A 111012-nucleotide genomic window follows, 5' to 3' on the forward strand; every position below is an offset into this window, starting at 1 on the left:
GCGCCCGCGCAGGGCCTCGATCACCGCCGGGGTCACGTCCACCAGCTCGTAGCGCGCCAGCAGCCCCTCCGGCGTCGACAGCTCCGCCCCCGCCTCCACGGCACGCGCCGTCGGACCCGAAGCCGGGAGAACCGAGCAGCCGCCGACGAGGCAGGCCGTCAGCGCGAACAGCGCCGTGAAACGAACCATCTTCGAACTCCCGGAGCCGTGCCCGTCTCCGTGAGACCGGCACGCAACGCCCGTATGACCCTGTCGTCTTCGTCGCGAGCCCGCGCCACCGAGGTCCGTGCCGAAGTGTCGGCGGACGACGCGCGCATGGCTGGAGCCTCGACGTTGCGCGCCAAAGCCTGCGATCGCTTTAACGACGGCTCGAGCACGCGCGCCGGACATCGCCCGGCATTGCGTCACGACCGTGGCACGGCCACGCTTGGCCCATCCGCCGACGTCGCGGCCCGGCCGATCGCGGCTCGCAGCCGACGCCCGAGATCGTCGGCGGTGCGGTCGACCCGACGCGGCGCGGCCGGGTCGGCGTGGCCGAACCGGAACAGCGCGTAGTCGGTGGCGGTGTCGCCGAAGCCGGGCCGGCAGGTCGGCAGGGCGGGCGCGTGGTCGCCGTAGATGCAGAGCGTCGCGTTCAGGCCCGCGAGCGCGGCCACGAGGTCCTCGACCATGCGCCCGGCGGCGGCGACGTGGTGGAGGTACTGGGCGACCGGGTCGTCGATCCCCGGCAGGCGTCCCGGCTTCCAGGGGCCGTGGTTCTCCATGGTGACGCCGAACAGGAACAGCGGCCCGCGCCGTGCCGCGACCTCGGCGCGCACGCGCTCGCCGAAGGCCGCATCGCCGACATAGGGTCCAACGCGGGGCGCGTCGCCGAACGCCTCCTCCATCACGAGGGTGTCGAAGCCGAACGCCTCCATGACGCGGGCGCGCTGGAAGAAGTCGCGGTGGAACGGGTGGACGAAGGTGGTCGCGTAGCCGTTCCGCCGGGCCGTCCGGGCGAGGCTGCCCGGCTCGTTCCCGCACGAGGCGAGATAGGGGTCGAACACGCCGAAGCCGAGATCGCACGCGCCGCGCCCGGTGAGCACGGCGTGCTCGGTCCGCATGGTGTAGGCGCCGTGCGCCGGCACCCGCAGGCGGCCGTGCTCGCTGGCGCGCGCCCGGATCAGGTCCATCAGCGGCAGGTGCGGTCCGCCGAGCCGTTCGGGGTCGAGGAAGGATTCGAGCTGGATCACCACCACGACGTCGTCGCCCGGCGGCTGCGCGATCACGGGCGCTGCGACGGCCGCGGGGCCGCCGCGCTCGCTCCGCCACCGCAGCGCGTAGGCGATCAGGCAGGCGGGCAGGCCGTAGCGGGCGAGGTCGGCTTCGAGCTCCGGCCGCGGGAACCGCCGGGCGACCCGGCCGGCGAGCGCCCCGCGATCGGCGGCGACGAGCAGGGCGGCGAGGCCGAGCGGCAGGCCCAGGACGGCGGCCAGGGCCCCGCCGGCGGAGGCGGGCAGCAGGCTCGGCTCGATCCGGTACCACAGCGCGACGCCGGCCAGCCCGAGCAGGAGCGGCACGGCGATCCGCGGGCTGGTGACCGGCGGCACGTAGTAGAGCTGCGGATGGCGCGGCACCTGCGGCAGCAGCGCGAAGTCGCTGAACACCAGCGGCTCGCCGATCACCGCGCGTTTCAGGTGGCTGACGAGGTGGAGGATCGCGACGGTGAGCACGCAGCTCGACGCGGCGAGCCACGGGCGCCACGAGAACACGAACCAGAACAGCAGGATCAGCCCGTAGGCGCCGAGCCGGATGGCGAGGTCGCCGGGCCTGCGGCTCGCGCGCCCCGGCACGTCGCCGAAGCGGAACTCGATCGCGAGGCAGAGGACGAAGGCGACCACCGTCGCGAGGAGGAAGGACATCGTGCTCGGCTCAACCTTGCCCGGGCTTCCGGGTGACGGGCTTGTCGCCGGACGCGACGCCGCGCCGGGCGCGCAGGGCCCGCACGATCGGGTTCAGCAGGCGGTAGCGCGCCCGCATGCCGAAGCCGGCGAGCCGGCCGAGCGCGAGGGCGCTCGGGGGCGCCGCGGCGCGGGCGGCACTGAGGCGGTCGAGCAGCTGCTCGGGGCCGCACGGCTTCATCGCCACCGGATCGAGGTAGCGCGGATACAGGATCAGCGCGCCGGCGACGAGCTGGTCGAGGGCGAGCGTCCGGCCGCGGTCGGCGCCGGGCGCGAGATCCTCGGTGAGGCCCCAGCCGGCATAGAACGGCCGCCCGTGCGTCGCGACGCTCAGGCCCCGGATCAGCGCCTCGAAGCCGGCGAGCGAGGTCATCGTCTCGACGTGGTGCACCCGGTCGAGCAGGTCGACGATGCTCAGGCCCGAGACGATCCGGTCGGCGAGCGCCAGGGCCTCGGCTTCGGGGATCGCGCCGGGGCGGAACCCGGCCTCCACGTCGGGATGCGGCTTGTAGAGCAGGAAGGCGTCCCGGTTGCGCGCCCGCGCCGCCTGCAGCAGCGCCCGGTTCGAGCGCACGTTCGGCGAGCCGTAGCGGACCGAGGCGTCGTCCTCGACCTGGCCCGGCACCAGCACGATCCGCCGGTCCGCCGGCCACGCGCCCGCGGCGACCGTGAGGCCGACATTGTACTTGCTCAGGCGCCGCGCGACGATCGTCTCGCGCAAGGACTTCGCCCGGGCGACCAGGACGTCGGAAAATTCGGCTTCGGCCAGGATCCGCGAGAGACGGCTCTCGCGCCGCGGATCGTAGTAGATGCCGCGATCGTCGACCACGATCGAGGCGCCGGGCTGCAGGCTCGCCCCCAGGCCGACCGAGCGCAGGAAGCCGTCCTCGACCCGCGCCAGCGGCAGGCCGGCCTCCGCGCAGGCCGCCTCCAGGGCCTCCGGCGCGCGCGTGGCCCAGGCGAGCACCTGCCCGTCGTGGCGCTTCGCGGCGGCGACCGCGGCGGCGACGGTCATGGTGTGGATCGGCGTGCCCTTCGGGCCGACGGCGAAGGCGTCGAGCGCCGGCCGCTTCCAGCGCGAGATGCCGACGTAGACGACGCGCCGCGCGTTCTCGGAAAACCGCGCCCGGAGCCAGGCGACGCGCTCGGCGCAGGCCGCGCGGTCGATCGGCGCCCGCGTCCAGGGGTCGAAATGGTGAAGGCCCGGCGTCTCGCGCCCTCCGACCGGCTCGCCGGCCAAGGTCAGGATCAGGCTCGAGAACCCGGTCTCGGCGCTGTCGTAGGGGCTGAGCAGTGGCCCGGGCGCCACGACGAGCGGGGGACGGCCGGCGAGCCGCAGCAGCCGGGCGGCCGGCCCGTCGCGCCAGACGACGGCGCGGCCGCGAAGGCCGGGCGCGCCGAAGCGGCTGCCGGTGGCGGCCTCGATCTCGGCGCGCAGCAGCCGGATCGTGCGGCCGACGGGAAACAGCGTGTTGGGAAGGATCGGGCGCATCACCATTTCGGTCGAGGGCTCCGGGCCGGGCGGGGCGCGCGGCGGCGCCCGGCATCGCCTGCCGGGATCCCGCGACCCATCGTGAGGGCCGAGCGACGGGTCGCGCCGGCCTCGACGCGCTCCTGCCCGGACCCGCGGGCTTTAGCCCAATTCATCCGCGGCAGGCGAATGCTTCCTGGGGCGGGCGGATGAGCCGGACATGAACGGACACCCCCCGGACATATCGCCGCCGCGATTGGCTCCTAGCTCGTTACCCGTTCGGGGCCGGCCGCGACGGCGTTGCGGGAAGGCCACGGCCCGGCGGAATCGTGCGGGGCGGAACGGCCCCGGATTGCCGGGCCGCCTCGGCCGTGCGACCCGTGGTGGCTGCCCCGTCCCGTCCGCTGAAGGTACAGAGCGCTCCGGAATGCTTCAGCCTCGCCCAGATTCCGTCGATGCGAGCCCGGCGACGTTCCTCTTCCTCCAGGGCCTCGCCTCGACCTTCTTCTCCGATCTCGGCGGCGCCCTGGCCGCCCGCGGGCATCGGGTGCGGCGGATCAACTTCTGTCCCGGCGACTGGCTGTTCTGGCGCGGCGACGCGGACCATTACCGCGGCACCCGGCCCGGCTGGGAGCGCTGGCTCGACGCCTACGTCGCCACCTACGGCGTGACCGACATCGTCCTGTTCGGCGATTGCCGCCCCTATCACGTTGTCGCGCGCGCCGTCGCGGTCGCCCGCGGCCTGCGCGTTCACGTGTTCGAGGAGGGCTACATCCGCCCGAACTGGATCACCTGCGAGCTCGGCGGCGTGAACGGGTACTCGACCCTTCCGAAGACCGCCGAGGGCGTCCGGGCGCTGGCGCGCCGCCTGCCGCAGCCCGGCCGCGCGATGCCCTCGACCGGCGACATGGCCCTGCGCAGCATCTGGGACGTCGGCTACAACGTCGCCAACGTCTGCTTCCCCTACCTCTACCCGCGCTTCCGCAGCCACCGCCCGACGCATATCGCGATGGAATATGCCGGCTGGATCAAGAAGTTCTCCCGCCGCGGCCGGACCAGGCGCGAGGCCGCCCGCTGCAACGAGATCTACAACGCGGTCGGCTGCGACTACTTCCTGCTGCCGCTCCAGCTCGACAGCGACTACCAGATCCGCGTGCACTCCCCCTTCCTCGGGGTCGAGGGCTTCATGGACCGGGTGATCAAGTCCTTCGCAGAGGCCTCGCAGGCGCCGACCCGGCTGCTGGTGAAGCTCCACCCCCTCGATGCCGGCCTGATCAACTGGCGCAAGTTCGCCCGCGCCTCGGCCCGCCGCCACGGCGTGAGCGAGCGCCTCGACTTCATCGACGGCGGCGAGCTGCCCAGCCTGATCGCCGGCGCCCGCGGCGTGGTGATCGTCAACAGCACCGTCGGCATGCTCTCGCTGGAGATGGGCCGGCCGACGATGGCGCTCGGCACCGCGATCTACAACATGCCCGGCCTCACCCATCAGGGCGACATCGACGGGTTCTGGACCGCACCGACCGCTCCGGATCTCGGCCTGATGTCGGATTTCCGCCGCGTGGTGCTGCACCGGACGCAGGTGAACGGCGGCTACTTCTCCAAGGCCGCCATCGCCCGCGCCGTCGCCGCGACGGTCCCGCGGATGGAGGCGGCGCTCCCCGACGCCCGGGTCGCGGCCGCCCGGACGATCCGCGAGGGCGAGGCCGATGCCGGCCGTCTCGCCGAGGTGTATTGATTCGGCCGACCGGCGCGCGGTAGCACCCGGATCATGCCCCACATCCTGATCACCGGCGCGTCGAGCGGCATCGGCGCGGCGCTCGCCCGCCGCTATGCCCTGCCCGGAAACCGCCTGACCCTCAACGCCCGCGACCGCGGCCGCCTCGAAACGGTGGCCGCCGCGTGCCGCGCCCGCGGCGCCGAGGCGACGGTCGTGCCCCTGGACCTGCGCGACCGCGAGGCGGTCCGCGCCTGGATCAGGACCCTCGACGGGGATGACCCGATCGACCTCGTGATCGCCAATGCCGGCGTCAACGGCGGCCATCCGACCGGCGAGGTCGAGAGCGAGGACGTCGCCTTCGAGACCCTCGACATCAACCTCGTCGGCTGCCTCAACGTCGTGCTGCCCTGCGTCACCGCCATGGCGGCCCGGGGGCGCGGGCAGATCGCCCTGATCTCCTCGCTCGCCGCCTACGCGCCGCTCGCCGACGCCCCATCCTACAGCGGCACCAAGGCGGCGCTGGTCGCGCATGGGCAGGCCCTGCGCGCCAAGCTCGCGCCGAGGGGCGTGCGGGTCAACGTGGTAATGCCGGGCTACGTGAAGACGCCGATGGGCGGCCAGCTCAAGGGCTGGCGGCCACTCGAGATGAGCGCCGATCAGGCCGCCGAGCGCATCGCCCGCGGGCTGGTGCGCAACCGGGAGATCGTCACCTTCCCGAGCGTGCTCTTCCACCTCGCCCGGGCCGGCCTCGTCGCACCGGAATTCCTGCGCACCGCCGCCATGCGCGCCTTCCGCTTCCAGCTGCGGCCGCGCCGCTGATGCCCAAGCCCAGCATCGCGCTCTTAGCGCTGGAAGCGATGCCGAACGCGCGCGCCGTGCGCCGGTTCGTGGCCGATCACGCCGCGGAGATCGCCTTCGTCGGCCTGTCGAATGCCGAGCGGCCCTCGACCGGCGGCCTCGTCGGGCAGGTCCGGCGCCATCTTGCCCGCTCCGGGCCGGCCTTTCTGCCCTACCTCGCGGTGAATTTCGGCCTGCCCGACCTGCTCCGCCCGGTCGCGCCGCTGACCCAGCGCATCGCCGGCACCACCGGCTCGCCCGAGGCGACGCCGCTCGCGACCCTGTGCCGGCGGCACGGCATCCCGACGCTGACGGTCGACGACGTCAACGGTGCCGACGTCGCCGATCTCCTGCGGCGGCACGGGCCGGACCTGATCGTCACCTTTCACTTCGACCAGATCCTGGCGGGCGAGACGATCGCGCGGGCGCGGCTCGGTGGCCTCAACGTCCATCCCGGCCTGCTGCCGCGCCATCGCGGGCCGGTGCCGACGATCCATGCGCTGGCCGAGGGGCCGGACGCCTTCGGCGTGACGGTCCACCGGCTCGCCGTGGCGATCGATGCCGGCCTGATCCTCGAGCAGGCGCCGGTCGCGCTGCCCGCGGACGTGACCGCGACCCGCGCCGCCGTGCTGCTGCACGAGCACGGCCGGAACCTGCTCGATGCGGTGCTGGCCGATATCGCCCGCGACGGCGCGGTGCCGGAAGGCCGCACCGTGCCGGTGCTGCCCTATTGCCCGTTCCCGGATGCCAGCTTCCTCAAGGCGATGCGCCGCCGGGGCCGCTATCTCACCGATGTCGGCGACCTGCGCGAAGCCCTGAGCCTGTCGGCGCGCGGCGCTTGATACGGCGGCCTAGGTGATGCGGCGGACCGGAGCGCGCCGGTAGGCGACGCGGGCCAGAACCACGGCGCCGCCGAGCTGCAGGAAGCCGTTCTCGGCGAGGTCGGACGGCGCCAGCTGCCAGTGGACCAGCCCGCGCGTGAGCGCGTTCAGGGCCATGAGGACGAGGCAGAAGGCGGCGGCGGCAAGCAGCGCGGCGACGAAATCGGGCATGGCTCGGCATCCCACTCTCGGACGATGCCGGCCGCCGCAAGAACCGCGCCGGTCGCGTCAGGCCGTCGCCCGCATCGACGCCCGCTCGCCGAAGGTCGCGAACCAGGCGGCCAGGCCCGGTCGGCTCGCGCGCCAGCCGAGCTCGGCGAAGCGCAGGTCGAGGTAGCCGAGGGCGCAGGCGAGCGCGATGGTGCCGATGTCGACGCCCGCGAGCGACGGCGCCTGCGTCTCGAACCAGTCGAGGGCGCTGACGATCTTGGCGGTCTGCCCGTCCATCCACGCCTGCGAGCGCTCGGATTCGGGTCGCGCGGTCAGCTCGTAGCGGATCAGCAGGGCGGCATCGAGCACCGCGTCGGCGGTCGATTGCAGGTTCAGCGCGGTCCAGCGCGCTGTTCCCGGCGCCGGGAACAGGTGGCCGCCGGCGAGCGCATCGAGGTACTCGCAGATCACCCGGCTGTCGGCGATCGCCGCGCCGTCGTCGAGGATCAGGGTCGGCACCTGCGCCAGCGGATGCACGCTCAGCACGCGCCCGTCCCGGGTCACCGGGTGGACGGCGCTCGGCAGCGTCTCGATGCGCTCGGCCAAGCCGAGCTCGTGGGCCGCCACCATCACCTTGCGGACGAAGGGCGAGGTCGGGGAATGGAACAGCTTCATCGGGGTCTCGTCGGCGTGGGCGGCGCGATCAGCGCCGGGCGGCGGGTTTGGCCGGGACGGTGCCGGCCGTCGCCGCCGGCGTGACGGCGGCGGGCGGGCTCGCGCGCGGCGTCTCGACGAAGAGGCGCTTCACCGGCCAGCCGTCGGCCCAGCGCTCCATGTCGCCGAAGCGCGGATTGGTCTTCAGGCCGGTGGCGTCCTGACCGGCGAAGGCCGCGGTCGCCGCGAGGTCGAAGGTCTTCCAGAACGCGAGGTAGTCGAGGGTGTCGGCGCGGGCGTTGTTGATCTGCGCCACCAGCGTCTGCTGCTCGCCGGAGAGCGACATGTCGGCCGACCACTTGAACGGCGGCGGCTTGGTGTCCTTCGGGTCGGCCGGCAGTTTGATCGCCGCGCCGTCGAACGCGGCATCGAGCCCGGCCGGCGCCGCGAGCGTCGCGGTGAGCGCCGGGAAGCCGTGGTCGTCGGAAAGCGCGCGCATGAACAGCTTGCGCTCCGTCGGCACGGCGCTCGCCTCGCGCAGCAGCCGGCGGGCGGCCAGGTCGGCCGCGCGGGCGTCGCGATCGCCGATCATGGCGATCAGCAGCGTCTGCGGCGCGATCTTCGCGAGATCGCCGAGCACGATGCCGCGCGATTTCGGCCCGCTGGCGATGCCGCCCGGCATCACCCCGAACACCAGCTTCGGCACGGGCAGGTCCTGCGCCTTCGCGTCGGCCGCGATGTCCATGGCGAGCGGGACGCCCGCGAGGTGGCCGATCAGCGCGACCTTCCCCAGGTCGGGCTTGCCCTCCGCGTCGGCGGCCAGCGCCTCGAAGGCGGTCTTGAGCGCGCCCTCCGCGTTGGCGACCGCATCGACGGGCCGGGTCCGGTTCACGTCCTGGAAGCGTGGGAACAGGACGAGCCAGCCGTTGCGGGCGAGATGGTCGATCCAGGCGCCGTAGCTCTGCGGGTTGGTGGCGCCCCAGCCGTGCAGGAGCACCGCGACCGGGCGCCCCTCGGCGGGGGCCGCGCCGGCGGCGTGGAACACGAAGGTCGAGGCGCCGGTGCGCCCGACCGCGCGCTTGACGATGGTGAGCTTGCGGTCGCCGACGCCGCCCGGCCCGTCGTTCGGCTGGGCCGGCGGCGCCGCGGCCGCGGCGGGCAGCACCGAGACGAGGAGGCCGAACAGGCCCGCGGCCAACGGGCCGCGATGGTCTTTCAGGAACATGGACGGCTCGATCGCTTCGAGAAGGGGGGCGGACCGCTCGCGGGCCGGCATAGCAGATTCGGCCCCCGGGGCGATGCGCCGGCCGCCTCGCGGCAGGCCCTGCACCGGGGCGGGGTTCGCACGGCGAAGCCTCAGGGTTCGAGGGCGTGCGGGACCAGCTTGCCGCCGGGGCCGATCACCGACGGCCCCGTCGACGATCCGGCCGGGCGCCCGGCCGCCTGCTCGACCCAGGCCAGGATGTCCTCGGCCCGCCACGGCTTCGGGATGAAGGTCGCCGAGACGCGCAGGTCGCTCGGCTGGTCGCCGGCATCGCCCGAGGTGAGGAGCACGCGCACCCGCGGCCACGTGACGCCGATGATCCGCGCCAGCTCGAAACCGCCGATCGGTCCCGGCGTGCGCACGTCCGAGAAGACCACGCTGACCTCGTCGCCGCGATCGTTGAGGATGGCGAGCGCCCGCTCCGCTGTCTCCGCCTCGATCACGGTGAAGCCGGTTTCCTCCAGGAGGGTCGCGGCGAGGAAGCGCTCGTCCGGCTGATCCTCCACCACGAGGATGACGGGCTTCTGTCCGGGCGGGTTCACGTCGGTCATAGCCGGGACACTCTAAGCGGGCCGGATGGTCGGTCCCTCGGATCGGTCGTTCATCGCCATCGTCGATGCGAACGGGGGTCGACCCGTGCGTGCACGCGCCGCCCGGCCCCATCCTGGCATAAACCGGTCGTCCCCGCCGTGTCGGATAGGGCACACAACCCTGAAGGAGCGTGCCGGAGCCGCCGTGACCGCTGGTCGCGGCCCGTCGGCGCGACCTAGCCGACGCCGTTCGCCTTCAGGAATGCGAGGGCGCGGCGCCAGCCGTCCTCGGCCGCCTCCTTGCGGTAGCTCGGCCGGTAATCGGCATGGAAGCCGTGCGGGGCGTCCGGGTAGACGACCAGCTCCACCGGCTTGCCGGCGGCCTTCGCCGCGTCGCGGGCGGCCTCGGCGGTCGCGACCGGGATGCCGGTGTCGGCGCCGCCGTAGAGGCCGAGCAGCGGTGCGTTGAGCTGGCCGGCCACCGATCCGGCGCTGCGCGGCTGGATGTCGGTCGGGTCGCCGCCGAGCGGGCCGTACCACGCGACCGCCGCCTTCAGGTCGCGGCGGTGGGCGTCGTAGAGCCAGGCGGCACGGCCGCCGCGGCACCAGCCCATCACCCCGAGGCGCGCCGGATCGCCCTTGGCGGCGGAGGTCGCCCAGGCGACGGTGGCGTCGAGGTCGCCGATCCACTGCGCGTCCGGCGTCTTCGAGATCACGTCGCGGATGATCAGCTTGGGGTCGGTCATCTGCGACAGGTCGCCCTGTCGGGCGTAGAGTTCCGGCGCCACGGCGCAGTAGCCGGCCTTGGCCAGGCGACGGCAGATGTCCTTGATGTATTCGTGGACGCCGAAGATCTCCTCGATCACCAGCACCAGCGGAAACGGCCCGGCCCCCTCGGGGACCGCGCGATAGCCCGGCATCGGCCCGTCGGCCGCCGGGATCCGCACCTCGCCGGCCTCGATCCCGGTGTCGTCGGTGTGGATGACCTGCGCCTCCACCGGCGTCACCGCGAGGGTGAAGCCGCTGATCAGGCTCGTCATCACGAAGCCCCGCCGCGACAGCGGCGGGACGATCAATCCGTCGAGGCCCTCGCCGCCGCCTTCGTTGTCGTGCGTCATGCCGTGCTCCTCGAACCCTCCGGCCAGCGCACCACGCCGCCGGGCCCGGGTCAACCGTGCGGAGCCGCCCGGGCGGGACGCTCAGGCGCCGGCGGAGACCCGTGCCGGCCGGCGCGCCGGCACCGGGACGGGCCGCGGCGCGGGCTGCGGCCGCAGCAGGTCGGCGAGCGCGACGAACCCGTCGGCCTGCGGCGCCTGCCCGGCGCGGAAGCCGAAGCCGAGAGCGAAGGCCTGGCTCAGGCCGGCATCGCGCGCGATGCCGAACGCGTCGAGCGCAGTCAGGAACGCCTCGCGGAACAGGCTCGGCCGGCACCAGCTCTTCTCGGCCATCTGCAGCGGCCAGTCCCACAGGCCCTCGGCGCGGCGGGCGGCGAGCACGTCGCGACCGATGAAGTAGCCGGTCGTGCGGTGTTCCAGGCCCTCGCCCGACAGGGTCCAGTCGGCGTTGCGGAACAGGACGGCCTTTGCGCAAGAGGCGATAGTTGCGTCGATCATCGGGATCCTCGCCACCTTCGCGGAAGAGGCGCGACGATCGCGCGCCTGTTCCACGTGGAACATACGAGGAACAGTGATCCGCAACGGAACGGGCGTCAAGCGCGATGTTCTCGATGCGTTCATATTTTCCCGGCGCGACGGCGCTCCGGGTCAGCGTGCCTGGAACAGCGGGTGCTCGACGCGGTCGCCGGCCTTGATCCCGAGCTTGGCGGCGATGCCGGCATTCAGCTCCAGCACCGAGAGCACCGGCTCCGGCGATGCGATGATGGCGGTCGACAGCGGCTCGGTATCGGCAGCGACCCGGGCGATGGTGCCGTCGGCGCGGATGAACAGCATGTCGAGCGGCAGGTAGGTGTTTTTCATCCACATCGCGACCGGCTCGGACCGCTCGAAGTCGAACAGCATGCCGTGGTTCGGCGCCATCGTGCGGCGGAACATCAACCCGCGGGTGCGGCCGGCATCGTCGCGCATCACCTCGACGTCGAAGCGGTGGGTGCCGTCCTTGGAGCGGATGCTCAGCGGCTCCGTCTGGCTCCTGGCCTGTCGCGCCTCCTGGGCCGAGGCGGGAGCGAGCGCCGACGGCAGGGCGGCCATGCCGAGGAGGCCGAGGGCTAGGCCGCCGGCGAGAAGGTTTCGGACGCGAGACAAGCGCAACACCATCAATGCGAGGACGGAACGGCTCCGTCGGGCAGCCGGACCTCGGCGGCCATCACGCCCTTGGAGCCGTCGCCGTATCGCACGAGCACCGTCTCGCCGGGCTTCAATTCGGCGATACCGTAGCGTCGCAGGGTTTCCATGTGCACGAAGATGTCCGGCGTGCCGTCGCCCCGCGTCAGGAAGCCGAAGCCGCGCAGGCGGTTGAACCACTTCACCACGGCGGTCTCGAGCCCGCTCGTCGGCGTCACGCTGACATGGGTGCGCGGCAGCGGCAGCTCGGACGGGTGCGTGGCGGAGGATTGGTCGAGCGACAGGACCCGGAAGGCCTGCCAGCCGCGGGCGCGCTCGGTCGCCTCGACCACGATGCGGGCGCCCTCGCTGGCGTTCTGGTGGCCGTCGCGGCGCAGGCAGGTCACGTGGAGCAGCACGTCGGGCATGCCGTCGTCGGGGACGATGAAGCCGAACCCCTTGGCGACGTCGAACCACTTGATCCGGCCCGACACCTCGACGAGGTCGAGCGGCTCCTCGACGTCGGCCTGCGATGAGGCGCCGATGCCCGCGCCGTCCGTTGCCCGTGAGCTCGCCGGCCCTGATCCGAACCCGTCAGACATGTCGATAAGCAACCTACACCGAATCGCGACGTGCGTTTCCCGGCCAGGATTAACGAAGTCTTGAAGCGGCGAAAGCCTCTTTGCCCGGCAGGCCTGGGCGGTCCGATGGCAATGGCCGGCCGGATCGGCACGCTTCCGCAGCGATCCGTGCTGGTTCGGCGAGCATCGAGCAGGCCCAAGTCCGTGTCCGGACTCACGCTTTTGCGCCGGCCGACCCCATCGGAACGCTCCCGGCGCAAACAACCGAGTTCGGTCACTTTCTCGTGACTGTTGCTGCGGCGCAGCAGGTGGCGGGAGCACCGTCGACGCGCCGTCCGCCGCACGAATCTTCGGAGCCGCCCATGGCCGCGCGCGGCGAATGGTGCTTAGGGGGCCGGCCATGCCACCCGATCCGACATTCGCCCCGACGAACGCGCCGGAAGCGCCTGCCGTCGCGTCCCGCCGGATCCCGGCGATCGATGCCGGGCGTGCCGCCGCGCTCGCGGCGATGGCCGCCTATCACCTGACCTGGGACCTCGGGTACCTCCGCCTCACGCCCGAGAACGTCGCGCTGTCGCCCGCGGGGCGGGTCGCGGCGCACGTCATCGCCGGAACGTTCTTGGTCCTGGTCGGGGTCGGTCTGGTGCTGATGAACGGCCGTGGCGTGCGGCTGCGGCCGACCGCCCTGCGGCTGCTGCGGGTCGGCGGGGCGGCGGCGCTGATCACCCTGGCGACGTTCTACGCCTTCCCGGACAGCTTCATCTTCTTCGGCATCCTGCACTGCATCGCGGTGTCGAGCGTGCTGGCGCTGCCGTTCCTGTTCGTGCCGGCGGTGGTGACGGCGCTGGCCGGCGCCTTGGTCGTGGCGCTGCCGCACCTCGTGGCGCATCCGCTGCTCGATGCGCCTGCGCTGTTCTTCCTCGGCCTCGGCCGGCTGACGCCGCAGACCAACGACTACGTGCCGCTGTTCCCGTGGTTCGGGATCGTGCTGCTCGGGGTCGCCCTTTGCCGGATCGCCCTGCCCTGGTTCGCGCGCTCGCGGGCGGGTCTCTGGCAGCCGCGGAGCCGAGGCGCACGGGCCGCGACCTTCGCCGGTCGCCACAGCCTGGCGATCTATCTCGTGCACCAGCCGCTCCTGCTCGGGGCGCTGACGGGCCTGGTCGCGCTGACCGGGCCGCATCCGCGCGCCGGGCTGGCGAAGTTCCGGGCGGACTACGTCGAGACCTGCACCCGCACCGGGGGCGAGCCGGGCTCGTGCCGGATCGCGGCGCGCTGCACCGCCGACGCCCTGCGCAGGGAGGGCCTGTGGTCGGTGGAGGGCCGCGGCTTCACCGTGCCGGAGCGCATGCGGGCGCAGGGCCTGTCGCAGCGCTGCTACGAGGCCTCCGAGGGCACGGCGCCGCCGCCGTAGCCCCCCGTTCCCGGATGCCTCAGTCCTTGGCGCGCTCGACGTAGGCGCCGTCGGCGGTCATCACCACGATGCGGGTGCCGGCGGCGATGTGCGGCGGCACGGTGGTGCGGACGCCGTTCGACAGGGTGGCCGGCTTGTAGGAGGACGAGGCGGTCTGCCCCTTCATCGCCGGCTCGGTCTCGGCGACCTCGAGCACGACGCGCTGCGGCAGCTCGATCGTCAGCGCCACGCCGTTGTGCTGCGAGACCATCACCGCCATGCCCTCCTGCAGGTAGGGGGCGGCGTCGCCGACCACGTCGGCCGGCACCTGGATCTGCTCGTAGCTCTCCGGGTTCATGAAGTGGAACCCCTCCGAGTCGCTGTAGAGGAAGGTGTGCTCCTTGTCCTCGACGAAGGCGCGCTCGACCTGTTCGGTGGTGCGGTAGCGCTCCGACACCTTCACCCCGTCGGTGATGCGGCGCATGTCGAGCTGCGTCACGGGGGTGCCCTTGCCGGGATGGATGTTCTCCGCGAACAGGATGACGTAGAGCTTGCCGTCCTTATCGACGACGTTGCCCTTGCGGAGGGTAGAAGCGATCACCTTCACGGGGTCAGGTCCTGCGTTGACAAGGCGGGGTTCGCGCGCCTAGCGCGGTGCCCCGCGGGAGAGGCATATCCCTCGAGAGCGATATCGGGCTCCGGCACTATCCTATCCGCGGCCCGGTTGCCAGCCGCGCCAGTATCGGTCCGCCGGGAGCGCGCGTGTTCGAAGCCGGAAACGTCCGATCCGCCGATCGCAGGGCCGCCCGGTGACGGCGGCCCCCTCCCCGTGGTGGGCGCCGCACCGGCACGCCGACCGGCGCCCGCTGCTGATCCTGCGCAACCGCATCGCCCATGCGCTCCGCGGCCACTTCGCGGCCCGCTACTTCGTCGAGGTCGAGGCCGCCTGCCTCCAGGTCTCGCCCGGCAACGAGGCGCATCTCTCCGCCTTCGCCACCGAGGCGATCGGCGGCGACGGGCTGCGTGCGCCGCTCTACCTCCACACCTCGCCGGAATTCGCCTGCAAGAAGCTGCTGGCGGCCGGCGAATCGCGGCTGTTCAGCCTCGGCCACGTCTTCCGCAACCGCGAGCGCGGGTTGCTGCATCATCCCGAATTCACGATGCTGGAATGGTATCGCGCCGGCGAGCCCTACGCCGTGCTGATGGCCGACTGCGCCGACCTGCTGCGGCTCGCCGCCGAGACGGCGGCGACGGCGCGGCTGCGCCATCGCGATCGGACCTGCGATCCCTTCGCCGATCCGGAGCGGCTAACGCTGGCCGACGCCTTCGACCGGCATGCCGGCATCGACCTCCTCGCCACCCTGTCCCGTGACGGCGCCACCGACCGCGACGGGCTCGCCGCCGCGGTCGCGCGAGCGGGCCTGCGGGTGGCCGCCGACGACACCTGGGCCGACCTGTTCAGCCGCGTGCTGGTGGCGCGGATCGAGCCGCATCTCGGGCACGGGCGGCCGACGATCCTGTGCGAGTACCCGGTGAGCGAGGCGGCGCTCGCCCGCCCGAGCGCGGACGACCCGCGGGTGTCGGAGCGGTTCGAGCTCTATGCCTGCGGCGTCGAGCTCGCCAACGCCTTCGGCGAGCTGACTGACGCCGCCGAGCAGGGCCGGCGCTTCGCCTGCGAGATGGCGGAGAAGCATCGCGTCTACGGCGAGACTTATCCGATCGACGACGACTTCCTCGACGCTTTGGCGGTGATGCCGGAGGCGTCGGGCTGCGCGCTCGGCTTCGACCGGCTGGTGATGCTCGCGACTGGCGCGCCGCATATCGAGGACGTGATCTGGACCCCCGTCGCGGGCGGAACGCGATGAACCGCCCGCTGCGCAGCCCGGACGAGCTCGCCGCCGCGGGCCTCGTGGCGCCGGCCGACCTGCCGGCCCTGCGGGCGGTGGCCGCGCGCTACGCCGTGTCGATCACCCCCGACATGGCCGAGTTGATCGACGCCGCCGACCCGCACGACCCGATCGCCCGCCAGTTCGTGCCGCGGGCGGAGGAAGTCGTCACCGCGGCCGAGGAACGCGCCGACCCGATCGGCGACGCCGTCCACGAGAAGATGCCCGGCCTCGTCCACCGCTATCCCGACCGGGTGCTGCTGAAGCCGCTCCACGTCTGCCCGGTCTATTGCCGCTTCTGCTTCCGCCGCGAGGTGGTCGGGCCGGAAGGCGCCGGCACGCTGAGCGAGGCCGAGCTCGATGCGGCGCTGGCCTACATCGCCGCCGACCCGGCGATCTGGGAGGTGGTGCTGACCGGCGGCGACCCGTTCGCGCTCTCGCCGCGCAGGCTGTCCGACATCGCGCGGCGGCTCGAGTGCGTGCCCCACGTCAAGGTCCTGCGGGTCCACACCCGCGTGCCGGTGGTGAGCCCCGCCCTGGTGACCGACGCTCTGATCGCCGCGCTGAAAGGCTTCGGCCGGGCGGTGTTCGTGGCCCTGCACGCCAACCACGCCCGCGAGTTCGGCGCCGAGGCGCGGGCCGCCTGCGCGCGGCTGGTCGACGCCGGGATCCCGATGGTGAGCCAGACGGTGCTGCTCGCCGGCGTCAACGACGATGCGGCGGTGATGGAGGCGCTGATGCGGAGCTTCGTCGAGAACCGGATCAAGCCGTACTACCTGCATCACGGCGACCTCGCGCCGGGCACGGCGCACCTGCGCACCGGGCTCGATGCCGGGCAGGCGCTGATGCGCACGCTCCGCGGCCGGCTTTCGGGGCTGGCCCAGCCGACCTACGTCCTCGACATCCCCGGCGGCCACGGCAAGGTGCCGGTCGGGCTGGGCTACGTCGCGGCGGATCGCGACGGCACCCGGATCACCGATCCGAACGGCGGCGTGCATGCCTATCCGCCCGAGCCGTATCGGCCCGAGGCGAGCGAGCAGGAATAAGCCGATGCGCAGGCTCTGGGGGCGGGCGAACTCCGTCAACGTACAGAAGGCCCTCTGGGGGCTCGATGAATCCGGCCTCGCCTACGAGCGGGTCGAGGCCGGCGGCGCGCACGGCGTCGTCGCCGACCCCGCCTACCGGGCGATGAACCCGAACGGCCTGGTGCCGGTGCTGCAGGAGGACGACTTCGCCCTGTGGGAGTCGAACGCGATCCTGCGCTACCTCGCGGACGGCGCGGAGGGCGCCCTGCGCCTGCCCGACGACCGGCGCGAGCGGGCGCAGGTGCAGCAATGGCTCGACTGGCAGGCGACGAGCTTCACCCCGGCGATGCGCGACGCGTTCTGGCAGCTCTACCGCGCCGCGCCGGATGCGCGCGACCACACGCTGATCGCCGCCTCGCTCGAACGGTCCGAGGCCCTCGCCGCGATCCTCGACCGGCACCTCGCCGACCGAACCTTCGTCGTCGGCACGCGCTTCTCGATCGCCGACATCGCGCTCGGCTGCGCCGCCCACCGCTGGCTCGCCCTGCCGGCGGAGCGCGTCGAGCGGCCCGAGATCCGGCGCTGGTACGCGGCGCTGGCGCAGCGGCCCGCCGCCGCCCGGATCTTCGCCGCGCCGATCAGCTGACGCCGGCACGTCCTGGCCGATCGGCCTTGCCCCTGCCCTGCTCAACCGTTGCCCGCCTTGCCCCCGCCCCTGCGCGACCCACTTGGGCGTCAGGCAGCCTGCCCGGAGACCGCACCCCGATGGCCCTCGACCCGACCCTCCGCGACGCCCTCTCCGCGGTCACCGTGGCGAGCCTCGCCCGCGCCCTGGCGCGCCGCGGCGTCCCGGCCTGCGCGCTCTCCGGCATCGCCGGTTCGGGCCGAGCCGTCGGGCCGGCCGTGACGCTGCGAATGATCCCGGCGCGCGGCGAGGTCGCGCGCTCGCTCGCGGAGGCGATCGAGGCGGTGCCCGAGGGCGCCGTCGTCGTGGTCGATACCGGCCGCTCCGGGCTCGCCCTCCCCTTCGGCGCGATCCTGGCCGCGCGGCTCTCCGCCCGCGGCGTCGCCGGCCTCGTCACCGACGGGGCTCTCGCGACCGAGGGCGGCCTCGCCGTCTGGGACGCCGCGTTCGCGCCGGGCGAGGGTACGCTTCAGCTTGCGGGCTCCGGCGAGCCGATCGCCTGCGCCGGGGCCGCGGTGCATCCCGGCGACGTCGTGGTCGGCGGCCCCGACGGCGTCGTGGTGATCCCGGCCGACATCGCCGAGGCGGTGGCGCTGGAGGCGGTCGAGCAGCAGCGCCTCGATCTCTGGCTCACCCGCGAGGCGGAGAAGGGCGCGAGCCTCGCCACCCTGCTGCCGCCGGACGCCGAAACCCTGGCCCGCTACGAGGCCGAGACGAAGGCCTGAGGTCCGACGCCCGCCGGACCCGCGCCGATGTTCTTCCCGCTCTCGAAGGTGATCTTCTTCCTGATCACCCCGTCGAACGTCTTCGCCCTCGTCGGGCTCGTCGGCGTCGTGCTGACGCTCGCGACCGCGCGGCGGCGCCTCGGCGGAGCTTTGAGCGCGTTCGGCCTCCTCGGCCTGCTCGCAGGCGGCCTGTCGCCGCTCTCGGCCTGGGCGGTGCTGCCGCTGGAGCAGCGCTTCCCGGCCTACGCCGACGATCGCCCGCCCGACGGCATCATCGTGCTCGGCGGCGGGATCGAGGCCGGGTTGTCGTCCGGCCGCGGGCAGGTGGTCGTCAACGATGCCGGCGAGCGGCCGATCTACATGGCCGATCTCGCCCGGCGCTACCCGCAGGCGCGGCTGATGTTCTCCGGCGGCAGCGGCAGCCTCGTCGACGGGGCGATCGCCGAGGCCGACATCGTCAGCCGCGACGCCGATACCCTCGGCCTGCCGCGCACCCGGCTGATCCTGGAGAACCGCTCGCGCAACACCCGCGAGAACGCGCTGTTCTCCGCCGCGATGGCCCAGCCGAAGCCGGGCGAGCGCTGGCTGCTGGTGACCTCGGCCTTCCACATGCCGCGGGCGATGGGCTGCTTCCGCGCGGCCGGCTTCCACGTCGTCGCCTTCCCCGTCGACTACCGCACCCGCGGCCCGCGCGACGCGCTGCGCTTCGGCAGCTTCGCCTCGGAGGGGCTGCTGGTGCTCGACCTGGCGGTGAAGGAATGGATCGGCCTCGCGGTCTACCGGCTCGCCGGCTACACCGACGCGCTGCTGCCGGGGCCGGCGGATCAGCCCTCGGGGAGCGACAACCGGTAGATCCCGCGAAAATCGTCCGGATCGGCGGGCTTGCCCTTCCGCAGGATGGCGAGGCGGCCGGCCTTGGTCAGGCGCACGGCGATGCGGCGCACCGGCTGCATCAGGGGGCTCCACTGGTCCGGATCCGACCCCGCCAGCGCGCGTGCGACCTCCGAAGGGCAGATGGTCTTGCCGGGGCCGCGCTCGGCCACGAGACGCAGCATCGTCTCCTCGATCGCGTCTTCGCTGCGGGTTCCGGTGCGGTCGTCGCTCACGGCGTGAATCCTTCGGCGGGCGGGGCGCCGTCGGCGAGCAGGATCGCGCGGATCTCGGAGACGAACTGGCGCCGCCACATCACGAACACGACCGCCGTCGTCGAGGCGACGAGGAAATAGGGGCTGACGAACCACCCGAGATACGCCAACGCGAAGAAGAACGCACGCTGCCCGCGGGCGAAGTGGAGCCCGGCCGCGGTGTTCATCGCCGCCACGCGCCGCGCGGCGCGCAGCATCGCGGACTCGCTCGCCCCCGAGCCCTTGGGCGGCACGGTCCCGAGCAGGATCGCGCTGTAGTTGAACAGCCGGTAGGCCCAGGCGAACTTGAAGAAGGCATAGACGAACACGACCGCGAGCCCTGCGACCTTGATCTCCCAGGTCGTGCGCGTGGCGATCGTGCCGAAGGGCAGCGTGCCGAACAGGTTGAGCACGTCGTCGCCGGAGCGCGACAGGGTGAGCACGCCGCCGAGCGCGATCAGCGACGTCGAGGCGAAGAAGGCGGTGCCGTTCTGCAGCGAGGCGTTGATCGTGGTGTCGACCACGCGGTTGTCGCGCACGATCAGCTGGCGCGCCCATTCCTCGCGCTGCGCGTTCATGATCTGGCTCAGCGACACCATCCGTCCGCGCAGGCGCCCGACGGAGAGGCCGTAGCCGACCCAGGCCAGCACGAAGTAGATCAGCGCGCCGAGGTCGATCGGCGAGAACCCGGAGGGCAGGTAGGCGGCGAGCAGCGTGGTGGAAGGGAGGTCGGTCATCGTCCCCGGGGTGCCCATCGGGCCCGCGCGCCGCGCCGGCCGTGGGCGCATCGGGACCGCGGGATGGCTACCGCGGTGCGGCGTGCGCTGTCGAGGCGTGCCGGAGCAGGCCGTCCATGCGCGGGACCCCTCACCGCCGGATCGCGAACCCGGAGGCGCCGGCGGACGGCTCGCCGGCCGTCACCTCGACCCGCTCGACGCGGGCGCCGGGCGGCCCGGCCCAGCACGCCTGCACCATCGCCTCGACCGCGTCGGCCGGCCCGGTGAACGCGGCCTCGACCGCCCCGTCCGCGCGGTTGCTCACGTGCCCCGACAGGCCGCGCGCCTCGGCCTCGCGCCGGGTCCAGGCGCGATAGGTGACGCCCTGGACCCGGCCGACGACGACGACGGCGACGCTTGTGATCTCGCTCATGACGGCACAACGCGGCCGGACGCCCGAGGTGTCCGGCCGCGTCGGGTCGTTCTCAGCGGGCGATGGCGGCGCGGCCCTGCGGACGGCCCTCGACGCGGGCCGGATCGACGGTCTTCTGACGGTAGGTCAGGTACCAGGCCACCGAGATGAACAGCACTCCGCCGACGAAGTTGCCCAGCGTGACGGGGATCTGGTTCCACAGCCACCACTCGCTGAAATGGACCGGCGCGCCGAGCATCATGCCGGCGGGGATGACGAACATGTTCACCACCGCATGCTCGAACCCCTGCGCGAAGAACAGGAAGATCGGCAGCCAGGCGCCGAGGATCTTGCCGAAGGTCGAGGTCGACATCATCGACATCGTCACGCCGAGGCAGACCATCCAGTTACACAGCATCGCCTTGACGAAGCAGGTCAGCATCCCGGCCGTGCCGAGGTTCTCGTAAGCGATCGTCTTGGCCGAGGCGATCTCGACCAGCTTCTGCGCGACGCCGGCGACGGGCGTGTGCCACGCGTTGGTCAGCGCGATCACCAGGAGCAGCGCGTACAGCACGCTGCCGAGCAGGTTGCCGATGAAGCTCCAGGCGAAGTTGCGCATCATCGGCGCGAACCCAATCCGGTTCTCCATCCAGGACAGCGTCAGGATGCCGAAGTTCCCGGTGCAGAGCTCGAGCCCGAGGCAGACGATCATCACGAAGCCGACGGGAAAGACGATGGCGCCGACGAAGGGCACGCCGGTCTGCACCGCCCCGGTGAGGGCGAGGCTGGTGGCGATGCCGAGCAGCGCGCCCGCCATCATGCCGCGCACGAGCATGTCGCGGATCGACAGCTCGGCGCGCATGACGCCCGAATCGCTCATGGTCGCGGCCATGTCCGTAGGTTTAACGAAGTCCATTGGCGGAAGGCTCCCGGTGTTCGATGTTCTGCGATCCGGGAGCAGGCAAGGTCAGGGCCAAACCGAACGTTGAAGCCGCGGCATCTGCGTCGCACCTAGGTCGGCGCTCCGCGACGCCAGCCGCGCACCTCGCGCAGGTAGGGGGCCGGGAGCTGCGCCGCCTCGCCCGCCGCGAGCACGGCCTCGAGATAGCCTGGCTTCGGCACGCCGCAGGCGGTGGAGCGGCCGAGGTAGATCAGCGCGCGCTTGACGCCGCCCGCGGTCGCGACCGGCTGCGAGGCCTTCACGTAGAGGCCGCCGGCAACGCCCTCGTAGCGGTCGAGGGCGGGGACGTCGGCGAGGGCCAGCTCCCACAGCACGCCCCAGACCGTGTGGCGCCCGTCGCGCACCACCGAGGCGTAGCCCTCGCGCATGACGATGAAGCGGTGGCGGTGCAGCCGGCCCTGCCCGATCAGCCGCGAAGCCGGGCAGCGGGAGGCCATGGCGGCGGCATCCATGTTCGCGCCGTAGGCGAAGTAGAGAGGCATGGATTTCGGATCGGCCGGAATCGACTACTCGCCCGGCGGCAGGCGCTCGTCGCGGCGGATCGCCCATTCGTTCGCGCGCATGGCGAGATAGGCGGTCGCCAATGCGATCGCCGGGATGCCGAAGACGACGAAGATCTGGCCGGAATTCACGGCGTGATACCTCGCAGGATGCGCCTCGCGATTAAATGTATGCCGATCCCGGTGAAAAGCCAGACCAGGGTCAACACCGTGCTTTCCGATCGGAGCGGTCCGACACCGCCGAGATTGAAGCTTGCAGCGGTGATCGGCGTGACGAAGCCGATCACGATGAACGCCACGGCGACATTGTTGATCGCCGTCGCGAGGAGCTTCGTTTGCTCGATGTTCGCCGCACGCACCGGGCGATCGCCTCGATCGGCTGACGCGAGTCAGGCGAATTCCAGGATCACCGCATCGACGGCGAGGCTCTCGCCCTCCTTGGCGTGGACCTTCGCCACCGTGGCGTCGCGCTCGGCGCGGAGCACGTTCTCCATCTTCATCGCCTCGACGATGGCGATGGCCTCGCCGTTCTTCACCTCCTGGCCTTCGGTGACCAGGATCTGCTTCACCAGGCCGGGCATCGGGCAGAGCACCTGCTTGCCGGAGCCGGCATCCTCCTTCACCGGCATCAGCGCGGCGAGCTCGGCCTCGCGGCGGGTGTAGACGCGGGCCTCGGCCGCGGCGCCCGCATGCTGGAGCGCGACGCCGTTGAGCAGCCCGCGCACCTGGATCGCGACGCGCTGCGCGCCGATCGTGCCGGTCCAGACCGGCTCGCCCGGGCGCCAGTCGCTCTCGACGACGTGGGCGGTGCCGTCGGCCTCGGTGACGACGAGGCAGTTCTGCGCCAGCGCATCCTCGTGCGGATCGACGGTGACGGGGAAGGCCTCGCCGGCCAGCATCACCACCCGGTCGCGCTCGAAGTGCAGCAGCGCGGGGTCGCGCATCTGGCCGGAGATGCCGCGCTTGCGCGCGTTGAGCTTGTGGTCGATCGCGGCCGCGGCCGCCATCATCCGCTGCGCCACCGCGCCCTTCGGCTCGGGCGCGGAGAACCCTTCCGGGAACTCCTCGGCGATGAAGCCGGTGGACAGCGCCCCCTCGCGCCAGCGCGGATGCGCCATCAGGGCGGCGAGGAACGGGATGTTGTGGCGGATGCCGTCGATGGCGAAGGCGTCGAGCGCCTCGGCCTGGAGCTCGATCGCCTCGGCGCGGGTCGGCGCCCAGGTGACGAGCTTGGCGATCATCGGATCGTAGTGGATCGCGATCTCGCCGCCCTCCTCCACGCCGGTGTCGTTGCGGACCTTGCCGGTGCCGAACGTGCCCTCCTCCGGCGGCCGGTAGGTGGTGAGCCGGCCGATCGAGGGCAGGAAGTTGCGGGTCGGATCCTCGGCGTAGACGCGGCTCTCCACCGCCCAGCCGTCGAGCGTCACCCGATCCTGCGTGAGCGGCAGCGTCTCGCCGGCCGCCACCCGGATCATCAGCTCGACGAGGTCGACGCCGGTGATCATCTCGGTGACCGGATGCTCGACTTGGAGGCGGGTGTTCATCTCCAGGAAGTAGAACGACTTGTCCTGGCCGGCGACGAACTCGACCGTGCCGGCGGAATCGTAGTCCACGGCCTTCGCCAGGGCGACCGCCTGCTCGCCCATCTTCCGGCGGGTGGCCTCGTCGAGAAGGGGCGAGGGTGCCTCCTCGATGACCTTCTGGTTGCGGCGCTGGATCGAGCACTCGCGCTCGCCGAGGTAGACCACGTTGCCGTGCTTGTCGCCGATCACCTGGATCTCGATGTGGCGCGGATCGGTGATGAACTTCTCGATGAACACCCGGTCGTCGCCGAAGGACGAGGCGGCCTCGGACTTCGCGCGGGCGAAGCCCTCCGCGACCTCGCCCGAGGCGTAGGCGATGCGCATGCCCTTGCCGCCGCCGCCGGCGGACGCCTTGATCATCACCGGGTAGCCGATGCCGTCGGCGATCTCGACGGCGTGCTCGGGGCTCTCGATCACGCCGAGGAAGCCCGGCACCGTCGAGACGTTGGCGGCGGCCGCCGCCTTCTTGGATTCGATCTTGTCGCCCATCGCGGCGATGGCGCCGGCGTTCGGGCCGATGAAGACGATGCCGGCCTCGGCGAGCGCGTTGGCGAAGGCCTCGCGCTCGGACAGGAAGCCGTAGCCCGGATGCACCGCCTGCGCCCCGGTCTGCTTGCAGGCGTCGATGATCTTCTCGATGACGAGGTACGATTGCGCCGCCGCCGCCGGGCCGATGTGGACGGCCTCGTCGGCCATCGCCACGTGGACCGCGTCGCGGTCGGCGTCCGAGTAGACCGCCACGGTCTTGATGCCCATGCGCCGCGCCGTCTTGATGACGCGGCAGGCGATCTCGCCCCGGTTTGCGATCAGGATCTTGTCGAACATCTTTTATCGCGCTCGGGTCTGGTCGTCTTCAGGAAGCGGCTTGGCGTGAGCCGGATAGAGCGTTCCCGATAAAGCAGATCCGCAGGCGACGGAAGCTGTGCCGGCGGCCGATGCCTGGGCGACCGCGGTCAAAAGTTTTTGGTCTCGTTTCAAGCGGCCAGCGCGAAGCGCGGCCGGTCGGTCCTGGCCGGCTCGCGGGTCCAGCGGTTGGCTTCCATCGCGAACACCATCAGCGCCTCGGCGCTCCCCTGGGCCTCCCGGACGACCTCGACGGCGATTCGCGCGCCGGCCGGCGTCGGGCCGGTGAGGCCGGCGAGCGACGCCGAAAGCCAGGCGGCGACCGCGCGGTCGACGTAGCCCGAGGGACGCTCGCCCCAGACCGCGAAGTCGACCACGAGGGCGACCAGCGCGTCGGCGAAGGCCGGGTCGGCGTCGGGCACCGCCCGCTCCAGGGCGATCAGCATGTCGGCCTCGTCGCGATGGGCGATGCCGTCCGGCAGCACGTCGCGCAGCAGGGCCTGCACGTCGGCCGACGCGATGCGGCCCTCGGCGACGGCATGGTTGCAGAAGTCTTGAAGAGAAACGTTGATCATGACCGAATTCCTCCGCGACCTTTGTTCGGTCGCCGCCTGTCCTCGTGTGTATTGGACTGTAGGAGACGAGATCGTCTTCAGAGGTTAACGGCCAAATCTGAACCGGCGTTCAGGTTAAAGCGTGCTCACGAATGAGCGTTTCGAGAATCTTGCTTTTTTCGAGCGACATGCCGGCATCTGTCGAGACCGCACGATCTTCGCCCGCTCTCCGGGAACGCAGATGAAACGTCACCCGCTCACCGCTATCCCGTCATTCCGGGGCGCCGCAGGCGAGCCCGGAATCCAGAGCCGCCGGCGGTGGTGGATCCGGCTGGCGTCGGCGGTTCTGGGTTCCGGGCTCTGCTTCGCAGCCCCGGAACGACGAGGGGAAACGGACCGAAGGTCGTCCGCCCTCAGCGCACGATCACCGTCGCGCCCACCGGCACGCGGTTGAACAGGTCGACCACGTCGATGTTGCGCATGCGGATGCAGCCGGACGACGCGGCCTGGCCGATCTTCTCCGGCTCGTTGGTGCCGTGGATGCGGTAGAGCGTGTCGCGGCCCTTGTCGGAGAGGTAGAGCGCGCGGGCGCCGAGCGGGTTGCCCGGCCCGCCCTGCATCGGGTGGACGTGCGGCCAGCGCTTGATCATCTCGGCCGGCGGGTTCCAGGCCGGCCATTCCGCCTTGCGGTCGACCGTGGCGGTGCCCTTCCAGCCATAGGCCTCGTCGCCCACGGTGACGCCGTAGCGCATCGCCTTGCCGTCGGGCAGCACGAGGTAGAGCTGCCGCTCCATCGTCTCGATCACGATGGTGCCGGGCTGCTCCTTCGTCGGGTCGGTGACCTGGTAGCGGGCGAAGTGCGGGTCGAACTCGGCGTCCGGCACTAGCGCCATGAAGGCGGTGTCCCGTGCCGACAGGGCCGGATCGGGCACCGCCTTGAAGTTGCAGCCCGAGAGCAGCACGGCACACGCGATGATCGGGGCGAAGCGCATGGCGGGCCTCTCTCGAGTGGGCTTCCGCCGTTCGAACCAGGGTTGACGGAAACTGACCGAAGCATAGGCGGACGAGGCACTTCGGCGTAGCGTCCCGCGTTGCCCGCGGGCACAATGCCAAGCGCTGTTGCCACTTTGCGACAGGTGCGTCCGCAGCGAGGCGGCGCGCACAGCCGGAGGGATGATCGTGACGACCCTGTACGTGAGCCACCCGGCCGCCCTCGACCACGCCGTGCCCGAGGGGCATCCCGAGCGGCCCGACCGCATCCGCGCGATCGAGCGCGTCCTGGAGAACGAGCGCTTCTCCGGCCTCGTCCGCACCATGGCGCCGCAGGCCGAGGCCTCGGTCGCCACGCTCGCCCACCCCGCCGCCTATGTCGAGGCGATCGTCGCGGCCTCGCCCAAGGACGGGATGGTCGCGATCGATTCGGATACGCTGATGTCCCCGGGCAGCCTGGAGGCGACGCTTCGCGCCGTCGGCGGCGGCATCATGGCGGTCGATGCGGTGATGGGGTGCGAATGCAGCAACGCCTTCGTCGCCATGCGCCCGCCCGGCCACCATGCCGAGCGCACCCGGGCGATGGGATTCTGCCTGTTCAACCACGCCGCCATCGCCGCGCGCCACGCCCGCGCCAAGGGCGCGACCCGCGTGGCGCTGGTCGATTGGGACGTGCACCACGGCAACGGCTCGCAGGACATCTTCTGGGACGATGCCGACGTGATGTACGCCTCGACCCACCAGATGCCGCTGTTTCCCGGCACCGGCGCGGCCTCCGAGCGCGGCGCGAAGGACACCATCGTCAACGTGCCCCTGCGCCCGGGCGACGACGGCGCGGTCTTCCGCGAGGCGTTCGAGGCCGGCATCCTCGCCCGCGTCGACGCCTTCGCGCCCGACGTGATCATCCTGTCGGCCGGCTTCGACGCCCATCACCTCGATCCCTTGGCCAACCTGCGCCTGACCGAAGCCGATTTCGGCTGGGCCACGCGCAAGCTGATGGAGGTCGCCGACCGGCACGCCGGCGGCCGCCTCGTCTCGATGCTGGAGGGCGGCTACAGCCTCGACGGCCTCGGCCGCTCGGTGTCGGCGCATGTCGACGCGCTGATGGGGCGATGAGGGAGAGATCGGGTGCCCTCCCTCCCCCGAGAGGGGGGGATCGTCGGGAAAGTGTAGCCATCGATCGTCATCGTCGGGTTTCAGGATAATTCGGCAATCGGAACCGGGATTATGTGGTAATGCCACGCCCGGCGTCGGCCGGCATGGCGGCCGCTCGTCGATGGGGTGGATCGGGTGCGGCAGAGGCGTGGCTACGGGCTGGTTTGGGCGACGGCGATCGGGCTGGCCGGTGTGGCGCTCGTCGCGGCTTTCGCCGGCGACGACGTTCGGCAGGTCGCTTCACGGCTGACGAACCTTTTCGTGGCGCGCGATGCGGCCAGGCCCGCCCCCGCCCCCGCCAAGCCCACGCCATTCGCTGCCCCCCAGCGCACCGCGGTCGAGGGCGGACGCGTCGTCGTGGCGCTCACGCCCGAGGAACGCGCCCGGATCGGCCTCGAGACCGCACGGCGGCAGCCCGAATCGCACCCGATCGAGATCCAGGCCTACGGCAGCGTCCTCGACCTCGCGCGGGTGACGGAGCTCACGAATTCCTACGCCGCCGCGACGGCGCAGCTGCAGACCGCGCAGGCGCGGGTCGAGGTCTCGCGGGCCGCGTTCCAGCGCGCCAAATCCCTCGGGCCCTACGCGACGCAGGTTCAGATCGAGACCACCGAGGGCACGTTCCAGACCGACCAGGCGGCGCTCGCCGCCGCGCAGTCGCAGGTGCGGACGCTCAGCGCCACCGCGCAGCAGGAATGGGGGCCGGTGATCGGCCGCGGCATCGTCGAGCGCTCGGTCCTCGTGACCCGGCTGATCGAGCGCGCCGACTTCCTGGTGCAGGTGACGCTGCCGCCCGGGGAGACGCTGAAGGGCCGGCCCGGCGCGGCCTTCGCGGAGGTGCCGCCGCAGAGCGAGCGCGTGGCGCTGCGCTTCGTCTCGGCCGCGACCCGCACCGACCAGCGCATCCAGGGCCTCAGCTCGTTCTACACGGTCTCCGGCGACAGCGGCCTCCTCCCCGGCATGAGCACGCTGGCCTTCATCACCTCGTCGCGGGCCGCCACCGGCGTGCTCGTGCCCGAGGAGGCGGTGGTGCACTGGCAGGGCGGGGCCTGGTTCTACCGCGCGGTCGGCGAGACCGGGTTCGCCCGCCACGCGCTCGGCGCCGACCCCGCGCTCTCGGGCGACGGCTTCGTCGTCGCGGATCTCGCCGGCGAGACCGAGATCGTGATGCGGGGCGCGCAGGCCCTGCTGTCGGAGGAGATGAAGGCCCAGGTGCAGGCCGCCGGCGGCGCGGACGACGACTGAGCCGATGTCGTCCGATCAAAGCCCCGCCGCGCCCGATCCCGTCGGCCCGCAGGCCGCCCTGGTCGCCTTCGCGATCCGCTTCCCCGGCATCGTCGTGGCCTTGGCGCTGGCGTTGCTGGTCTACGGCACCGCCAGCCTCGGCCAGGCGAAGTACGACGTCTTCCCCGAGTTCGCGCCGCCCTCGGTGGTGATCCAGACCGAGGCGCCGGGGCTCAACCCGGAGCAGGTCGAGATCCTGGTGACCCAGACCGTCGAGGTCGCCGTCAACGGGCTTCCCGGCCTCGCCACCCTGCGGTCGAGCTCGATCCAGGGCCTGTCGGTCATCACCGCCACCTTCACCGCCGGCAGCAGCATCTACCGGGTGCGCCAGCTCGTGACCGAGCGGCTGGCGAGCCTCGCCGGGCGTCTGCCGCAGGGCGTGCTGCCGCCGGCGATGACCGCGCTGACCTCCTCGACCAGCACCGTGCTCCTGGTCGGGCTGACCTCGGAGAGCCGCTCCGCCCTCGACCTGCGCACGATCGCCGACTGGCGGGTGCGCCTGCGGCTGCTCGCGGTGCCCGGCATCGCCCAGGTCTCGGTCTACGGCGGGGCGGTGCGCGCCTTCCAGGTCGAGGTGCGGCCGCACGACCTGATCCGCTTCCGCCTCGGCCTGAACGACGTGCTCGTGGCCGCGCGCAAGGCCACCGGGGTGCGCGGCGCCGGCTTCGTCGACACCCCCAACCAGCGCATCGCCCTCCAGACGGAAGGCCAGTCGCTGACGCCGGAGGAGATCGCCCGCACGGTGCTCGTCAACGAGGGCGGCGCGAGCGTGGTGCTCGGCGACGTCGCCACCGTGGTCGCCGCCCCCGAGCCGCCGATCGGCGCGGCGCTCGTCGACGGCCGGCCCGGCATCCTCCTGATGGTCGGTGCGCAGATCGGCGCCAACACCCTGGAGGCGACGCGCCGGGTCGAGGCGGCCCTCGACGAGCTTCGGCCCGGGCTGGCGCGCGACGGCATCGTGCTGCGCGGCGACCTCTTCCGCCCGGCGAACTTCATCGCCCAGGCCAACGGCAACGTGCTGCAGGCGCTGGCGCTCGGCGGCATCCTGGTCGTCGTGGTGCTGTTCGTGTTCCTGTTCGACTGGCGCACGGCCGTCATCAGCGCGGTGGCGATCCCGCTCTCGCTGCTCGCCGCCGTGCTGGTGCTCGGGGCGATGGGCGAGAGCCTCAACACGATGACCCTCGGGGGGCTGGCCATCGCCATCGGCGAGGTGGTGGACGACGCGGTGATCGGCATCGAGAACGCGGTGCGGCGCCTGCGCGAGAACCGCCGCCTCGCCGTGCCGCTTCCGGTCGCGCGGGTGGTGCGCGACGCGATCCTCGAGGTGCGGGGCGCGGTGGCCTACGCCACATTCGCCGTGCTGCTGGTGTTCCTGCCGGTGCTGGCGCTCACCGGCGTCGCCGGGCGCCTGTTCGGCCCGCTGGCGCTCGCCTACATCCTGGCGGTGGTGGCCTCGCTCGCGGTGGCGCTCACGGTCACCCCGGCGCTCGCGATGGCGCTGGTCGCGCGCAAGGACCTGCCCGCGCGCGATCCCCCGGTGATGCGGATCGCGCGCGCCGCCTACGCGCGGATGCTTGGGGCCGTCGAGCGGCGCTTCGGCTGGGCGGCGACGGCGGCCGTCCTCCTCACCCTCGCCGGCGCGGCCGCCCTGCCCTTCTTCGGCGGCACCTTCCTGCCGGACCTCAAGGAGGGCCACCTGATCCTGCACATGGCGGCGGCGCCGGGCACCTCGCTGCAGGAATCGCTGCGGCTCGGCGCGCGCATGACCGCCGGGCTCAAGGCGGTGCCCGGCGTCCGCGCCGTGGCGCAGCAGGTCGGGCGGGCCGAGGCCGGCCAGGACACGGCCGGCACGCATTACAGCGAGATCCACATCGACCTCGAGCCCGGCCTCGACGGCGCGGCGCAGGGGCGGAGCGAGGCCGGCATCCGCGCGCTGATGGCGGGCACGCCCGGCGCCGCGTTCTCGCTCAAGACCTTCCTCACCGAGCGCATCGAGGAGACGGTCTCGGGCTACACCGCGCCGGTGGTGATCAACGTGTTCGGCGCCGACCTCGACCGGATCGAGGCGGCGGCCCGCGACGTCGCCCGCGAGCTCGCCGAGGTGCGGGGCGCCGCCGACGTGCAGCAGCAATCCCCCGCCGGCCTGCCGCAGATCACCGTGTCCTTACGCCGGAACGACTTGCGCCACTGGGGCCTCGACGCGATCGAGGTGCTGGAGATCGTCCGTACCGCCTACCAGGGCGACGTGGTCGGCCAGGCCTACGAGGGCAACGCCGTCTTCAACGTGATCGTCGTCCTCGACCGGGCGACCCGCGCGCACCTCACCCGCCTCGGCGACCTGCCGCTGCGGACCACGAGCGGCAGCTACATCCGGCTGGCCCAGGTCGCCGACGTCTACGAGACGGCCGGGCGCTACCAGGTCCAGCACGCGGGCGCGCAGCGGGTTCAGACGGTGACCGCCAACGTGACGGGGCGCGACGTGGCCTCCTTCGTCGAGGCGGCCAAGCGCAAGGTCGCCAAGGAGGTGACCCTTCCGCCCGGCGTCTACGTCGCCTTCGAGGGCGCCGCGGAGACGCAGGCGCGGGCGCGCGCCGACCTGCTGACCTATTCCGCGCTCGCCGGCCTCGGCATCGTGCTGCTGCTCGCGGTGGTCACCGGGTCGGTGCGCAACCTCGTCCTGGTGCTGGTCAACCTGCCCTTCGCCTTCGTCGGCGGCGTGCTCGCCGTGGCGGCGACCGGCGCGGTGGTCTCGCTCGGCTCGATCGTCGGCTTCGTCACCCTGTTCGGGATCAGCTTGCGCAACGCGATCATGCTGATCGCCCATTACGAGCACATGGTCGCCCGCGAGGAGCGCAGCTGGGACGCCGCCACCGCCGCGGAGGGCGCCGGCGACCGGCTGGTGCCGATCCTGATGACCTCCCTCGTCACCAGCCTCGGCCTGCTGCCGCTGGCGCTCGGCGCCGGCGAGCCGGGGCGCGAGATCGAGGGGCCGATGGCGATCGTGATCCTGGGCGGGCTCGTCACCTCGACGGTGCTGAACCTCGCGATCCTGCCGGCCTTGGCGCTGCGCTACGGCCGGTTCGTCGCGGACTATCCCTCCAGCGGCTCGTCGCCGAGCATCTCGATCCCGAAGCCCGACAGGCCGACATAGGCCCGGGCCGAGGTCGAGAGGTTGCGGATCGAGACCACGCCGAGGTCGCGCAGGATCTGCGCGCCCAGGCCCACCTCGCGCCACTGGCGCACGCGCTGCGCCTCGGTGCCCTCGTCCGCGACGCGGTTCAGCGGAACCCCGGCGGTGCCGTCGCGCAGGTACACGAGGATGCCGCGGCCCTCCCGCGCGAACCGGCGCATCACCGTCTCGATCTGGCGACCGCCCTCGATCACGTCGGCGACGACGTCCGAGCGATGGAGCCGGACCAGCACGTTGCGGCCGTCGCCGATGTCGCCGTGGACGAAGGCGAATTGCTGGATCGCCTCGAACGGCGTGGTGTAGGCGTAGCCCGTCATCGGGCCGAACTCGGTCTCGACCGGGAAGTGGCCGACGCGCTCGACCAGCTTGTCGCGCGCCTGGCGGTAGGCGATCAGGTCGGCCACCGAGACGCGGGCGAGGCTGTGCGTCTCGGCGAAGGCCGCGATCTGCGGCCCCTTCATCACCGTGCCGTCGTCGTTGGCGAGCTCGCAGATCACGCCGACGGGCGGCAGGCCGGCGAGCTTGCACAGGTCGACCGCGGCTTCCGTATGGCCTGAGCGCATCAGCACGCCGCCGTCCCGCGCGATCAGCGGGAAGACGTGCCCGGGGCGGACGAAGTCGTCGGCGCCCATGTTGCCGTTGGCGAGCGCCCGCACGGTGTTGCAGCGCTGCTCGGCCGAGATGCCGGTGGTCAGCCCGTGCTTCACGTCCACCGTGACGGTGAAGGCGGTGCCGAGCGGCGCGTCGTTCGAGGCGACCATCGGCGCGAGGTTGAGGCGGCGCGCCTCCGCGACCGTCACCGGCGCGCAGACGATGCCGCAGGTGTTGCGGACGATGAACGCCATCTTCTCCGGCGTGCAATGGATCGCGGCGACGACGAGGTCGCCCTCGTTCTCGCGATCGTCGTCGTCGGTGACGACGACGATCTCGCCGCGGGCGAAGGCTTCGATGGCGGAAGTGACGGAGGTGTGGGGCACGGTTCGGTACTCGAATGGGCTTTGCGTCCGGGGACGGTCGGGCGTCGGGCGCCGACGTGAGGCGCCGAAGTCAGGTGCCGACCTGCCCCCGATGGCGGAGATGGTGGTCGGCGAGCACGCACGCCATCATCGCCTCGGCGACGGGGACGGCCCGGATGCCGACGCAGGGATCGTGGCGGCCCTTGGTGATCAGGTCGACGTCGCGGTTGTCGCCCGTGACCGTGCGCCGGGGCGTGAGGATCGACGAGGTCGGCTTCACGACAAACCGCACCACGATCGGCTGGCCGGTCGAGATGCCGCCGAGCACGCCGCCGGCATGGTTGGCCAGGAACGTCGGGCGCCCGTCGTTGCTCGCGCGCATCTCGTCGGCGTTGTCCTCGCCGCGGAGCGCCGCCGAGGCGAAGCCGTCGCCGATCTCGACGCCCTTGACCGCGTTGATGGACATCATCGCGGCGGCCAGCTCCGCGTCGAGCTTGCCGTAGATCGGCGCGCCGAGGCCGGGTGCCACGCCCTCGGCCACCACCTCGATCACCGCGCCGATCGACGAGCCGTCCTTGCGGATGCCGTCGAGGTAGTCCTCGTAGAATTTCGCGGTCGCCGCGTCGGGGCAGAAGAACGGGTTGGCGCCGACCGCCTCCCAATCCCAGCGCGACCGGTCGATCGCGTGCGGACCCATCTGCACCAAAGCCGCGCGGATCGTGACGCCGGGGATCACCTTGCGCGCGATGGCGCCGGCCGCGACCCGCGCCGCGGTCTCGCGCGCCGACGAGCGCCCGCCCCCGCGATAGTCGCGGATGCCGTACTTGGCGTCGTAGGCGTAGTCGGCATGGCCCGGGCGGTAGCTGTCGCGGATCTCGGAATAGTCCTTCGAGCGCTGATCGGTGTTCTCGATCATCAGCGCGATCGGCGTGCCGGTGGTGAGCTGGCGGCCCCCGGTGCGGTCGTCGGCGAACACGCCCGACAGGATCTTCACCTGATCCGGCTCGCGCCGCTGGGTGGTGAAGCGCGACTGTCCGGGCTTGCGCCGGTCGAGCTCGGCCTGGATCTCCTCGGCCTCCAGCGCCAGCCCGGGCGGGCACCCGTCGACGACGCAGCCGAGGGCGACCCCGTGGCTCTCGCCGAAGGTGGTGACGCGGAACAGGTGGCCGAACGTGTTGTGGGACATCGTGCGCGTGCTCTAGCGCGCGGGCGGCGGAGGCACAAATCGGGGCCGCGTTGCGTCTGCGTCGGGTGGCCGCCTCCCTCCCCCGAAGGGGAAGGGAGAGCGTTCGGCGCGACGCCGACTGGCGGCGCCCATGCGGGCGATCAGGCCGGCACCTCCTCGATGGCGCGCGGCTCGGTTTCCGGCACGCCGTTGCGGGCATGGCGGAAGCTCGAGAGCGCCTGGTAGGTCTTCAGCCGCGCCCGCATCAGCGAGCCCAGCGGACGGTGCGCCGCGAGGCTGTGGGCGGGACGGAAGGAGAGCACGTCGTCGGCGTAGGCGCGGCGGGTCTCGCTCGTCGCGTCCTGCGCCGGCAGCACGAGGCGGGCGACGGTGCGGTAGGGGCTGGCCTCCTCCGACCATTCCTTCGAGGCGTCCTCGATCGGCATGTCGTTCAGGTCGAGGCAGAGCTGCACGCGGATCTCGAACACCACCTCCTGACCGCGGAAGAAGGCCGCGACCGCGTGGCGGAAGGTGTCCGGGTCGTCGCCGGGGTGAAGCTCCTCCTTCGCCAGGGCCTCCTGCGCGGGCGCGGCCGGGAACGCGGCGATCTTGGCGATGTGGTCGCCGTAGCGCAGCGCCGCCTGCGAGTAGTACGGCTCGGCCAGGGGATGCAGCGGCTGGTGTCCGAAGAAATCGAGCAGCGGCGCGCTCTTGCCGGTCACCGCCTTCACGACCGAATCGGCCGCCCGCGCCGTCGCCGAGACCGCAACCTTCACCGCCTCCGGCGCCTTGGTGCCGGCTTCGAGCTGCTTCATGCTGCCGAGGAAGCCCTTCGCGTCCGGGTTCGGGAAGACCGGCCCGGTGGCGAGCACGAAGTCCTGGGTGTCGGCCGCGTGACCGGCGAGCTTCTCGCCGGCGACGCCGAGCACCTTGATCGCCATGCCGCGGTGGGTCGAGACGCTGTCCTTCAGGAGCTCGCCCGGCCCCTGCGCGAACCGCACGATCGCCGGATGCGTGCCCGCCGTCGCGAACAGGCCCTGGGCCAGCTCCGCGGGCAGGTTCGGCAGCACCTGGAGCTCGCCGACGACGATGCCGCTGATCTTGGCGTGCGAGGCGCGCACGGCGTGCTTGTAGCGTGCGGCGGTGGTCTCGCTCTCGCGGGTCATCGAGGCGATGATCTCGTCGATGACGTGGTTCTCGTCGGGGGCCGGGGTTTCGACGTTGTCGTGGTAGCGGATCGGGGTCGCGCGGTCGGTCATGGGGCTCGCTTTGAAGCTCTTCGAGAATCGCTCCAGGGTGAACCGCGCTCGGCGCTCAGGTATCCCGCGGTCGCGCCAGGACGCCGCCGGTCATCGGCTCGCGCACGCCGGTGGTCGACGGAAACGTGATCGGCAGACCCTTGAGCGAGCGCACGGCCAAGTGCGCGAAGGCCTGCGCCTCGAGGAAGGCCGAGGACCAGCCGATGGCGTCGGCCGTCGTGATCTCGGCGCGCAGGTGATAGTTCAAGAGCCGCACCAGCTCGCCGTTGCGGGCGCCGCCGCCGGCGACGATCCAGCGGGCCGGGATCTCCGGGGCATGGTCGAGCGCCCGGGCGACCGCGCGGGCCGTGAAGGCGGTGAGCGTCGCCGCGCCGTCCTCGGTCGAGAGCTGGCCCGCGAGCTTGTGCGAGAACCAGTTGCGGTCGAGCGATTTCGGCGGCCGCCGGAAGAAGAACGGGTGCGTCAGCAGCCACGCCAGCAGCGGCTCGTCGGCTCGCCCGCGCGCGGCGGTGCGGCCGCCGTCGTCGAGATTCTTGCCCTCGCGCTCCTGCATCCACTCGTCGATCAGCGAGTTGCCGGGCCCCGTGTCGAAGGCGATCACGCCGCCCTTCGCGTCGACCAGGGTCGCGTTGGCGACGCCGCCGATGTTGAGGATGCCGTAGGCGCCCTCGAACCCCGAGGCCGCGGCCAGCGCCTGGTGAAAGACCGGCACCAGGGGCGCCCCCTGGCCGCCCGCCTCGATGTCGGCGCGGCGCAGGTCGGAGACGACCGGAATGCGCAAACGGTCGGCGAGCGCCTGCCCCTCGCCGATCTGGATCGTGATGCGCTGGTCCGGGCGGTGGATCACCGTCTGGCCGTGGAAGCCGATCACGTCGATGTCGGCGGGCGAGAGCCCGTTCTCGGCGAGAAACTGCTCGACCGCCTGGGCATGCGCCTCGGTGACGAAGGCCTCCGCCTCGGGCAGCCGGCCGGGCCGGTCGCCGGGGGCGACGACGCCCTCGGCGTCCTTGGTGGCGGCGCGCAGCAGGACCTTCTCGTCCTCGGAATAGCCGCGGTAGCCGGTCGGCCCCAGGGGCTCGAGGTAGTTGTTGTGTCCCTTGACCACGTGGACGGCCTCGCCGTCGGTCTCGATCAGGGCGACGTCCACGCCGTCGAGCGACGTGCCGCTCATCAGGCCGATCGCGCGCATCATGGTCATGACCTGCCCCCGTGCCTTTCGCCGGTCGTCCTGCTATGGGTGATCCTCGCAAAACCTCCGATCCCTGCGGGCGCCCGAGATGGCGACGACGACGCGACGGAGGTTTTGCGAGTGACACTCAGCCGCCTCATGCCCTTTTGCGAGCGGACGCGCCAGCGCGCAGGACCGGTCCGGTCCCGTGCCGGAGCCGCCCGCTTCGAACCGAGAAGTCCGAGCCTCCCATGACCGCCGCCGAGCCCTTCGCGCCGAAATCCGAGTTCCTGAAAGTCCTGAGCGAGCGCGGCTACGTCCACCAGTGCTCGGACTTCGCCGCGCTGGACGCGGCCGCGGCCGAGGGGCGGCTCACGGCTTACGTCGGCTACGACTGCACCGCGGCCTCGCTCCATATCGGCCACCTCTTGTCGATCATGATGCTGCACTGGCTGCAGAAGACCGGCGGCCGGCCGATCGCGCTGATGGGCGGCGGCACCACCCGCGTCGGCGACCCCTCGGGGCGCGACGAATCGCGAAAGATCCTCAGCCTGGAGCAGATCGAGGCCAACAAGGCCGGCATCCAGAAGACCTTCGCCCGGTTCCTCGCCTTCGACGGCTCGGCGACCGGCGCGATCATGGTCGACAACGCCGAATGGCTGACCAAGCTGAACTACATCGAGATGCTGCGCGATGTCGGTCGCCATTTCTCGGTCAACCGCATGATGTCGATGGACAGCGTGCGGATGCGGCTGGAGCGCGACCAGGAACTCTCGTTCCTGGAATTCAACTACATGATCCTCCAGTCCTACGACTTCGTCGAGCTGAACCGCCGCCACGGCTGCACCATGCAGATGGGCGGGTCGGACCAGTGGGGCAACATCGTCAACGGCACCGATCTCGGCCGCCGCATGGGCGTCCCGGGCCTGCTCGGGCTGACCTGCCCGCTGCTGACCACCGCGTCGGGCGCCAAGATGGGCAAGACCGCCGCCGGCGCGGTCTGGCTCGATGCCGGGATGCTGAAGCCGTACGATTACTGGCAGTTCTGGCGGAACACCGAGGATGCCGACGTCGCGCGCTTCCTCAAGCTGTTCACCTTCCTCCCGCTGCCCGAGATCGCCGACCTCGCCGCGAAGGGCGGGGCCGGGATCAACGAGGCCAAGGTGCGGCTCGCCACCGAGGCGACGGCGCTGATGCACGGCCGCGAGGCGGCGGACGCCGCCGCCGAGACCGCGCGGAAGACCTTCGTCGAGGGGACGCTGGCCGAGGACCTGCCGAGCGTCACCGTCTCGCGCGACCTCGTCGATGCCGGCCTCGGCGTGCTCAGCGCCTTCGGGCCGGAATACGCCAAGCTGGTGCCGTCCACGAGCGAGGCCCGCCGCCAGATCAAGAGCGGGGGCCTGCGCATCGACGACGTGGTCCTCACCGACGAGCGCGCCGTGCTGCGCACCGCCGACTTCGCCAAGACCGGCGTGATCAAGCTCTCGTTCGGCAAGAAGCGCCACGTGCTGCTCCGCGTGGCGTGACCGCTCGCGGCGAAGCGGGGCCCGGACCGGGCGCGGCTTCGTCTTTATGCGGGGCCGTTCGTCAGCGGATGCCGCCGCTCGCGGTGATCACCTCGCCGGTGAGCCAGCGCGCGTCGTCGGAGGCGAGGAAGGCGACCACCCGGGCGATGTCGTCCGGCGCGCCGGCGCGGCCGAGCGGGGTCTGCGCGACGAAGCCGGCTTCCATCTCGGATCCGGCGATGCCGGCCGAATGGGTGCCCTCGGTCACCACGTAGCCCGGGCTGACCGTGTTGACCCGGATCCGGCGCGGCGCCAGCTCGTTGGCGAGCACCCCCGAGATCGCGTTGAGGGCGCCCTTCGTCCCGGCATAGACCGCCGCCGTCGGCGTATGCACGTGGGTGATCGCCGACGAGATGTTGACGATGCTGCCGCCCTCGCCGAGGTGCCTGGCGGCTGCCTGGGTCGCCAGCAGCACGCCGAGCACGTTGACGTCGAACAGCTTGCGGTAATGCGCCTCGGTGATCTCCTCGATCGCCGCGAAGTCGTAGACGCCGGAATTGTTGACCAGCACGTCGAGCCGGCCGAATGCCGTCACCGCCGCCTCGATCACCGCTTGCGCCTGGGCGGCCTGGGAGACGTCGCCCTGGACCGCGATCGCCCGGCCGCCGGCCGCGGTGATCGCGGCGACGACCGCCTCCGCGCCGGTTTTGCTCGATGCGTAGTTCACGACGACCGCCGCGCCGTCCTCTGCCAGCGCCTTGGCGATGCCGGCACCGATGCCCTTCGATGCGCCGGTCACGACGGCGACTTTGCCTGCGAGCTTGGACATGTATGCTAACCCTCGGCATGGGCCGGCACCGGGATGGCCGCCGTATTCCCATAGTTCGGGATTTCGGAACTAATGTCGCGCGGATCAAGCCCCCATATGCCGAAATCATGAGATCTTTGTTCCATCCCGCGATGGAGGACGTGCGCCCGGACGCGATCCTCCACGCCCTGTCCGATCCGAACCGCGCGGCGATCTTCGCACGGATCATGCGCGCGGGCTGCGTCGAGGCGTGCTCGGCCGTCTCCGCCCTCGGAGACCGGGTGATCCCGAAATCGTCGCTGTCGACGCACTTCAAGGTGTTGCGCGAAGCCGGCTTGATCCGCAGTGCACGCCACGGAGTGGAGATGCGCAACGAGTCGCGCTACGCCGAGGTCGAGGCGCGCTTTCCGGGCCTGCTCGGCGCGATCATCAACGCCTACGCGTCCGGAGCCTGCGACGGGTCGCCCGGTGCCGGCCCGTCGGCGCCCGCGGCACGCGGCAGCGAAGCGTCGCCCGCGGAGTAGGCCGCCCGCCGGCGGATCGGCCGCCTCAACGGTCGCCCTGCACCGCCGGGGGCACGCCGTCGGCCAAGTTCGAGCCGCCGCCCGCGCTGAAGAGTTTTCGCAGGAAGCCCGGCGCGACCGCCGAGAGCGGGTTCACGCTGACGTCCGGCGCGTTGAGCCTGCCCGAGACCCGGAAGTTGACCGCGAACAGGCCCTCGTTGTGGCCGCCGCCGAGGAGCGGTCCGATCAGCGGCACCTGCGAGACGATGTTGTTCAGGCCGTAGAGCGGCACGAAGGTGCCGTTGATGTCGGTGCGCTCGCGGGCGGTGTCGAGGAAACCCGACAGCGTGAAGCCCATCGCTGCGTTCGAGATCGCCGCATCGGAGAAGTCGACGCGCGAGCCCGAGCGGACGAAGTTCGCCCGCATCCGGTCGAACGAGACCGCGCTGCCCTGGCCCGCGACCGTGCGCTTGCGCCCGCGGGCATCGACGGTCTCCACCGTCTCCGGTCCCTGGGCCATGATGCTGGACAGGGCCGGCTCGTTGCGCAACGCGAACTCGCGGATCTGCACCACGCCGGCCTGCGGCCCGTCGCTCAGCACGATGCCGAGATTGAGCCGGCCGCCGTACATCCGCCGGTAGACGTCGACGAAGCGCAGCGTCGCGCCGGCATCGCCGGATTCGATCGCCAGCGTCGGCGTGCCGCGCTCGCCCTTGGTCACGCTCGCGACGAAGGGGGCGGAGCGGAACTTGCCGCTCATCGCCGCCGCGCGCACGTCCTTGCCGCGCATGGACAGCTTCACGCTGGCGTTGGTCAGCGCCTCCTCGTTGAAGCCGGTGAGGATGCCGAGCTGGATGTCGGCGTCGATGTCCTTCGGGTTGGCGTCCCGCTGCGACTTGCCTTCGGGCGCGGTCAGCATCTTCAGGAACGGGCGCGCGTCGGCCACCGCCCCCTTCACCGCGACGCGGTAGCCGTTTCCGTTGCGATCCAGCGTGACGCGCATGTCGTCGCCGGGCGAGAGCTTGAGGTTGGTCAGGTCCGCCCGCTCGAGGCCGCCCTCGCCGGTGATCGAGGCGCTGCCGCGGGCCGTGGTCGAGCCGGCATCGAGGGCGATGTCGCGCAGGTCCATCCCCGGGCCGGTATCGACCAGGGTGAAGGTCAGGCGGCCGGCCTTGCCGGCGGCCTTGCTCAGGCCGGGCAGCAGGCCGTCGATCCCGGCGCGGGCGAGGTCGGCCTCGACCCGGATCGGGGGTTTCGTGGCGCCGGCCTTGACCAGCGGGATGGTGGCTTTGACCGCGATCGGGCCGCTCAGCTGGGGGGCCGTCGGCAGGCCCTTGCGCGCCCGCAGGGCGTCGTCGACGGTCAGGTTCACCAGCACCTCGCCGGTGCCGCCGGTCTTGGCCTGATGCATGTCGATCGAGACCGGCGCGCCCGACAGCTTGGCGTCGCCCTTCAGGGTGAAGCCGCGCGGATCGTAGGTCACGGCGAAGCGGCCGGCTTCGAGCTTGTCCTTGCCGACGACCTTGTCGACGGCGAGGTCGTTCAGCGTGCCCGAGACGCTGACCGGCAGGTCGGGCAGGTCGGGGATGTGCTTGAGGTCGAGCGGGAAGCCGATGCGCAGGTCGGCCTGGCCCTTCACCGTCGACGGGTCGAGATCGACGCCCGACAGCGCCTTGAACATCTTGGTCTGCAGCAGGGCCGCCAGCGCGTCTGCGCCGCCCGACAGGCGAAGGCCGATATCCGCCACGACCTTGTCGGGCGAGATCTCCGGGATGACGAAGGCGCCCTCGGTGATGTTCAGCGCGCGCCCGTCGGCCATGCGGATGTCGGCGGTGACGTTCCTGATCCGGGTCGAGCGCCCGGTGATCGTGCCGGCGACGTTGCCTCGGGTCAGCGGCGGCGCGTCGGGCGAGACCTCGAGCGTCGCGTCCGAGACGCGGAAGTCGATATGCACCGCGTTGTCCGGCATCGGGTCGCCCCGCGTCGCCGCGGCGAGCTCGGCGCCCGACATGTCGACGGTGATGTCGACCGCCTCGATGCGGGCGGCGCGCAGCTCGTCGACGAGGTAGTTGCGCGCGCCCGGCGCGATGTTCTCCGGCCAGAGCCGCAGCGCCGTGCGGGCCTCGCTGTCGCTGGCGGTGACGTGGAGCGTGAGGCCGTCGTCGTCGGCGGTGGTACCGAGGGTGCCGGACATGTTGCCGCGGATGCCGTCGCCGCTCATCGCGAAGCTGTCGATCGCGACGCCGCCGGCGCGGCCGGTGAGGTGCCCGTCCATCGCCGCGATGGTGATCGGCTTGTCCTTGGGGGCGGCGCCCCGGAGCGTCGCGTTCCGGCTCGACAGGGTCGCGGTCCAGGCGAAGTCCTCGCCCGGCTTGGCCACGGCCCAGGTGCCGGTGAGGTTCACCGCGTTGCCGGCGCCGAGGTAGTCGAGCCCGTCGAGCGTCATCACCCGGGCGGTCTCGTCCCAGCTCACCGTGGCCTTCAGGCTCTCGACGGTGACCGGGTTGAAGTCCTTCTCCTCGACGAGGAAGGTGCCGTCGCTGGTGCGCAGCGTCGCCTTCATCGCCTCGATGCGGCCGCCGTCGAGGGCGACGTCGGCCCGCGCCGAGAGCTTCAGGTCGGTGGTGATCGGCAGCTTCGACTGGCCGGAGAGCAGCAGCAGGTCGGTGGCCGGCAGGTCGTCGAGGGTGATGATCCCGGTGCGGCGCGGGCCGCCGGCCTCGCGCAGGGTGCCGCCGAAGCGCCATTGCCCGTGCGGCCCGTCGATGCGCAGCTCGAACAGGCGCGCGTCCTGGTTCGGGTCCCGGCCGAACAGGCCGTTGACGTGCTCGAACACCGCGCGCTCGCGGGCGTCGTCGTCGATCAGCGTGAGGCGGGCATTGGTGATGCGGGCGCGGTCGAGCGCGCCGACGACGCCGGCGGAGTCGAGCACGACGCCGAAGATCGAGGCCGTTGCGGCCGAGAGCGGCGAGACCATGCCGCGCGCCGCGTCCACGCTCGGCGGCGTGTGCGGCGAGGCGTCGCCCGGATGCGCCGGCTCGGCGGCCGCGAAGGCGATCGAGCCGTCGCGGTGGACGAGCGCCGTCATCTGCACGTCGCGGAACTCGATCGAGCGCGGCGTCGGCGCGAGCTTCAGCAGGCTCCAGGGATCGATGCTGACGAGGGCGAGCGGCGCGCGGACCACGAGGGCGCCCTGCGGGTTGCGGATATCGAGCCCGCTGACGCGCAGCGCCAGGGCGTTCTCGGAGTCGAGCTCGAGGGTGCTGTCGCGCAGGCTGATGCGCCAGCCCGGCCCGATCCGGTCGGCGAGCGCCGACGAGACCCGCGCCGACAGGCCGTCGATCTGCAGGGGCCCGTATGCGAGGCGCATGACCCCGCCCCCGAGGCCGAGACCGAGCACGACGACGAGGGCGGCGGCCGTCCACAGGCAGCGCCGCGTCCAGCACCGAACGGCCTTGCGCGTCTGCCCGCCGCCGGGCGTATCCTCAGGCCGGGCCTCTTCCTCAGGCATGAAGACCTTGCATCGGCGCGTCCGCTGTTTCGCAACGTGCGCTCATTCTAGGACGCAACCTCGTGACGACGCGTTTCCGGAGCGTGTCCGGCTCTCGCGCCCGAAGCGCGGGCATCGGATGGTCCGGCACCGCGCCAAAGCACACCATCAATCGGCCGAAAGGATGGCACGATGCCCCTCGCCCAAGGCGAACGCGCTCCCGACTTCACCCTTCCCGGCTCCGGCGGCAAGACGCTCCAGCTCGGCGAGCACGTCGGTCACAAGATCGTGCTCTACTTCTACCCGAAAGACGACACCAGCGGATGCACTCTGGAGGCGCAGGCCTTCAACGCGAGGCTGGCCGACTTCGACGCGGCCGACGCCGTCGTGATCGGGGTCTCGCCCGACTCGGTGAAGAGCCACGACAAGTTCGCGTCCAAGCACGATCTCGCCTTCCCGCTCGCCTCCGACGAGGGCAAGGCGATGCTCGAGGCCTACGGCGTCTGGGTCGAGAAGAGCATGTACGGGCGCAAGTACATGGGCGTCGAGCGCACCACGATGCTGCTCGACCGAGACGGTCGCATCGCGCAAATCTGGCCGAAGGTGAAGGTGCCGGGCCATGCCGAGGAGGTGCTCGAGGCCGCCCGCGCCCTCCCCTGAGCCGATCCCGCATCCCGCGAGAGGCATGAGGGTTCTCGGTTTCTTAACCCTGTCGGCCTTCGATGGCGGCCTCGGCATCGGGCCCGAATCGATGACCCCTTCCGCCAGCCTTCCGCACCGCAGGAGCCGGCTGCTCGCCGCTGCCCTTCTCGTCACCGGCCTGTGGGCCGCCGGCGCGAGCGGGCTGGTGCTGTTCCACGACGACATCCTCGCCGGGTTCGTCGCGCGGCAGGGCGCGATGCAGACGGCCTACGAGGCGCGCCTCGCCGCGTTGCGGGCCGAGCTCGACCGCGGCGGCTCGGCGCGGGCGGAGGCGCAGGTCGCCGTCGCGGCGCGCCTCGACGGGCTGACGGCGCGCCAGAACGATCTGGAGCGGCGGCAGGCCGTGCTCGCCCGCCTCGCGCGGCCGGACGACGCGTCGTCCGACCCGATCGATCCGCCGACCACCGGTTCGCTGCCCAGCCCATCCTCGGCGGGCGAGAGCGATCTCGGCCTGCGCGGCGTCGAGGCGCGGCCCGGGCGTCGCAGCGCGCGCGAGACCGACCTGCAGGTGGCGGCCCTCGCCGGGCGGCTCGACGGCCTCGCGGCGGCGCAGGTGCTCGGGCTCGACCGCATTACCGAGCGGGCGGCGAGCGATCTCGGACGCCTGCGCCGCGCCCTGGAGCGGACCGGAATCGACCTGCAGCGTCCGGCCGCGGCGGGCCTGGGCGGGCCGCTCGTGCCGATCGATCCGAGCCCGTTCGCCGACGCCCTCGCGGTCGCGTCCCGCACCGTCGGCGATGCCCAGGCGCTGCGCCGGCTCGCCGCCCGCCTGCCGCTCGACCGCCCGCTGCCGCGCGACCGCGGCGTGGCCAGCACCTTCGGGCCGCGGCTCGACCCGTTCACGCGGGGGCTCGCGCTGCATACCGGGCTCGACCTGAAGGCGGAGATGGGCGAGCCAGCACTGGCCACCGCGCCCGGGCGCGTCGTCACGGCGGAGGCCACTGGCGGCTACGGCAACATGGTGGAGATCGACCACGGCCACGGCGTGGTCACGCGCTTCGCGCACCTGTCGCGCATGGCGGTACGGGCCGGCCAATGGCTCCGCGCCGGTGATCTGGTTGGCCGCGTCGGCTCGACCGGGCGCTCGACCGGCGCGCACCTGCACTACGAGACCCGGATCGACGGCGAGCCGGTCGACCCGCTGGGGTTCCTGGAGGCGGGGCGCGAACTCGCCGAGGGCGGTGGGCCCTGACGTCGCGGCCGGCGCGACGTCGCGTGTCCCGCCATTCCGGGGCGCCCGAGGCGAACCCGGAATGGCAAGCGTTCGATGGACGAAGGACGGTTCCCGTCCTGCCGCCTCAGTCGATGTCCTCGACCTTCTCCGTCGCCCCGTACAGGCGCTGCGCCAGCGACGCCTCGATGAAGGGGTCGATGTCGCCGTCGAGGACCTCGTCCGGGTCGGTCGACTGCGTACCGGTGCGCAGGTCCTTCACGAGCTGGTAGGGCTGCAGCACGTAGGAGCGGATCTGGTGGCCCCAGCCGATGTCGGTCTTGGAGGCGGCCTCGGCGTTGGCCTTCTCCTCCCGCTTCTTCAGCTCGGCCTCGTACAGGCGGGCGCGCAGCATGTTCCAGGCGGTCGCCCGGTTCTTGTGCTGCGAGCGCTCCTGCTGGCACGCCACCACGATCCCGGTCGGGTTGTGGGTGATGCGCACCGCCGAGTCGGTGGTGTTGACGTGCTGCCCGCCCGCGCCCGACGACCGGTAGGTGTCGATCCGGCAGTCGGATTCCTTGATCTCGATCTCGATCCGGTCGTCGATCACCGGGTAGACCCAGACGGAGGCGAAGCTGGTGTGCCGCCGCGCGCTCGAATCGTAGGGCGAGATGCGCACCAGGCGGTGCACGCCGGACTCGGTCTTGAGCCAGCCGTATGCGTTGTGGCCCTTGATCAGGAGCGTGGCGCCCTTGATCCCGGCCTCTTCCCCGTCCGACCACTCGACGATGTCGACCTTGTACTTCCGGCGCTCGGCCCAGCGGCCGTACATGCGCTGGAGCATGTTGGCCCAATCCTGGCTCTCTGTGCCGCCGGCGCCCGCATGGACCTCGAGATAGGTGTCGAAGCCGTCGGCCTCGCCCGACAGCAGCGTCTCGACCTGACGGCCGGCCGCCTCCTTCTCGACGGTGAGGATCGTGGCCTCGCCCTCGCGAATCGAGGCCTCGTCGCCCTCCGTCTCGCCGAGCTCGATCAGCATCGCCCCGTCGTCGAGATCCTGCTCGAGCTTGCGGATGGCGGCCACGGCCTCGTCGAGCTGCTGGCGCTCGCGCATCACCTTCTGCGCGGCGTCGGCGTCGTTCCACAGTTCCGGGTTCTCGGACGCCGCATTCAGCTCCGCGAGTCGTTTATCGACGGTATCCCAGTCAAAGATGCCTCCTCAGCAGTCCGATCGACTGCTTGGCGGCATCCGAGGCTTGCTCGATCTCGGCGCGCATTTCGAGGGTGTGTCGCTTGTGTCGGGGGCTCAAAGAGGTCGAGCGGGGTGATACCGGCGGCGGGCGCCCCTGTAAACGGCTCCCATCCCATGGCGCGTGCCGAGCTCATGCGACGCTCCCACCCGCGCCGACCCGTGAAACCACGGCCGCCTCGTGCGTTGACCGGGGATTTTCACCCCGATCGGGAGGGACGCGCGATGACGAAGGCCGAGGACAAGGATTCGCGGGACGACGCCGAGCACGACCGTGAGCAGACCCGGAAGGAGTTCGACGCGGCGGTGAACATGACGCCCGCCGCCTTGAGGAAGCATCTCGACTCCGACGTCAGCAAGTCGGTCGGGCAGAAGTCCGGCGGCGGCGAGGCCACCGGGCACAAGGAGGGGCGCCGCATCCTCGAGATCAAGGCCAAGAAGAAGGCCGACCTCACGGACGACGATTACGGCCACATGCGCAAGGTCGTCGGCTACGTCCGCCGGCACCTCGCGCAGGGCGGCAAGTCGCGCAACGATCCCGACTCGGCCTGGGCGCTGTCGCTGATGAACTGGGGCCACGACCCGTCGAAGGACTGAGCCGGATCGCGCGGCGCGTCGACGAAATCCGCGCGCCGCGTTGGAAAATCAGCGCGCCGCGTCGCGCCCGTCAGTGCTGGCCGTAGCCGGCGATCCAGGCCGGTGCCAGCACGTAGCGCCGCTTGGCGCGGGGATCGGTGCGGCCCTCCATGAGGCCGCTGTCGTAGTAATTGAAGCCGGTGATGCCGTAGCCGCCGCCGTTCATCACCTGCGGCACGGCGATCGCAGGCACCGCGAGGTCGGGGCGCGCGGGCGGGACGATCGGGCGGTTGGCGCCGTCGACCTGCAGCACCGTGGGGCCGTCCGGACCCTGGAACACGTAGGCCCCGGACTGGGCCTGGGCGGCACCGGCACCGGCGAGCGCGAACAGGCCGGCGGCGAGGCCGTGTCGGAGGAAGGTGTTCATCGCGTGCTCCGTCGCTGAGGGGCGGGTTCGATCGTCGGGGCATCATGCCCGATGCGCGGCCGCGTGTCCGTCGCCGCGACGCGCCAGCCGCGGCGTCGCCCCCGGAAAAACCGACCGGAAGCCCCGGTCGGTCGGCTCTCGATCGGCCTCGATCAGCCCTTGGAATGCAGCACGACCGCCGGCTGCCGGGCGATCGGCTTGCAGGTCGTGTCGAAGGCGTTCAGCACCAGCGGGCGCGAATCGCAGGCGAAGGCCGCATCGGGGCCCGGCGCCGGGATCGGGTCGCGGGCGACGATCGGGTTCGGCGCGCAGGCCGAGGCGGCTGCCGCCAGCAGCAGGGCGGCGGGCAGGGACAGGCGACGCATGCAAGCCTCGGGGACGCGAGTGCGGATCATTGCCGCCGACCCTGCGCACGGGGCCGGCGGGTGACAAGCACATGCAGCACACCCATCGCGCTTTGGCCGGGCCTGTCGCCCCGCCGCAACAATCGGGATCAGGCGCTCTTGGCCAGCGGCACGACGTTGTGCAGCGTCATGTCCGCGGTCTCGAGGAAGCGGCGGACGTTGCGGGCCGCCTGGCGGATGCGCTGCTCGTTCTCGACGAGGGCGATGCGGACGAAGTCGTCGCCGAACTCGCCGAACCCGATGCCGGGCGCCACCGCGACGTCCGACTTCTCGAGGAGGAGCTTCGAGAATTCGAGGCTGCCGAGCGCCTTGAACTTCTCCGGGATCGGCACCCAGGCGAACATCGAGGCGGCGGGCGCCGGGATCTTCCAGCCGGCCTTGCCGAACGACTCGACCAGCGCGTCGCGGCGCTTCCTGTAGATCGCCCGCATCTCCTGGATGCAATCGTCCGGCCCGTTGAGCGCGGCGGTGGCCGCGACCTGGATCGGCGTGAAGGCGCCGTAATCGAGGTAGGACTTCACCCGCGACAGCGCGGCGAGCAGGCGCTCGTTGCCGACGGCGAAGCCCATGCGCCAGCCGGCCATGGAATAGGTCTTCGACAGCGAGGTGAACTCCACCGTCACGTCGATCGCACCCGGCACCTGCAGCACCGAGGGCGGCGGCTCGCCGTCGAAGTACACCTCGGCATAGGCGAGGTCCGAGAGCAGGATGATCTCGTGGCGCTTCGCGAAGGCGACGAGGTCCCGGTAGAAGTCGAGCGTCGCCACGTAGGCCGTCGGGTTCGACGGGTAGCAGACCACCAGGGCCACCGGCTTCGGGATCGAGTGCGCCATGGCGCGCTCCAGCGCCGGGAAGAACGCGGGTGTCGGCTCGGCCGGGACGGAGCGGATCACGCCGCCCGCCATCAGGAAGCCGAAGGCGTGGATCGGGTAGCTCGGGTTCGGCACCAGCACCACGTCGCCCGGCGCGGTGATCGCCTGCGCCATGTTGGCGAAGCCCTCCTTCGAGCCGAGGGTGGCGACCACCTGGGTGTCGGGGTTCAGGCTCACGCCGAAGCGGCGCTGGTAGTAGCCCGCCTGGGCGCGGCGCAGGCCGGCGATGCCCTTCGAGGCCGAGTAGCGGTCGGTGCGCGGGCGCCCGGCCGTCTCGCACAGCTTGGCGATGACGTGCTTGGGGGCGTCGAGGTCCGGGTTGCCCATCCCGAGGTCGATGATGTCGGCGCCGTTGGCGCGGGCGGCGGCCTTGATCCGATTGACCTGCTCGAACACGTAGGGGGGCAGGCGCTTGATGCGGTGAAAATCGGTCATGGCCATCTGTCCATCGGCGCGGATCCCGTGGGGCGGCACTGGCGGCCCCGACGGGTGGCGGTCGGCCTCTCTAACATCGAAGCGGCCTGCCGCCGACCCCGAATATCGGCCTTATTCTGCCGGCTGGGCCGGCGCACTCGCCGGCTTCGTCGCCTTGCCGGCGCTCTCCGCGGCCCGGCCCCGCGATTCGTTGCGGCCGCGGGCGCCTTCGAGCTCGGCTTCCAGCGCCTTCTGGCTCTCGGCCGACTTCGCCCGCACCGGACGCGCCGGAGCGGAGACGCCGACCGGCATGAACTCGGTCCCGCCCTTCGGCCGTGAGTTCGCGACGAAGTCCGGCGCGGCGACGGCCTTCGGGCCGTAGCCGGCCTCGACCGCCAGCGTCTTGATCGGCGAGAGGTCGGAGGAGCAGGCGCCCGTGGCCGCCGCCGCGCAGAGCGCGAGCGTGCCGAGGAGGCGCCGGAACGCGATGCCCTGCGCTGCGGAGCCGGACGGATTCGACGGCCTGCCCGGAGAAGTCGTGCCGGGATCCGGAACCTTGTCGCAAGTTGAGGTCATGCCGCAGTTATATCGCCGTTCGCGCCTGCCGCGCTGGGCAAATTCGGGGTTGGCGCGTTAATTTGTCGGAAACGAGGCTCGGACCGCCCCCCGGGGCGGGTGCTCGGGTCCGCCCGCGCTGCCGGCGCGGACGAAGCCAGGGAGTGGATCACGCGTGACGACGCAGCCGACGACGCCCGCGATGCTCGATTTCGAGGCCCTCTCGCGCAATGCGGGCCAGTTCATGGAACAGCTCGGACGGGCCGCCGCGCGCTACGTCGCTCCCGAGGACGGCCTGCCGGTCCAGCCCAAGCCGCCGCAGGAGGCGAGCGAGCTCGTGCGCACCCTCGGCACCGTGGCCGAGACGTGGCTTTCCGATCCGAAGCGGACGCTCGAGGCGCAGGCCAAGCTCAGCGAGGCCTTCGTCGCTCTGTGGGGCACGACGTGGATGCGCCTCCAGGGCCAGGAGGCCGAGCCGGTGGCGCAACCCGAGCCGAAGGATGCGCGGTTCGCCGACGCCGAATGGTCGTCGAATCCGTACTTCGACTTCATCAAGCAGGGCTACCTGATCACCACCCGCTGGGCCGAAGGCCTGGTGAACGAGGCCGAGGGCATCGACGAGCACACCCGCCACAAGGCGCAGTTCTACCTGCGCCAGCTCGCCGGCGCGCTCTCGCCCTCGAACTTCGTGATGACCAACCCCGAGCTGATCCGGCACACGCTGCAGGAGAACGGCGCCAACCTCGTCCGCGGCATGAAGATGCTGCAGGAGGACATCGAGGCCGGCGCTGGCGAGCTGCGGGTGCGCCAGACCGACCGGAACGCGTTCGAGTTCGGCGTCGACGTCGCGGTGACGCCCGGCGAGGTGGTGTTCCGCAACGACCTGATGGAGCTGATCCAGTACGCGCCGCGCACCGAGACGGTGCTGAAGCGCCCGTTCCTGATCGTGCCGCCGTGGATCAACAAGTTCTACATCCTCGACCTGAATCCGGCGAAAAGCCTGATCGGCTGGATGGTCGACCAGGGCCTCACCGTCTTCGTGATCTCCTGGGTCAACCCGGACGAGCGCCACCGCGACAAGGACTTCGAGTCCTACATGCGCGAGGGCATCGAGGCGGCGATCGACGCGATCGGCGTCGCCACCGGCGAGACGGAAGTGGCGGCGGCCGGCTACTGCGTCGGCGGCACGCTGCTCGCCGTCACGCTCGCGATGCAGGCCGCCACCGGCAACAAGCGCATCAAGAGCGCGACCTTCCTGACCACGCAGGTCGACTTCACCCATGCCGGCGACCTCAAGGTCTTCGCCGACGAGGGGCAGATCCGGCAGATCGAGACTCAGATGGCCGAGCGCGGTTACCTCGACGGCGCCAAGATGGCCAACGCGTTCAACATGCTGCGGCCGAACGACCTGATCTGGTCCTACGTCGTCAACAACTACGTCAAGGGCAAGCCGCCGAGCGCCTTCGACCTGCTGTACTGGAACGCCGACGCCACCCGCATGCCGGCGGCCAACCACGCCTTCTACCTGCGCAACTGCTACCTCGAGAACAACCTCGCGCAGGGCCGGATGGTGCTCGGCAACATCCGCCTCGACCTGAAGAAGGTGACGGTGCCGGTGTTCAACCTCGCCACGCGCGAGGACCACATCGCGCCGGCGATCTCGGTGTTCGAGGGCTCTTCGAAGTTCGGCGGCCCGGTGGACTACGTGCTGGCCGGCTCCGGCCACATCGCCGGCGTCGTCAACCCGCCCTCCAAGCCGAAATACGGCTACTGGACCGGCGGAAAGGCGGAAGGGCGCCTGGAGGATTGGCTCGGGGCCGCCACCGAGACCAAGGGCTCGTGGTGGCCGTACTGGTTCAAGTGGCTCGAGGCGCAGGCGCCCGAGCGCGTGCCCGCCCGCAAGCCCGGCGGCGACGCGCTGCCCTCGCTGGCGCCCGCCCCCGGCACCTACGTGCGCATGAAGGCCTGAGCGTCGGCTTGACCCGCCTGCCGCGGCGACCACCTTCCGCGTCAGGATCGTTCGAAATGGGGGGCGCACATGAAGCTGGTTCGGCACGGAGCGGCGGGAGACGAGAAGCCGGGCCTGATCGACGGGAACGGCGGCCTGCGCGACCTGTCCGCGGTCCTGCGCGACATCGCCGGGCCCGGGCTCTCGCCCGAAGCGCTCGACCGCCTGCGCGTGATCGACCCGGAGACGCTGCCGCTCCTGCCGGCTTCGACCCGGCTCGGCCCCTGCGTCGGCGGCACCCGCAACTTCGTCGCGATCGGCCTGAACTTCGCGGATCACGCCGCCGAGACCGGCTCGCCGATCCCGTCCGAGCCGATCGTCTTCAACAAGGCGCCGTCCTGCATCGTCGGCGCCAACGACACGGTGATCATCCCCAAGGGATCGGCCAAGACCGACTGGGAGGTCGAGCTCGCCGTGGTGATCGGCTCCCGCGCCTCCTACGTTCACGCCAACGAGGCGCTCGACTACGTGGCGGGCGTGTGCATCTGCAACGACGTTTCCGAGCGCGAATGGCAGATGGAGCGCGGCCCGACCTGGACGAAGGGCAAGGGCTGCCCGACCTTCGGGCCGCTCGGCCCGTGGCTCGTGACCCTCGACGAGATCCCCGACCTCGGCAACCTCGCGATGAGCCTCGACGTGAACGGGCAGCGGATGCAGACCGGCTCGACCGGGACGATGATCTTCGACGTGCCCCAGCTCGTCGCCTACGTCTCGCATTTCATGATGCTCGAGCCCGGCGACATCATCACCACCGGCACCCCGCCCGGCGTCGGCCTCGGCATGAAGCCGCCGCGCTATCTCAAGGCCGGCGACGAGATGATCGTGCGCATCGAGGGGCTGGGCGAGCAGCGCCAGCCGGTGATCGCCTTCGACGACTGGACCGCGAAGGTCTCCGCCGGCGAGCCCACGAACTGACGCTTTTCCTCGACGGCTGCGGTCGTGCCGCCGCGACGGACGGCGATCCGCTCTCGACTTCGTGAACATCCTCTGCACAGAAGGCTCGGTACCTCGGAGGACGCCGTCACGTGAGCATCGGTCTGATCGCCCTTCTCGACGACATCGCCGGGATCGCCAAGTTCGCCGCGGCCTCGCTCGACGACGTCGCCGCCCAGGCGGCCAAGGCCGGCGTGAAGGCGGCCGGCGTGGTGATCGACGATGCGGCGGTGACGCCGCGCTACGTCGTCGGCTTCGCCGCCGAGCGCGAGCTGCCGATCGTCGGCAGGATCGCGCTGGGGTCGCTGCGCAACAAGCTGCTGTTCCTGCTCCCGGCCGCCCTGGCGCTCGGCGCCTTCGCGCCCTGGGCGATCACGCCGCTGCTGATGCTCGGCGGCGCCTACCTCTGCTACGAAGGCGCCGAGAAGGTCTACGAGGCGCTGTTCCCGCATGCCGGCCACGCCGACGACACCCCGGGCGATGCCGCCGGCGACGGCCGGGCGATGGAGGACCGCAAGGTCTCGGGCGCGATCAAGACCGACTTCATCCTCTCGGCCGAGATCATGGCGATCACCCTGGCGGCGCTGCCCGACGGCGGCGTCGCCACGAAGGCCGCCGTGATGGCGCTGGTGGCCGTCGGCATCACCGCCTTCGTCTACGGCGCGGTGGCGCTGATCGTGAAGGCGGACGACGCCGGTCTGGCGATGGCGGCGAGCACCTCGACCTCCGCGTTCGGCGGCGTCACCCGCGCGCTCGGCCGGGGCATCGTCACCGGGATGCCGCCGTTCCTGGCCCTGCTCGCCATGGTCGGCACGGCTGCGATGATCTGGGTCGGCGGCGGCATCCTGGTCCACGGGCTCGAGACCTACGGCCTGCCGCAGGTCGCCCACGCCCTGCATGCGGCCTCCGAAGCGGTCGCCGGCCTGCTGCCGCCCGCCCTGTCCGGCCTTGCCGAATGGCTGGTGACGGCCGCCGGCTCCGGTCTCGTCGGCCTCGTCGTCGGCGGCCTGCTGATTCCGCTGACGAGCTTCGTGATCGCGCCGGCCTGGCATGGCCTGTCGCGCCTGCGCGGTGCGGCGGCCTGAGCCGGACGGCTTGATTTTCGCCCGCGGATTCGCCTCATGGGCGCATGATGCAGCCGACCCCGCTCCCCGCCGCCCCCGCCATCCGCCACGACTGGACGGTCGAGGAGATCCGCGCGATCCACGACCTGCCGCTGCTCGACCTCGTGTTTCGCGCCGCCTCCGTGCACCGGGCCCACAACGATCCGGCCGACATCCAGCGCGCCTCGCTCCTGTCGATCAAAACCGGCGGCTGCCCCGAGGATTGCGCCTACTGCCCGCAATCGGCCCATCACAAGGGCACCGGCATGGCCAAGGAGCGCCTGATGCCGGTCGACGCGGTTCTGCGCGAGGCCGCCGAGGCGAAGGCGGCCGGGGCGCATCGGTTCTGCATGGGCGCCGCCTGGCGCCAGCCGAAGGACGGCCCGGAATTCGACGCGGTGCTGGCCATGGTCCGCGGCGTGCGCGGCCTGGGCATGGAGGCGTGCGTCACCCTCGGCATGCTGACGCCGTCCCAGGCCGGGCGGCTCGCCGAGGCCGGGCTGACCTCCTACAACCACAACCTCGACACCGGCCCGGACTTCTACGAGGACATCATCTCAACCCGGACCTACGCCGACCGGCTCCAGACCCTGGATAACGTGCGCGAGGCCGGCATCGGCCTGTGCTGCGGCGGCATCGTCGGCATGGGCGAGGGCGTGACCGACCGGGCCGCGATGCTCCAGGTGCTCGCCAACCATGCGCCGCATCCCGAGAGCGTGCCGATCAACGCCCTCGTCGCCGTCGAGGGCACGCCGCTGGAGGACCGCCCGCCGGTCGACCCGCTCGACCTCGTGCGGATGTGCGCGACCGCGCGGATCGTGATGCCGAAGGCGCGGGTGCGCCTCAGCGCCGGGCGCAAGGGGCTGACCCGCGAGGCGCAGATCCTGTGCTTCCTCGCCGGCGCCAACTCGATCTTCTACGGCGAGCGCCTGCTGACCACCGCCAACAACGAGACCGATTCCGACGCCGCCCTGCTGCGCGACATCGGCATCACGGTGGCCACGCCCATGATGGAAGCCGCCGAGTAGGCCTCAGGCCTCGGCGTCCGGCAGCACGATCCGGAACCGGGTGCCCTCGGCGGCGGGGTCGAGCGACAGCGTCCCGCCGTTCAGCCGCACGAGCTCGGAGGCGATGGCGAGGCCGAGCCCGGTGCCGCCCGAGCGCATCGAGCCTTGGAAGGCCTCGAACAGGTGCGCCTTCGCCCGCGCCGGCAGGCCGGGACCGTTATCGGCCACCAGGATCGTCACCGCACCGGCGCATTCGCGCCCGGCCGTGATCCGCACCTCCGGCGAGGCCACGTTCGCCTCGGTGAAGTCGTGCGCCTGCACGGCGTTGCGCACCAGGTTTCCGATCGCCCGCCCGATCTGCTCGGAATCGGCGAACACTGTCAGCTCGGGGGCGACCTCGGTCACGACCCGGACGCGGCCGTGGGCGGAGAGCGCCGCGAGATCGGCGAGTTCCGCCAGGACCGGGGCCAGCGCGAACTCGCGGCTGCGCGGCGTGCGCTCGGCGGCGCGGCCGTAGGCCAGCGTCGCCTCGCAGAAGCGGATCGCCCGCCCCAGCGTCGCGACGAGGCGCGGCGCCACGCGCTGCACCGTCGGGTCCGAGGTTTCCTCGAGCCGGTCGCCGAGCAGCTGCGCTCCGGTCAGCAGGTTGCGCAGCTCGTGGTTGATCTTGGCGACCGAGAGCCCGAGCTCGGCGAGCCGGCGCTTCTGGCGCAGCTGGTCCGCGAGCGTCCGCTGCATCCGCGCCAGCGCGGTCTCGGCGAGCCCGATCTCGTCGCTGCGCGGCGCGGGCGTGATGATCCGGTCGGCCCCCTCCGGGTCGTCGGCGAAGGCGGTGATGTTGCGCGCGAGCCGGCGCACCGGCCGCACGATCAGGGTCTGCAGCACGAAGAAGACGAGGCCGGCCGCGGCGGTGGCGATGATCAGCGACGACACCGCCAGCCGGATCGCGAAATCGACCACCGCCTGCTTCAGCGGTGCGTCGTCGAGGATGATCTCGACCAGGTCGAAGCCTTCCCAGCCCTGGCCGACGATGCGGATCGGCTCGTCGACCGGTTCGGTCAGCGTCCGCCAGGCGCCGCGGATGGCGCACCAGATCGATCGGTTGCGCAGGTCGACCGTGTCGGAGACCCGGTCCGGCATCGGCTCGATCGACAGGAGCTGGCGGGTGTCGCCGTCGCGGACCGCGATCGCGCGGGCGCCGACGCCGGCCAGCAGGCGCCGGGCGAGCTCGTCGGACACCGGGTGCCCTTCGCTGGCATCGAGCACGAGGGCCGCGACCTGCGCGGCGCTGATTCTGTCGGACAGCCAGGACAGGCGGTAATTCGCGACCGCGGGCACGAAGATCAGGATCTCGATCGCCGCGACGAAGGCGACGGTGACGAGGAAGAGCCGTCCGGAAAGGCCGAGGCGCTTGAGCCAGCGGTCGGAACGCGGCACCGCGACGGGCGCGTCGCGCTCTGCCGCCTCCGTCGAGTCCGTGTCAGTCCTTGCGACCACTGCTATCCCGGCCCCGGAAAGCGCGGCGACCCCGTGCCTCTTCGCGAACGTCCCGTCGCCACCCGCATCCCCTGGCCGAGACGGTGGCACGATCATCCCTCGTAGCCCGCGGGCCGAGGAAGCGTCGAGGGGGCATCACCCCCGGGATCGGCGCGCGAACGCGATTTTCAGTACGCAGCGTGGGGATAATCGCGTCCCGCGAAGGTCGAGCGGTCCCGCGGATCAGCCCGCGTTGCGCCGGATGAAGCGCCGCCGCAGGCCGATCGAGAGCAGCGCGAACAGGCCGAGGCTGCCGAGGCCGATCACCATCCGCGGCGTCACCAGCGCGCGGAAGCTCAGCGCGTTGTCGCAATCGCTGCCGCCGGCGGACAGGCATACTGCTTTCGCGTCCGCATGGGCCGCGACCACGTCCTCGATGCCGGCGCCGGTCGCCGCGTAGACGAAGGCGCCGGGCAGCAGGCCGCAGGCGGTGGCGAGCACGAAGGTGCGCAGCGCCACGCCGAACGCGGCCGGGCCGAGATTGGTCATCCAGAACGGGAACAGCGGCAGCAGGCGCAGGAACACGATGTAGCCGAAGGCATCGTTGCGGAACCCCTCGGCGAGCGCGCCGAGCCGCGGGCCGGCCACCCGCCGCAGCAGGTCCGAGGCCACCCCGCGGCCGATCGCGAAGACGATCGCGGCGCCTGTGGTGGCGGCGCAGACGGCGACGATCGCGCCGGTGACGATGCCGAACAGGAAGCCGCACACCATGGTGAGGATCAGCGTCGCCGGCACCGAGACGACGACGGAGCCGACATAGATCAGGTAGGCCAGCACGAGGGCGCGCGGGCGGTCCGCCTCGACGAAGGCGCGCAGCCATTGCCGCGACTCGAGCAGCCGGTCGAGGCTGAGGAGCTGCGACGCGCCCGAGACCAGCACGGCGATCGACAGCGCGATCAGCAGCGCCAGGGGCAGCCAGCGCAGCGCGCGGCGGCGGGCGGAGCGCGGACGCTCGGGCGGCGTCGCGCCGGCCGCGGTCACGCGGGCTTACGCATCCGCAGGATCTTGAAGAACCCGCCCGGGAAGGTCGGCGCGACGCCGATGAACTCGACGCCGTTGCGCCGCGCCCAGGCCTCGATCCGGGTCGACTTGAAGTCCGACGACCAGCCGATCTTCGTGCAGAGCGGCGCGACGATCTCCTCGACCTTCGCCACCGGTCCCTCGGTCTGCCCGAAATGGTTGGCGAGCACGATGCCGCCGCCGGGGCGGACCACCCGCAGGAACTCGGACAGGGCGGCTTCCGGGTCGGGCACCAGGGTGATCAGGAACTGCGCCACCACCGCGTCGAACGACGCATCGGCGTAGCCGAGGCGGCAGACGTCCATCACCTGCAGGCCCTTCACGTGGGTAAGGCCGCGGCGCTGCACCTTGCGGCGGGCGCGCTTCAGCATGTCCTCGGACAGGTCGACGCCGCAGACGAAGCTGGCGCGCGGGTAGTAGCCGAGCGACAGGCCGGTGCCGACGCCGGCCTCGAGGATGCGCGGGCCGCTCTCGGCGGCGGCGGCCACCGCGGCCCGGGCGGCCGGCTCGGTGAGCTTGTCGTAGACCACGTCGTAGACCGGCGCCCAGCGGGCATAGGCCTTGCGCATCAGGGCGGTGCTCGGCCCGGCCTCCGGCTCGCTCAGCATTCGTGTTCTCTTCCGGTCTCGAGGGGGATGTTCAGAGCGGGCCGCGTCGGATCACGCGGCTCTCGCCGCGCCGGCCGAGGCCGCGTCGATGCGGCGGATCGTGCCGCCGCCGAGCACGCGTCCGCGCGGGGTCTCGTCGGCGTAGATCGCGCAGGCCTGGCCCGGCGAGACCCCGTCCTCGGGCACGGCCAGGACGATCTCGGCGGCGCCGGTCGCGGGGTCGTAGTCGAGCCGGGCAAGGCGCGGCTCGCGCGTCGAGCGCACGCGCACCGCGACCGCCATGTCGGAGACGGGGCCCGGTGCCCCGAGCCAGTTCACGTCGGTGAGCCGGATGCGGTGGGTCGCCAGCGCGGTGCGCGGGCCGACCACCACGCGGGCGGTGTCGGGCTCGAGCCGGACCACGTAGAGCGGCTCGGGCGAGGCCACGCGCAGGCCGCGGCGCTGGCCGACGGTGTAGTGGATGATGCCCTCATGGCGCCCGAGCGCCTGGCCTTCGAGATCCACGATCTCGCCCGGCCGCGCGGCGTCGGGGCGGAGCCGCGCGATCACGTCGGCGTAGCGGCCCTGCGGCACGAAGCAGATGTCCTGGCTGTCTGGCTTCTCCGACACCACCAGCTCCAGCTCGCGCGCCAGGCGCCGGGTCTCGTCCTTGGGCAGCTCGCCGAGCGGGAACCGCAGGAAGTCGAGCTGGTCCTGCGTCGTGGCGTAGAGGAAGTAGCTCTGGTCGCGCGCCGGATCGAGGGCGCGGTAGAGCGCGCGGCGCCCGCCCTCCCCCGGCAGCGCCCGGCTCGCGACGTAATGGCCGGTGGCGAGGCAGTCGGCGTCGAGGTCGCGGGCGGTCGCCAGCAGGTCGCGGAACTTGATCGAACGGTTGCACTCGACGCACGGGATCGGCGTCTCGCCGGCGAGGTAGCTCTCGGCGAACCGGTCGATCACCGCGTCGCGGAAGCGGTCCTCGTAGTCGAGGACGTAGTGCGGAATGCCGAGGCGCTCGGCGACGCGGCGGGCGTCGTGGATGTCCTGGCCGGCGCAGCACGCGCCCTTGCGATGGGTCGCGGCGCCGTGGTCGTAGAGCTGCAGGGTGATGCCGACGACGTCGTAGCCCTGGCGCTTCAGCAGCCCGGCCACGACGGAGGAATCGACGCCGCCGGACATGGCGACAACGACGCGCGTCTCGTGCGGGGGCTTGGCAAGATCGAGGGAGTTCATGGCGCCGGGTCTGACGGCGGCACGGGTCTGCGAAGATCCCGCCGCACGGGCCTGTCTATAGTGTGTGTCGTTCGGCGTTTCCAGGGCGCGTCCCGATCGCCGCGGTCGACCGCCCCGGCAAGTCCTGCCGGGCACGCGGCAGCATCGGCCCGCGGCGGCATGATCCCCTAGCCGGTCCGTCGCCGAAAGACGATGTTTCTCAGTATCTTGGCTCGGCGCACGCGCTGGCCTGTCGCTTGCTCCGCCTCCCGCAGGAGAGCGTGCATGGCGGTGGGAACGACGGACTTCGTGGATGCGGCGGCGCGGGCATCCGCCCGCGCGACGACGCGCGACCTGGCGGATGCGGCGGCGGCGCATGCCCGCTTCGGCCGCGATCTCGAAGCCGCCACCGCCAAGGACAACGCCCAGGCCCGCAACGCCGCCGAGCGCCAGCGCAGCGCGGACGCGACCGCCGCCGGCCGGGCCGACCGCGCCAAGGCCGCCGACCTCGCTGCCGCCGACGCCAAAACGGCCCGCGCCGCTGCAATCCGCGACGCATCCGCGAAGGCCGGCCCGGCCGCGCCGGGCGCGGGTGCCGCGCCGTCCGATCCCGCTCCCTCGCGATTTGGCACGGCGGCGACCGCCCGCGATGCCGGCCCGACCCAGCCCGAGGCGGAAGCGCCGCCCCAGGACGATGCGCCGCCGACGGAGGACGCCTCGGCGGCCTCCGCCGGCAAGCCGGCGCCGACGAAGACCGCGGCGGCCGAGACCGAGGACGGCAAGGTCACCGACGCGAAGGCCGCCGACGCGAAGGGTGCCGACCCGAAGGCGGCCGACGTCGCTCTCGCGACCCCGACCCTCGCGCTCGTCCTCGCCGCTGCGCCTCCGACGCGTTTCGGCGCCGCCGCGAAGGTGATGTCGGCCGGCACCGGCGCGACGGCGGCAGCCGGCGTCGGCGTCGCGGGCACGACGGCGGCCGCCGGGCTGGCCGAGATCGCCGGCGGGACGGCATCGCCCGCGGACGCGACGGGTGACGATGCGGTGGCCGGCGCGGATGCCGGGCCGGGCACGGCGGCCAAGGCCGACCTCTTCGCCGCGCTCACCGACGCCGCGTCGGCCGGACCCGCGACGCCGGACCCCGTCGCCAAGGCCCAGGCCGCGCCGTCCGGCTCCTCGCCGATCGCCGCGGACAAGGCCGCGGCCCAGCCGACAGCGGCGCCGGTGCCGCTCGGTCAGGTGCCGATGACGATCGGGCTGCGGTCGCTCGCCGGATCGAGCGAGTTCCAGATCCGGCTCGATCCGCTCGAGCTGGGCCGCGTCGACGTCACCCTCGACATCGACAAGGACAAGGGCACCGTCACGACGCATCTCGTCGTCGAGCGCGTCGAGACCCTGGCGATGCTCAAGCGCGATGCCGGCAGCCTGCAGCAGGCACTGGCCCAGGCTGGGCTCGACCCGTCGCAGGGTGGCATCACGATGTCGCTGCGCAGCGACGGCGGATCCGGCGGGGAGACCGCGCAGCGCGGCGGGCAGCCCGGCCGCGGCAGCGCCCCGCCCGGCACCCCTTCCGAGGCCGCCGTCGCGGAGATCGCGCCGACGCGCGCGCTCCGGGGCCTGAGCGGCCTCGACATCCGAATCTGAGGAGGCCCCCACGATGACCAGCGGCATTTCCAGCCTGACCAGTGCGGCCTCTTCGAGCAGCACGGGCAAGACCGCCGACAGCGCGACGCTGGCGAGCAACTTCACGCAGTTCTTGACCCTGCTGACGACGCAGCTCAAGAACCAGAACCCGCTCGACCCGATGGACACCAACCAGTTCACGCAGCAGCTGGTGCAGTTCGCGCAGGTGGAGCAGCAGCTCAAGGGCAACGACCGCCTCGACAGCATCCTGGCGAGCAGCAAGGCGGCGAGCTCGGCCTCGGCCACGAGCTACATCGGCAAGACCATCACCACCGACGGCACCACCGCCGACCTCAAGGACGGCTCCGCGACCTGGAGCCTGACGCCGGCGCGCGCGGCGACCAAGGCGGTGGTGACGATCTCCGATTCCAACGGCAACGTCGTCGGCACCCAGACGACGTCGCTCGCCGCCGGCCCCCAGACCTTCTCCTGGAACGGCAAGAACTCGTCCGGGCTTGCCTCGGCGGCGGGCACCTACTCGATCAAGGTCTCGGCCACCGATGCGACCGGCGCCGCCGTCTCGGTCGCGACCGAGACGACCGGCACCGTGGACGAGGTCGACCTCAGCGGGGCCAACCCGGTCCTGGTCATCGGCACCTCGCGCGTGCCGCTCTCCAGCGTCACCGGGATCGGGTTGTCCACAACCTCGGGATAACGAATCACTTCCGAGTGATCCGCTTCAACATGTTTTAAGCCCGCGCAAGTAGGTTGATGGCTCGACAGGTCAGTCGAGTTGTAGAGCGTATCATGACCGAACCGCACCGCCCGAGAGTGAAATACGTGATCGGGCCCGATGGAAGTCCCCTGACGATCGCCGACCTGCCGCCCACGAGCACCCGTCGATGGGTGATCCGCCGGAAGGCCGAAGTGGTGGCCGCCGTCCGCGGCGGTCTCCTTAGCCTGGAAGAGGCTTGCCAGCGCTACACCCTCACCACCGAGGAGTTCCTGAGCTGGCAGTTCTCGATCGACCAGCACGGCCTTGCCGGCCTGCGCACCACGCGCATCCAGCATTACCGCCACTGACTCGACCCCGTGCCCCGGCCGGCGCGGTTCAGCCCGCGCGGTCGCCGCCGGTTTCACGCGAAGCCGCATCCGCCTCCCGCGGATGCGGCTTCGCTGCTTGGAGGGCCTCGGCGATGGAGGGGCGGCGGCCATTCGTTAACCGCCCGCTAACCACGGCCTGGGCAAATTCTGCCGGGCGGGGCCGATCGCGGCGCCCGCCTGGGGTGGGCGTGTAACAGCCGTGAAGCCGGTTCTCGATCTCGTCACCAAGCTCGGACCGGCGCGCCTCGCCGCGATGGCGGCGGTGACGCTGACCCTCATCGGCTTCTTCGCCTTCGTGATCCTGCGGGTCTCGCGCCCCGACATGGGCGTGCTGTTCGCCGACCTGTCGGCCCAGGATGCGGCCGCCGTGGTGCGCGACCTCGATGCCCGCGGCATCCGCTACGAGACCCGGGGCGACACCGGCCAGACCGTGATGGCGCCGCGCGCCGACCTGCCCCGCCTGCGCATGGACCTCGCCGGCAAGGGCCTGCCGAGCCAGGCCGGCGTCGGCTACGAGATCTTCGACAAGGGCGACGCGTTCTCGTCGACCAACTTCGTCCAGAACGTGAACCACCTGCGCGCGCTCGAAGGCGAGCTGTCGCGCTCGATCCGGGCGATCGGCCGGGTCCAGGCCGCCCGCGTCCACCTCGTCCTGCCCGAGCGCCGCCTGTTCGAGCGCGACCGCGAGCTGCCGAGCGCCGCCATCGTCCTAAAGCTGATGGGCGACCTCGATGTTGGCCAGGTCCGCGCGATCCGGCACCTGGCCGCCTCCGCGGTCGAGGGCCTGAAGCCCGAGCGCGTCTCGATCGTCGACGAGCGCGGCCGGCTCCTGGCCGACGGCGCCCGCGGCGAGCAGGGCGAGGCCGGCGCCTTCGAGGAGAAGCAGACCGGACTCGAGCGCCGCTTGCGCTCGCAGATCGAGGAGATCGTCGCCGGCATCGTCGGGCCGGGCCGTGCCCGCGTCCAGGTCTCGGCCGAGCTCGACATGAACCGCGTCGAGAGCCGCTCGGAGACCTTCGACCCCGAGAGCCGCGTGGTACGCTCGAGCCAGACCCGCACCGAGGCCTCGCAGACCGCCAACAACGAGGGCTCGGTCAGCGTCGGCAACGAGCTGCCCGGCGCGGCCCAGGACAAGGCGCCCGCGCAGAAGGATTCCTCGAACAAGAACGAGGAGACCACGAACTACGAGATCTCCAAGGTCACGCGGACCGAGGTGGTCGAGGGCGGCCGGGTGAAGCGCCTCTCGGTGGCGGTGCTGGTCGACGGCGCCTACGCGCCCGGCCCCGACGGCAAGGTCGCCTACCAGCCCCGGCCCGCGGCCGAGATCGAGCGGATCGCGGCCCTGGTGCGCAGCACCGTCGGCTTCGACAAGGCGCGCGGCGACCAGATCGAGGTGGTGAACCTGCGCTTCGCCGAGGCGCCGACCCCGGCCGACTTCGTCGAGCCGACGCTGATCCAGTCGCTGCTCAGCCCGACCAAGGAAGACGTGATGCGGTTCGTCGAGCTCGGCGTGCTCGCCTTGCTCACCCTGATCGTGCTGCTCGTCGTCGTGCGTCCGCTGCTGCGCCGCGTGCTCGCCTCCGACCCGGCGGCGACGCCGCTGCTCGGTGCGGCGGGCGCGGCGGGCGGGGTGGACATCGAAGCCGGCGGCACGATCCTGGTGCCGCGGGAGAACCAGACCGCCCGGCTGATGGAATTCGCCAAGATCAACGGGCAGATCCAGGCTGACACCGTGCAGCGGGTGGTCGACATGGTCCGCGCCAGCCCGTCCGAGACGGTCGAGGTCCTGCGCAACTGGATCCAGGAAACGCCGTAGCCGGCACGATGCGAACGACGACCGAGTGGCTTTGAGGAGGGGACGGGACGATGGCGGCGGGTGCGGGACTGGTTGAGAGCTTGCAGGACCTCGGGGGATCGGCGTTCGCGTCGATGCCGGGGCCGCAACGTGCCGCCGCGCTGCTGCTGCTGCTCGGCGAGGCCGAGGGGGCGCCGATCTGGCAGCGCCTGGAGGAGGACGAGATCAAGACGGTCTCGCACGCGATGGTCCAGCTCGGATCGCTGGAGGCCGAGACGGTCGAGAAGCTGATTATCGACTTCGTCTCGCGGCTGTCGACCGGCGGCGGCATCACCTCGAACTTCGAGCGCACGGAGTCGCTGCTGCTGAAGATCTTCCCCACCGAGCAGGTCTCGATGATCATGGCCGAGATCAAGGGCGCCTCGGGCAAGCGGGTCTGGGCCTCGATCGCCCAGGTCGATCCCGAGATCCTCGCCGCCTTCCTGCGCAACGAGTACCCGCAGACCGTCGCCGTGGTGCTGTCGAAGGTGCGCTCCGACTACGCGGCCAAGGTGCTCACCCTGCTGCCGGAGGAATTCGCCATCGACGTGCTCAACCGGATGCTGCGGATGGAGACCGTGCAGAAGGAGGCGCTCCGCCACATCGAGGAGACGTTGCGCGTCGAGTTCGTCGCCACCATCGCGCAATCCGCCCGCCGCGACGCGCACGAGATGATGGCCGACGTCTTCAACGCCTTCGACCGCCAGACCGAGGGCCGGTTCCTGGCCGCCCTCGACCAGGGCAACCGCGGCTCGGCCAAGCGCATCCGCGAGCTGATGTTCACCTTCGAGGACCTGCTCAAGCTCGATCCCGGCAGCGTGCAGACGCTGATGCGCTCGGTCGACAACGAGACCTTGTGCCGGGCGCTGAAGGGCGCCGACGAGCGCGTGCGCGGCTTCTTCCTGGCGCAGATGTCGACCCGCGCCGCCAAGAACCTCACCGACGAGATGGGCTCGATCGGCCCGATCCGCCTCAAGGAGGTGGACGAGGCCCAGGCCAAGATGACCGAGCTCGCCAAGGACCTCGCCGACAAGGGCGAGATCATGATCGCCAAGAACAGCGCCGAGGAGGAGCTGGTCTATTGAACGCCAAGCCCGCTCCGGCCAAGACGCCGTTCCTGTTCGAGACCGACTTCCGCCGGCCGCAGCCGAGCCGCGAGAGCGTGCGCGCGGCCGAGGCCGCCGACGAGGCCGCCGCCCACGCCCACGCCCGCGGCGTGCAGGAGGGCCGCGCTCAGGCCGAGGCCCAGGCGCAGGCGCGGCTGTCCGATGCGATGACCCGCCTGTCGCTCGCCGCCGCCGGGCTGATCGCGCAGGCCGACGCCCGCGACGTGGCGCGCGAGGACCAGGCGGTCGAGGTGGCGGTGCTGCTCGCCCGCAAGATCGCGGGCGACGCCCTCGACGCCCGGCCGCTCGCCGCGATCGGCGAGGCGGCGCGTGCCGCCCTCCAGCACCTGCGCGGCGTGCCGCACCTTGTCGTGCGCGTCCATGACGGCCTCGTCGAGGAGGCCGAGGGGCTGATGAAGCGGTTGGCGCGCGAGCGCGGCTACGAGGGCCGCCTCGTGGTGCTGGGCGATCCCGACATGGCGTCGGGCGACGCCCGCATCGAGTGGGCCGACGGCGGGATCGTGCGCGAGCGCGCCCGCATCGAGGCCGCGGTCCTCGATGCCCTCGGCACCACCGTCGAACCCTGAGAGATCGAAAGAGCCCGATGTCCGACGATTTCAGCCTGCCGCAGCTCGGCGACCAGGATCCGGCCTTCGCGGGCGAGGATTCGATCCGCGACGTGCCGACGACGCCCAAGAGCGCCTCCGACCTCGAGCAGCTCTTCGACGTGCCGGTGATGGTGTCGGCGGTGCTCGGTGCCGTGCGGATGCCGATCGGCGACCTGCTCCGCCTCGCCCCCGGGGCGGTGCTGGAGCTCGACCGCAAGGTCGGCGAGGCGGTCGACATCTTCGTCAACAACCGCCTCGTCGCCCGCGGCGAGGTCGTTCTGGTCGAGGACCGCCTCGGGGTGACGATGACCGAGATCGTCAAGGGCGACCGCTGACCTCTTGAGACCCGGGCCCCGCGCTCCGCCGTGCACGACGGGGCGGTCCGCGGCGCCGACACAGTTGGAACGGAGACACCGCGATGCGGCTCTTGATCATCGGACGGCTCAACGGCGAGCTGATCACCGCCTCGAAGATCGCGATGAACCGCGGGGCGGCGGTGACACAGGCCGACGGCGTCGCGCAGGGGCTGAACGTCCTGCGCGCCAAGGGCGCCGACCTCATCATGATCGATGTCGGGCTCTCGATCCGCGACCTCGTCGCGGCGCTGAGCGAGGAGCGCATCCGCACCCCGGTCGTCGCCTGCGGCGTCACCACCGACGCGAAGGCCGCCGTCGCCGCGATCCAGGCGGGCGCCAAGGAGTACATCCCCCTCCCCCCGGACCCGGACCTGATCGCCGCCGTGCTCGAGGCGGTCTCGGCGGACGGACGCGCCTTCGTCTGGCGCGACGCCTCGATGGAGAAGGTGGTGCGCCTGGCCGAGCAGATCGCCCGCTCGGAGGCCTCGGTGCTGATCACCGGCGAGAGCGGCACCGGCAAGGAGGTGCTCGCCCGCCACGTCCACCAGAAGTCGGCACGCGGCAACAAGCCGTTCGTCTCGGTCAACTGCGCCGCGATCCCCGAGGCCCTGCTCGAATCCGAGCTGTTCGGCCACGAGAAGGGCGCCTTCACCGGCGCGGTCGCCCGGCGCATCGGCCGCTTCGAGGAGGCCAACGGCGGCACGCTGCTGCTGGACGAGATTTCGGAGATGGACGTCCGCCTGCAATCCAAGCTGCTGCGGGCGCTGCAGGAGCGGGTGATCGACCGCGTCGGCGGCTCGGCCCCGGTCAAGGTCGACATCCGCGTGCTCGCCACCTCGAACCGCAACCTCGCCGAGGAGGTCCGCAAGGGCACGTTCCGCGAGGACCTGTTCTACCGCCTCAACGTCGTCCACCTGCGCCTGCCGCCCCTGCGCGAGCGCCCGGCCGACATCCTCGAGCTCGCCGCGCACTTCGCCAAGAAGTATGCCGAGGTGAACGGCGTGCCGGTGCGGCCGCTCGGGCGGGCGGCGCAGGAGATGGTGCTGAAGAACCCGTGGCGCGGCAACGTGCGCGAGCTCGAGAACACCCTGCACCGGGCGGTGCTGCTCGCCTCCGGCCCTGAGATCGGCGCCGACGCGATCCTGACGCCGGAGGGCGACTCGATCGCCGCGCCGGTCGGTGCCGCGACGCGCGCGGCCCAGGTGGCGGAAGCCGCGACCCGCGGGCTCGTCGGCCGCACCGTGGCGCAGGTCGAATGCGACCTGATCCTCGACACCCTCGACCATTGCCTCGGCAACCGCACCCATGCGGCCAAGATCCTCGGCATCTCGATCCGGACGTTGCGCAACAAGCTCAACGAGTATGTCGGCTCGGGGCTCGAGGTGGCCGAGCCCGGCTCCGCCCGGGCGATCGCCGCCTACGGCTGATCGGCCTCCGCCGTCGGCTCCGCCGCGGCGCGGGGGCGGTGCTCGGGAAGCGTCACGCGCACCACCGTGCCGGCACCGACCTCGCTCTCGAAGGCGAGGCGGCCCCGGTGGCGGTTGAGGCTGTGCTTGACGATGGCGAGGCCGAGCCCGGTGCCGCCCTTCTGGCGGCTCGACGCCACGTCGATGCGGTAGAAGCGCTCGGTCAGGCGCGGCAGGTGCTCGGGGGCGATGCCCGGCCCGTCGTCGCGCACGCTCAGCACGATGCGGCTGCCGAGCAGCGCGTCGCGCGTCCGCGCCAGGCCGACGACGACGCTGCGGCCGCCGTACTTCACCGCGTTCTCGATCAGGTTCTCGACGACGCGCAGCAGCTCGTCCGGCTCGCCGAGCACCGGATACGCGCCCTCCCCCGCCTCCAGGACGACCACGACGCCGCGGGCTCCCGCGAGCGCCCCTTGCGCATCGACCATCTGGCGGGCGATCGTGCCGAGGTCAACCACCTGGGTCGGCGCCACGTGCTCGCGCAGCTCGATCCGCGAGAGCGAGAGCAGGTCGTCGATCAGCCGGGTCATCCGCTGCGCCTGGCTGTGCATGATGCCCAGGAAGCGCTCGCGGGCCGGCGCGTCGGCCCGGGCCGGGCCCTGCAGCGTCTCGATGAAGCCGAGGAGCGAGGCCAGCGGCGTGCGCAGCTCGTGGCTGGCATTGGCGACGAAATCGACCCGCATCGCCTCGAGGCGCCGCGCGGCGGTGAGGTCGCGCAGGAACAGCACCACGTTCGGCTGGCCGCCCTCCGGCATCGGCAGCGCGCCGATCTGGACCTCGAAGGCGCGCTCGGTCGGCACGCGGACGGCGTAGGTGGTCTTCGCGGGCGCGCCGGTCCGCAGCACCGCCTCCACCGCGTCGAGCACGTCCGGCGCGCGCAGGGCGAAGGAGAGCGGGTGGCGCAGGCGCAAGGCCGGCAGCAGGGCCCGCGCAGCCGGGTTCGCCTCGATCACCACCGCGCGGCGGTCGATGAGGATCACCGGGTCGGGGATGTTGGCGAGCAGCGCCTCGGCGACCGCGTGGCGATCGGTCTGGCGCAGGCTCGGTGCGGCGGCGATCGCGTCGCGCCCGCGGGTGGCGAGAAAGCCGCCGACGCAGATCGCCGCGAGCCCCGCCGCGATCATCGGCCCGTCGAGGAGGCCGCGGTGGTACGCGAAGAGACCGACGAGCGAGACCGCCGTCGCCGCGCTGGTCCAGGCCGCTCGGCTCGTGGCGGCCTCAGGCATGCTCGCGGCCGCCGAGGCTCACGGCTCTCCGCGCGCGCGGCCCGCCCGCTTCACGATCTCGTAGGCGCCGAGCATCGCCAGCGCGGTGACGAAGGGCACGACGTAGTAGCAGATCCGGAACAGCAGCAGAGAGCCCAGCACCTGCTCCCGCGGCAGGCTCGACAGCGCCAGCAGGATCGTCGCCTCGAACACGCCGAGCCCGCCGGGCGCGTTCGAGGCGATGCCGAGCATCGCCGCGAGGACGTAGATCGCCAGGAAGGTGGTGAAGCCGATGGAGAGGCCCGCCGGCATCAGCACGTACAGCACGGCGGCCGCCGCGCAGACGTCGCCGATGCCGACCACCATCTGCCCCAGGGAGACGGAGGCGCCCGGCAGCTCCAGGCGCCATTGCCGGATGGTGACGTGCCGGCGCTTGGCCGAGACCCAGCCGAGATAGCCGAGCACCAGGGCCAGCGCGAACAGCCCGACGCCCTGGTTGATCCGGATCGACGTGAAGGCGAGGCCCGCGAGCTGGCTCGCCTCGATGATCAGGCTCAAACCCAGCACCACGCCCATGCCGAGCCAGAAGGTGAAGCCGGCGATGACCGTGAGCGCGGCGATCTTCGCCGCGGTGAGGCCCTGGCGCGCATAGATCCAGTAACGGATCGTGCCGGCGGTCAGCAGCGGGAAGCCGAGCGTGAAGCTCACCGCGTAGCTCGTGAACGAGGCGAGCGCGGTGATCCGGTAGGGCACCTTGATCCGCAGCTGTCGCAGGGCGAGCGCGTCGTAGCCGGTGAGGAAGAGGTAGCTGACGAAGACGAACAGGAAGGCGAGGCCGAGCTGGTCGGAGCTGGCCTCGACGAACGCCTTGCGCAGATCCGCCCAGGTGACGGTCTGGACCAGCTTCCACAGGACGCCGAGCGAGACGGCGAACAGGATGATGCTCGCCGCAGTGCCGAGCCAGGCGTAGCGGCTGCGCCGGCCCTTGCTCGCCGTGGCATCGGCCGGGATCGGCGCGTCTGGCGCGGCCGTCTCGGCATGATCGCGCGTTCCGCGATGCTGATCGTGGACGTTCATTCCGATCGGCGTCCGCCTCCGCCGGATATCCCGCCCGGCCGGCGAGCGGGCCGCGGGTTCGATGCCGGATGTTTCGGGCCGTTGCCCGTTGACCCGCATGTAGAACCATCGGCGCTCCAAGGCCAGCGACCGCACCGGCTCGTTCTCAATCGGGCACGGAAAAGCCGGTTCTCGCCGTGCCGCATGTCCGCAGGATGACGCCGGCCTCGCCCAACCCGGCGCGGATGCGCGCGGCCACGTCCGGCGCAGTGCAGACGTAGGTCGGGCTCGGATGCGGGATCGCGACCACCGGAAGACCCGGCCTCAGCGCGGCGATGGTCTCCCGCGCCATGCCGGCGATGCGGCCGGACAGGACGACGACGGCGAGGTCGGGCAGGAGCGCGAGCAGCGGGGCGAGGCAGGGCGCCGCGGCACGGATCTCGGAGCGTCGCGGTGCCCGGTTCAGGGCGCCCTTGGCATGGATCACGAACGGGATCGCGTTCCAGATGAGCGTGTCGGCCCGCGCGATCCCCGCCTCCGCGAGGAAGCGGAACAGGTTGGCCGCGGTGCCGGTGGGGTTGTCGCGCGAGACGAAGCCGGTGCGGACGATCGCCGGTCCCGGCGTCTCCAGCAGGAGCAGCAGGCGTGCGTGGATGCCGCCGTCGAGGGGATCCGGGTCGGGAACGGGGGCGTCGAACTCTCGGGCGATCCGGGCTGCCATCGCGCGGAGCGGCGCGACGTGGCCGGCATCGCGGATCGCCCGTCGCGCCGCCAGAACCTCCGGGTCGGCCAGGCTCTTCGGCGTGCCGGGCTCAGGCGGCCGCATCGCACCCAGGACAGCCGTCGGGCAGGATGCCCGCGACCGAGACGCGTTCGCGCCCGCCCTCGGCGCCGAGACGGTCCATCAGCGCCGCGCGTCCGCCGAACTGGAAGCCGAGCTGCGTCGCGTAGGCGGCGCAGGCCTCGGCCTTCGCCTCCTGCGCGGCCCGATCGAGATCGACCTGGCGGACCGGCAGGCCGGCGAAGGAGGCGGCGAGCGGCGCCTTCGGCACGGTGTCGCGCACGGTGTAGGGGAAATCCCGCCACCACAGCACCGGCTGCCGCGACCCGGTCCTGCGGAAGGCCGCGACCACCTGCAGGTGGTCGACATGGCCGCCGATCGCCTGCGGCGCGAGGATCAGGTCCGGTGCGATGTCCTCGAGCAGCGCCCGGAAGGCGGGGACCAGGTGCTCGACGATGCCGTCGTCGGCACGGGGCTCGGCGAAGAGGTCCGGCGCCGAGCCGTAGCCGCGGTGCGGCGCCTCGCGGAACGGCAGGTGACGCACCTCGACCCCGAGGCAGCGGGCCGCCGCCTCGTCCTCGGCGCGGCGCAGGCGCATGTAGTCCACCGACGCGTCGAGCCCCTTGTCCAGCTGGCAGGCGAGCGCGAACCCGGTCGGCCCGGGGACGCTCTGCGTGAACACCGTCGCCATCACCACGCGCCAGCCCGACGCGGCCAGGGTCGCCAGCGTGCCGCCGCAGGAGAAGGCGGCATCGTCGAGGTGGGGAGACAGGGCGAGCGCGGTGGGCATCGGATCGGGGCTTGCGGCTAGAGCAGGTGCGGCTCGGCGCGGAAGCGGCAGGCCGGATCGTGCGGGAGCGTGTCCGCGAAGTCCGTCGCCGGGGCCGCGTGCACGACCTCGCCGTAGACCGCCATGATCTGCCGGCCGACCGCCGTCCAGGAGTACACCCGGCGGCATTCCTCCAGGGCGGCCCCGGCGAGGCGGCGGCGCAAGGTCGCGTCGGTGACGATCCGCGTCAGCGCCTCGGCTAGCGCCGGCACGTCGCCGGGCATCGTCAGGAGGCCGTTCTCCCCGTCGCGCAGGCAGTCCGAGACGCCGACCGCGTGGCAGGACACGACCGCGAGCCCCGCGGCCATCGCCTCCAGGATCGTGTTGGAGAAGCCTTCCGCGTAGGTCGGCGACACGAAGACGTCGGCCTGTCGATAGAGGCTCGGAACGGTGTCGTAATCGGCGTAGCCGGTGAAACGGATCTCGGCGTCCGAGAACCCGAGTTCCGCGGCCAGCGCGTGCGAGGACTCCACGTCGGGGCCGATGCCCGAGATCGTGGCGGCGAACGGCGTGCCGCGTTCGCGCAGGATCGCCAGGGCCTGGATGAAGTCGAGCACGCCTTTCCGGCGGTCGACGCGGCCGTGATAGAACAGGCGGACCGGTCCGTCATGGGGCGCCGGCAGGCCGTCGCCGCCGCGGGCGAACCGCGCGGTGTCGACTGCGCCGGGCACGATGGTGAAGCGGGCCGGGTCCGAGCCGAGCCGGTCGCAGACCTCGTCGACGAAGGAGGCGCCGCCGATCAGCAGGGCGTTGGCGTGGGCCAGCACCTCGCACATCGCGACCCGGTGGGTCTCGCAGCACGACCCGACCCAGTGCCCGTCGCCGCCCTGGATCGAGACCACGTTCGGCACGCCGAGCGCCTTGGACGCCAGCAGCACCGCCCACCCGGTCGGGTAGCCGTACTGCGCGTGCAGGACGTCGAAGGGCTTGCGCGCGTGCTCGTCGCGGATGGTCGCGACCATCGTGTCGATGTCGCGCTCGAAGTCGCCGCTCGTCTGCTCGCCGACCTGCTCGAGGCCGATCACCCGCACGCCCGGCACCGCGGGCGGCGGGCCGCCGCCGTAGACGCGGGTGCCGAACGCGTCGCCGCGATACTGCGAGACCATCGTCACGTCGTGGCCGGCTTGGACCAGCTCGCGCAGCAGGTTCTGCGCGTAGACGCTCATGCCGGAAATCGCCGGAAAGTAGCGCCGGCTGACGAAGCAGATCCTCATTGCCGCCGGGTCTCCTGGTCGTCCGGAAGGGGCGGTCCGTCGCGCCGGCAGCTGCGGAGGTATTCGAGCGAGGCCGGGATCATCGCATCGGCGCGATGGCTCTCGCGCGACAGCTCCACGCAGATCAGCTTGTCGTAGCGGATGGCTTCCAGCGCCTCGAGGATGCCGGGCACGTCCATGTCGCCCTCGCCGAAGGGCAGGTGGATGTGCTCCCCGCGCTTCATGTCCTCGATCGCCACCGTGCCGATGCGTCCGGCGAATTCGTGGACCGCCGCCGCCGGGTCGCGCTCGCCGGTGACGAGGCAATGGCCGGTGTCGAGGGCGAGGCGCAGGCCTCCCACCTCGAGCGCGGCGAAGTCGTCCAGCGTCTCGATCAGCATGCCCGGCTCGGGCTCGAGGCACGGCACCACCCCCTTCTCGGCGGCGTAGGCCACGACCTCGGTCAAGCCTTCGACGAGCCAGCCCCGCGCCTCGGCCGGGTCGACGCCCGGTCGCGGCACCCCGGCCCAGAACGAGACCGCCTCGGAATGCAGCATCGCGCCGATGTCGATCGCACGCTTGAGGAAGCCGACGCGGCGCGCGCGGGCCGAGGCGTCTGCGGTGACGAGCGTCGGCTCGTGCTTGGCGCGCGGGTCGAGGAGGAAGCGGGCGCCGGTCTCGATCACCGAGCCGAGCTCCAGCTTCTCCAGGCGGCTGGCAACCCGACCGGCCTCCGTCGCCCAGCCCTCCGCGAAGGGGTCGAGGTGGTGGATGTCGAGTGTCAGGGCGACGCCGTCGTAGCCGGCGCCCTTGATCAGGTCGATCGCGTCGTCGAGCCGATGGTTGGCCGCACCGTTCGTGTTGTAGGCGAAGCGAAGCGTCACGCGGCCCTCCCCGTCTGCTCCAGCCGGAACGGGGCATGGTGCGATTCCGGCTCGCGGTAGAGCGGATAGTGGCTGCCGACGATCGACTCCGCCAGCGCGGTGTCGAACAGCGGCTGGCCGCCGAAGCGCTCGATCGCCTCCGGCGTCAGGCGAACCGGCAGCAGGGTCTCGCTCGGGGTGCCGAACGTGATCAGCGGGTGGTCGCGCTCGATCAGCTTGCGGGCGTTGCGCTCGCCGATGCGGTAGTAGCTCATGGTCTCGACCTCGAGCCCCGGCACGATCGCCTTGACAACGCCGACCGCGCCGCCCACCGGCGAGCAGTCGACGTAGAGGATGTCGAACCCGGCCTCGTCGAGCCGGTCGCAGGCGATCTTGCCGCGCGCGTGACCGTCGGCGGCCGGGGTCGTCGGCAGGTCGGTGAACGCCTTGGTCGCCCGCTCGGAATAGACCGTGTCCTTCAGGACGTCGCGCAGGCCCTCGGGGGGCAGCACGATCCATTCGAGCATGGCCTTCAGCGCCCGGCTCTCCTCGAGGTCGAGGCTCGGCAGCGCCTTCTCGATGAACGCACCGACGTAGCCCGGCGGCGTCACCCGCTCGGCGAAGGCGAGCGGCCCGTGGCCGAAAGCCTTGCGCACGCGGGCGGCCTGGAACTCGAGCAGCGCCTTGCGCAAGGCCCGCTCGCGATCCGGGTCGCAGGCCTCGCCGCAGGCCGAGAGCGCGATCGGCACCGGGGCGTCGGCCGGCTCCTTGTCGTAGCCGACGACGTAGAGGTTGGTCAGCCCGAACTGGTCGGTGGCGAATTTCGGCAGCGCCCGGATGCCGAGCGCGTCGAGGCGGTCGAGCATCGCCCGCGTCTCGGGTCCGAGGCCCTCCGAGACGTCGAGCATCACGCCCTGGTCGAGCGCACGGAACAGGAGGCCGTTGCCGTCGCGTTGCAGCAGCTCGAGGACGCCGTGGCCGAGCGCGAACGGCACGTCAGGCCCGGCACCGAGGCCGTTGGTGATCAGGTTGGTGAAGGGCTTGTAGCCCTCCGACAGCTCGAAATAATCGGTGGCCGCGATGTCGAGCGGCATCAGCACGATCGCACCGGTCTTGGCGCGCGTCGCCGCGGTCCATTCCAGCACCGTGTCGCGCCCCACCGGGGAGCCGGCCGGCAGGCAGAGGGTCAGCGGGTCGGCGACCGAGCCGGCGCCGTAGACCTTGACGAGGTCGTGGTAGCTCGCGCGCTCCTTCTTGCGCGGCATCACCGCGAGCGACGGCATCAGGTTCTCGGCGATTTCGGCGACCGCGCCGATCAGCGCCTCGTCGTCGGTGGCGCCGTAGCCGATGCCGGACGGCATCGCGCCGACGAAGAACGGATCGTCGAGGAACAGCGAGACGAACCAGACCGGGATGCCGGTGCGATCGAGCGGCGCCAGGGGGAACCCGACGATCCGGCCCGGCGGAAGGATGTCGAGATAGGCGCGCACCGGCTCCGGCAGGTTCTGCGGCAGCCCCTCGATCCGGCGCGGGCCGCCGAAGCTGTAGGGCCGCGGCGCCTTGATGCGCGGATCGCGGGCGCGGTCGTCCTGGTCGTTCTCGGTCACGTGTTCGGTCCGTCTGCTGGGGCGAGCGCGCCGTAGGCCCGCGCGATCAGCCGCATGGTGTGGAGGTCGCGTGCCGCCGAGTAGGCCTCCCGCTCCGCCGGACGCCGCAGCGCCGAGCCGAAGGCCCGGACCTGCTCGGTGAAGGGCGACGCCTCGGCGTCGAAGGCGACGGGCTCGGAGGCGCCGGTCGCACCGTCGGTGAAGGTCACGGTGCCGCCGGCGGTCTGGCCCATCGTGTCGATCGCGGTGAGCAGGCCCTTGGTGCCGACGATCTCGAGGCGGCGGCGCGGCAGCGCGTCGGGGCAGTTGTAGGCGACGTTGAGACTCACCAGCACCCCGCTCTCGGTCCGCCCGATCAGCAGCGCGCCGTCGTCGACCGCGTAATCCTGGGCCCGCGCCTGCGTGAGGGCCGCGATGTCCATCAGCGATTCGCCGAGGAGGTAGTCGACGAGGTCGAGGCCGTGCGGCGCCAGATCCATCAACGCGCCGCCGCCGGCCTGCGCCGGATCGATGCGCCAGTTGTCCTGGCCGGGGCAGGCCGCCCAGTCGCGCCCGAGCCAGCAGGCGTAGACGATGCGGATCGCCGTCACCGTGCCGAGCCGGCCTTCGGCGATCCGGTCGCGCAGGGCGCGATGGCCGGGATGATGACGCTGGTCGAACGCCGTGCCGTAGAACGCCCCCGACCGTGCGACCGCCGCGGCCATCGCCTCGGCGTCGCCGAGGCTCGCCGCCATCGGCTTCTCGCACAGGATCGCCTTGCCCGACGCCGCCAGCGCCTCGACCGCCTGCCGGTGGAGGTGATTGGGCGTCGCGACGTACACCGCCTCGATCTCCGCGTCGTCGACCAGCCGGTCCAGGCTGTCGTAGGCGCGAGCACCCTCGGCCTCGGCGGCGGCGCGGGAGGCCGCTCCCGGGTCGCACACCGCGACGAGGCGGTGCCCGGCGGCGCGGATGCCCGGCGCCATGTAGTCGCGGGCGACCCAGCCGTAGCCGACGATGCCCCAGCGGACGGCATCCATCACCAGCGCTCCGGGAGATCGACGAATTCCCGGCTGCGCACGCGTTCGACTTCCGCCGCCTCGATGCCGCCGGAAAAGACCAGCCTTTCGGGACCGTGCGATCGCAGCGGGTAGGTGACGTGCGGCGCGTACTCGGCCTCGTAGCGCTCCGAGGGCCACGCGATGGCATACCCGCCCGTCTCGTCGCGGTGATAGAGCGGGTTGAGGACGAGGTCGGCGCCGGCCTTCGGCAGCGTCAGCCCGTCCACGACGGAACGCGGCGCCGGCCGCATCCCCGGCCCGGCGACCACCGAGAACGCCTCGCAGGCCCGCAGCTCCGACGGCGCGCGCGGGCTCGGCGCCCGCGCCGCGACCAGGGCTCGGGTCAGCTCGGCGTCGTCGTAGACGAGGGCGTCGGGAAACAGCTCGGCGATCTCGTCGGCCGAGACGGCGCGGCCGGCCGAGAAGCCGGGGCGGTCGCTGTTGTGGATGTGGCTGAGCGCCAGCCAGCCGTCGTCGCCGGCGTTCTGGCGGAGGTTGTCGAGCAGCGCCGCCTTCTCGTCGAGGAAGTAGAAGGCATCGTTGCAGACGACGAGGTCCACCGGCGCGCCCGGGATCGGCCAATGCGCCGAGCCGGCATCGAAGCAGACGAGCTGCGCACCGGCGCCGACCACCCAGTGCCGGGCGACCCAGAGCTTGGCGAAGACCACGTCGGCGCCCGCGACCTTGCAGCCGCGCTGCTTCAGGGTGCGCAGGTAGTGGCCGATGCCGCAGGCGAACTCGAAGACGCAGACCGGATCGTTCCAGTGCGCTTCGAGCAGGGCGAGGCCGGCGAGATAGGTCGGGTCGCTCCACCGGTGCAGGAAATAATCGCCGACGCGGCCCCAGCCGAGCAGGCGGACGGCATCGCGCAGGGTCGCCGTGGCGCGACCGGCGATCAGCGCGGAGAGGTCGGCCGGCTCGGCCGGCGGGCCGGTCCACCAATCGTCCTGATCGGCGAGCAGGAGCGCGAGCGCCGCGTCGCCCTCGCCGGCGTCGAGATGCGCGAGAACGCGGGCGACGAGGTCGGCGCGGCCGACCCGGAGATAGGGGATGCCGTCGACCACCGGCCAGCGCTCGCCGGCGTCGGCATCGCGCAGGGAATGCGCCGTGTCGGGCTTCAGCGCATGGCCGGTCGCGGGCGACCGCAGGTCGAAGGGAATCATCGGAACTCTGATGCCGCGGGCGCGGTCACGGCAGGAACGGCATGGCGTCGTATGTCCGTCGCGGAACGAGCGCCGCGACGTCGGTTCTACGGAATGCGCATATCCGCGAGCACGCGATCGTGGAAGCCTTTGACCGGCCCGGCATGGACCAGCTCCATCTCGTCGAGCACCGTGCCCATGGTGAGCGAGGCCGCGCGCAGGTGCTGCGCGATCTGCAGCACGCGGTCGATGCAGTCGGCCGCATGAAACGCCCGGCCTTCCGCCGTCGCGTCGTCCGGCAGCACCGCGCGAGCCCGCTCGACCGATTCCCGCAGCGGGCCGTCGAGCTCGTCGAGCGCCCATTGGGTCGTCCGCGCCATGATCGGGCCGAGATGGTCGCCGAGCAGCATCTCGCCGGTGAAGCCGGCATCGGGCATCGCGGCGTTGTGGAAGTGATGCGCCATCGCGGCGAGGAACACGGTGGCCGGATCGGCCCGGTAGAACGGGCTCAGAACGACGCCGTAGACCGCGACCACGAGGCAGTGCTCGGCATGGTTCTCGGGGGGCTCGAGCAGGATGCGGGGACGCCCGGGACGGGTGACGCCCGCCCGCGGCTGCTGCGCCAGGCTCGCGACGAAACCCGGCACCGTGCCCTGCGGATGCTCGGCACGATGGCGAAGCCGGTCGCGAAGCGCATCGCGCAGGTGAGGATCGAGCGCCGTCGTGACGCTGTCGAACCCCTCGACGAGGACGCTCGACACGGCCTCGTCCGGCAGGCCCGCAGCGGCCAGGAATGCGGCATCGAGATCGCACAGCCGCGTCGCGGCCAGAGCCGTCGCGGCGACGTCGAGCGCCACATCCTCGGCGGGTGCTCCGCCCGTCAGGGCACTCCAACCCTGCGCGAACAGACGCTCGGCGATGGAGCCGACGCGTCCGGCGGACCGGACGCGCTTGAGATCGTTCATCTCGACGAGCAGGTCGCGCAGCTCGGCGGGCGCCGCAGGCCCGGACGCGCCGGTCGCCGGAACGCCGTCCGACATCAGCGGTCGCCGTCCAGCCAATCGAGCAGCATCTTGCCCTGCTTGCCGAAATCGTGCTCGGGACCGTGGCCGTTCTTCACCATCGGCGCCTTGAAGAAGGTCGAAAGCTGCTCCTGCACGCCGCCGTCGCCGCGCTTCTTGGCGAGGTCGAGGACGCGGGCGATCTCGATGACGAGCGGGGCTGCGAGGATCGAGTCCTTGCACAGGAAGTTGACCTTCACCTGCATGCGCTGGCCCATGAAGCCGGTGATGTCGATGTTGTCCCAGGCTTCCTTGTCGTCGCCGCGCGGGCGGTAATAGTGGATGTGGACCAGGTGATCCTCGACCGGGTAGCCGAGGATCGAGTCGAGCACCGTGCCCTTGGTGTTGATCTTCGACTGCAGCGAGGCCGGGTCGTTGAGGGCGAGGCCGTCGCGGTTGCCGAGGATGTTGGTCGAGAACCAGCCGTCGACGTGAAGGGCGCGCGCCTTGAAGGCCGGTGCGAGAACCGTCTTCATCATGGTCTGGCCGGTCTTGCCGTCCTTGCCGGCCACCGGAACGTTCATCTCGGTGGCGAGCGACAGCAGCGCCGGCACGTCGGCGGCGATGCTCGGGGTGAAGTTGGCGTAGGGCACGCCGCTCTTGATCGCCGCATAGGCGTAGAGCATCGCCGGCGAGATGTGCTCGTCGCTGGTATCGAGGCCCTTCTCGAAGGCTTCGGTCGAGTTGAGCACGGCGGCGGTGAGGTCGGGCCAGCGCTCGGTGGAGGCGAGGTTCACCACCACGACCTCGTCGAGGTTGCTCTCCTGCTTGAAGCGGCGGAGGTCGGCGGCGATGATCGACACCGCCTCGCGATGGTCGGCGGCGACGATGCGGTTTGCGCCGTCGATGTTCTTGCAGAACTTCGCGCTGCCCACGGCCGGCCAGGGCTGGATGCCCTTCAGCACCTGGGCACCGTTCTCGATGTCCTGCTTGGTGAGCACGCCGTGCCCCTGCGCGGCGGAGGCGAGATCGTCACCGTTCAGATCCCATCCCGCGAAGACGAGATCCTTGTAGTCGGCCATTCCGGCGACTGCGACGCCCGCGAGAGGCAGACCGTCGAGGCGGTTCGATCCGGACTTGATCATCTCGATGCCGGCGATGGCTGTGGTGGCGACGGCGCCACCCATGCCGACGAACGCAACGCCGACGCGACGACCGGTCTGCATGCTCATGGGGAGAAAATTCCTTAAACGCTTCGGACGCAGGGACTTCGAACGGGCCGATGCGGACCGCCCTGCGTGGCCCATGCTAACTGGCGCTCGGGTGCAACGTTCCAAGCCCGAATGCGACATCTTTGTGCCAACCTAGGGCTGAATGGGACCCGAACGGCTGGTTAAGAATGCGTGAAAAGAGAGCGTTAACCACTCCTTAAGCGTGCCACGCTTGGATCACCGAGCCGTCCCATTGTGGTCACGGCATCCGGCGATAGAGCCGCCGCTTGATCGAAGCCCGGCCGATGAACGCCGCGGCACGAAAAGGACCAGCAATGGGGGTTTTCCCGGAGCCGGCGCTCTGCGCCGACGACGTGAGCCGACTCGTGCCTATCGAGTCGAATTGTGAAGTGGACACCGTGGTTTGGCTGCCGCGGGCCGTGTGCGGGACGCAGCGGAACGAGGCCGGATTTCGCCGCCCGTCCGCCCTGCGCCGCAGGAGCGCCGCGCTGGGGCTGGCCGCCCTGCTCGCCGGGTTCGTCGTGCCGCAGGCCGCCTTCGCGCCGGCGGCCTCGGCCCACGACCGGATCGACGAGCGTCCCCGCGCCGCGATCGACCTGGCCAGCGCCGGACCTTCCCACAACCCCTCCGAGTGGAGCGGCGTTCCCGTCATCGAGCAGGAACCGGCCACCAGCGCGCTGATCGCCGCCGACCTCGCCGCCCTGCCCCAGCCGTCGCCGGAGACCGACGACGCCATCCGTTTCGGCAAGGTCGGCGTGCCGCGCCGGATCGTCGACACGATCCTGAAGGCCGCCGCCGCAGCGGGCGTCGACCCGGTCTACCTGATGGCGCTGGCCGACAAGGAATCCAGCTTCGCGACCGACGTGAAGGCGCAGACCTCGTCGGCCGAGGGCCTGTTCCAGTTCGTCACCGCCACCTGGCTCGAGATGATCCGCGACTTCGGCGCCCGCTACGGCCTCGACGCCGAGGCGGCCGCCGTGAAGGGCCGCGGCGCCGCGATCACCGTCGCCGCGCCGATGCGCGACCGGGTGCTGTCGCTGCGCAAGGACCCCTACGTCGCCGCGCTGATGGCGGCGGAGCTGATCAAGCGCGACCGCGGGCGCATCGAGGCGCGCGTCGGCCGGGCGCTGACCACGTCGGAGCTGTACTTCGCGCATTTCCTCGGCACGTCGAGCGCCGGGCGATTCCTGACGATGAGCGCCGACCGCCCGGACGAGGTCGCCGAGCGCGAGTTCCGCAGCGCGGCGCGGGCCAACCGGGCGCTGTTCACGCAGAAGGCCGACAAGGCCGCCGGCAAGGCGCGGCGCCACCTCACGGTGGCCGAGGTCTACGACCGGATCGACGGTATGATCGACCGGCGCCTGTCGCGCTACGAGGGCGTCGCCGCCGTCGCGGCCGCGGTCGAGACGGCCGAGCCCGCGGCGGAGCCGCCGGCCCAGCGCGTCCAGGTCACCGAAGCGCTGCCGCCCGACGGCGAGTGATCGCTCAGGCGCCGGGTCGCTTCGCGTTCGCGAGCTGAGCCGGCGTGTTCTGCGCGCCCATCGCCTGCGCCATGTCGGCGGCCGACTGGCCGGCGGCGTCGCGGCGGTCCGGGTCGGCGCCGTGGGCGAGCAGCAGGTCGACGATCTCGGTGCGGTCGAACATCGCCGCGGTCATCAGCGCGGTGCGGCTGCCGTCGCCGGTGCCGTCCACCGCCGCACCGTGGACGAGGAGCAGCGTCGCGATCGCGACGTCGCCCTTGAAGGCGGCGCCGGCGAGCGGGGTCTGGCCGCGGTCGTTGGGAAGTTCCGGGTCGCCGCCGGCCTCCAGGATGACGCGGGCGGTCTCGGCCTGGCCGTTGTAGGCCGCCAGCATCAGCAGGCTGTCGCCCTTATCGTTGCGGATGTTGGCCGGAAGCCCCTGCCCGAACAACTCCGCCAGCTCGGCGGCATGCCCCATCCGCGCATACTGGAACAGACGACCGGCGAAAGCGACGGTCTCGTCGTCAAGGGCGGGCGGGGACGCGTCAGCGGACATGCAGCGATCTTCGAGCCAGGGGAGCGACACCGCCGATCTGGCGCCGACCCCCCGTCCTGTCCAGTCCGGTCAGGCCGCGGCCGAGACCTTCGGTGCGCTCAAGCCGCCGAAGCGGCGGTCGCGGCGGGTGAATTCGGCCATCGCGGCCGCGAGGTCGGCCTCGCCGAAATCGGGCCACATTTGCTCGGTGAAGTGGAGCTCGGCATAGGCCGCCTCCCACAGCATGAAGTCGGAGAGGCGCTGCTCGCCGCCGGTGCGGATCAGCAGGTCGACGTCCACCGGCGAGCCGTGCATCGCGCCGGCGATCTCCGCTCCGAACGCCTCGCGCGAGGCGGGCTGGCCGGCGAGCCGCGCGGCGGCGGCGAGGATCGCGTCGCGGGCGGAATAGTCGACGGCGATGCGCAGGTGCAGCTTGCGCCCGGCGGCGGTCGCGGCCTCGGCCCGCTCGATCGCCTCGGGGAGCCCGGCCGGCAGCCGGTCGCGGCGGCCGACGACGCTGAGGCGGGTGCCGGTGCGGGCGAGCCGCGCCGTCTCGTTGCGCAGGTAGACGCGCAGCAGCCGCATCAGGCCGCCGACCTCGTCGGCCGGGCGCTGCCAGTTGTCGCTGGAGAAGGCGTAGAGGGTCAGCGTGCCGATCCCGTGCTCGGGGCAGGCCTCGGCGGTGCGCCGGATCGCCTCGACCCCGGTGCGGTGGCCGGCGGCGCGCGGCAGCCCGCGCCGGGTCGCCCAGCGCCCGTTGCCGTCCATGATGATCGCGGCGTGAAGGCCCGGCCTGGTGTCGGTGGGGCTTTGCATCTTGGAAGGCTCCGGTCGGGGGCGGCGCGGATGGCGGGCAGTCGGCCGTCAGGCCGGGGTAATGTTGAGGTGGCCGGATTCCGGCAGGCGGGCGGCCTTGGCGGCGTCGCGCACCACCTGTTCCAGGACGCCGAGGTACTCGAGGAAACGGGCCCGCCCCGCCGGCGTCAGCCGGCACAGGGTCTGCGGACGGTTATGGGCGTGACCTTTCTCTAGGCTGACGAGATCGGCCTCCTGCAGCACCGCGAGGTGGCGGCTGAGGTTGCCGTCGGTGAGCCCGCACAGGCGCTTCAGGTCGGGGAACGCCAGGCCCTTCGGATGGCCGACCAGCGAGGTCAGCACGCTGAGCCGCGCCTTCTCGTGGATCACCCGATCGAGACCGTCGTAGGAGAAGCGGCCGTCGGCCCGATCAGAGATCGCCATCGCCGCCTCCGGTGCCGGACATCACGACGGCGAGCAAGCCCTGCCCGATGGCGAAGGGCAGGCCCATCAGCCAGGGCGAGAGCGCTCGGGTCTCGCCCGCGACCGCTAGCGCGGTCAGGCCGGCGAGCAGGTAGAACGCGCCCGCGCCCTGCACCGCCCGCGGCAGGATCCGCGCCGAGGCGAACAGGCCGAGGCCGACCAGCACCTGCCACAGGCCCGGCAGCATCCAGACCTGATCGGGGGCGAAGCGTGCGATCACCAGGGCGAGGCAGGCGCCCGCCCCGGCGGCGGGCAGGAACCCCTCGATCGCATTCCACACCATCGCGTCCGCCAGGCCCGAATGCAGCTGGCGCGAGCGCCGAACCGTCTCGATGCCGATGAGGCCGCCCGCTCCGCAGGCCGTCGCGATCCACAGGCCGAAGAACAGAAGCGGCCGCGCGTCCGGATCGCCGAGCCAGAGCGCCTGACCGCACGCGGTCGCCAGGGCGAGCACCCCGGTGGCGGCCAGGGCCGCCGAGCCGAGGCCGCGGAACGCGGTGTCCCGCGCGATCTGCGAGCGGATGGCGACGATGTCGGCCAGCGCCTTGTCGAGGTCGTGCATGGGCTCTCCGGCGTCGAATCGTGCTTTGCATTGCAAAGTAACCCGAGGCCGCATACGCGGCAAGCGAATTATTGCAACCCTTGGTTTCATTTGTGGCGAAGTCGCTGGCATTCGTGGATCAGGGGGCGGCGCGACCTCGTCGTCGTCGACCGCCGTGACGGGCTGCGCGCCGCGAATGCGGCCCGCCCGGCGGCGACCGGGCCCGTCGCGAGGGCCCGGGCATCTGCCCGGATGTCTTCGCGCGTCTCGCGATTGCGCGAGGCAAGTGTTTTGTAGGGCGCGATTTCGTAAAACCGTGCCATCATCGCCGCGATCACCAGCGGGAGAGCATGATGGCATCCGAGAACAAGCGCGGAAATCGCGAGACGAAGAAACCGAAGAAGGTGGTTTCGAAGACGATTGCTGCAGCGCCCTCGACGAAGGACATGGTCAGCGCCGCGATCAAGACCGCCGGCAAGAAGACCAAGTAGCGCAACAGTCGCTTTCGCCCGGCGCCCGGATCGCCCGGGCGATCGGCGCGCCGGGCCGCGGAAAAAGCGCCGGCGTTGTCATCCCGCTAACCGACGGCATGCCACCATTTGGCATGCTCGATCGCATCTGGACGACGGCCAAGGCGGTATTCGGGGTGGGCCTGCTCGTGGTCTGCGCGCTGCTGGCTGCGCAGAAGCTCGATCGCGAGCGGGCGGAGCAGTCGGCCCAGGCCATGTTTCGCGCCGGCGGCCCCGAGGCCACCGGCTCGATCACGCCGTCGGCGTCGGCCTCGCAGACGCAGACGCCTTCGGAATAGCGCTCTTTGGGGGCGCGCTACTCGGCGGCCTGCCGGGCGGCGTAGCCGAGCCGGCCGTTCAGCTCCTCGATCAGCTTAACCGCGGCCTCCGCGATCACCGTGCCCGGCGGGAAGATCGCCGAGGCGCCGGCGGCGTAGAGCGCATCGTAGTCGCCGGGCGGGATCACGCCGCCGATCACGATCATGACGTCGCCGCGGCCCTGCTCGGTCAGCGCGGCCTTCAGCTCGGGCACCAGCGTCAGGTGGCCGGCCGCCAGCGACGAAACGCCGACGATGTGGACGTCGTTCTCCACTGCCTGCCGCGCGGCCTCCGCCGGCGTCGCGAAGAGCGGCCCGATGTCGACGTCGAAGCCGAGGTCGGCGAAGGCCGAGGCGATCACCTTCTGGCCGCGGTCGTGCCCGTCCTGCCCCATCTTGGCGACGAGGATGCGCGGGCGGCGCCCGTCGTTCTCCTCGAAGGCCTCGACCAGCCCCCGCACCTGCTCGACCGCTGGCGACATGCCACCCACCTCCCGCTTGTACACGCCCGAGATCGACCGGATCTCGGCCCGGTGCCGGCCCCAGGCCTTTTCCAGCGCATCCGAGATCTCGCCCACCGTCGCCTTGGCGCGCGCCGCCTCGACGGCGAGCTCGAGCAGGTTGCCCTCCCCTTCCGCCGCCGCGGTCAGCGCGGCCAGCCGCCCATCGACGTCGGCCTGGTCGCGCTCGGAGCGCAGGCGCTTGAGCTTGTCGATCTGCAGCGTGCGCACGTTGCCGTTGTCGACGCGCATCAGCTCGATCTTCATCTCGTCGTCGGGCTTGAACTTGTTGATGCCGACGATGGTCTGGCGGCCGGAATCGATCCGGGCCTGGGCCCGCGCCGCCGCCTCCTCGATCCGGAGCTTGGGGATGCCGGCCTCGATCGCCTTGGCCATGCCGCCGAGCTCCTCGACCTCGCGCAGGTGCTCCCAGGCGCGGGCGACGATGTCGGCGGTGAGCTTCTCGACGTAGTACGAGCCGCCCCACGGGTCGACGATGCGGGTGGTGCCGCTCTCCTGCTGCAGGAACAGCTGGGTGTTGCGGGCGATGCGCGCCGAGAAGTCGGTCGGCAGCGCCAGCGCCTCGTCCAGCGCGTTGGTGTGGAGCGACTGGGTGCCCCCTTGCGTCGCCGCCATCGCCTCAATGCAGGTGCGGGTGACGTTGTTGAACACGTCCTGCGCGGTCAGCGACCAGCCCGAGGTCTGCGAGTGGGTGCGCAACGGCAGCGACTTCTCGCTCTTCGGCTCGAACTCCTTCACGAGCTTGGCCCAGATCAGGCGCGCGGCCCGCATCTTGGCGATCTCCATGAAGTAGTTCGTCGAGATCGCCCAGAAGAACGACAGCCGCGGGGCGAACTTGTCGATCGTCAGCCCGGCCGCCAGCCCCGCCTTGATGTACTCCACGCCGTCGGCCAGCGTGTAGGCGAGCTCGAGGTCGTTCGTCGCGCCTGCTTCCTGCATGTGGTAGCCGGAGATCGAGATCGAGTTGAACTTCGGCATCTTCTGCGAGGTGTAGGCGAAGATGTCCGAGATGATCCGCATCGAGCCCTTGGGCGGGTAGATGTAGGTGTTGCGGACCATGAACTCCTTGAGGATGTCGTTCTGGATCGTGCCGGCGAGCTTCGCCGGCGGCACGCCCTGCTCCTCGGCGGCGACGATGTAGAGCGCGAGGATCGGCAGCACCGCGCCGTTCATCGTCATCGACACGGTCATCTCGTCGAGCGGGATGCCGGAGAACAGCGTCCGCATGTCGTAGATCGAATCGATCGCCACGCCGGCCATGCCGACGTCGCCCGAGACGCGCGGGTGGTCGGAATCGTAGCCGCGGTGGGTCGCGAGGTCGAAGGCGACCGAGAGGCCCTTCTGCCCGGCGGCGAGGTTGCGCCGGTAGAACGCGTTCGAATCCTCGGCCGTAGAGAAGCCGGCATACTGGCGGATCGTCCAGGGCTGGGTGACGTACATCGTCGGGTACGGCCCGCGCAGGTACGGCGCGATGCCCGGATAGGTGTCGACGAATTCCAGCCCGGCCCGGTCGTCCGGCCCGTAATGGGTCTTCACCGGAATGCCCTCGGGCGTCATCCACGGCTCCCCCGACGGCGGCGGCGGCACGGCGACGGCGTCCGCGCCCCAGGCGATCTCGGCGAAGTTCGGGATGCGGGAGGTCATGGGCGGTCTTCTCGATCGGGGCCGGACTTTTCGCCATTATAGGCGAGACTCGATCAGACGCGACAGCCCTCTTCGACAAGGCGACACGGCGACAGGATATTCCGGTCGCACCCTCCCCCGCAAAGGGGGAGGGAAGACGTGCCCTAAGCGATCACGCCGCCGTCGCCTCCTGCCCGCCCGCGCGCTCCTTCGCGAGCTTGGTCACCGCCACCTGATCGACCTTGCCGGTGCCGAGCATCGGGATCGCGTCGACCACCACAACCTCGGCCGGGATCGCGAGGTCGGGGGCGCCCCGGCCCTTGGCGAAGGTCTGGTAGGCGGCGCGCGTCGCGTCCTTGCGCTGGGTGAACAGCACCAGCCGCTCGCCCTTGCGCGCGTCCGGCACCGCGGCCACCGCGCTCGGGCTGTCCGGCCACAGGTCGGCGGCGGTCGCCTCGATGCCGGCGAGCGAGATCATCTCGCCGGCGATCTTGGCGAAGCGCTTGGCGCGGCCCTTGATCGCGACGAAGCCCTGCGCGTCGATGGCGACGATGTCGCCGGTGTCGTGCCAGCCGTCCGGCGGCGGCTCCAGCACGCCGGGGTTCTCGGCGCGCAGGTAGCCGAGCATGATGTTGGGGCCGCGCACCACGAGGCGGCCGCCCTCCTCGATGCCGGGGACCGGGTCGAGGCGGTGCTCCATGCCCGGCACCAGGCGCCCGACGGTGCCGAAGCGGTTGAACATCGGCGTGTTGACCGCGACCACCGGTCCGCACTCGGTGACGCCGTAGCCCTCGAGGATGCGCAGGCCGAACTTCTCCGCGTAGGTCCGGCGGGTCGAATCCTTCACCGGCTCGGCGCCGGCCACGACGTAGCGCAAGCTGCGCAGGTCGTAGGCGTGCGCCACCTTGGCGTAGCCGGTCAGGAAGGTGTCGGTGCCGAACAGGACCGTTGCGTTCGAGCCGTAGACCAGCTCCGGCACGATCCGGTAGTGCAGCGGCGACGGGTAGAGGTAGACCGGAACGCCCGAGACCAGCGGCAGCACCAGCGCCGAGGTCAGCCCGAAGGCGTGGAAGATCGGCAGCACGTTGAACACCTTGTCGGACGGCCCGAAATCGATCCGGGCCGCGACCTGGGCGACGTTCGAGAGCATGCCGCGGTTGGCGACCATCACGCCCTTGGGCGTCCCCTCCGAGCCGGAGGTGAACAGGATCGCGGCCGCATCCTCTCCGGTCCGCGCCACGAGGGGCCTGCGCGCCGCCAGCAGTCCGCGGATCTTGTCGCCCGTCGTGATCGTGGCGCGCACGTCCTCCAGGTAGATCAGCTCGACCTTGTCCTTGATCGCCTCGACGAGGGGCCCGAGGCGGCCCTTCTCGATGAAGGCGCGCGAGGTGAGGATCTTCGTCACCTGCGCCGCCGTGCACGCGGAGAGGATGTTGGCCGCGCCGGCCGAGAAGTTGATCATCGCCGGCACCCGGCCGGCGGAGGCCAGCGCGAAGAACGTCACCGCGGCGCCGTTCGCGTTGGGCAGCATCAGCCCGATCGCCCGCCCCTCCCCCGCCAACGGCATCAGCTTGCGGCCGAGGATGTTGGCGCCCATCACGAGGCGCGAATAAGTGAGCTTGCCCGAGACCGGATCCTCCAGCGCCGTGCGGCGCCAGCCGAAGCGCTCGGCGGCCGCGATCAGCGCCGTCATCACGCTCCGGTCGATGTCGGTGGTGTCGAACACCAGCTCGGACATGATGCCGTAGAGCGCCGCGCCCGCCGCCTGCCGGCGCGCCTTGCCCTTCAGCTCCGGGTCGACCCCGAGCTTGACCGGCGGCATCACCGTGACGACCACCTTCGGCCACCAGCGTCGCTTCACCTGATCGCGGGACAGCCGCGAGAACACGGTCTTCTCGAGCCCCTCGATCCGCACCGGCAGGACCATCGCGCCGGACTTGTCGGCGATCAGGCCGGCGCCGTCGTAGACCTTCATCAGGCTGCCGGTGACGGTGAGGCGGCCTTCGGGGAAGATGATCAGGGTCTCGCCGCCCTTCACCGCGTTGATCAGCGAGCGGGTGGCGAGCGGCCGGGTCGGATCGAGCGGCATCGCCTTGGTGACCCGCAGGAACGGCTTCACCCACCAGCGCTGCGCGATGCCGTGGTCGACGGCGAAGACCGGCTCCTGGTCGAGCAGCGACAGGGCGAGCGGCGCGTCGAGGAACGAGACGTGGTTCAGGGCGACGATGCAGTTCGCGCCGGCCTTCTCGACGTTGTCGAGCCCGCGCACCTCGAGCCGGTAGAACGCCCGGAACAGGATCGACAGGAAGTCGCGGAACGGGCTCGTCTCCAGGGTGACGAGGACCACGACCGCGACGACGAGGTTGAGCACCGCCACGAGCGCCAGCAGCGTCGCGCTCGAGAAGCCGGCGCCCTGGAGCGCGGCGAGCGCCAGCGTGCCGCCGACCATGAAGGCCGCGGTCATCACGTTGACGGCGCCGATGATGCGGGCGCGCTTGTCCTTGTCGGTCCAGGCCTGCACCGCGGCAAACGACGGCACGATGTACAGGCCGCCGGCCATGGCCAGCCCGAGGAAGTCGATCGCCACCCGCAGGCCGGAGCCCGTGCGCAGGAAGTCGGCGGCGCCGATCATCGCGCCGGGCTCGGGCGCGTGGTGGGCGACCGTCCAGGCGAGGTCGAGGCCGAACAGGGCCATCAGCAGCGCGCCGACGGGGGTGGGCAGCAGCACGATCCGCCCGCTGCACAGCCACGAGGCCAGGCCCGAGCCCAGCGCGATGCCGACCGAGAACACCGCGAGCAGCAACGTGACCACCGTCTCCGAGCCGTTGAAGTCGTGCCGCACCAGCAGCGGCAGCAAGGACAGCACCACCACGCCGACGAGCCAGAACCAGCTGACGATGATCGAGCCGCGCCACAGGCGGCGGTCGCTCCACAGGTCGCGCAGCAGGGCCACGGTGGAGCGCGCGACGTTGCGGTCGACCTGCAGGTCGGGCGCGCCCTCGCCGGTGCGCGGGATCGCCCGCGCCGCGAGCCAGCACAGCACGGCGAAGGCCATGATCAGGCCGCCGAAGACGAGGTGCGAGCCGCCCATGGCGCTGGCGAAGCCGGCGGCGATCGTGCCGAGCAGGATCGCGAGGAAGGTCGCGGCCTCGACCAGCGCGTTGCCGGCCGGCAGCTCCTCGCGGCGCAGGTGGTCGGGGAGGATGCCGTACTTGATCGGCCCGAACAGGGCCGCGATCGTCCCGAACAGCCCGAGCGCGACGAACAGGATCGGCACCGAGGCGAGGAAGAACCCGAGCACCGCGGTGCCGGCGGCGAAGATCTCGGCGAACTTCAGCCGCTTGGCGATCACCGCCTTGTCGTAGCGGTCGGCGAGCTCGCCCCCGAGGCCCGACAGGATGAAGAACGGCCCGATGAACACGGCGCTCGCCAGCGTCACCAGGATGCCGGAGTCGGAATCGCCGCCTTGCGAGACCTTGAACAGGATCAGGAAGGCGAGCGCGTTCTTCAGGAAGTTGTCGTTGAAGGCCGAGAAGAACTGGCACCAAAACAGCGGCGCGAAACGCCGGGCGGTCATCAGCGAACGGAACATGGCGGTCTCCCCGGCTGGGCCATGACTGGCTCAACCCGTGCGGTCGCGTCAAATCCCGGGCCCGGTGCGATCCAAGCTGGACGACGGCATTTGAACAACGTGCAAACTAAGCGATCGCGGGCGGTGCGCAAGCTTGTTCTTGCACGCCGTGCAATCTATCGCTGCATCCCGTGCGCGACCGCACGGGACACCGCGGATGCATAGCGTGAAGACCGTTAAGAAGCGCGCCGCCGGCCCGCGCGGCGACGTCGACCGGGCCGGCTTCCTCGCGCTGGTCTGCGAGGCCGCCGAGGGCATCGTCCGGAACCAGGGCGTGCGCGCCCTCGGGATGCGGCCGCTCGCCGCCGCGATCGGCTACGCGCCGAACTCGATCTACAATGCGGTCGGCGATCTCGACGCGGTGCTGCTGCGGGTGAACGCCCGCACCTTCGCCCGGCTGCGGGACGCGCTCGCGGCGGCCCTCGACCCGGCGGGGTCGCCGCGGGTGAACGCGGCGGCCCTGGCCTCCGCCTACCTCGCCTTCGTCGCCGCGGATCCGGCGATCTGGAGCCTCGTCTCCGACCAGGCGCCCGCGCGCGGCGCCGCGGTGCCGGACTGGTACTGGGAGGCGTTGGCCTCCGCGACCGGCCTTGTCGACGGAACGCTGGAGCCGCTGCTGCCCGACGCCGCCGAGCGCGCCCAGGCGGTGGCCGCCCTGTGGGCGTCGCTGCACGGGCTCGCCTCACTCTCGACCTCGGGCAAGCTCGGGGCGCTGACCGACGCCGCCCCCGCGGACCTCGCGCGGATGCTCGTCGCCCGCTTCCTGGCGGCGGATCCGGCGGGCTGATTGACCGCTCCCGCGAAACCGGGTTGTTGGGCGGAAAGTCCCTGAGAGATCGAGCGAACCATGGTCCTGAAACGCGTGCCGACGACGCCGTTCTCCGATCAGAAGCCCGGCACGTCCGGCTTGCGCAAGAAGGTCGCCCACTTCCGCCAGCCGCACTACGTCGAGACCTTCGTCCAGGCGATCGTCCAGTCCGTCGCCGGCCGCGAGGGCGCGACCCTGGTGCTCGGCGGCGACGGGCGCTTCTTCAACCGCGCGGTGGTCCAGACCACGCTGAAGATCGCCGCCGCCAACGGCTTCGGCCGCGTCCTCGTCGGCCGGGGCGGCCTGCTCTCGACGCCGGCCGCGTCCTGCGTGATCCGCAAAGCCGGCGCGATCGGCGGCATCATCCTCTCGGCGAGCCATAATCCCGGCGGGCCGGACGGCGATTTCGGCATCAAGTTCAACACCGCCAACGGCGGCCCGGCGCCCGAGAGCGTCACCGAGGCGATCTATTCCGCGACGAAGACGCTGACGGAATATCGCATCGCCGACGTGCCCGACCTCGACCTCGACCAGGTCGGGGCGACGCGGATCGGCGACATGGTCGTGGAGGTGATCGATCCGGTCGCCGACTACGCCGCGCTGATGGCCGAGCTGATCGATTTCGACGCGATCCGCCGCCTGTTCGCATCCGGCTTCCGCATGCGCTTCGATGCGATGAGCGCGGTGACCGGCCCCTACGCCCACGCGATCCTCGAAGGCATGCTCGGCGCCGAGCCCGGCACGGTGGTCAACGGCGAGCCGAAGGAGGATTTCGGCGGCCACCACCCCGATCCGAACCCGGTCCACGCCCACGACCTCTACCAGCTGATGCTCGGCCCCGACGCGCCGGATTTCGGCGCGGCCTCGGACGGCGACGGCGACCGCAACATGATCGTCGCGCCGGGCCTGTTCGTGACCCCGAGCGACAGCCTCGCGATCCTGGCGGCGCACGCAAGCGTCGCGCCCGGCTACGCATCCGGGCTCGCCGGCATCGCCCGCTCGATGCCGACGAGCCGCGCGGCCGACCGCGTCGCGGCCCGCCTCGGGGTCGGCGCCTACGAGACGCCGACCGGGTGGAAGTTCTTCGGCACGCTGCTCGATGCCGGCTTGATCACGCTCTGCGGCGAGGAGAGCGCCGGCACCGGCTCGAACCACGTCCGCGAGAAGGACGGGCTGTGGGCGGTGCTGCTCTGGCTCAACATCCTGGCCGCGACGGGCAAGCGCGCCGACGCGATCGTGCGCGAGCACTGGGCGGAGTACGGGCGCGACTACTACACCCGGCACGATTACGAGGAGATCGCCTCGGACGCCGCCAACCGGCTGATGGACGGGTTGCGGGACAAGCTCGCGGAGCTGCCCGGCCGGCGGATCGGCGACGTCACGGTCTCGGCGGCGGACGATTTCCGCTACGTCGACCCGGTCGACGGCTCGGTGAGCGAGCGCCAGGGCATTCGCGTCACCTTCGCGGAGGATGCCCGCATCGTCTACCGCCTGTCCGGCACCGGCACGGCGGGCGCGACGCTGCGCGTCTACATCGAGCGCTACGAGGCGGCGCCGGACCGGCTCGAGCGGCCGGTCGCCGCGGTGCTGGCTCCGCTGGTCGCCGTCGCCCGCGAGCTGGCGGAGATCGAGGCGCTGACCGGACGGGCCGAGCCGAGCGTGGTGACGTGAGCCGGAACCGATCCCGGTAGACTACCGGTTGCGGAGGTGCCGGGCGGCGCTTGGCATATTGTGTGCCTCCCATGTCGGCACGAGCCCGCGCGGCGGAACGCAAGGAGGTCCTCCTTGCCCGTGGATCGGTGATGCCGTCCGATCGACGGAGGGCGTCGCCGTTTCCTTCGACGCGCGGATCGTTCCCGTTCCGCGATCGAAAAGTGCCCGATGGACAAGACTTCGCTCACGCGCCGCAACCTCATGCTCGGCAGCGCCGCCCTCGGCGCGCTCGGGGTGGGCTGGCCGCTCGCCGCGCCCGGCGCCCTCGCTCAGGGGGGCTCGGCGCCCGGCGGCAAACCCGCGGGCACCCTGACCTACGGCATCTCGATGTCGGACCTGCCGCTCACCACCGGGCAGCCGGACAAGGGCGCGGGCGGCTACCAGTTCACCGGGCTGACCCTCTACGATCCGCTGATCGCCTGGGAGCTCGACGTTGCGGACCGCCCCGGCAGGATGGTGCCCGGCCTCGCGACGTCCTGGGAGAGCGACCCGGCCGACCGCAAGAACTGGACGTTCCACCTGCGCGACGGGGTGAAGTTCCACGACGGCTCGGCCTTCGATGCGGACGCGGTGATCTGGAACTTCGACAAGGTGCTCAACAAGGAGGCGCCGCACTTCGACCAGCGCCAGGCCGCCCAGGTGAGGCCGCGCCTGCCCGGCGTGGCGTCGTATCGGAAGCTCGATGCGATGACCGTGCAGGTGACGACGAAGACCGCCGACAGCCTGTTCCCCTACCAGATGCTGTGGTTCCTGATCTCGTCGCCGGCCGGGTTCGAGGCGGCCGGGCGCGACTGGTCGAAGTTCGCGTTCCAGCCCTCCGGGACCGGGCCTTACAAGATCGGCCAGCTCCAGCCCCGCGTCCGCCTCGAGCTCGTGGCGAACGAGGCCTACTGGAACCCCAAGCGCGCCCCGAAGCTCGCCAAGCTGACGCTGGCCTGCGTGCCCGAAGACCTCGCCCGCGTGAACGCGCTCCTGTCGGGCAACGTCGACCTGATCGAATTGCCCGCGCCCGACGCCGTGCCGCGTCTGAAGGCCGCCGGCATGCGGATCGTCGGCAACGACACGCCGCATGTCTGGAACTACCACCTCTCGATGGTCGAGGGCTCGCCCTGGCGCGACATCCGCCTGCGCAAGGCCGCCAACCTCGCGATCGACCGCGACGGCGTGGTGCAGCTGATGGGCGGCCTGGCCGCCCCGGCCGTCGGGCAGGTGCAGGCGTCGAGCCCGTGGTTCGGCAAGCCGACCTTCCAGATCAAGACCGACGTCGCGGCGGCCAAGACGCTCGTGGAGGAGGCCGGCTTCTCGGTGAAGAACCCGGTCAAGGCGACGATCCTGATCCCCACCGGCGGCACCGGGCAGATGCTGTCCCTGCCGATCAACGAGTTCATCCAGCAGAGCTGGGCCGAGATCGGCATCCAGGTCGAGTTCAAGACTGTCGAGCTGGAGGTCGCCTATACCGGCTGGCGCCAGGGCGCGGCCGACCCGAGCCAGAAGGGCGTCTCGGCCGGCAACATCGCCTACGTCACCTCCGATCCGTTCTACGCGATCCTGCGCTTCTACGATTCGCGCCAGATCGCCCCGAACGGCGTGAACTGGAGCCACTGGAAGAACGCCGAGGTCGATGCGCTCTGCGACAAGGTCAAGGCCAGCCTCGACCCGGCGGAGCAGGACAAGCTGCTGGCCCGCATCCACGAGATCGTGGTCGACGAGGCGGTGCAGGTCTGGGTCGTGCACGACACCAACCCGCACGCGCTCTCGCCGAAGGTGAAGGGCTACACCCAGGCCCAGCACTGGTTCCAGGACCTGACGACGCTGGCGTGATGGGGCGGCGCGGGTTTCCTTCGCTACCGGATCGCGCAGCAGATGCGTGACGGGTACTCCCTTCCCCGCAGAGGGGGGAGGGAAGAGCGTGGTCAGGGATGCGGGGTCGGCGATGCGCCGGCCCCCTGCCCCACCCCGTTAAAGCCGCTCGACCTCGGCCGTCTCGCCCGCCAGCCGCACCAGCACCTGCCGCAGCCAGCGGTGGGCCGGGTCGTCGTCGTAGGAGGCGTGCCACAGCATCGAGACCGAGACCGCGTCCAGCTCCACCGGCGCCGGGCTCACCGTCAGCCCGAGCGCGTCGGCGAAGTAGGTGGCGAGCCGCGCGTGCATCGTCGTGATCACCGGGGCGGCGCGCATCAGGAACGGCACCACCAGGAACCGCGGCGTCGTCAGCGCCAGCGTCCGCGCCCGCCCGAGCTTGGCCAGCGCGTCGTCCACGACACCGTGGGCGGTCTCGCGCAGGCTGGTCAGGATGTGCGGGAAGCGCAGGTAGTCGTCCAGGGAGATCGGCGGCGCGAGCCCGACCTGGCCGGCGTCGAACAGGCAGACGTAGGTGTCGCGGTAGAGCAGGCGCTGCTTGTGATGGGTCTGCCCCTCGAACCCGAAGCCGATGGCGAGGTCGACCCGGTCGGCGTCGAGCTCCTCCAGGATGTGCGTGCGGTCGACCGAGCGCAGCAGCAGGCGGATGCCCGGCGCCTCGGCGCGCAGGTAGCCGAGCAGCCGGGGCCCGAGCAGGACCTCGGTGCTGTCCGGCAGGCTGACCGTGAAGGTCCGCTCGGTCGTGGCCGGATCGAACGCCGCCTCGCGCCGGACGATCGCCTGGATCTGCCGCAGGGCCGCGCGGACGGGCTCGGCCAGCGCCAGGGCGCGTGGCGTCGGCCGCATGCCGTCGGGGGCGCGGGTCAGCAGCTCGTCGTCGAACAGCCGGCGCAGGCGGGCGAGGCTCGAGCTCATCGCCGACTGGCCAATGCCGATGCGAGCCGCGGCGCGGGTCACGCTGCGCTCGGCCAGCATCGCGTCGAGGGCGACGAGCAGATTCAGGTCGATGCGGCTAAGATCGATGTGATCGATAGTCATCAGCGATACGATCGGTTTGATCCATGCTGCACTGCAGAACATATTCGTGACCAAGGCAAGGGCATCGGGCCCTTGGCAGCACGAAGGTCACACGATCATGTCCATCAAGACTCGCAGCCGCACCGTCGCCCTCGCGGCCATCGTCGCCCTCACCGCCGGCCTCGGCAGTGCCGGCGCAGCCGAGATCAAGCCGGCCGCGGCCGGCAGCGTCGACCTCGGGACCCTGTCCGGTGTCGCCTACTACACCGCCGAGCCGAAAGGGTATCGCGTCGTCGTCACCCTGGCGCCGCGCGCCGCAGCCCCCGCCGTCCGCTTCGAGACGGTTCTGGCCGACGACCAGAGCGTGACGCTCTCGACCCCGCGCCCGGCCGACTCGCCCGCCGAGACGATCGAGATCAGCCGCGTCGGCGACCGCATCCTGGTCCAGCCCTCCCGGACCAAGGCCGTCACGCTGGAAGCCGCGGCCGTCGACTGAGCGCTCCGGGCATGCCCGGCCGTGCCGACCCTCCCGGCCTCGCGACGAAGCCGGGAGCCGGCAGACGCCGTCAGGCCGGATCATGGAGCCGCCGACCGGACGACGCGCGCGCCACCTCCGCGCGGACATGCTCGCGGAACAGCCGGACCCGCGCCGGCAATTCGCGCCCCGCGAGGCTGACCGCCCGGAGCGTCCCGCCGCGGCTCGCCCAATCGGGCATCACCGGAACCAGCGTGCCGGCGCCCAGCGCCTTCGCGGCGACGAGGCTCGGGATGTGGCCGATGCCGACGCCGGCCAGCGTCAACCGCAGCACGGTCGCGAAATCCGTCGCCCGCACCACCGGGCGCACGTCGATCAGCGCCTCCCGCCCGAGCCGGTCCGACACCGCAATCTGCGAGGCGCCGACGCGCTCGCGCGAGAACACCACGTCGTGGTCGCAGAGCCCGGCGAGGTCGGCCGGAGCCGGCTTCCGGGCGAGATAGGCCGGGGCGGCGTAGAGGCCGATCGTCAGCTCGGCGAGGATCGGCGCCATGTAGCCGCTGTCCGGATGCGCGCCGCCGAGCCGCAGGGCGAGGTCGACGCGGTTGGCGGCGAGGTCCAGCCGGTTGTCGGTGATCAGCAGTTCGATGGTGATCTGCGGGTAGCGCGCGCGGAAGCTCGCCACGAGATCGGGCAGCACCTCGACGCCGAAATCGATGGAGGCGGTGACGCGCAGGTGCCCGCGCGGTTCGGTTCGGGCGCCGCGCGCCGTCTCCAAAGCCTCGTCGAAGAGCGCAAGGCTCTCCTGGGCGCGGGCGTGGAAGGCCAGCCCGTCGGCCGTCGGCGAGACCGCGCGCGAGGTTCGCGCCAGCAGCGTCACGCCGAGCACCGCCTCCAGCCGCGAGACGCGGCGGCTGACGCTGCCCTTGGTCTCGCGCACGAAGGCCGCCGCCTGGGTCACGCTGCCGAGGTCGACCACCGCGCAGAAGGCACGCACGTCGTCGAGATGCCCGGTGAAGGTTTCCGGAATCGCAACCATGCGTCTCCGGTTACCGCGCTTCCGCACCGCTGGGAAGCGGCCTATCTCGGCGCCTCCGAACGGCGCATCCCGCCGTGCCAGCGAGCCCGGAGCTCTTCGTGAAGCCCTTCAGCCCCTCCGCCCTGTCGATCGCACTCATGCTCGCCGCCGCCCCGGCGCTGGCGCAGACACCGCCGACCCGCGACCCGGCCCAGATCCAGGCCGGCGCCTACGCGGTCGATGCCGGCCACACCCAGGTCGGGTTCACCGTGTCGCACATGGGCTTCTCGAACTATTCCGGCGGGTTCTCCGAGGTTTCGGGCACCCTCGACCTTCAGCCGAAGAGCCCGGCCCAGAGCAGCCTCAAGATCACGATTCCCGTCGCGTCGGTCACCACCACCAGCTCCAAGCTCACCGACGAGCTGAAGGGCGACCAGTGGCTCGACGCGACCAAGTACCCGGAGATGACCTTCGTCTCGACCAAGGTCACGCCCGAGGGCAAGGACAAGGCCAAGGTCGCCGGCAACCTGACGCTCCACGGCGTGACCAAGCCGGTGACCCTCGACGTGACCCTGGTCGGCGCCGGCGTGAACCCGCTGAGCAAGAAGTACACGGTCGGCTTCGACGCCAAGGGCACGATCAAGCGCTCGGAATTCGGCGTGAAGACCTACGTGCCGCTGATCGGCGACGAGCTGCACCTCACCATCGCCGGCGCGTTCGAGCGCACCGAATAGGCCCAAGCCGCGCACGACCGCCAGCCCCGAGATCGCGATGCCAGGAACGACCATGCCCGAGGCCGTGGCCCCTGCCCCGCTCCGGTACACCCGCGTCGCGATCGCCTTCCACTGGGCGATCGCGGCCCTGGTGCTCGCGCTCCTCGGCATCGGCCTCGCGATGACGCATGCGGACCTGGCGCCGATGCGCCGGTTCCAGCTCTACCAGTGGCACAAGTCGGTCGGCATCACCGTGCTCGTGCTGTCGCTGCTCCGGCTCGGCTGGCGCGCCTTTCACAGGCCCCCGCCCCTGCCGGCGGCGATGCCGGCCCTGGAGCGGGGCGCGGCGCATCTCGCCCACGGCGTGCTCTACGCGCTGATCATCGCGATGCCCCTGGTCGGCTGGGCGCTGGTCTCGGCCTCGCCGTTCAACATCCCGACGGTCCTGTACGGCGTCGTGCCCTGGCCGCATCTGCCGATCGTCACGGACCTCCCGAACAAGGCGGCGGTGGAGGCCGGATCGAAGCTGGTCCATGCGTCCGGCGCCTGGTTCCTGATCGCCCTTCTCGTGCTGCATGCCGGCGCCGCCCTGCGGCACCATTTCGTCCTGCGGGACGACACCCTGCGGCGGATGCTGCTGTCGCTCGGCCCCACCCGCCGCGAGGTTTCGCCCCGATGACGTATCGCCTGCTGCTCGCCGCCGCGATCCTTGCCGCACCCGCCTGCGCCGAGGCCGCGGATTGGGCCGTCGACCCGGCCAAGAGCCGCCTCGGCTTCTCGGGGGTTCAGGTCGGCGTCCCGTTCAAGGGCCGCTTCAAGCGCTTCGAGGCCGAGATCGCCTTCGACCCGGCCGCCCCGGAGACCGGGCATGCGCTGGTGACCGTCGACCTCGCCAGCGCCGAGACCGGCGACGTCCAGCGCGACGAGGCCCTGCCGCAGGCCGACTGGTTCGCCACCAAGGCGACGCCTCAGGCCCGCTTCGAGGCGACGCGCTTCGTGCCCAGGGGCGGCGACGCCTACGAGGCCGTCGGCAGCCTCACGATCCGCGGCATCCGCCGCGACGCGACCCTGCCCTTCCGCCTCACCCTTGCCGGCGATGCCGCTCACGCCACCGGGCATCTCGATCTCGTGCGCACCGATTTCGGCGTCGGGCAGGGGCCATGGGCGTCGGGCCAATGGGTCGCCCTCGAGGTCGGCGTCGACCTCGATCTCGTGGCGCGCCGGAAGGACGCTGCGCGCTAGGATTGCGATGCTCGAAGTGCCGGCTGCCTGCGACCTCGGCCGGCACGCTGCCGGTCGTCCTTCGCCGAGCCGGAGCCATTTCCGAGCCGACGCGGCCGAGGCCGCGCCGAACGAAGCCGAAGGCGCAAATGACCGGCGGCGCAAGGGCGCAGCCGGTCAGGATCTCGGCGCGACCGCGCTCGTCGACGGACGGCGATCACCGGTCGCGAAACGTCGTCGCCCGGTCGCCCTCGAGCGGGCCCTTGGACCCCGGGACCAGGCCGCTGTCGATCAGCCAGAGGGCCAGCGCCGCGGCTGCGATCAGCGTCGCCAGCGATCCGAGCCGTCCGATATGCCGGCGCGTTACCAGCATCACCACGAGGATGCCGAGGAAGGCCAGCAGAAGCACGGTCATCAGCATGGGCCTATCCTTCGGAATGGAGGTGAACTCCGGGAGCCTGCCGGGTCCGGAGACGCCCTCATGCGGAGCGGCCCTTCGACCTCATCGCGGTGCAGCCGACATCTCGCGCCTCGGTTGCCGGCTGCGACCTCCTCATGGCCGCGGCGCCGCGGGTGGGGTTGCCGGCGTCGTGCCGGGCTGCGTCGGCACCTGTGGGTTCGGCGGCGCCGGCGCCGGCTGCCCGGGCCCGGCCGGCGGAACACCAGGGCCGGTCTGCAATGTCTGGTCGGCCTTCGTCTGGATCTGATCGGCGGTCTGCTGGGTGATCAAGCCGTAGGACACGGCGACGGCCAGGGCGACGGCGAGGATCGCCCCGATGATCGTCTTCGCGAGCCTGCTCTGCATGAAAGCCTCCCCGGGTCCGACGCCCCTACGCAGCTTCCTTGCGCGTGACCACCAGGGCCCAGATCGTTGCCGGAATCCAGCCGATGACGGTGATGTGGAGGAGGATGCACAGGATGCCCTGGATCACCTTCCCGCGCAGGAACATCGCCAGCCAGGGCGCCAGGAAGCAGATGATGATCATGATCATGGCGCGTCGCATCCCCAGACGATGTTGGCGGCCGCACGGCGTCGGCCGATGCTGCCCCGCACACTCAGGCTGTTTCAGCCCGATTTGTTCCGACTCAGGCTCGCCCAAGCGGCGTGGGCGCGGTGAGGGAGCCTGTCGCCACGGTTGGCATGCTTTGTCGTTTGACCGACCGTTGCGGATCGGCGGTCGGCGTTCCTGGCTGCCGCTCCGGGCCGCCCCTCGTCTGGCTCGAAGGTCATCCCTCCCGGCCGCTCGCAGGTTCCGTATCCATCGCCAGCACCGCAAAGCTGGCGAGCCAGTGGGCGCCCATGTAGTGCGCCGTCAGGTGCGGGAGGCTGGCGTCGAGATGCGCCTCGGCTGCTTCCAGCATCATCGGTCGGCGGGGATCGCCCGACGGCAGGGCTTCGGCCAGCGCGCGGAAGCACCAGGCCCGGCTCAGGTTGAGACCGTCGAGATGGGCGATCTTGCCGTCGCTGCGATCCGTCGGGACGACCGGCGCGAACAGAGTTGCGGGCTGGCCGTGGGCGAGGCGCGGCAGGAAGCGATCGAGCCACGGGAGGAAGCGCGCCGACGGGAGCAGGCGTCGCATGCATTCCGCTTCGATCAGGCTGGGCGACTGGAACTCGTCGCCCCCCGGCTCGCCCCAGGCCGGGCAGTCGACATCCTCGCCGTACCAGGCCTCGGCCGTGTCGGCGAGGAGCCCGGCCAGGGCCGTGTCGCCGGTTCCCTCGGCATGGTCGAAGGCCATCCGCAGGCCGAAGGCGGTGTTGGAATGGGTGCCGACGCGCACCGGGTGGCCGGCGATCGGCAGGAAGTCCCGGAAGCGTTGCGCGAACAATCCGGCGAGGGGGGCGAGCGCGCGGGACCATCGCGTCTCCGGCAGGTGCCGCAGCTCGTCGGCGAGCTTCAGGAGCCAGGCCCATCCGTAGGGGCGCTCGAACCCCCGCGCGGTCGGGGCGGCGAGATAGGCGCACTCGCCGGCGATCTTCCCGTCCGTCAGCTGCCGATCGAACAGGGCGCGGATCGCGGGCGCCTCGGCGCTGTCCGGGAAGCGGCGGAGCAGGCGCGCCAGGAGCCAGTGGCCGTGGACGCACGAGTGCCAATCGTAGCTGCCGTAAAAGACCGGGTGCAGCGTCTCCGGCGTGGCCGCATCCTCCGGTCCCCGCAGCACATGGGCCAGGTGGTTCGGATATTCCCGGGTGACATGCCCGAGCGTCACGACGGCGAAGCGGGCGGCGACCTCTGGGGTCAAGCTGTGGCGCAATGCGGATCTCCCGGCGAGGCGGCGCGAAGCCGGGCCTGGGGCCGCCCGCAGCGTCCCGAGGTCCTGCTTCGCGCCCCTGGATGGGCCGCCTACTTGCCGGGTCCCACCGGCACCGGCACCGGGGCGGGGGGCGGCGCCAGCACCAGCGGACCGGTGATCGGCCGCAGGGCGTCGTTCAGGGGCGCCATCGCGGTGTCGAAGGCGCGCAGGCCCGCGTTGATCGGCGTCACGATCACGCCGACCGGGGCGGCCACGAAGGCGGCCAGGTCGGGGCCGAACGTCTTCTCGGGCCGGGCCGCCTTGCGGACCGGCGCGGGGGCCGCCGCGGCGCCGAGCTCCTTCGCCCCGCCGAGCTCCTTCGCCCCGCCCTGCAGCTGGTTGCGCATCGCCTTGGTGTCGCTGTTGTACTGCGAGTCCTGGCCGCCGAGCTCCAGGCCGGGATCGGGGCGCCTCGCCTGCGCCGCCGCCAGGCCGGGCTCGGCCAGGATCGCCGCCGCCATCACGGCCGCATGAACCATCGTCCTCATCCGCTTGCTCCCCTCGTCTCGATGCGCGCCTCGCGGGCGCCGGGCCGGCGGGATGCCGTCCCGATCCAGTCAGGCGTCGGCTCCGGCCGGCGGATCGCCGGCGATCGTCGTGAGCATCGCCCCGTCCCCGAAGAGGCGGCCGATCGCACGGGCCGCATCCTCTGTCGTGATCGCGGCGATGCGCCGGTTGCGCGCGTCGAGCCAATCGCGCCCCCGCCCCTGGAACTGCAGGGTGAGGAGCAGCTCGGCGATCGACACCGAGGTGTCGAAGTTCAGCCCGTAGGCGCCGATCATGGCGCTCTTGGCCGCCTCCAGCTCGTCCGGGCCGATCCCATCCGAGGCGAGCCGCGCGACCTCGTCGGCGACGACGGCCAGCGTCTCGCCGACCCGCGCGTTGGCGACCGAGGTCGAGATCCTGAGCGTGCAGGCCGCCGCGGCGGCGTCCAACCCCGACCCGATCGCGTAGCACAGGCCACGCTTCTCCCGGACCTCCCGCATCAGGCGCGCGGTGAACGTGCCGCCGCCGAAGCAGTGGTTCACGACCTGCGAGGCCGTGAAGTCCGGATCGTCGAGGCGGATGCCCGGCCGTCCGAGGACGATCGCGGCGTTCGGGACGTCGAGGCGGACGACCTCGCGCTCGCCCAGGCCGGCGAGCGCGACGGGCGGCGTGGCCGCCGCCTCGCCCTCGGGCAGGTCCGCGAAGGCCTTGTCGAGCAACCCTGCCAGCGCCTCCGGGCCGATCGCCCCGACGACGGCGACGAGGAGGCCCGTTCGGGTGAGCATGCGGCGATGCAGGGCGACGACGTCGGCGCCGTCGATCGCCTCGAGGCTCGCGAGGTCGCCTGCGGCCGGGCTCGCGTAGGCGTGGCCGGCAAAGCCGCGCGCGAAGAACGCCAGATGCGCGGTCTGGCCGGCATCGGCGAGGCTCTGCCGCACGCCGGCGGTCGCCGCGGCGCGCACCCGCGCCAGGGGCGCAGGGGCGAAGTGCGGCTCGTTCACCGCGAGCCGCAGGAGCGCGAAGGCCCTGTCCACCGTGCTGGACTGGGTCCGCAGGCGCGCCCGCAGGCCGTCCCGCTCCAGGCCGAACGACAGGCGGATCGCGTCGTCGGCGAGCGCCCGGCCGAAGCCCTCGCTGTCGAGGAGGCCGGCGCCCTCCGTGAGCAGCCGGGCCATCAGCAGCGCGGTGCCCGCCTTGCCCGGCGGGTCGAGCGCGGCACCGCCCCGGAAGCCGATGCTCGCCGACAGGATCGGCAGGGCGTGGTCCTCGAAGAGCCAGGCCTCGATCCCGCCGGGGCTGCGGACCGATCGGACCCGCTCGGCGAGGGAGACGGGGGGGACGTGGATCGTCATGGGATCGCCTCTCGGGGGAGTCGGGCCGCTGCGGCGTCGTCGCGGAGGTAGCCGGACACGCCGGTGCGCCGGTCGAGCGTGAGCAGGGCGGCCCGCAGCGCCTCGGGCGTCACCGCCTCGACGCGGGACACCCAGGCGCCGATGGCCTCGAGGTCGAGCCCGCAGGCGAGGAGGGTGCCGTACCATTGGGCCAGCGACGACTGGCTGTCGCGCTCGTAGAGCGCCGCGGCCACGAGGTGACGCTTGGCCCGGACCACGTCCTCGGCCGCGAAGCCGGACTCGGCGAGCGCGCTCAGGATCTCCTCGACGGCCTCGTCGAGCGCTTCGGGCGTGGTGCCGGATGCGGGCACGCCCGAGATCGACAGCTGCGCCTGCTCCAGCATGTGCGCGCCCGAGTACCCGGCGCCGATCGCCGTCGCGCAGCGGCGCCCGACGACGAGCCGGCTGTGCAGGACGGAGGTCGGGCCGTGGCCGAGGAGGACGGCCAGCACCTCGAAGGCCTCCGCCTCGCCCGGCCGGCCCGTGCCGTAGGACGGCACGGCGAACACCCGCACCATGTGCGGCTGGCGCACCTTGGCGTCGGCGAGCGTGATCCGCCGTTGCGCGCGGACGGGCGGATCCTGCACCCGGCGGCGCTCCGGCGCGGCCCCGGCCGCCGGGATCGCCCCGTAGGCGGCCTCGGCCATGGCGTGCACCCGCTCCGGCTCGGCATTGCCGGCCACGACCAGGATGGCGTTCGACGGCGTGTAGAAGCGCTCGTAGTACGCGAGGGCGTCCGCGCGCCCGAGGCCCTCGATCTCGTGGCGCCAGCCGATCACCGGGCGGCCGTAGGGATGGGCGGGGAAGGCGGCGGTCGCGACGGCCTCGCGCAGGAGCGCGCCCGGGTCCGAGTCGCAGATCATGCCGCGCTCGGCCAGGACCACGTCGCGCTCGCTCGCCACCGCCTCGTCCGTCAGGACGAGGTTGCGCATGCGGTCGGCCTCGTAGGTCATGCAGAGGGCGAGGTGCTCGGCCGGGACGCGCTGGAAGTAGCAGGTGAAGTCGTAGGCGGTGAAGGCGTTCTCCTGGCCGCCCAGCGCCGCCAGCACCTCGGTGAAGTGCCCCGCCGGATGGGTCCGGGTTCCCTTGAACATCAGGTGCTCGAGGAAGTGCGCGATGCCAGACTTGCCCGGCGGGTCGTCGGCCGCGCCGTTGCGATACCAGAGCATGTGCGTGACGATCGGGCTGCGGCGATCGGGGATCGCGACGACCTGCAGGCCGTTGGCGAGCCGGGTGCCGGTCACCGAAAGGCCCGGGGACGCGCCGCCGCCCGGATCGAGGACGGGATCGACGCGATGCGGGCCGGTCGAAGGGATCATGGGCGGGGCCTCGTCGGGAAGCCGCGGTTCGTCCGCGGCGGTCGGAGAGGGGGCGGGCGCGACCGCTCGCCCTCGAGCGGGCACGTGTCGGGCGACGGGGGCCTAGCGGCGGAACACGAGCGGCACCGTCAGGCTGGTGGTGCGGCCGCCGGGCGGCGGCGGGTAGGGGGCGGCCCGGTACATCACCGCCATGGCCTCGGCGTCGAAGGCGGCGTTGCCCGAGGAGGTGACCAGCCTGACGCCGGACGCGCTGCCGCCCGCCCCGAAGGTGACGGCGACCACCGCGACGCCCGTCTGGCCGCGCGCCTCGGACGGGAAGCGCTTGGCCCGCACCATCCTGGCCCGGACCTCGTTCTGCCAGCTCGCCCGCGAGGCCTCGCTCACCGCCGACCCGGCGGCCGCCGCCGCGGTGACGTCGGCCGTCCGCCGATCCGACCGCGGCCCGCCGCCGGCGCGCGCGGCCACGCTCGGCTTCTCCTTGCGCTCGACCGGCTTGCGCGTCTCGACCGGCTTCGGCTTGCGATCGACGGGCTTGGGCTTCTCGACCGGCTTCTTCGGCTTCTCCTTCTCGACCGGCTTCTCGGCCGCCCTCGCCTCGGGCGGCTTCGGAGGCAGCACGGCCTGCGGCTTCACGTCCGGCGGGGGCGGCGGGACGTCGACGACCGGCTCGGGCGCCGGGGGCGGCGGGGCCTCCTCCACCGGCTCGGGCTCGGCCTGGGTGCGGGCGTCCGCGGGCGGCCCGGTGGTGGTGTTGTCGACCTCCGAGCGCGCGGTCACGGCGATCGGGGACAGGGTGATCATCACCGCCGCCGGCATCTCCGGCCAGGCGGGAGGCGGATCGTCCCGGCGGGTCAGGAGGAGGTAGAGTCCCGCATGCAGGCCGAGGGTGAGGCCCGCCGCCGCCGCCCAGCCGAGGATCCGCCCGGGCGACCGGGTGCGGCTCAGCGCCTCCCGGCGCAGGCGCACCGCCTCGACGGCGCGCACGAAGGCTTCCGGCGGCGGGTGGATCATGGCTGCCCCCCGCCGACGTCCTCGAGGCCCACGAGCCCGACCTTGAGGTAGCCCGCCGCCCGCAGGAGGTTCATCACCCCCATCAGCTCGCCGTAGGGCACGCCCCGGTCGGCGCGCAGAAAGACGCGCTCGTCCTTGTTGCCCTTGGTCGCCGCGTCGATGGCGCCGCCCAGGGCGGCCCGATCCACCGCGTCCTCGCCGAGCGCCACGGTCAGGTCCGACCGCACGCTGACGAAGACGGGCTTGTCGGGACGGGCCTGCTGGGGCGCGCTCGCGGTCGGCAGCTCGACCGCGACGTCCACCGTCGACAGGGGGGCGGCGACCATGAAGATGATCAGCAGCACCAGGATCACGTCGATGAACGGCGTGATGTTGATCTCGGCGTTCTCGGCGAGGTCGCCGTTGGCGTGGGATCCGAGCCGGACGGCCATCGCGCTACTCCGCCGCCACGCGCAGCCGGGCGGCCTTGCCGGGCGCCGGGAAGGTGCCGGCCTCGCGCCGGTCGAGGTCGCGCGACAGGTGCCGCATGATCAGGGCCACCGCGTCGGTCGCCAGCATGCGGTAGGCGACGACGCTGCGCGCGAGCCCGTTGTAGATCACCACGGCGGGGATCGCCGCGACGAGGCCGATGCCGGTGGCGAGCAGCGCCTCGGCGATGCCGGGGGCGACCACCGCGAGGTTGGTGGTGTTGGAGTTCGCGATGCCGATGAAGCTGCGCATGATGCCCCAGACCGTCCCGAACAGGCCGACGAAGGGGCCGACCGAGCCGATCGTGGCCAGGATGGAGATGCCGACCGCCATGCGCTTGGCGGCGGCCGCCTCGATCCGCTCGAGGGCGATGGCGACGCGCTCCTTGATGCCCTCGCTCGGCAATCCCTGGGAGAGGGCGAGCTCCTCCTCGGTCTCGACGAGGAGCTGCGCCCCGAGGCCGTGCCGGACCTGACGGGCGGCGTCGTCCAGGCTCGTCGCCGCGCGGATCGCCGCGAGCTCGCCCGCAGGCGGCGCTTGGCCAGGAGAAGGCCCAGCGCCCGGGCGAGCAGGATCGTCCAGGTCAGGACCGAGGCCGCGGCGAGCAGCACCATCACGCCCTGCACCACCGGGTCCGCGTTCAGGAACATGCCCAACGGCGAGAGGTCGCGGTGCGGCTTGGCCGCCGGGGCCGGCGATGCCCCGGCCGCCGGCGGCGCGGCGGCCGCCTCGGGCTTGACCTCCACGCCGATCGTGGCCGGAAGTACCTCCACGGTCGGCGCCGCAGGCGACGCGACGGCGTCGGAGGCGGGGACAGGGCCTTGCGCCTGCACCGGCAACGACCAAAGCGCCGCCAACAGACCGAACGTGCTGGCGATCCGCCCTATCGTTGCTCTCGCCCGGCCCCCGGTGCGATGGCTCGTCAGTATGCGCATTATCTCGTCCCCCTGCAGCCAGGAACACGTCGGTCCCACCTGTTCTGACGGACGAGGCTGGAAAAGCGACAGCTCGGTGACGCAGTTTTCGAGGGTTCGTGCATGCCGGTGCGCAGCACCCGGGTGACGCCGACGTAGCGGTCCGCGCGGTGGTGGACAACGAGCACGCCGTTCATCACGATCGCGCCGAGGACCGAGAGGACGAGGTTCTGGGCCGGCAGAAGGCAGGAGCCGGCCGCGAGGATCGCGAGGTCGCAGGCCATCTGGACCCCGCCCGCGCGCAGGCCGTAGCGTGCCTGCAGGTAGACCGAGAGCATGCCGATGCCGCCGAGGCTCGTGTCGTGCCGGAACAGGCACAACAGCCCGACGCCAATCAGGGCGCCGCCCGCGACCGCTGCGAAGGTTGGATCGATGGCGGCGATCTCGAGCCAGCCGGCAGCCTCCCGCGCGACCACGGATTCGAGCGTCACGGCGAGCAGCGTGCGCAGGACGAAGGCGCGTCCGCTCGTGCGCAGGGCGAACCCGTAGAAGGGCAGGTTGAGGAGGAACAGGCCCAGCCAGAGGGGCACCGGGCTGATGAAGGCCAGCACCTGCGCGAGGCCGACGACCCCGCCCACGAGCAGCGCAGCCCGGGCGTAGAGCACCACGCCGAAACTGGCCAGGAGCGTCCCGACCAGGATCCCGAGCCCATCCTCCAGGACGCTATGACGGCGGGCGGGTCCTGCCTGCATCGGTTCAGGCATGTGCGGAGCTCCGAGGGGGCGTCGCGGGCGTCGGCCCGGCCGGCCCGACGCCCGCGAGGAAGGCGGCCATGGCGCGCATCGGCTCGCGCAGGTCGAGGCCCCGGGCCGAGACCCATGCGTCGTCGAGATGCGTGCTGCGGTAGCGCTCGCCCGAATCGCACAGCAGGGTGACGACCGAGCCGCTCTCGCCGCGCGCCGCCATCCCGTCGATCACCTGCGCGCAGGCCCAGAGATTGGCGCCCGTCGAGCCGCCGCACGAGCGCCCCAGCACCTCCGCCAGCACCCGCGCCGCACCGAGGCTCGCCGCATCCGGCACCGCGACCCAGCGGTCGATGAGCTGCGGCAGGAAGGACGGCTCCAGCCGGGTCCGGCCGATGCCCTCCACGACCGAGCACGGCCCGCGGGCGGAGGTCACCGCGGGATCGGCGAGGTGGCGGTGGAACACCGAGGCCTCGGGGTCGGCGAGGCAGAGGCGCGTCGGATGGCCCCGGTAGCGCAGGTAGCGCGCGATCGTCGCCGAGGTGCCGCCCGTCCCCGCCCCCACCACGATCCAGGCCGGCACGGGGAAGCGCTCCCGCGCCAGCTGGCCGAAGATCGATTGCGCGATGTTGTTGTTGCCCCGCCAGTCGGTCGCCCGCTCGGCATGGGTGAACTGGTCCATGAAGTGGCCGCCGGTCCTGGCCGCGATCCGCGCGGCCTCGGCGTGGACCGCGGCGGGATCGTCCACGAAGTGGCTGCGGCCGCCGAAGCGTGCGATCTGCGCCACCTTCTCGGCCGCGGTGGAGGCCGGCATGACCGCCACGAAGGGCAGCCCGAGCATCTGTGCGAAGTAGGCTTCCGAGACGGCGGTCGAGCCGCTCGACGCCTCGACGACGGTGGTGTCGCGCCCGATCCAGCCGTTGCACAGCCCGTAGAGGAACAGCGAGCGGGCGAGGCGGTGCTTGAGGCTGCCGGTCGCGTGGGCGGATTCGTCCTTCACGTAGAGGTCGATCCCCGCCCGGCCGGCGAGCGGCACGCGCAGCAGGTGCGTGTCGGCGCTGCGTGCCGCTTCCGCGCCCACGGCGTCGAGGGCGTCCCGCAGCCAGCTGCGGTCCAGGGTCGGGCGGTGCCCGTCGATCGAAGGTTCCTGCATCGGGCCGCGCGCTCAGGCGGCCTGCGCGGCGGGCGAGCGGCGGAAGCCGTCGCCGTCGCGCGGCACGTCGATCCGGCGTGCATGGTGGGCGATCAGGCTGTCGCGGTGGCCGATCGAGATCAGCGTCGTTTGCGGCAGCCGCCGTTTCAGGGTCTCGTAGACCTGGCGCTCCAGCGCCGGATCCATCGCCGAGGTCGCCTCGTCGAGCAGCAGCCAGTCGGGCGTCGCCAGCAGGGCGCGCGCGATCGCGACGCGCTGCCGCTCGCCGCCCGACAGCGTCTGCGACCAGTTCTCGTCGCGGTCGAGCGATGCGGCGAGGTGGCCGAGGCCCGCGTCGCGGAGCGCGGCGGCCACCGCCTCGTCCGCGAAGGCGTCGGCCGGCGCCGGGTAGCTCACCGCCGCCCGCAGCGAGCCGACCGGGAGGTAGGGCGCCTGCGGCAGCACGAGGAGGCTTGCCCCCTCCGGCAGGCTCATCCGCCCGCTCCAGTACGGCCAGATCCCGGCCATCACCCGGAACAGCGTCGACTTGCCGGTGCCGGACGGCCCGGTGATCAGGACGTTCTCCCCGGGCACGAAGCGCAGCGACAGGCCCTCGGCCAGGGCGGTCCCGTCGGGCAGGCGGATGGCGGCCTCCGCCAGCGCGATCGCCCCGTCCCGGCCGACCTCCACGCGGCCGCCCCCCGGCGCCGCCATGCGGTCGAGGGCGTCGTCGAAGCCGGACAGGCGGTCGATGACGGCCTTCAGCGCGGCGAGGCTCGTGAACCGCGCGGAGAAGAAGGTCAGCGCGGCGGACACCGACCCGAACGCGGCGGCGGCCTGGCTGAGGTCGCCCAGCGTCACCTGATGCGTGAGGAACAGGGCGCCGAGCGCGATGTAGGGCAGATTGTGGCTCAGCAGCGTGCAGGTCAGCTGGAAGAGCGCGAGGCCGGCCGTCATCACGATGATCGCGTAGGCGTTGCGCTGCACGTGGCCGAACAGCCGGTCGGCGATGCCGGCTTCGGTGCGCCCGCCGGCCATCAGGGCGATCTGCTCGCCGTACTCGCGCAGGCGCGCGAGGCCGTAGCGGTAATCCGCCTCGACGTGCTGGCGGCGGAAGGAGAGCGGGATCAGCGGGCGGCCGATCGCGATCGTCACCGCCGTGATCACCACCGCGTACAGGACCGCGGCCCAGAGCAGCAGGCCGGGGACGACGATGTCCGGCCCGAACGGGCGCAGCTTGTCCGAGAGCTTCCAGAGGATCAGGGCGTAGGCCAGGAACGAGCTGAACGTCGCGATCACGCTGAAGGTGAGGTCGACGACCCCGGAGCCGCCGCCCTGGCCCCCGTCGATGAAGAGCGGAACGTCCTCCTGGATGCGCTGGTCCGGGTTGTCGGTCCCGGGGCCGGCGAGCCCCATCCGGTAATGCGCGCCCGTCGCGATCCAGCGCCGGGTGTAGTCCGCGCTCATGCTCCGGCGCCAGCGCACCGCCAGGAGCGCGGTCAGGATGTGATGCAGCAGGTAAAAGCAGAGGTAGGGCAGCAGCCAGAGCGGCATCGTGACGAGGAGCGTGTGCCAGAAGGTCGGGCCGTCATAGGCCTGCAGCGCGTCCATGAAGCGCGACGAGATGAGGAGCGTCTGGATCTGGAAGACGACGACGACCTGGTTGAGGAGCACGATCACGACGACGCCGACGCGCGCGAGCACCCGGTCGGGGATCGCGAGGCGCCGGCCGAGGATGCGGATGTGCGTGCGTTCCGGCGACGCGAAGAAGCGGTCTGCGATCGCGAGCGCCCGGCGCACGACCGGGAGGCCGGCCAGGGCGCGCAACGCCGCCACCGACAGGCAGAGCGTCATCACCACCGGCTCGGAGACGGTGAGCGCCGGCGGCCGGTCGGCGAGCAGGCCCCCGGCATCGGCGAGGACGTTCAGCGCGAGGACGGCCGCCTCGCAGCCGAACAGGGCCATCAGCACCCGGTGGAAGGCCGAGACGGGCCCCGCGCGGAAGCTCGCCGCGGCGGCGAGGACGAGGAAGCCGGCCAGCAGCCGGTGGGACCCCAGGCCGAAGCCCTCGGCCGAAAGCACCGCCGCGGAGGCGGCGAGAAGGAGGGCACCGAGCCAGATCATGAAATTGTCCTCGACGATTGGTGCCGGCCCGCCGGGCCGGCATGAGCGACCTGCGGGACCTGCTGCGAGAGCCGCGCGTTGCGAACCCGGCCCCGGCCCGCCCGGGCCGAGGGCCCGCGCCCGGCGTCGACCCGACCGCGTCGTCGACGGGGGCGGGGCGCCTGCCGCGGCGTGGCCGTGCGGTCGGTCGCGATGGTCAGAATCGGTAGGTCGCCTGCAGCGTCACGTTGCGGCCCTGGATGGGGGACAGGTAGGTCGTGATCAGGGACGGCACGAGCGAGTACCTGTTCAGGATGTTGTCGACCTTGAGGCTGATCGTATAGTCGGGTCGGTCGTACGAGATCGCGGCGTCGAAGGTGTCGTATCCGCGAATTCGGTATACGGTCGCGCTATTGGGCGTGATCAGGAAGGTGCCGACGTAGCGCACGCCGCCCCCGAAGGTCAGCCCGGCCAAGGGGCCGTCCTGCAGCGTATACGTCCCCCACAGGTTGGCGAGATGCTTCGGCCGGCCATAGAGATTGTAGGCATTCGTATCCTTCCCGGCCTCGAAGGTCTGGCTCGTGAGGCTGGCGATGAGGTTGAGGCCGGGCAGAACCTCGCCCTGGGCCTCGATTTCCATGCCCTTGCTGTTCTGGCCCCCCACGAGGATTTTGCTCTGCCCGCTCGGATCCGCCGGATCGTTGATCGCGACGTTCGTGCGCACGAGATCGTAGAACGACGTCGTTAGGTTGAGGCGCTTGTCGAACAGGGCAAAGCGCGCACCAACCTCGGCCAGATCCCGTTGTTCGGGCGGCAGCACGTTGCCGGATATGTCTACGCCTGTATTGGGAGAATATCCGTCGGACCGATTGCCGTAGACGGTCATCCAGGACGTGACATCGAACGCCGCTCCGGCGAGCCAGGACGGGCCGTCGCTGGTCGACGCGCTCGAGGTCGATCGCTTGACCCTGGGGATCGAGGTTGTCGACGAGGAGTCGAAGGCGTCCTGCCGGACCGATCCAAGGATGTGAAGCCGATCATCGAGCGTATCGACCTTGTCGAGGATGTAGATTCCCTGCGTCGTGTTCATAGTCTTGGTGATGCTGAGCGGAACTTCGTTCGGCGTCCGCCTTGGGAACTCGGGCAGCCCCGTCGCCAGATTTGCTGTGAAGCTGTCGAGTTCGCGGCCGGAGTTACTGTGAGAATTCAAGTAATCGTAGCCGAACTTTAGTGTCTGCTTCGCAAATTCGCTCTCGTATTTCATGGTTACGTCGAAGCGGTCGGTGAGGCTCAAAACTTTCGAGTCGGATCCATTGCGCACAAATGACAAGGGGCCGGAGAGAGATCTGATATTTCCCGCAGTAGAAAGGGTCGGTACATGGATGGAGTACCCGATGTCGGACCATTCGAAGCTGTTGTTCAGCGTGACGTCCATGCCGAAGATGCGCCCGACATCGTAGGACTGCTTCGTGGACAGGGTCAGGTTCTCGGTGGTGCCGCCGAAGTAGTCGTTGCCGATCGGCACGCCGCGCCGCGGCTCGACGATCGGCGCTACGGCTCTCGAAGCGAGGGCCGGGATGAACGCGAAGGTCCCAGGTGCGATCCGCGCCTGGGAGTAGCGCAGGTCGCCTTGGAGCGTCAGGTCCTGGCCCTGCCAGCGGACGCTCGGGGCGACCAGGATCTCGTGCGGATCCTTGTATCCGGCGTAGGTCTGGTCGGCGTGGTTGCCAGAGGTGACGAAGCGGTACGTCGTGCCCTCCAGCCCTTCGACGCGCCCGCCGAGGTCGGCGGCGATGGTCTTGTAGTTGTAGGAGCCGTAGCGGACGGTGAGGTTGCGGATCGTCTCGCTGGTCGGCTGCTTCAGCGCCACGTTGACGAGGCCGCCGAGGTCGCTCACGCCGTTGAGGATCGAGGTCGGTCCCTTCAGCACCTCG

General features: G+C 71.7%; 108 protein-coding genes and 1 pseudogene (1 of these 109 only partly in view). 38 read left to right on the forward strand and 71 right to left on the reverse strand.

What is annotated here, in order from left to right:
* The 3 genes and pseudogenes from MKK60_RS21480 to MKK60_RS21490 all read right to left on the reverse strand — a co-directional run.
* Positions 1–189 (reverse strand): annotated as a pseudogene (locus MKK60_RS21480) (sugar transporter); the annotation flags it as partial.
* Positions 190–404: 215 nt separating this feature from the next.
* Positions 405–1901 carry an LTA synthase family protein gene (locus tag MKK60_RS21485; RefSeq protein ID WP_243988516.1) on the reverse strand — a complete coding sequence of 499 codons (1497 nt, stop codon included), beginning with the start codon at positions 1899–1901 and terminating at the stop codon, positions 405–407.
* 10 nt (positions 1902–1911) lie between these two features.
* Complete coding sequence (locus tag MKK60_RS21490) at positions 1912–3432, reverse strand: capsular biosynthesis protein (protein ID WP_243988517.1); 1521 nt, start codon at positions 3430–3432, stop codon at positions 1912–1914.
* Positions 3433–3838: 406 nt separating this feature from the next.
* On the opposite strand from MKK60_RS21490, the gene MKK60_RS21495 reads away from it, so the two are divergent.
* Genes MKK60_RS21495 through MKK60_RS21505 form a run of 3 tightly spaced genes read left to right on the forward strand, consistent with a single transcriptional unit; the run spans position 3839 to position 6807 of the window.
* On the forward strand, positions 3839–5146 hold the full coding sequence (locus tag MKK60_RS21495; RefSeq protein ID WP_243934761.1) for a capsule biosynthesis protein: 1308 nt from the start codon (positions 3839–3841) through the stop codon (positions 5144–5146).
* Between the two features lie 33 nt (positions 5147–5179).
* The gene (locus tag MKK60_RS21500) at positions 5180–5947 is read left to right on the forward strand and encodes an SDR family oxidoreductase (protein WP_147858995.1); all 768 of its coding nucleotides are present in this window, start codon (positions 5180–5182) and stop codon (positions 5945–5947) included.
* Complete coding sequence (locus MKK60_RS21505; RefSeq protein ID WP_243988518.1) at positions 5947–6807, forward strand: formyltransferase family protein; 861 nt, start codon at positions 5947–5949, stop codon at positions 6805–6807. The genes MKK60_RS21500 and MKK60_RS21505 overlap by 1 nt, the downstream gene beginning before the upstream one ends.
* A gap of 9 nt (positions 6808–6816) precedes the next feature.
* Here MKK60_RS21505 and MKK60_RS21510 read toward each other — a convergent pair whose 3' ends face one another.
* The 8 genes from MKK60_RS21510 to MKK60_RS21545 form a co-directional block, all read right to left on the reverse strand.
* Positions 6817–7017, reverse strand: coding sequence for a hypothetical protein (locus MKK60_RS21510; RefSeq protein ID WP_243934769.1), 201 nt, complete (start codon positions 7015–7017; stop codon positions 6817–6819).
* A gap of 57 nt (positions 7018–7074) precedes the next feature.
* The gene (locus MKK60_RS21515) at positions 7075–7671 is read right to left on the reverse strand and encodes a glutathione S-transferase (RefSeq protein ID WP_243988519.1); all 597 of its coding nucleotides are present in this window, start codon (positions 7669–7671) and stop codon (positions 7075–7077) included.
* 28 nt (positions 7672–7699) lie between these two features.
* Positions 7700–8875 carry a chlorophyllase/cutinase-like alpha/beta fold protein gene (locus MKK60_RS21520; protein ID WP_243934773.1) on the reverse strand — a complete coding sequence of 392 codons (1176 nt, stop codon included), beginning with the start codon at positions 8873–8875 and terminating at the stop codon, positions 7700–7702.
* Between the two features lie 131 nt (positions 8876–9006).
* Positions 9007–9465, reverse strand: a complete 459-nt coding sequence (locus MKK60_RS21525; RefSeq protein ID WP_147729357.1) for a response regulator — start codon at positions 9463–9465, stop codon at positions 9007–9009.
* Positions 9466–9680: 215 nt separating this feature from the next.
* A complete protein-coding gene (locus MKK60_RS21530) occupies positions 9681–10562 on the reverse strand; it encodes a dienelactone hydrolase family protein (protein WP_243988520.1) in 882 nt (293 codons plus the stop codon).
* Positions 10563–10643: 81 nt separating this feature from the next.
* Positions 10644–11057: a hypothetical protein gene (locus MKK60_RS21535; RefSeq protein WP_147843686.1), complete on the reverse strand. Its 414-nt coding sequence runs from the start codon at positions 11055–11057 to the stop codon at positions 10644–10646.
* 150 nt (positions 11058–11207) lie between these two features.
* Positions 11208–11717, reverse strand: a complete 510-nt coding sequence (locus MKK60_RS21540; RefSeq protein ID WP_187274775.1) for a DUF192 domain-containing protein — start codon at positions 11715–11717, stop codon at positions 11208–11210.
* Positions 11717–12325, reverse strand: coding sequence for a cold-shock protein (locus MKK60_RS21545; protein WP_147728637.1), 609 nt, complete (start codon positions 12323–12325; stop codon positions 11717–11719). The genes MKK60_RS21540 and MKK60_RS21545 overlap by 1 nt, the downstream gene beginning before the upstream one ends.
* 379 nt (positions 12326–12704) lie before the next feature.
* Between MKK60_RS21545 and MKK60_RS21550 the strand changes: the two genes are divergently transcribed.
* Positions 12705–13715, forward strand: a complete 1011-nt coding sequence (locus tag MKK60_RS21550) for a DUF1624 domain-containing protein (RefSeq protein ID WP_243988521.1) — start codon at positions 12705–12707, stop codon at positions 13713–13715.
* Between the two features lie 19 nt (positions 13716–13734).
* Here the strand turns inward: MKK60_RS21550 and efp are convergent, their stop codons facing one another.
* Positions 13735–14301, reverse strand: coding sequence for an elongation factor P (gene efp / locus MKK60_RS21555; RefSeq protein WP_147728635.1), 567 nt, complete (start codon positions 14299–14301; stop codon positions 13735–13737).
* Positions 14302–14503: 202 nt separating this feature from the next.
* Here efp and epmA point away from each other — a divergent pair, with 202 nt between their 5' ends.
* The 5 genes from epmA to MKK60_RS21580 all read left to right on the forward strand — a co-directional run bounded on the left by epmA (position 14504) and on the right by MKK60_RS21580 (position 18867).
* The gene (epmA, locus tag MKK60_RS21560) at positions 14504–15559 is read left to right on the forward strand and encodes an EF-P lysine aminoacylase EpmA (protein WP_243988522.1); all 1056 of its coding nucleotides are present in this window, start codon (positions 14504–14506) and stop codon (positions 15557–15559) included.
* Positions 15556–16626, forward strand: a complete 1071-nt coding sequence (locus MKK60_RS21565) for a lysine-2,3-aminomutase-like protein (RefSeq protein WP_243988523.1) — start codon at positions 15556–15558, stop codon at positions 16624–16626. Before epmA ends, MKK60_RS21565 begins: the two co-directional genes overlap by 4 nt.
* A gap of 4 nt (positions 16627–16630) precedes the next feature.
* Entirely contained in the window at positions 16631–17251 is a 621-nt protein-coding gene (locus MKK60_RS21570) for a glutathione S-transferase family protein (RefSeq protein ID WP_243988524.1), read from the forward strand.
* A 119-nt stretch (positions 17252–17370) separates the two neighbouring features.
* Positions 17371–18015 (forward strand): dimethylmenaquinone methyltransferase, encoded by a 645-nt coding sequence (locus tag MKK60_RS21575; RefSeq protein ID WP_243988525.1) that lies wholly within the window; start codon positions 17371–17373, stop codon positions 18013–18015.
* A 27-nt stretch (positions 18016–18042) separates the two neighbouring features.
* A complete protein-coding gene (locus MKK60_RS21580) occupies positions 18043–18867 on the forward strand; it encodes a YdcF family protein (RefSeq protein WP_243988526.1) in 825 nt (274 codons plus the stop codon).
* Here the strand turns inward: MKK60_RS21580 and MKK60_RS21585 are convergent.
* The 10 genes from MKK60_RS21585 to MKK60_RS21625 form a co-directional block, all read right to left on the reverse strand.
* Positions 18840–19070: a DUF3253 domain-containing protein gene (locus tag MKK60_RS21585; RefSeq protein WP_147726996.1), complete on the reverse strand. Its 231-nt coding sequence runs from the start codon at positions 19068–19070 to the stop codon at positions 18840–18842. The two genes, MKK60_RS21580 and MKK60_RS21585, sit on opposite strands and share 28 nt — an antisense overlap.
* A gap of 47 nt (positions 19071–19117) precedes the next feature.
* Positions 19118–19876, reverse strand: a complete 759-nt coding sequence (locus MKK60_RS21590) for a DUF599 domain-containing protein (RefSeq protein ID WP_243988527.1) — start codon at positions 19874–19876, stop codon at positions 19118–19120.
* Positions 19877–20006: 130 nt separating this feature from the next.
* Positions 20007–20288, reverse strand: a complete 282-nt coding sequence (locus MKK60_RS21595) for an acylphosphatase (RefSeq protein ID WP_243988528.1) — start codon at positions 20286–20288, stop codon at positions 20007–20009.
* Between the two features lie 52 nt (positions 20289–20340).
* The gene (locus MKK60_RS21600) at positions 20341–21147 is read right to left on the reverse strand and encodes a formate/nitrite transporter family protein (RefSeq protein ID WP_243948110.1); all 807 of its coding nucleotides are present in this window, start codon (positions 21145–21147) and stop codon (positions 20341–20343) included.
* A gap of 131 nt (positions 21148–21278) precedes the next feature.
* Positions 21279–21710 carry a gamma-glutamylcyclotransferase family protein gene (locus MKK60_RS21605; RefSeq protein WP_147842465.1) on the reverse strand — a complete coding sequence of 144 codons (432 nt, stop codon included), beginning with the start codon at positions 21708–21710 and terminating at the stop codon, positions 21279–21281.
* 24 nt (positions 21711–21734) lie between these two features.
* On the reverse strand, positions 21735–21860 hold the full coding sequence (locus tag MKK60_RS28525; protein WP_279593141.1) for a hypothetical protein: 126 nt from the start codon (positions 21858–21860) through the stop codon (positions 21735–21737).
* Entirely contained in the window at positions 21857–22087 is a 231-nt protein-coding gene (locus MKK60_RS21610; RefSeq protein WP_147842464.1) for a hypothetical protein, read from the reverse strand. Before MKK60_RS21610 ends, MKK60_RS28525 begins: the two co-directional genes overlap by 4 nt.
* Positions 22088–22117: 30 nt before the next feature.
* Positions 22118–24136: an acetyl/propionyl/methylcrotonyl-CoA carboxylase subunit alpha gene (locus tag MKK60_RS21615; protein ID WP_243934824.1), complete on the reverse strand. Its 2019-nt coding sequence runs from the start codon at positions 24134–24136 to the stop codon at positions 22118–22120.
* 149 nt (positions 24137–24285) lie between these two features.
* Positions 24286–24729, reverse strand: coding sequence for a hypothetical protein (locus MKK60_RS21620; RefSeq protein WP_243936074.1), 444 nt, complete (start codon positions 24727–24729; stop codon positions 24286–24288).
* Between the two features lie 392 nt (positions 24730–25121).
* Positions 25122–25700, reverse strand: coding sequence for a L,D-transpeptidase (locus tag MKK60_RS21625; protein ID WP_147726986.1), 579 nt, complete (start codon positions 25698–25700; stop codon positions 25122–25124).
* 187 nt (positions 25701–25887) lie between these two features.
* Here MKK60_RS21625 and MKK60_RS21630 point away from each other — a divergent pair, with 187 nt between their 5' ends.
* From MKK60_RS21630 to MKK60_RS21640, 3 genes are all read left to right on the forward strand, one after another.
* Positions 25888–26814: a histone deacetylase family protein gene (locus MKK60_RS21630; RefSeq protein ID WP_243936065.1), complete on the forward strand. Its 927-nt coding sequence runs from the start codon at positions 25888–25890 to the stop codon at positions 26812–26814.
* 174 nt (positions 26815–26988) lie between these two features.
* A complete protein-coding gene (locus MKK60_RS21635) occupies positions 26989–28098 on the forward strand; it encodes an efflux RND transporter periplasmic adaptor subunit (protein WP_409567438.1) in 1110 nt (369 codons plus the stop codon).
* 4 nt (positions 28099–28102) lie between these two features.
* Entirely contained in the window at positions 28103–31288 is a 3186-nt protein-coding gene (locus tag MKK60_RS21640) for an efflux RND transporter permease subunit (RefSeq protein ID WP_243988529.1), read from the forward strand.
* Here the strand turns inward: MKK60_RS21640 and ribB are convergent.
* The 4 genes from ribB to MKK60_RS21660 all read right to left on the reverse strand — a co-directional run bounded on the left by ribB (position 31228) and on the right by MKK60_RS21660 (position 35905).
* On the reverse strand, positions 31228–32304 hold the full coding sequence (gene ribB / locus MKK60_RS21645; protein ID WP_147842458.1) for a 3,4-dihydroxy-2-butanone-4-phosphate synthase: 1077 nt from the start codon (positions 32302–32304) through the stop codon (positions 31228–31230). The genes MKK60_RS21640 and ribB overlap by 61 nt on opposite strands.
* A 70-nt stretch (positions 32305–32374) precedes the next feature.
* Positions 32375–33469, reverse strand: coding sequence for a chorismate synthase (gene aroC, locus MKK60_RS21650; protein ID WP_243988530.1), 1095 nt, complete (start codon positions 33467–33469; stop codon positions 32375–32377).
* A 140-nt stretch (positions 33470–33609) separates the two neighbouring features.
* Positions 33610–34707, reverse strand: coding sequence for a catalase family protein (locus tag MKK60_RS21655; protein WP_243988531.1), 1098 nt, complete (start codon positions 34705–34707; stop codon positions 33610–33612).
* A 55-nt stretch (positions 34708–34762) separates the two neighbouring features.
* A complete protein-coding gene (locus MKK60_RS21660) occupies positions 34763–35905 on the reverse strand; it encodes an anhydro-N-acetylmuramic acid kinase (RefSeq protein WP_243988532.1) in 1143 nt (380 codons plus the stop codon).
* Positions 35906–36126: 221 nt separating this feature from the next.
* Between MKK60_RS21660 and tyrS the strand changes: the two genes are divergently transcribed.
* Positions 36127–37401 carry a tyrosine--tRNA ligase gene (gene tyrS, locus MKK60_RS21665; protein WP_243988533.1) on the forward strand — a complete coding sequence of 425 codons (1275 nt, stop codon included), beginning with the start codon at positions 36127–36129 and terminating at the stop codon, positions 37399–37401.
* Between the two features lie 61 nt (positions 37402–37462).
* On the opposite strand, the gene MKK60_RS21670 is transcribed toward tyrS, so the two are convergent.
* Positions 37463–38209: a glucose 1-dehydrogenase gene (locus MKK60_RS21670; protein WP_147842454.1), complete on the reverse strand. Its 747-nt coding sequence runs from the start codon at positions 38207–38209 to the stop codon at positions 37463–37465.
* Between the two features lie 107 nt (positions 38210–38316).
* Here MKK60_RS21670 and MKK60_RS21675 point away from each other — a divergent pair, with 107 nt between their 5' ends.
* Positions 38317–38712: a helix-turn-helix transcriptional regulator gene (locus MKK60_RS21675; protein WP_147842453.1), complete on the forward strand. Its 396-nt coding sequence runs from the start codon at positions 38317–38319 to the stop codon at positions 38710–38712.
* A gap of 25 nt (positions 38713–38737) precedes the next feature.
* Here MKK60_RS21675 and MKK60_RS21680 read toward each other — a convergent pair whose 3' ends face one another.
* Positions 38738–42202: a DUF3971 domain-containing protein gene (locus MKK60_RS21680; protein ID WP_409567439.1), complete on the reverse strand. Its 3465-nt coding sequence runs from the start codon at positions 42200–42202 to the stop codon at positions 38738–38740.
* Between the two features lie 171 nt (positions 42203–42373).
* Between MKK60_RS21680 and MKK60_RS21685 the strand changes: the two genes are divergently transcribed.
* Positions 42374–42841, forward strand: a complete 468-nt coding sequence (locus MKK60_RS21685) for a peroxiredoxin (protein WP_243988534.1) — start codon at positions 42374–42376, stop codon at positions 42839–42841.
* A 25-nt stretch (positions 42842–42866) separates the two neighbouring features.
* Positions 42867–44075: a M23 family metallopeptidase gene (locus MKK60_RS21690; protein ID WP_243988535.1), complete on the forward strand. Its 1209-nt coding sequence runs from the start codon at positions 42867–42869 to the stop codon at positions 44073–44075.
* 106 nt (positions 44076–44181) lie between these two features.
* Here the strand turns inward: MKK60_RS21690 and prfB are convergent.
* Positions 44182–45310, reverse strand: a protein-coding gene (gene prfB, locus MKK60_RS21695; protein WP_147728103.1) for a peptide chain release factor 2 whose coding sequence is annotated in 2 segments (ribosomal slippage) — positions 44182–45240 and positions 45242–45310 — 1128 coding nt in all. Because the reading frame shifts where the segments join, the coding sequence is not laid out codon by codon here.
* Positions 45311–45507: 197 nt separating this feature from the next.
* Between prfB and MKK60_RS21700 the strand changes: the two genes are divergently transcribed.
* Positions 45508–45879 (forward strand): DUF3140 domain-containing protein, encoded by a 372-nt coding sequence (locus MKK60_RS21700; protein ID WP_243988536.1) that lies wholly within the window; start codon positions 45508–45510, stop codon positions 45877–45879.
* A 70-nt stretch (positions 45880–45949) separates the two neighbouring features.
* On the opposite strand, the gene MKK60_RS21705 is transcribed toward MKK60_RS21700, so the two are convergent.
* The 4 genes from MKK60_RS21705 to MKK60_RS21720 all read right to left on the reverse strand — a co-directional run bounded on the left by MKK60_RS21705 (position 45950) and on the right by MKK60_RS21720 (position 48551).
* Entirely contained in the window at positions 45950–46285 is a 336-nt protein-coding gene (locus MKK60_RS21705; protein WP_147728101.1) for a hypothetical protein, read from the reverse strand.
* Between the two features lie 152 nt (positions 46286–46437).
* A complete protein-coding gene (locus MKK60_RS21710) occupies positions 46438–46650 on the reverse strand; it encodes a hypothetical protein (RefSeq protein WP_147842880.1) in 213 nt (70 codons plus the stop codon).
* A gap of 128 nt (positions 46651–46778) precedes the next feature.
* Positions 46779–47996, reverse strand: coding sequence for an LL-diaminopimelate aminotransferase (locus MKK60_RS21715; RefSeq protein ID WP_243988537.1), 1218 nt, complete (start codon positions 47994–47996; stop codon positions 46779–46781).
* Between the two features lie 111 nt (positions 47997–48107).
* Entirely contained in the window at positions 48108–48551 is a 444-nt protein-coding gene (locus tag MKK60_RS21720; RefSeq protein ID WP_279604208.1) for a hypothetical protein, read from the reverse strand.
* A gap of 181 nt (positions 48552–48732) precedes the next feature.
* Between MKK60_RS21720 and MKK60_RS21725 the strand changes: the two genes are divergently transcribed.
* The 4 genes from MKK60_RS21725 (at position 48733) to bioB (ending at position 53602) form a co-directional block, all read left to right on the forward strand.
* Positions 48733–50499, forward strand: coding sequence for a class I poly(R)-hydroxyalkanoic acid synthase (locus MKK60_RS21725; RefSeq protein WP_279596223.1), 1767 nt, complete (start codon positions 48733–48735; stop codon positions 50497–50499).
* A 69-nt stretch (positions 50500–50568) separates the two neighbouring features.
* Complete coding sequence (locus MKK60_RS21730) at positions 50569–51453, forward strand: fumarylacetoacetate hydrolase family protein (RefSeq protein ID WP_243988538.1); 885 nt, start codon at positions 50569–50571, stop codon at positions 51451–51453.
* A gap of 110 nt (positions 51454–51563) precedes the next feature.
* The gene (locus MKK60_RS21735; protein WP_243988539.1) at positions 51564–52556 is read left to right on the forward strand and encodes a DUF808 domain-containing protein; all 993 of its coding nucleotides are present in this window, start codon (positions 51564–51566) and stop codon (positions 52554–52556) included.
* 47 nt (positions 52557–52603) lie between these two features.
* Positions 52604–53602, forward strand: coding sequence for a biotin synthase BioB (gene bioB, locus MKK60_RS21740; protein WP_409567440.1), 999 nt, complete (start codon positions 52604–52606; stop codon positions 53600–53602).
* A gap of 3 nt (positions 53603–53605) precedes the next feature.
* Here bioB and MKK60_RS21745 read toward each other — a convergent pair whose 3' ends face one another.
* From MKK60_RS21745 to mnmA, 4 genes are all read right to left on the reverse strand, one after another.
* Entirely contained in the window at positions 53606–55018 is a 1413-nt protein-coding gene (locus MKK60_RS21745; protein ID WP_243988541.1) for a sensor histidine kinase, read from the reverse strand.
* A 282-nt stretch (positions 55019–55300) separates the two neighbouring features.
* Positions 55301–56098, reverse strand: coding sequence for a TVP38/TMEM64 family protein (locus MKK60_RS21750; protein ID WP_243988542.1), 798 nt, complete (start codon positions 56096–56098; stop codon positions 55301–55303).
* Complete coding sequence (locus MKK60_RS21755; protein WP_147729569.1) at positions 56095–56745, reverse strand: class I SAM-dependent methyltransferase; 651 nt, start codon at positions 56743–56745, stop codon at positions 56095–56097. Before MKK60_RS21755 ends, MKK60_RS21750 begins: the two co-directional genes overlap by 4 nt.
* Positions 56746–56796: 51 nt before the next feature.
* Positions 56797–57954: a tRNA 2-thiouridine(34) synthase MnmA gene (gene mnmA / locus MKK60_RS21760; protein ID WP_243988543.1), complete on the reverse strand. Its 1158-nt coding sequence runs from the start codon at positions 57952–57954 to the stop codon at positions 56797–56799.
* Between the two features lie 264 nt (positions 57955–58218).
* Between mnmA and MKK60_RS21765 the strand changes: the two genes are divergently transcribed.
* From MKK60_RS21765 to MKK60_RS21800, 8 genes are all read left to right on the forward strand, one after another.
* A complete protein-coding gene (locus MKK60_RS21765; RefSeq protein WP_243988544.1) occupies positions 58219–59574 on the forward strand; it encodes a flagellar hook-length control protein FliK in 1356 nt (451 codons plus the stop codon).
* A 13-nt stretch (positions 59575–59587) separates the two neighbouring features.
* Positions 59588–60268 carry a flagellar hook assembly protein FlgD gene (locus MKK60_RS21770; protein WP_243935999.1) on the forward strand — a complete coding sequence of 227 codons (681 nt, stop codon included), beginning with the start codon at positions 59588–59590 and terminating at the stop codon, positions 60266–60268.
* Positions 60269–60360: 92 nt separating this feature from the next.
* Entirely contained in the window at positions 60361–60636 is a 276-nt protein-coding gene (locus MKK60_RS21775; protein ID WP_147728884.1) for a DUF1153 domain-containing protein, read from the forward strand.
* A 220-nt stretch (positions 60637–60856) separates the two neighbouring features.
* Positions 60857–62473, forward strand: coding sequence for a flagellar basal-body MS-ring/collar protein FliF (gene fliF / locus MKK60_RS21780; protein WP_243988545.1), 1617 nt, complete (start codon positions 60857–60859; stop codon positions 62471–62473).
* A gap of 50 nt (positions 62474–62523) precedes the next feature.
* Complete coding sequence (locus MKK60_RS21785) at positions 62524–63576, forward strand: flagellar motor switch protein FliG (protein ID WP_243988546.1); 1053 nt, start codon at positions 62524–62526, stop codon at positions 63574–63576.
* Complete coding sequence (locus tag MKK60_RS21790) at positions 63573–64184, forward strand: FliH/SctL family protein (RefSeq protein WP_147859732.1); 612 nt, start codon at positions 63573–63575, stop codon at positions 64182–64184. The genes MKK60_RS21785 and MKK60_RS21790 overlap by 4 nt, the downstream gene beginning before the upstream one ends.
* A 17-nt stretch (positions 64185–64201) precedes the next feature.
* Positions 64202–64540: a flagellar motor switch protein FliN gene (gene fliN, locus MKK60_RS21795; protein ID WP_147727056.1), complete on the forward strand. Its 339-nt coding sequence runs from the start codon at positions 64202–64204 to the stop codon at positions 64538–64540.
* Between the two features lie 83 nt (positions 64541–64623).
* Positions 64624–65988, forward strand: coding sequence for a sigma-54-dependent transcriptional regulator (locus MKK60_RS21800; RefSeq protein ID WP_147727057.1), 1365 nt, complete (start codon positions 64624–64626; stop codon positions 65986–65988).
* On the opposite strand, the gene MKK60_RS21805 is transcribed toward MKK60_RS21800, so the two are convergent.
* The 11 genes from MKK60_RS21805 to MKK60_RS21855 form a co-directional block, all read right to left on the reverse strand.
* Entirely contained in the window at positions 65979–67253 is a 1275-nt protein-coding gene (locus MKK60_RS21805) for an ATP-binding protein (protein ID WP_243988547.1), read from the reverse strand. The genes MKK60_RS21800 and MKK60_RS21805 overlap by 10 nt on opposite strands.
* 18 nt (positions 67254–67271) lie before the next feature.
* A complete protein-coding gene (locus MKK60_RS21810; protein WP_243988548.1) occupies positions 67272–68309 on the reverse strand; it encodes a lysylphosphatidylglycerol synthase domain-containing protein in 1038 nt (345 codons plus the stop codon).
* Positions 68310–68454: 145 nt separating this feature from the next.
* Positions 68455–69114 carry a uracil-DNA glycosylase gene (locus MKK60_RS21815; protein ID WP_243988549.1) on the reverse strand — a complete coding sequence of 220 codons (660 nt, stop codon included), beginning with the start codon at positions 69112–69114 and terminating at the stop codon, positions 68455–68457.
* Positions 69101–69859, reverse strand: coding sequence for a PIG-L deacetylase family protein (locus MKK60_RS21820; protein WP_243988550.1), 759 nt, complete (start codon positions 69857–69859; stop codon positions 69101–69103). Before MKK60_RS21820 ends, MKK60_RS21815 begins: the two co-directional genes overlap by 14 nt.
* Before the next feature lie 17 nt (positions 69860–69876).
* Positions 69877–71112, reverse strand: a complete 1236-nt coding sequence (locus tag MKK60_RS21825) for a glycosyltransferase family 4 protein (RefSeq protein ID WP_243988551.1) — start codon at positions 71110–71112, stop codon at positions 69877–69879.
* Complete coding sequence (locus tag MKK60_RS21830; RefSeq protein WP_147727062.1) at positions 71109–71975, reverse strand: sugar phosphate isomerase/epimerase family protein; 867 nt, start codon at positions 71973–71975, stop codon at positions 71109–71111. Before MKK60_RS21830 ends, MKK60_RS21825 begins: the two co-directional genes overlap by 4 nt.
* Entirely contained in the window at positions 71972–73561 is a 1590-nt protein-coding gene (locus MKK60_RS21835) for a YcaO-like family protein (protein WP_243988552.1), read from the reverse strand. Before MKK60_RS21835 ends, MKK60_RS21830 begins: the two co-directional genes overlap by 4 nt.
* The gene (locus MKK60_RS21840; RefSeq protein ID WP_243988553.1) at positions 73558–74580 is read right to left on the reverse strand and encodes a Gfo/Idh/MocA family protein; all 1023 of its coding nucleotides are present in this window, start codon (positions 74578–74580) and stop codon (positions 73558–73560) included. Before MKK60_RS21840 ends, MKK60_RS21835 begins: the two co-directional genes overlap by 4 nt.
* Entirely contained in the window at positions 74580–75764 is a 1185-nt protein-coding gene (locus MKK60_RS21845) for a class I SAM-dependent methyltransferase (RefSeq protein WP_243988554.1), read from the reverse strand. The genes MKK60_RS21840 and MKK60_RS21845 overlap by 1 nt, the downstream gene beginning before the upstream one ends.
* An 86-nt stretch (positions 75765–75850) precedes the next feature.
* On the reverse strand, positions 75851–76783 hold the full coding sequence (locus MKK60_RS21850) for an HD domain-containing protein (RefSeq protein ID WP_243988555.1): 933 nt from the start codon (positions 76781–76783) through the stop codon (positions 75851–75853).
* Positions 76783–77976, reverse strand: coding sequence for an inositol-3-phosphate synthase (locus MKK60_RS21855; protein ID WP_147728787.1), 1194 nt, complete (start codon positions 77974–77976; stop codon positions 76783–76785). Before MKK60_RS21855 ends, MKK60_RS21850 begins: the two co-directional genes overlap by 1 nt.
* Before the next feature lie 314 nt (positions 77977–78290).
* On the opposite strand from MKK60_RS21855, the gene MKK60_RS21860 reads away from it, so the two are divergent.
* Positions 78291–79457, forward strand: a complete 1167-nt coding sequence (locus MKK60_RS21860; protein WP_243988556.1) for a transglycosylase SLT domain-containing protein — start codon at positions 78291–78293, stop codon at positions 79455–79457.
* A gap of 4 nt (positions 79458–79461) precedes the next feature.
* Here the strand turns inward: MKK60_RS21860 and MKK60_RS21865 are convergent, their stop codons facing one another.
* The 5 genes from MKK60_RS21865 to MKK60_RS21885 form a co-directional block, all read right to left on the reverse strand.
* Complete coding sequence (locus tag MKK60_RS21865; protein ID WP_147842496.1) at positions 79462–79992, reverse strand: ankyrin repeat domain-containing protein; 531 nt, start codon at positions 79990–79992, stop codon at positions 79462–79464.
* 69 nt (positions 79993–80061) lie between these two features.
* Complete coding sequence (locus tag MKK60_RS21870; protein WP_243988557.1) at positions 80062–80787, reverse strand: di-trans,poly-cis-decaprenylcistransferase; 726 nt, start codon at positions 80785–80787, stop codon at positions 80062–80064.
* Between the two features lie 48 nt (positions 80788–80835).
* The gene (locus MKK60_RS21875) at positions 80836–81210 is read right to left on the reverse strand and encodes a transcriptional regulator (protein ID WP_243988558.1); all 375 of its coding nucleotides are present in this window, start codon (positions 81208–81210) and stop codon (positions 80836–80838) included.
* Positions 81197–81811, reverse strand: a complete 615-nt coding sequence (locus tag MKK60_RS21880; protein ID WP_243988559.1) for a hypothetical protein — start codon at positions 81809–81811, stop codon at positions 81197–81199. The genes MKK60_RS21875 and MKK60_RS21880 overlap by 14 nt, the downstream gene beginning before the upstream one ends.
* Positions 81812–82124: 313 nt before the next feature.
* The gene (locus MKK60_RS21885; RefSeq protein ID WP_187274878.1) at positions 82125–82286 is read right to left on the reverse strand and encodes a hypothetical protein; all 162 of its coding nucleotides are present in this window, start codon (positions 82284–82286) and stop codon (positions 82125–82127) included.
* A gap of 108 nt (positions 82287–82394) precedes the next feature.
* Here MKK60_RS21885 and MKK60_RS21890 point away from each other — a divergent pair, with 108 nt between their 5' ends.
* Positions 82395–82598 carry a hypothetical protein gene (locus MKK60_RS21890; RefSeq protein ID WP_243935950.1) on the forward strand — a complete coding sequence of 68 codons (204 nt, stop codon included), beginning with the start codon at positions 82395–82397 and terminating at the stop codon, positions 82596–82598.
* Positions 82599–82615: 17 nt separating this feature from the next.
* Here MKK60_RS21890 and scpA read toward each other — a convergent pair whose 3' ends face one another.
* The gene (gene scpA / locus MKK60_RS21895) at positions 82616–84781 is read right to left on the reverse strand and encodes a methylmalonyl-CoA mutase (protein WP_243988560.1); all 2166 of its coding nucleotides are present in this window, start codon (positions 84779–84781) and stop codon (positions 82616–82618) included.
* A gap of 151 nt (positions 84782–84932) precedes the next feature.
* On the reverse strand, positions 84933–88352 hold the full coding sequence (locus tag MKK60_RS21900; protein WP_243988561.1) for an acyl-[ACP]--phospholipid O-acyltransferase: 3420 nt from the start codon (positions 88350–88352) through the stop codon (positions 84933–84935).
* A 205-nt stretch (positions 88353–88557) separates the two neighbouring features.
* Between MKK60_RS21900 and MKK60_RS21905 the strand changes: the two genes are divergently transcribed.
* The 3 genes from MKK60_RS21905 to MKK60_RS21915 all read left to right on the forward strand — a co-directional run bounded on the left by MKK60_RS21905 (position 88558) and on the right by MKK60_RS21915 (position 92733).
* Positions 88558–89178 carry a WHG domain-containing protein gene (locus MKK60_RS21905; protein WP_243988562.1) on the forward strand — a complete coding sequence of 207 codons (621 nt, stop codon included), beginning with the start codon at positions 88558–88560 and terminating at the stop codon, positions 89176–89178.
* 60 nt (positions 89179–89238) lie between these two features.
* Complete coding sequence (locus tag MKK60_RS21910) at positions 89239–90870, forward strand: alpha-D-glucose phosphate-specific phosphoglucomutase (protein WP_243988563.1); 1632 nt, start codon at positions 89239–89241, stop codon at positions 90868–90870.
* Between the two features lie 210 nt (positions 90871–91080).
* Positions 91081–92733: an ABC transporter substrate-binding protein gene (locus tag MKK60_RS21915; protein ID WP_243935940.1), complete on the forward strand. Its 1653-nt coding sequence runs from the start codon at positions 91081–91083 to the stop codon at positions 92731–92733.
* A 138-nt stretch (positions 92734–92871) separates the two neighbouring features.
* Here the strand turns inward: MKK60_RS21915 and MKK60_RS21920 are convergent, their stop codons facing one another.
* On the reverse strand, positions 92872–93810 hold the full coding sequence (locus MKK60_RS21920) for a LysR family transcriptional regulator (RefSeq protein WP_243988564.1): 939 nt from the start codon (positions 93808–93810) through the stop codon (positions 92872–92874).
* A gap of 97 nt (positions 93811–93907) precedes the next feature.
* On the opposite strand from MKK60_RS21920, the gene MKK60_RS21925 reads away from it, so the two are divergent.
* Entirely contained in the window at positions 93908–94285 is a 378-nt protein-coding gene (locus MKK60_RS21925) for a hypothetical protein (protein ID WP_147727087.1), read from the forward strand.
* 70 nt (positions 94286–94355) lie between these two features.
* Here MKK60_RS21925 and MKK60_RS21930 read toward each other — a convergent pair whose 3' ends face one another.
* The gene (locus tag MKK60_RS21930) at positions 94356–95303 is read right to left on the reverse strand and encodes a LysR family transcriptional regulator (protein ID WP_243988565.1); all 948 of its coding nucleotides are present in this window, start codon (positions 95301–95303) and stop codon (positions 94356–94358) included.
* 137 nt (positions 95304–95440) lie between these two features.
* Between MKK60_RS21930 and MKK60_RS21935 the strand changes: the two genes are divergently transcribed.
* From MKK60_RS21935 to MKK60_RS21945, 3 genes are read left to right on the forward strand one after another with little or no spacing between them, the layout of a single operon-like run.
* Positions 95441–96016 (forward strand): YceI family protein, encoded by a 576-nt coding sequence (locus MKK60_RS21935; RefSeq protein ID WP_243935061.1) that lies wholly within the window; start codon positions 95441–95443, stop codon positions 96014–96016.
* Between the two features lie 52 nt (positions 96017–96068).
* Entirely contained in the window at positions 96069–96674 is a 606-nt protein-coding gene (locus MKK60_RS21940; protein WP_243988566.1) for a cytochrome b, read from the forward strand.
* Positions 96671–97237: a YceI family protein gene (locus MKK60_RS21945; RefSeq protein WP_243934970.1), complete on the forward strand. Its 567-nt coding sequence runs from the start codon at positions 96671–96673 to the stop codon at positions 97235–97237. The genes MKK60_RS21940 and MKK60_RS21945 overlap by 4 nt, the downstream gene beginning before the upstream one ends.
* A 196-nt stretch (positions 97238–97433) precedes the next feature.
* On the opposite strand, the gene MKK60_RS21950 is transcribed toward MKK60_RS21945, so the two are convergent.
* The 14 genes from MKK60_RS21950 to MKK60_RS22015 all read right to left on the reverse strand — a co-directional run.
* Positions 97434–97637, reverse strand: coding sequence for a hypothetical protein (locus tag MKK60_RS21950; protein WP_147727083.1), 204 nt, complete (start codon positions 97635–97637; stop codon positions 97434–97436).
* A gap of 132 nt (positions 97638–97769) precedes the next feature.
* A complete protein-coding gene (locus MKK60_RS21955; RefSeq protein ID WP_243988567.1) occupies positions 97770–98021 on the reverse strand; it encodes a hypothetical protein in 252 nt (83 codons plus the stop codon).
* Between the two features lie 25 nt (positions 98022–98046).
* The gene (locus tag MKK60_RS21960) at positions 98047–98208 is read right to left on the reverse strand and encodes a YqaE/Pmp3 family membrane protein (RefSeq protein ID WP_243988568.1); all 162 of its coding nucleotides are present in this window, start codon (positions 98206–98208) and stop codon (positions 98047–98049) included.
* A gap of 235 nt (positions 98209–98443) precedes the next feature.
* Positions 98444–99472, reverse strand: a complete 1029-nt coding sequence (locus MKK60_RS21965; RefSeq protein ID WP_243988569.1) for a DUF2891 domain-containing protein — start codon at positions 99470–99472, stop codon at positions 98444–98446.
* Between the two features lie 89 nt (positions 99473–99561).
* Entirely contained in the window at positions 99562–99999 is a 438-nt protein-coding gene (locus MKK60_RS21970; RefSeq protein ID WP_243988570.1) for a hypothetical protein, read from the reverse strand.
* A gap of 69 nt (positions 100000–100068) precedes the next feature.
* Positions 100069–101349: a M16 family metallopeptidase gene (locus MKK60_RS21975; protein WP_243988571.1), complete on the reverse strand. Its 1281-nt coding sequence runs from the start codon at positions 101347–101349 to the stop codon at positions 100069–100071.
* Entirely contained in the window at positions 101346–102707 is a 1362-nt protein-coding gene (locus MKK60_RS21980) for a M16 family metallopeptidase (RefSeq protein ID WP_243988572.1), read from the reverse strand. The genes MKK60_RS21975 and MKK60_RS21980 overlap by 4 nt, the downstream gene beginning before the upstream one ends.
* 102 nt (positions 102708–102809) lie before the next feature.
* Complete coding sequence (locus tag MKK60_RS21985) at positions 102810–103718, reverse strand: energy transducer TonB (RefSeq protein ID WP_243934981.1); 909 nt, start codon at positions 103716–103718, stop codon at positions 102810–102812.
* On the reverse strand, positions 103715–104149 hold the full coding sequence (gene exbD, locus MKK60_RS21990; protein WP_243934982.1) for a TonB system transport protein ExbD: 435 nt from the start codon (positions 104147–104149) through the stop codon (positions 103715–103717). Before exbD ends, MKK60_RS21985 begins: the two co-directional genes overlap by 4 nt.
* A gap of 4 nt (positions 104150–104153) precedes the next feature.
* Positions 104154–105149, reverse strand: coding sequence for a tonB-system energizer ExbB (exbB, locus tag MKK60_RS21995; protein WP_313901144.1), 996 nt, complete (start codon positions 105147–105149; stop codon positions 104154–104156).
* Entirely contained in the window at positions 105121–105864 is a 744-nt protein-coding gene (locus MKK60_RS22000) for a YitT family protein (RefSeq protein WP_243988573.1), read from the reverse strand. Before MKK60_RS22000 ends, exbB begins: the two co-directional genes overlap by 29 nt.
* Positions 105857–106996 carry a PLP-dependent cysteine synthase family protein gene (locus MKK60_RS22005; protein WP_243988574.1) on the reverse strand — a complete coding sequence of 380 codons (1140 nt, stop codon included), beginning with the start codon at positions 106994–106996 and terminating at the stop codon, positions 105857–105859. Before MKK60_RS22005 ends, MKK60_RS22000 begins: the two co-directional genes overlap by 8 nt.
* Positions 106997–107008: 12 nt before the next feature.
* Positions 107009–109099, reverse strand: a complete 2091-nt coding sequence (locus MKK60_RS22010) for an ABC transporter ATP-binding protein/permease (RefSeq protein WP_243988575.1) — start codon at positions 109097–109099, stop codon at positions 107009–107011.
* Positions 109100–109295: 196 nt separating this feature from the next.
* Positions 109296–111012, reverse strand: the 3' portion of a protein-coding gene (locus MKK60_RS22015) for a TonB-dependent siderophore receptor (RefSeq protein WP_243988576.1). It continues 500 nt past the right edge of the window; 1717 of the gene's 2217 nt are visible here — the last part of the coding sequence; the start codon falls outside the window, past its right edge; its stop codon occupies positions 109296–109298.

The organism is Methylobacterium sp. J-092, assembly GCF_022829325.1.
In the GTDB taxonomy this organism is placed as follows: domain Bacteria; phylum Pseudomonadota; class Alphaproteobacteria; order Rhizobiales; family Beijerinckiaceae; genus Methylobacterium.

Coding starts and splice junctions, on each gene's coding strand:
- MKK60_RS21485 (WP_243988516.1), bottom strand. CDS start 1,901: ATGTCCTTCCTCCTCGCGACGGTGGTCGCCTTCGTCCTCTGCCTCGCG.
- MKK60_RS21490 (WP_243988517.1), bottom strand. CDS start 3,432: ATGCGCCCGATCCTTCCCAACACGCTGTTTCCCGTCGGCCGCACGATC.
- MKK60_RS21495 (WP_243934761.1), top strand. CDS start 3,839: ATGCTTCAGCCTCGCCCAGATTCCGTCGATGCGAGCCCGGCGACGTTC.
- MKK60_RS21500 (WP_147858995.1), top strand. CDS start 5,180: ATGCCCCACATCCTGATCACCGGCGCGTCGAGCGGCATCGGCGCGGCG.
- MKK60_RS21505 (WP_243988518.1), top strand. CDS start 5,947: ATGCCCAAGCCCAGCATCGCGCTCTTAGCGCTGGAAGCGATGCCGAAC.
- MKK60_RS21510 (WP_243934769.1), bottom strand. CDS start 7,017: ATGCCCGATTTCGTCGCCGCGCTGCTTGCCGCCGCCGCCTTCTGCCTC.
- MKK60_RS21515 (WP_243988519.1), bottom strand. CDS start 7,671: ATGAAGCTGTTCCATTCCCCGACCTCGCCCTTCGTCCGCAAGGTGATG.
- MKK60_RS21520 (WP_243934773.1), bottom strand. CDS start 8,875: ATGTTCCTGAAAGACCATCGCGGCCCGTTGGCCGCGGGCCTGTTCGGC.
- MKK60_RS21525 (WP_147729357.1), bottom strand. CDS start 9,465: ATGACCGACGTGAACCCGCCCGGACAGAAGCCCGTCATCCTCGTGGTG.
- MKK60_RS21530 (WP_243988520.1), bottom strand. CDS start 10,562: ATGACGCACGACAACGAAGGCGGCGGCGAGGGCCTCGACGGATTGATC.
- MKK60_RS21535 (WP_147843686.1), bottom strand. CDS start 11,057: ATGATCGACGCAACTATCGCCTCTTGCGCAAAGGCCGTCCTGTTCCGC.
- MKK60_RS21540 (WP_187274775.1), bottom strand. CDS start 11,717: ATGGTGTTGCGCTTGTCTCGCGTCCGAAACCTTCTCGCCGGCGGCCTA.
- MKK60_RS21545 (WP_147728637.1), bottom strand. CDS start 12,325: ATGTCTGACGGGTTCGGATCAGGGCCGGCGAGCTCACGGGCAACGGAC.
- MKK60_RS21550 (WP_243988521.1), top strand. CDS start 12,705: ATGCCACCCGATCCGACATTCGCCCCGACGAACGCGCCGGAAGCGCCT.
- MKK60_RS21565 (WP_243988523.1), top strand. CDS start 15,556: ATGAACCGCCCGCTGCGCAGCCCGGACGAGCTCGCCGCCGCGGGCCTC.
- MKK60_RS21570 (WP_243988524.1), top strand. CDS start 16,631: ATGCGCAGGCTCTGGGGGCGGGCGAACTCCGTCAACGTACAGAAGGCC.
- MKK60_RS21575 (WP_243988525.1), top strand. CDS start 17,371: ATGGCCCTCGACCCGACCCTCCGCGACGCCCTCTCCGCGGTCACCGTG.
- MKK60_RS21580 (WP_243988526.1), top strand. CDS start 18,043: ATGTTCTTCCCGCTCTCGAAGGTGATCTTCTTCCTGATCACCCCGTCG.
- MKK60_RS21585 (WP_147726996.1), bottom strand. CDS start 19,070: ATGCTGCGTCTCGTGGCCGAGCGCGGCCCCGGCAAGACCATCTGCCCT.
- MKK60_RS21590 (WP_243988527.1), bottom strand. CDS start 19,876: ATGACCGACCTCCCTTCCACCACGCTGCTCGCCGCCTACCTGCCCTCC.
- MKK60_RS21595 (WP_243988528.1), bottom strand. CDS start 20,288: ATGAGCGAGATCACAAGCGTCGCCGTCGTCGTCGTCGGCCGGGTCCAG.
- MKK60_RS21600 (WP_243948110.1), bottom strand. CDS start 21,147: ATGAGCGATTCGGGCGTCATGCGCGCCGAGCTGTCGATCCGCGACATG.
- MKK60_RS21605 (WP_147842465.1), bottom strand. CDS start 21,710: ATGCCTCTCTACTTCGCCTACGGCGCGAACATGGATGCCGCCGCCATG.
- MKK60_RS21615 (WP_243934824.1), bottom strand. CDS start 24,136: ATGTTCGACAAGATCCTGATCGCAAACCGGGGCGAGATCGCCTGCCGC.
- MKK60_RS21620 (WP_243936074.1), bottom strand. CDS start 24,729: ATGATCAACGTTTCTCTTCAAGACTTCTGCAACCATGCCGTCGCCGAG.
- MKK60_RS21625 (WP_147726986.1), bottom strand. CDS start 25,700: ATGCGCTTCGCCCCGATCATCGCGTGTGCCGTGCTGCTCTCGGGCTGC.
- MKK60_RS21640 (WP_243988529.1), top strand. CDS start 28,103: ATGTCGTCCGATCAAAGCCCCGCCGCGCCCGATCCCGTCGGCCCGCAG.
- aroC (WP_243988530.1), bottom strand. CDS start 33,469: ATGTCCCACAACACGTTCGGCCACCTGTTCCGCGTCACCACCTTCGGC.
- MKK60_RS21655 (WP_243988531.1), bottom strand. CDS start 34,707: ATGACCGACCGCGCGACCCCGATCCGCTACCACGACAACGTCGAAACC.
- MKK60_RS21660 (WP_243988532.1), bottom strand. CDS start 35,905: ATGACCATGATGCGCGCGATCGGCCTGATGAGCGGCACGTCGCTCGAC.
- tyrS (WP_243988533.1), top strand. CDS start 36,127: ATGACCGCCGCCGAGCCCTTCGCGCCGAAATCCGAGTTCCTGAAAGTC.
- MKK60_RS21670 (WP_147842454.1), bottom strand. CDS start 38,209: ATGTCCAAGCTCGCAGGCAAAGTCGCCGTCGTGACCGGCGCATCGAAG.
- MKK60_RS21675 (WP_147842453.1), top strand. CDS start 38,317: ATGAGATCTTTGTTCCATCCCGCGATGGAGGACGTGCGCCCGGACGCG.
- MKK60_RS21680 (WP_409567439.1), bottom strand. CDS start 42,202: ATGCCTGAGGAAGAGGCCCGGCCTGAGGATACGCCCGGCGGCGGGCAG.
- MKK60_RS21685 (WP_243988534.1), top strand. CDS start 42,374: ATGCCCCTCGCCCAAGGCGAACGCGCTCCCGACTTCACCCTTCCCGGC.
- MKK60_RS21690 (WP_243988535.1), top strand. CDS start 42,867: ATGAGGGTTCTCGGTTTCTTAACCCTGTCGGCCTTCGATGGCGGCCTC.
- MKK60_RS21700 (WP_243988536.1), top strand. CDS start 45,508: ATGACGAAGGCCGAGGACAAGGATTCGCGGGACGACGCCGAGCACGAC.
- MKK60_RS21705 (WP_147728101.1), bottom strand. CDS start 46,285: ATGAACACCTTCCTCCGACACGGCCTCGCCGCCGGCCTGTTCGCGCTC.
- MKK60_RS21710 (WP_147842880.1), bottom strand. CDS start 46,650: ATGCGTCGCCTGTCCCTGCCCGCCGCCCTGCTGCTGGCGGCAGCCGCC.
- MKK60_RS21715 (WP_243988537.1), bottom strand. CDS start 47,996: ATGACCGATTTTCACCGCATCAAGCGCCTGCCCCCCTACGTGTTCGAG.
- MKK60_RS21720 (WP_279604208.1), bottom strand. CDS start 48,551: ATGACCTCAACTTGCGACAAGGTTCCGGATCCCGGCACGACTTCTCCG.
- MKK60_RS21725 (WP_279596223.1), top strand. CDS start 48,733: ATGCTCGATTTCGAGGCCCTCTCGCGCAATGCGGGCCAGTTCATGGAA.
- MKK60_RS21730 (WP_243988538.1), top strand. CDS start 50,569: ATGAAGCTGGTTCGGCACGGAGCGGCGGGAGACGAGAAGCCGGGCCTG.
- bioB (WP_409567440.1), top strand. CDS start 52,604: ATGCAGCCGACCCCGCTCCCCGCCGCCCCCGCCATCCGCCACGACTGG.
- MKK60_RS21755 (WP_147729569.1), bottom strand. CDS start 56,745: ATGCTGAGCGAGCCGGAGGCCGGGCCGAGCACCGCCCTGATGCGCAAG.
- mnmA (WP_243988543.1), bottom strand. CDS start 57,954: ATGAACTCCCTCGATCTTGCCAAGCCCCCGCACGAGACGCGCGTCGTT.
- MKK60_RS21765 (WP_243988544.1), top strand. CDS start 58,219: ATGGCGGTGGGAACGACGGACTTCGTGGATGCGGCGGCGCGGGCATCC.
- MKK60_RS21770 (WP_243935999.1), top strand. CDS start 59,588: ATGACCAGCGGCATTTCCAGCCTGACCAGTGCGGCCTCTTCGAGCAGC.
- MKK60_RS21775 (WP_147728884.1), top strand. CDS start 60,361: ATGACCGAACCGCACCGCCCGAGAGTGAAATACGTGATCGGGCCCGAT.
- MKK60_RS21785 (WP_243988546.1), top strand. CDS start 62,524: ATGGCGGCGGGTGCGGGACTGGTTGAGAGCTTGCAGGACCTCGGGGGA.
- fliN (WP_147727056.1), top strand. CDS start 64,202: ATGTCCGACGATTTCAGCCTGCCGCAGCTCGGCGACCAGGATCCGGCC.
- MKK60_RS21800 (WP_147727057.1), top strand. CDS start 64,624: ATGCGGCTCTTGATCATCGGACGGCTCAACGGCGAGCTGATCACCGCC.
- MKK60_RS21805 (WP_243988547.1), bottom strand. CDS start 67,253: ATGCCTGAGGCCGCCACGAGCCGAGCGGCCTGGACCAGCGCGGCGACG.
- MKK60_RS21810 (WP_243988548.1), bottom strand. CDS start 68,309: ATGAACGTCCACGATCAGCATCGCGGAACGCGCGATCATGCCGAGACG.
- MKK60_RS21815 (WP_243988549.1), bottom strand. CDS start 69,114: ATGCGGCCGCCTGAGCCCGGCACGCCGAAGAGCCTGGCCGACCCGGAG.
- MKK60_RS21820 (WP_243988550.1), bottom strand. CDS start 69,859: ATGCCCACCGCGCTCGCCCTGTCTCCCCACCTCGACGATGCCGCCTTC.
- MKK60_RS21825 (WP_243988551.1), bottom strand. CDS start 71,112: ATGAGGATCTGCTTCGTCAGCCGGCGCTACTTTCCGGCGATTTCCGGC.
- MKK60_RS21840 (WP_243988553.1), bottom strand. CDS start 74,580: ATGGATGCCGTCCGCTGGGGCATCGTCGGCTACGGCTGGGTCGCCCGC.
- MKK60_RS21845 (WP_243988554.1), bottom strand. CDS start 75,764: ATGATTCCCTTCGACCTGCGGTCGCCCGCGACCGGCCATGCGCTGAAG.
- MKK60_RS21850 (WP_243988555.1), bottom strand. CDS start 76,783: ATGTCGGACGGCGTTCCGGCGACCGGCGCGTCCGGGCCTGCGGCGCCC.
- MKK60_RS21855 (WP_147728787.1), bottom strand. CDS start 77,976: ATGAGCATGCAGACCGGTCGTCGCGTCGGCGTTGCGTTCGTCGGCATG.
- MKK60_RS21860 (WP_243988556.1), top strand. CDS start 78,291: ATGGGGGTTTTCCCGGAGCCGGCGCTCTGCGCCGACGACGTGAGCCGA.
- MKK60_RS21865 (WP_147842496.1), bottom strand. CDS start 79,992: ATGTCCGCTGACGCGTCCCCGCCCGCCCTTGACGACGAGACCGTCGCT.
- MKK60_RS21870 (WP_243988557.1), bottom strand. CDS start 80,787: ATGCAAAGCCCCACCGACACCAGGCCGGGCCTTCACGCCGCGATCATC.
- MKK60_RS21875 (WP_243988558.1), bottom strand. CDS start 81,210: ATGGCGATCTCTGATCGGGCCGACGGCCGCTTCTCCTACGACGGTCTC.
- MKK60_RS21880 (WP_243988559.1), bottom strand. CDS start 81,811: ATGCACGACCTCGACAAGGCGCTGGCCGACATCGTCGCCATCCGCTCG.
- MKK60_RS21890 (WP_243935950.1), top strand. CDS start 82,395: ATGCTCGATCGCATCTGGACGACGGCCAAGGCGGTATTCGGGGTGGGC.
- scpA (WP_243988560.1), bottom strand. CDS start 84,781: ATGACCTCCCGCATCCCGAACTTCGCCGAGATCGCCTGGGGCGCGGAC.
- MKK60_RS21900 (WP_243988561.1), bottom strand. CDS start 88,352: ATGTTCCGTTCGCTGATGACCGCCCGGCGTTTCGCGCCGCTGTTTTGG.
- MKK60_RS21910 (WP_243988563.1), top strand. CDS start 89,239: ATGGTCCTGAAACGCGTGCCGACGACGCCGTTCTCCGATCAGAAGCCC.
- MKK60_RS21915 (WP_243935940.1), top strand. CDS start 91,081: ATGGACAAGACTTCGCTCACGCGCCGCAACCTCATGCTCGGCAGCGCC.
- MKK60_RS21920 (WP_243988564.1), bottom strand. CDS start 93,810: ATGACTATCGATCACATCGATCTTAGCCGCATCGACCTGAATCTGCTC.
- MKK60_RS21925 (WP_147727087.1), top strand. CDS start 93,908: ATGTCCATCAAGACTCGCAGCCGCACCGTCGCCCTCGCGGCCATCGTC.
- MKK60_RS21930 (WP_243988565.1), bottom strand. CDS start 95,303: ATGGTTGCGATTCCGGAAACCTTCACCGGGCATCTCGACGACGTGCGT.
- MKK60_RS21935 (WP_243935061.1), top strand. CDS start 95,441: ATGCTCGCCGCCGCCCCGGCGCTGGCGCAGACACCGCCGACCCGCGAC.
- MKK60_RS21940 (WP_243988566.1), top strand. CDS start 96,069: ATGCCCGAGGCCGTGGCCCCTGCCCCGCTCCGGTACACCCGCGTCGCG.
- MKK60_RS21945 (WP_243934970.1), top strand. CDS start 96,671: ATGACGTATCGCCTGCTGCTCGCCGCCGCGATCCTTGCCGCACCCGCC.
- MKK60_RS21950 (WP_147727083.1), bottom strand. CDS start 97,637: ATGCTGATGACCGTGCTTCTGCTGGCCTTCCTCGGCATCCTCGTGGTG.
- MKK60_RS21955 (WP_243988567.1), bottom strand. CDS start 98,021: ATGCAGAGCAGGCTCGCGAAGACGATCATCGGGGCGATCCTCGCCGTC.
- MKK60_RS21960 (WP_243988568.1), bottom strand. CDS start 98,208: ATGATCATGATCATCATCTGCTTCCTGGCGCCCTGGCTGGCGATGTTC.
- MKK60_RS21970 (WP_243988570.1), bottom strand. CDS start 99,999: ATGAGGACGATGGTTCATGCGGCCGTGATGGCGGCGGCGATCCTGGCC.
- MKK60_RS21975 (WP_243988571.1), bottom strand. CDS start 101,349: ATGACGATCCACGTCCCCCCCGTCTCCCTCGCCGAGCGGGTCCGATCG.
- MKK60_RS21980 (WP_243988572.1), bottom strand. CDS start 102,707: ATGATCCCTTCGACCGGCCCGCATCGCGTCGATCCCGTCCTCGATCCG.
- MKK60_RS21985 (WP_243934981.1), bottom strand. CDS start 103,718: ATGATCCACCCGCCGCCGGAAGCCTTCGTGCGCGCCGTCGAGGCGGTG.
- exbD (WP_243934982.1), bottom strand. CDS start 104,149: ATGGCCGTCCGGCTCGGATCCCACGCCAACGGCGACCTCGCCGAGAAC.
- MKK60_RS22000 (WP_243988573.1), bottom strand. CDS start 105,864: ATGCCTGAACCGATGCAGGCAGGACCCGCCCGCCGTCATAGCGTCCTG.
- MKK60_RS22005 (WP_243988574.1), bottom strand. CDS start 106,996: ATGCAGGAACCTTCGATCGACGGGCACCGCCCGACCCTGGACCGCAGC.
- MKK60_RS22010 (WP_243988575.1), bottom strand. CDS start 109,099: ATGATCTGGCTCGGTGCCCTCCTTCTCGCCGCCTCCGCGGCGGTGCTT.